The following is a 115,343-nucleotide window of genomic DNA, read 5'->3' as shown; positions in this document are numbered from 1 at the left end:
TTCTATTGACTTTAGCTTTCAAAAACTAAGTGAGATTCTAGGGCTTAATGAAGAGGAGCAAAATGGAGATACACAAGAGGATTTTATCTCCTTTAGCATTTATGACCCCTATAAATTTTTGCCGAAGCATACAAGAGAGCAGGTGCTTGACAAACAGCTTGAGAATCTAGGGGATTATACAACTCCTCGTGGCTTCTTATGTATGTCGCTCTTAAAGGCACTTGAAAGCTCCCTTGATGCCTTTAAACCTATTTTAGAGAAAATCATCACTTATCATCATCGCTTCCTTAAGCACAAAGCCGCTCAATGGGAGGATAAAAACGCCGATGAGCTAGAAAATGATGAGGCTTCTATCCTTCCTACGCGTTTAGCCAAACTCGCCGAGCTTGGGCTACTGCACGAGCTAAGCGAGGATTTCACCCAAATCATACAAAAAGATTTAGCCCTCCTAGAACGTATCGCACAAAAGCTTGAAACTTATGAGAGTGAGCGGGATTTCCCACAATGTGCCAAATACCAAGAATGCAAAAAAATCATTGATTCTATAAATGACATAAAAACAGATAAACTCCTTATTTTTAGTGAATCTATCCCTACCACTCACGCCATTTGCCAAGCCTTGCGTAAGGACTATCCGCATTATGTGATAGAAACCATTAGCGGCGAATTAAAGCCTAACGAATTTGCAAAACTTAAAAACCGCTTTTCCCCTCGCTCTCTCAAATACACTCTGCAAGAAAATGAGCGCGAGATAGACATACTCATTTCAAGCAATGTCCTAAACGAGGGGGCAAACCTCCAAGATTGCAAGAATCTGTTAAACTGGGATATCGCCTTTAATCCCGTGCATTCAATCCAGCGCATAGGGCGGATATGGCGTATTGGCTCAATCCACACGAGTAACCACATCACCCATCTTTTCCCCAATACCGATATCGAATCTTATATCAAGCTTGAATCTAAACTACGATTTAAAATCGCTGCCGCGCAAACACTCACCTCGCTTAATGACCCTCACGCCCTCCAAAATGCTAAAAATATCAAAGCCTTTGAAGAAAAACGCAAAAAAGCCTACAAGAGCCTAGAGAGCGAGAGTATCGCATTAGAGGATAGCACAGAGTTTAATCTCAATCAGTTTAGCACATTAGAGAGTGTGCTATCTACCCTTGCCTACCATACAAAACCTAGCTCTGCCCTGCCGGATGGCATTTTTTCCATCGCTACATCGCCAAATCTCCCCAAAAACCACCTCTATGCCTTTTTGCAAGATACAGATTCTAAAAAATACTATTGCACACATTTTGATATAGGCTCTGCCTCCCTCCTGCCTAGCTGCACGAGCAAAGATGGCATAGCAAATCTCCTAAAAATCGCAGAATTTAAAGATGATAGCAGCATTCACGCAAAGGAGTTTGAAAAGCTTGAGCTCCTCACCCAAGATTTTAGGGATATTACGCCTTTAAAAGAGATATTTGCCTCTCTTACATCGCAATTAGAAGCCCAGATTCTCTCTCATAGCAAAGCCGCCAATGCCACGAAAAAAAGCAACGCTCAATTCAGCTCCACAGAAACGCGGAGGTTTAGCCTTATCGCGTGGCTTTTGGTAAATCCTTATGAGATATTAGCTCATAATGCTTCGATAAACGCATAAGGAAGTGGGGAATGGATACACCTTCTGCTACGCAACACGTACGTTCGCGCACAAAGCAAGGCTTTGATATAGTAATAGCCAACCCACCCTACGCCCAAATGCCAAAAGGCATACTCCCAGCGGATACTTTCCGTTATAGTGAAGGTAAGGATAAAGGCAAACAGAATCTATATAAAGTTTTTGTAGAACACGCCTATAATCTTGCCACATCTCAAGGGATTTTTTGCCTCATCACGCAAAGCACGATTAAACAAATTATTGAGTTTCCTAAAATCGCCCCCACAAAAGAAGGACAAGTATTTAAAAGTGCCTTGCAAGGCACAGCTATTTTACTCTGCGTAAGAAATACACCAAGCCCCACACATTGCTTTACACTCTCTATACACAATGACAGAATTACTATCAAAAAGCCTATTTTTGAATCTATCAAGCAGCAAAGTATCATAGCCTTTTATCCACAAAGATTTGAAATCCCGCTTATCAAACGCGGTGAAATAAACATTCTCCAAAAAGTAAAAAGCGACAAAATCTCGCTTGGCTCTCTACTAAATGGCACATTGCAGGGGAATATCAATACTATACACTTAAAGAAAATATTTGCAGATTCTCATACAGGCTTTTTTTCTCATTAAGGGCGAAAATATCCATCGCTATTATCTTGATAACAACTTTATGAATTGCAAGATTACCAATGAAACACAAAAAATTGTAAAAAGAAATCAAGAGGAACAATATATTATTGCTATGCAAGGTATAACAGGCACAAATAACAATATCAACCTTTACGAGATAGAATCCCTTACCCAAATCACAGATTCTAATCGCCACATCGCCTATAAGATTACTGCTTTAGTAGAGCAGATTTTAGCTATTGTAGATTCTAAATATTCTCTGTCACTTGCTGAGGATACTTCATATTCTTTGCCCCCCTCCCCAACCCCTCCCGCGGGGGGAGGGGCTAGTGTCTATCCCCCCTCCTCTAAGAAGGACAATTCTGCCTTTGTTCCCCCTCCCTTGGTGGAGGGGGTTAGGGGGAGGGGAGAATCCCACAAGCCCATTTTAGAATCCCGCACAAACCAAGCTCTTACCCTGCAAAGGCAAATTGATGAACTAGTCTATCAGCTCTACAACCTCAATTCTCAAGAAATCGCAATCATTGAATCCGCGCAAAAAACAGGGGGTGATAAACGAGAAGCCAAGTCCAAAAATCAAAAAAAGGAGATAATCAAATGAGAGATACCATTGCTACCCACCTATCCCATCTCGCTGCCGCGCGACATAGCCATCTCGACTTAAAGCAAAGCTTTAAAGCCACGCTCCAAACACTCTTTAAGTTTAAATCTCTAAATGAAGCTGATGTAGGAAGCGTAATCCCCGCACCCTATCATCAAGGAGCGATTATCTACTACACACAAAGTAGCGCAGAAGCAGGACTCCTAGAAGCCCAAAGCAGACATAACAACCTAGGCTTTAGCCTCATTCACACCACCACACACGACAAACGCGCCCTACTCCAAGCCACAAAAGCGATTAATAGGGCATTTTTCCGCCTATAATATCCTCTTTTTCTTAAGCCAAGATTATTTATCCATAGCCTTTGCCACGCGCCGTGCGGCTAAAAATCGCATAGATCAAACTGATGTGCTAGAAAAAATCACATTGATTAAAGATATTTCTTTGCATTCCCCTCACCCCGCACACATACGCAATTTAGAATCTATCGCTAATCTCCCTCATAGCGCGATTGATGAATATTACCAAAGCATACTAGCCACCCTTAGTATTGAGAAGCTCAACGAAGCATTTTTTACAGAAATCAAAGGGTATTTTTTACACTTTTGTGAGTCTTGCACCTTACCTATGGAGAATCCCACAGAGACCCAAAAGAGGGCAGATAGCACCAAAGAGACAGATTCAAATATAAAAAGAGAGTTTGTCCTGCGGCTTATCTCACGGCTGCTTTTTTGCAAATTTTTAGAAAAAAAGGGCTTGATAGACCCAAAAATATGGGATTGTAACTTAAGCGAGGAGTATTATCACAATGTGCGTGAGCCACTCTTTTTTACCACGCTTAATACCAAGGCAGAGGAGAGGGACTACGGGCTGCTGCCAGAGCCTATAACAATACTTTTAGATTCTATCCCTTATCTTAATGGAGGGCTTTTCTCCCCGCAAGATTGCGATTTTTTCACACCTAAAAATCCAAATGCCTATATCAATACGCTAAAAATCCCCAATGACTGCTTTACAAAGCTCTTTGCAACCTTTGATAACTATCATTTCACTTTAAGTGAATCTACCCCTTTAAGCCAAGAAGTAGGCTTAGACCCAGAGCTTTTAGGTATGGTATTTGAAAACCTCTTAAGTGTGCTTTTCACCGATAATAAAAAGAATGCCAAAGACCTGCGTAAAGCCACAGGGAGCTACTATACGCCGCGTGAGATTGTGAGCTATATGTGTAATGCAAGCCTATATGAGTGCCTCAAAGAGCGCACGGGACTTGATGAGCAGAGATTAGAGCAGCTTGTCTTTGAGAAGCGCAATCACTTTAATGCAGAGGAGAGTGGGCAGATTCTTACTACTCTAGAATCTTTAAAGATTCTTGACCCAGCTTGTGGGAGTGGGGCGTTTCCTATGGGAATGCTGCACGAGATGCTAGAGATACAAGAAGCCCTCATAGAGGAGCATTCAGCTTGGGGTAATCATTCCGCAGATGTTGGCACATTTTCAAGGGATATCGCAGACTCTATGTCTAGCTCACCCTTGAAAAGTGTCAAAAGCTACGAAAGCAATACCGTCAATCTTAGAACGCTAGAGGAAAATGTAGAATCTCAAGCAAATTCTAGCCATTCCCAATCCATTACTAACACCCAATCTAGCAATGAGAGCAAAACACAAGGAATCCAGCAAGGCAAATCTCCACAAGCGGAAGGATTTTTGAGTGATTTTGTGGGTTTTACCCCAAAGGGATTACATCAAACTCGAGGCGAAGGGAGTTTGCTAGACGCAAATGACCAAGCCTTGAGTGAAGAATCCCACAAAAGCACCAAAAAGCTAACGCTTTACAACAGAAAGCTAAGGATTTTACAGACAAATATCTACGGCGTGGATATTCAACCTATGGCGACAGAAATCGCTAGGTTAAGGTGCTTCCTCTCGCTCATTTGTGATGCCCCAAATGATGACATCAAGCCCCTGCCCAACTTGGAATTTAAATTCATCACTGCTAATAGCCTTATACCTCTGCCTAAGCAGGAGGGGCTAAGCTACAATGGCTATGAGGCAGATATGGCAGAGCTAAGAAGTTTGCGAGAGCAGACCTTTAATGCGAGTGATAAAAAGGCACTAGAATCTGCCTACTTATCTTTACGGGATAAAATCGCAAAAAATATCATTAATGCGTGGAGGACGCATAAAGGCGACTTCTCTAGCAACCCTCTGCTTTCTTGGAATCCTTTCGATCCGCATTCTGTGGCGGAATTTTTCGATAGTGAATGGATGTTTGGTATCCCTGCAAACAGGGGGGGGGGCAATAGATGAACTTGGCTTTGATATTATCATTGGCAATCCGCCTTATGGCGCAGATATAAATAAAAGAGATAAGGCAATATATAAAAGCGTGTATAAGCACACCATTACAGGTTCGCTCGATAGCTATAAGTTTTTTATCGAGCTAGGATTCAAACTTTTAAGCATACAGGGAATCTTAAGCTTTATCACACCCATAAGCATTACCAGCTCTAAATCAAATATTGCCCTCCACAAACTCCTTTTATCTCATTGCAAACGCATTATCGCAAGTAGCTATGGCAATGCCCCAGCGAGAATCTTCACTAACGCCGACCAGCGAGTAAGCATTATCACCTTTTTAAAAACACAAAGCCCCTGTGAAGTCCTACTCACTACAGAAGTCAATCTACGAGACAAGCACACAATCATTAAAGATGTGATAGATAATCTTTGCTTTATTAATTCACTTGAGTTTGCGCGGGAGGGGGCATTTGCCAAAATCGGGCTGGAGATAGAAAAAGATATTTTACACAAACTCTACACGCAAAAGGCTCGGTTAAAATCACGTATGCAGGGCGATGAAAAAGTGTATTATCGCACCACAGGAGGACGATACTATGATTTATACACAAGCTATACCACACAATCCAGCAAAGAAAAGTCTTTTGCTGCGACAGATTCTAAAATGCTTGTAGCCATAATGAGTAGCACCTTATTTTGGTGGTTTAGGAATGCTTATTCCAATAGTAGAGATAGCTACTTATATGAATTTGAATCTTTTCCTATTCCATATATTAATGATATATTAAGGAATAATTTCGTAAATTTAGGAGCGAAATATGAGCAGGATTTAGAATTGAATGCAGTATATCATAATGGTGTCAAAACCTACTATATCCGCAAATCTAAATCTATTATCGATGAGATAGATTCCCTCCTTTGCCCCTTGTATGGGTTAGACAAAAAAGAGGTGGATTTTATCATCAATTATGAGATTGAATTTAGGACAAATTAGGAATTGTGGGGTGGGCAGTAGCTCAATAATATTTTTTGGCGTAAGTTTATTAGTGGAGCTTTGCTCTTGTGAAAATCAAATTTAAAGAGGTATTTTATGGATAAAGAACTTGAAAAGGTTTTAATAGAATTTGAAAGCAAACGAGATGAAAGAAGTATCCCTTTTGCAACAGATACAGAGGAAAAGAAAGCATATTTTAATAATTTGCTTACGCTACAAGACGAAGGATATATAGAAGGTATTACAGACAGAGGAAAAGAACATATCAACAGAAATCATTCATTTTATATAATCTCTGGTGCAAGGCTTACATCAAAAGGTAGGAACTTTTTGACATCTATAAAAGACAAATAACAACAAAATCATCGCCTTGATCAATGAGATTTTGGCCATTGCGTCATTAGAAGGGAAGCTACCGAAGTAATCCATAAAACAAAGTCAGGCGTTATGGATTGCGCGTCGACAAAAACACTTCATATTTAGAATCTCAAATCAATCGGTTAGTGTATGAGCTGTATAAACTTACCAATGATGAAATAAATATGATTGAGGACAAATGGTGCAAAATATTATTTTAAATGCTATAACTTCTGCTGAAAAAGATTTAGGGAACATTTTAAGTAACGAGTATAAAGAGCTCTATAAAAATATAGAAAATGAGAGATTGCAAACTATTTTTTCAACACTGCATTCACAATTTATTTTCTGCTTTAGAGCTATGAATCAACGACTTCCTGTAACAGAAACAAGTAATAGACATTATAAGGCAGATAAAAGTAGAAATTTACTACAAGCCATAAATATTTCAAAAAAACTTGAAAAGGAATTAAAAGGAACAATTTTTTCGTTTGAGATTGAATCAACTATAATCAAATATTTGATGAATGTTTAAAATTTTTAAAGAATAGCGGAGGCAGTGAATTACCTGTTGGAATGAAAAAAGTAACACTTTATTATGAAATCCCTATTTTCAGCTCTACAGACAACATAGAACTTTCGACTAATCTCTCAAAATCGGCTCGTTTAAAATTAATTGGTGAGGGTTCTTATGCTAAAGTTTTTAAATACAAAGACGAATTTTATGATAAACATTTTGTATTAAAAAGAGCAAAAAATAATTTAAGCGAAAATGAACTAGAAAGATTTAAAAGAGAATTTGAAGAGATGAAAAAGCTTAATAGTCCTTATATATTAGAGGTTTATTCGTTTAACTCTCAAAAAAATGAATATATTATGGAATATGCTGACTTCACACTTAAAGCTTATGTTGATAAACATAACAACAATTTAGATATACAAACGAGAAAAAATATAGGCTTACAAATCATCAAAGCCTTTAAATATATCCTTGATAAAAATATACTTCACAGAGATATAAGCCCAAATAATATTTTATTAAAAGAATATGAAAATGGTTTGCTTGTGGTAAAAATTTCTGATTTTGGACTAGTCAAAGAACCCCATAGCGAACTAACAAATGATAATACAGAAATTAAGGGTTCTTTTAATGATTATTCTGACTTGTCAAAGGTAGGATTTAAAAATTATGACAAGCATCACGAAATATTTGCTCTAACTCGTATTTTATTTTTTGTCGTAACAGGAAAAATAAATAATGAGGGGATAAAATGCCCTTTTCTTGACAAAGGAACGAGTGGTAATATAGAAGAAAGATACAAAACATTAGACGAATTAGAAAAAGCATTTTTAGATTATTGTAATCAATGCAATAAGCAAAATTAAAAGGATTTCAAAAGCAGTGTTTAAGCCACAGAATTTCGATAAATAAAACTATATAGACCCCCTCCCTATCCCCCAAATTGCAGATTCTAATCGCCATATCGGCGATAGGATTACCACTTTAGTGGAGGAGATTTTAGAAACCAAAAGTGAAGATTCAAATGCTAACATTTCGTATATAGAATCCCATACGAGCCAAGCTCTTATCCTGCAAAGGCAAATCGATGAGCTAGTATATCAACTTTATGGACTAGATTCTAAAGAAATTCAAATCATACAGGAACAATAAAAAATGACAGAAATTATTCTACAAATAGAAAATCAAACAATAAGTGCTTGCATAGCCGATAAAAAATTGCCAAATCAATATAATAATATTCTATGTATATTAAAAGATATAGCATTCTTTGATTCAAATGCCATACAAGTTAGTCAAACAAATCAAAAAATCCATATAGATGTAAATATGCCCTTAAGAATTATTGCGGATAAAGAGGCAAATTTTCCTATAATTTTTGGAATATTAGGTGGTGCATTAAAAACAACTTTCAAACAAAAAGTTGTTTTACAATGTAGGCATTTTATGCAAGATGTATCTTTTCAAGAATGTATATTTGAAGATAGTTTATCAATTATGGGTTGCAATTTTCATAAAGATGCCCTATTTGATAATGCAAAAATTAATGGATTTTTTGTTGGCTCAAAATCAGTTTTTCATAAACAAGCAAGCTTTTGGAATGTAGATTTTAAAGAAATACCTAACTTTTTGGGTGTAGGATTTACAGAAAGCAATTTAGTAAATTTTGTAAATGCAAAAGTCGATAATTCTTTTGAAAAATTATCTCAATTAGCAAAAAATGAAACTAAAGGCAAAGACAACGATACATCAAATCAAATAAGAAATGACATTAGAGATTCTTACCGAACTATTAAAAATACACTCATTCAACAAAACAACCTCCTAGACGCTTCACAATGGCATAAATTAGAACTTTATGCTAAAGAAATAGAGCTAGATTCTAAAGAACACAAAGAGACAAACAATAACAACGAAAAATTGAGAGACTGCATCGATAAGTGGATATTAAGATTCTACCGCCACACCTCCGACCACCACACTGATTTATTAAAGATTTGGCACAATTTATTAATACTTATTGGAACCTTTGGATTTCTAAGCGGTGCTCTCATCATAGGATTTAATACATTGATAGAAACTCATATTTTTTCTCCTCATAGTCTTTATGCATTTTATTGCCTACATATCAAACACATCTTACTCACAAGTCCATTATGTGCTATTATAGTTTTTAACTTATGGTTGGTGCTTATATTTGCCAGAATCTTCCTTGCAGTAATGCTATACGATGTGAAAACAAAGAAGCTAAAATCTTTTGTAATTTTACTTATTTTTGTTCTTCCTATGAATTGCTTTCACTCATTGTTATTTCTAATTTTTGCAATATGCTTATCATTCTTGCATAGAACAATAGCTATTACTTTTTCATATATCATTACTTTAATGATTCTTGTTTCCTCACCAAAATATATTATCCCAGCCATTGGCATTTTCATAGATAAAAGAGCAATGTTTGACCCACTATCAGTAGTTGGCGCAATCTATACTATTTTATTTGGCATAATGCTTTATTCGTTGATTAAAACCGCTCGTAAAAATTCTATCGTGCCGCATTAACAAAACGTCACAGCAATTAAAATATATTTACCTTGCAAAAATATGATTATTCTTAATTTAATATAAAAAGAAAGAGCAATGAAGCCTATTACTATCAATGAATTTAATACCTATGCAAAAGATTGCAAAGAAAAACCACCGAATCTTTGGCAGTTTCTCACACATCTAAGCTTTAAGCACGATGGGCGAGTTACCTATCAAAATAATACACTCATTATCAATGTACCGCTTCATTTTACAAGAGAAAATCACCAAAGTAAGGATTTGCTCCACAAAGAATTCATCTTCAAAGATATGTGTTTTATGCAGGATATTATCATTAATAAAATTGATGATTTAGCCCTGCATATTGATAAAAATGTAAGTTTTAAAAAACTTTGCCTACAAAGTATTTATGAGGATACGACAAAAGGCACAATAAGCCACATATGGATACATCAAGATTTTCAATGCGAAGAGTTTATTATAATGAATTATAGCATTACTTCATTTATTGTATCCGCACATCATATTTATGGGAATCTCAATTTTATAGAATGTGAGTTTAAAACTTTTTACCCTTATCTTAGACAATCTCATACATTTAGCTTTTATGGAAACCTTATGTTTAAAGCCTGTCATTTCACACAAGAAGCCATTTTCACGCATTTTATTTTCCATAATCAAGTCGATTTCAAAGATTCTATATTTGAACGCCTAGCAGATTTTCGTGAAGCTATTTTTAAAACTCAAGCTTGTTTTCAAGGAGTAGTATTTGAAAAAGCAGCGTGTTTTTATGGCGTTAAGTTTGAAAAACCCCCAAACTTTTCTCAAGCTGCCTTTAATGGAAATTTGAATCTTGTGAATGCAAAAATTGATTGTGATTTTAAAACGCTTAAGACAGATTTAGAATCTGAATGCCAAACATCTCATACCACACACAAGATGTGGCATAAAATAAAAAATTGTATTTATTCTAAAATTTGTAATACCACTCCACAAAAGCAAAAAACGAGTATAGATTTAGAAAAATTAGCCAATACAGCAAATGATTTTCGCGATTCTTTTCGATTGTGTAAAAATGCGTTGATTAAAGAAAATAACCTCCTAGACGCTTCACAATGGCACAAATTGGAGCTTTATTATAAAGAGATTGAACTGAGTGCAAAATCCCGGGTACCTAACACACCTGTCCAAAATGAAAAGGACATTAGAAGGAATACCTCCATTTTTCAATACTTTGTAGAATTTAAATTACTAGCCTTCTATCGCGTTTTAGCCGACCACCACACCGATACATTAAGGATAATCAACAATCTTATTTTGCTTATTGGACTTTATGCGCTCTTTTTATATATGACAACTGATTATCAAATACTAAAAATCTTTACACTGCCTAATGATGGAGCATCTAATGTTCTTGTGGCGGAATATTTTAGCCATCTTGATGTATCCTTGAAACAATGGCTTAAGATTATGTTGGTCACTATGATATTTCTTATAATAGCATTCAGTATTGCATATTCCGCTTGGATTTATCGGCATAAACTGAGTAAGCGGCACATAATCCTTACCCTGAAACTCTTTAGAGATGATATATTCACGCTATTTTTACCTGTGCTTTTTTATACTCTCTTTGTATTGTTGGCATATAGTTGCATCACTACATACGAATCATTTATTATATTTGCAAAAGCCTTCTGCTTTGTTGTATGTTACATCTTACTCTTGTCCTCAAATGTGCTTTTAAGAACTATCTTTCTTGTGCTATGCTATTTAGCACTATGCCCTATTTTAGCCCAAAATATTGAGATACTCCACCCACTTCTTAGTAAGCTACTTAGCACAAATACAGGCTGCCTTAACAGCAACGATCAAGCATTTATAGCCCTTAGCTTTGTCTATACAATCCTTATGATTCTCGTGCTTTTCTCCCTGCAAAAAACCGCGCGTAAAAATTCTATCGTGCCGCATTAAGTATATATTTCTTATCTATCAATTCCCCTCCATAGCGACATTTTAACATATAAAATATGCCTATGAGCAGCCCTACCCCTACCCCAAAAGCCAACAGAGTGCTCTGAAAATATGATACCACTACAAAGCTTACTGCCGCACATAAAGCGGTAAGTGTGGTATAAGGAAGCTGTGTGATAAAATGGCTTTGCACAGAACAGCCTGCACCAACTGCGGAGAGAATGGTAGTATCCGATATTGGTGAGCTATGATCTCCATATACCGCACCTGAGAGGATCGCGGATAGGGCTAAAAATACGCTTTGCTCCATTCCTGCCCCCTGCACTATCATCTCCATACCAATAGGCAGCATAATGGCGAATGTCCCCCAGCTCGTGCCTGTGCAGAATGCAATAAAAGCAGAGATAAAAAATAAAAACACCGGCATAAAGGCTAAATACTCCTCGTTTATCGTGCTTTTTGCCACACTCGCGAGATACACACCTGTTTGTATATGTTCCTTAATCACCGGACCAATCGCCCAAGCAAGGCTTAAAATCAATATCGCCCCAAACATACTTTTAGCCCCATACCAAAAAACCGCAGGATAATCCCTTGATTTAATAATGCCCAAAGTAAGAACCAATGTAACACAAAGCGCAAAAGCGCCCCCACACACAAGCGATAATGGCGTATCTGTATGTGAAAGCATACTCATCAAAGCAAATTCCCCTCCTTCCTTATATCCACTATAAAAAATCATAAAGCAAATGCCCGCAATCAGCGCTAAAATAGGCGCGATAAGATACACAATGGCATTTTTGTAATAAAAGGAGGAACGTCCTAGAGTACTTGAATCTTTTACATCAATATTCATATTATGCCGCATCACAGGGAGATTTATGCACCAAAGAATCGTTAAGACAACTGCCAATAGTGCAAAAAAAGCATAAAAATTATTTGGAATGCTCTCTAGTAACATCATAAAAGGCTCATTAACACCCTGCTTGCTTAAAAGCCCGACATTATACGCACCCCAGCTTGAAAGAGGTACTAAAATGCAAATAGGAGCAGAAGTGGAATCTATGATATAAGCTAGACGCTCACGGCTTGAATGATAGCTATCATTGAGTGGGCGAGCAATTTGCCCAACAGTAAGTGCATTAAAATAATCATCAATAAAAATGACAATCCCCGCAATAAATGCCAAAAATTCTGCACCTTTTGCAGAGGCAATATAGTTTCTCGCCCATTTGACAAATACACCAATCGCCCCACTATACAAAATAAGCTGAGTGATTACGCCAAGGATAATAAGAAAGGCGAAGATAAATATCCCATCATAATTTATACCCTCATCATAAAACACACTCACAACTGCCCTGCAAACAAAGTCTAACGCCTCAATATGAAACCCATAGAGCATAATACCACTTAAGCAAATGCCCATAAAAAGCGATAGCGCTACCTTTCGCGTGAGGATAACCATCACGACAACAAAAATAGGCACGACAAGACTTAGGCTTGAATGAGCAAATCCGTAATCCTCCACAATAGTCCTTAAGGTATAAGATATGAGGCTAAGAAGCATTGTAATCTTAATTGATATGGTGCCGAAGGTCGGACTCGAACCGACACAGGGTTGCCCCTACTAGATTTTGAGTCTAGCGCGTCTACCAGTTTCACCACTCCGGCTTATTAAAATTCACTATGGCTACGCTGTTGCACTTCGTGCCGCGTAGTCTTACTTCGCAGGAAGTAAATTCCTGCTTCGCGCCTAAAGTTTTAGCTTAACGCGCTTTGCGCTTTTCAAGCTAGTTTCTAAAGGCTTAGATTCACTATGGCTACACTGTTGCACTTTTGCCGTTGCACAATCTTTATGATACATCTCTTAAGGGTAAAATAGCGCTTTGGCTTCGTTTTGTCCTTAACAAATTGTATCAGGTGAATTTCTAAGGTTAGAATCTCTAATCTACGACAAAATTTTATAGAAAAATAAATGAAATTCTATAAAGAAGTATGGTGCGCTGAGCGAGACTTGAACTCGCACGGGTCGCCCCGCCACCCCCTCAAGATGGTGTGTCTACCAATTCCACCACCAGCGCAACTCCCCCTACAAAGAAGGGGAAAATGTATTATAAAACGCCAAAAGGATCTGCATAAATCGCAATAAGTGCTAACACTAATGTATAAATCACTTGCGCTTCAATCAACGCCAAAGCAATAAACATTGTTCCTAGCAACTTACCACTAATGCCGGGGTTTCTCGCTGTGCCTGAAATAGTCGCTGCAGCTGCGTGTCCCATACCAATAGCACCACCAAGCGCTGCAATCCCTAAGCCAATAACTGCTCCGGCTATTGAATATGCTTTAATCATATCAGCACCACTTACCTCTGCACCAAAGGCAAAGCCTAACATTCCTAAACATAAAAGAGCTAAAATTTTCATTTCGCACCTCGTTTTTTATCTCAAAGCCCGTTCGGATTCATTCCCCTACTTGACACTTTGGAAGCGACATTATGCCTAAGCTTTGATAAAACAAAGATTAAAGAATGCTTTTGCTTAGCCCGAGCTCCACCTTGCCCTTATTCTGCCCTAGAATCTCGCATTCTAGCTCGCTCACACCTTGCAAAATATCGCTTAATCGCTGTTGCCTATCCTGTGTAATCTTGCTAATATGCACTAGCCCATCGCCTCCACGTGGTAGCTCCACAAACACCCCAAAATCTGCAATTTTCTTAATCCTCCCCACAAATCGCTCTCCTGCCACATAGCTCTCCTGATCAACCCTTTCACTTCCACCACCCACAATCTCCATAATAAAGGCTTTTGCCGCCTTAAGTTTCTCCATATTATCTGCATTAATGCTTACCATACCACTCTCACGTGCTAAATCAATGCTTACTGAAAATCGTTCAATAATATCTTTTATCACCTTCCCACCCGCACCTATCACTTCTACAATCTTATGCGGAGGTATCATAAAGCTTTCACTTTTGGGTAAAATCGCCTCATTTAGCACAATCTTTGCCCTCGTAGATTCCATAATGCCTAAAATATGCTCCCGCGCCTCTTTTGCCTGATAGAGCGCTTGAGATAGAATCTCCTGTGTAATACCCCCTAGCTTAATATCCATCTGCATCGCACTTATACCCTTATATCCCCCAGCAACTTTAAAATCCATATCACCATCATGGTCTTCTAATCCGCTAATATCCGTTAAAATCGCATATCGCTCACCCTCTGTGACAAGCCCCATCGCCACCCCCGCAATGAGTGAATCTACCTCCACCCCACACGCACATAATGCCAATGAGCCGCCACACACACTTGCCATTGAGCTTGAGCCATTAGATTCTAGAATCTCTGATACCAACCGAATAGTCTTATCCTCACTCTTAATGCTAGATTCTAAAGCACGTCGGGCGAGATTGCCGTGTCCTAATTCTCTGCGCCCAGCAGAGCCTATCATTCCTGCTTCACCTACACTAAAATGTGGGAAATTGTAGTGAAACAAAAATCGCCGTTTGAGCGCACTCTTGCTCCCTAGCATTTCATAGCTTTGCATATCGCTTTCACTGCCTAGAGTTGCGCTCACAAGCGCTTGTGTCTGCCCCCGTGTGAAAAGCACACTTCCGTGCGCACAGGGCAAAATATTAGTCTTTATACTAATAGGGCGCACATCTTTAAGCCCCCTGCCATCAGGACGTTTGTGAGAATCTAAAATCATCTCTCGCACATATTGCTTTTTTGCCTTAAGGATATAATCTTGTGCCACTTCTAGCTCTAAATCACACTCTTGTGCCACTTGTGAGATAAGCGTGTGAATATGCTTTATGGATTCTGATTTTGCCATAGCAGAGAGAGCCTCGCTAATATGCGCTTCATAATTTCTAAAAATACGTGCATAAAGTTCTTCATCTAGCTTTCTTGCGTGAGATACTAGGGCAAAAGGAGGCTTTTTATGAGGCAAAAAATGCTGATGATATGTCTTTGTCGCCTTAACAATGTAGTTTTTAGCCAAAGTGATAGCATTTAAAAACTCGCTCTCCTCTAGCTCATTTGCGCCTTTTTGAGTGCGGATAGACTTCATCTCAATCATCAAAAGCTCATCGCCCCGCCCAGATATGAATAAATCTAGCTCACTCTCTTTATATTGCTCCATTGTAGGATTTAGCACAAAAGTGCCATTTATGCGTCCTAAACGCACTCCACACACTGCATTATCACGCAAAGATTCTAAAGGCAAATCCGCCACATAGAGCGCACACGCAGCAGCATTAAGAGCATTTACTTGCAAATCACTCATTCCATCATAGCTAAGCACCATCACCACAATAGATGTATTATGCGCATATCCCTTTGGGAAAAGTGGGCGCAGTGTGCGGTCAATAAGCCTTGAAGTGAGAATCTCAAACTCACTTGGTTTCCCCTCACGTTTGACAAATCCAGCAGGAAACTTAGCCTTAGCATAGGATTTTTCAATATACTGCACACTCAAAGGCACGAAATCCCCCTCAATTACTTCATTCTCTTGTGTGCAAACACTCGCTAAAAGCACACTCCCCCCACTTTGGTATAAAATCCCTCCATTTGCCGCCTTTGCGACATAATCAAAGCTATATCGCTCCTTTAGATTCTCTAATGCAATATCAATATGCGTCATTATGTGTCCTTTGTGATAGTGTTTTTGCTTAAAATATCTTCAAATGCCTCATCGCTAAGAGGTGGGAGATTGGGAAAATAATGTGTCGTTGATACATAATTTTCTACAGGATAAGGGCAGCATACCTCATCGCAAATCTCGCACAAAAGCGTATAAATCTCCTTTGGCATTACAGGTGCAATAGCATATAAATTCTTTGCCTCCATATTCATACAGGTTTTAATCGCCACCCCCATACGGAAGCCCGTCTCAATACCCATATCAAAGAGCAGCACATCTTTGCCTTTTAATGAGCTTAGTCCCTCGCCCTTGCGCAATTGATAACGTGCAGGCAAAATGGCTTCTTCATATTGCCGCTGCGCCTCACCATAGACATAATCTAAGCTAATATTAAAAGCGCTCACTAGCTCTTCGTTTATCACAATCTCCATATCCTCGCTTACCACAGCAATAGAACATTCGGGATTGTGCGGAGCGGGAATCATTTGTGTAAAAAGAAATTCCATAGGCACTTTAAGCATTTGGGCAAGAGTGTGTGCATAGACTACACCATCGCGACCAATGGCTACAAGCACGGCATTTTGCAATGGAAGATTCTTAATACTTATTGAATCAAAAAGTGCTCTAATAGAATCTTGTGCATCTTCAAATATAATCTGCTGCAATGTTATCCTTTATTCTTTGAATCTATATGTCAAGCCAGTATCTGCTAAAGGAACGAAACGAAACTCGATTTTTACATACTGATTGGTAATAGGCGTGATGTTATTATCCGCTGTAAGTGTAGGACGCACATCTTGGGCAAACTTTAATCCTATACCAAAACATCGAATGTCTTTAGAGATTGTAACATACCAATCCTTTAAATACCCTACACCCACATCATAGCCTATATTCGCATTCAAACGAAACAATCCAAAATCATAGCCCAAAGATCCACGAGCAAAGCCCGTATTGCCCGAAGAGTATAGACCGGAAGAGAGATAGAGCGGATCAAGCTTAAAATAATATGTAAGACTAGAATCTAGCCCCCACTTGCTAAATGAAGCATTAAGCGATGTTTCACTAATACTTTTGCGAGCATAGGAGTAAAATAATGAAGCGCTAAGGTTTAAGCCCGAAAGAGGAGAGAATCCTAGTTCATTGCGCAATGTTTGGGATTGACTTAAAAAGCTATCTTGCAAAAAAAGTCGCTGATACATACGCCAATAAAATAATTCCTTGCCATTTTTGCCATAAAAATATTGTGAGAGCTTCAAATCCACTTTATGCTTATTTTTCACCACATCGACAATATCACTCGGATTCCAATACATAGCCAAAATATTAGAATCTATATCTTGTGTAACCAAGGCATTATACGCCTCATATCTATCATCAGCGATTGCATCTGAAGTATATTTATACAATGCCCCGCTAAAGATGGCTTCAAGATGTAAGGAGTGAAAGAAATGCTTATAGGGACGGGCTAAATCGGAGTTTAACGAGATATTATAGCTGCCTACCGCATAATTAATAGCATTATCCAAAGCTACATTTTGTGAATCTACCAACCCTTGTGCGTTTTGAAGCAAAACAGAAGTCCCATACATATCGACATTTGCCCCTACACTGATATAATCATTAAACAAAGGCAAAACCACGCCTATGGGCAAAGACATCGTATTTTGCCAATATCCATAGCCAGAGGGACGAGTGATATGTTTGCTTTGAAAATCAAAAGTATAAAGGAGATTCTTAAAAAAAAGTGAATCTGTGTAGTAATGATAATGCACTTGAGGCAGGACTTGAAAAGTATCCTTATTGCTCACTTTAGACAAATCTAAGTAATATTTCAAATATGTGCCAAAGTAATGTTTGCTGCTATTGAGATAATAATTCACACGGGATTCATAAAGCCGTGTGTTAAATGAAGCATTAAGACTTTTTAAACGCATATATTCAAGGTCGTTCATATAGGTAATATCTGCATAGAATCCATCATTTACATACTGATTATTCTCACCCGTAATGACATTTTGCGTTTGGTAATTAAAAGTGCCTCCATAGATGTCTTGATTTTTGAGATTATTAAGCAGCATATATTCATCATTGTTTTGAAAATACCGCATTTGAAAGGTTGCTATACTATTATCGCTATCGGCAAAGCGAAATTCTACTGCCGCTCCCACACCCCGCTCTGTGCGTATTTGCGGAGAAAGTGTCATATCCCAGCGATTAAAAGGCGCGATAAACAAAGGTTGTGAATACATAAAGCCCTGCTTATTGCTATAAGACATCTCTGGAGAGAGCAAACCACTCTTACGGACATTGCCCGTGGGAGCGACAAAATAAGGGAGGTAAAATATCGGCACAGCCCCAATATAAAATCGTGGATTCCACACGCTCATATATCCCTTTTGTGTATTATACGTGCCAGAGCTTACATTCAAATGCCAAAGCGGATATACAACATCACAGCCTGAAATCACGCCACGTTTAAAGCTATATACTCCATCTTGCCCTTGAGAATCCTTTGCCATCACCCATATACCCATCGTGCTTTGCAGATAGATATTTTCTACTTTTACCTGCTTAGTCTGCATATCTATATCAGCTTGTTCTACATCAAGATACAAAATATCGCCTTGATAAATCTTCGCGCCCCCTCGCAAATACACATACTTAGTTTGCTTATTATAAATAATCTTATGGGCTACCATATACACATCGCCATAGAGCAAAAACGCATTGCCCTCTGCTATGACCTCCTCATCTTTTGCACTCACATTATCAGCGGATAAATCAAATATAGAATCTGCCTTTTGCTCTGCATTCATAGATAGAAATAGCAGCGCCCACACACACAATAAACGAACAAAAGATAATGTTTTCAATACGCAATTACCAATGTCTTTGCTAATCTATCGTGCAATGTGCGCGATAGGCTATCGCCAAAGCCAAACACATACGTAATAAATAGCAAACTCTCCCCTATATATTTACCACACGCACGAAGCAGGGCATATAAAAATGATGGTTGATCAAATAAATCTACGCTTACCACACGCATTTTGCATAAAATCTTACCAATACTGCTTCCATAATACCATACAAACAATGTATCATAGGAGATTTTGAGAATCCACACTTGCCACGAAAACTTAAGGGCAAACGCTCTTAAGTTTTCATAGTCCATATTACCCTGTATATCGCTCATTTGAGAGAGTGCATCTAGGTGGATAAGCGTAAAGATAAAAGAGAGTAAAAATACATCAATAAACCACGCCAAAGAGCGTAATCCCTTATCAGCAAGCCGCAAATTCTCCCTTTCTAAATCCGCTAGAATCTTCTCATCATTCATTATTGTAACGCCCTATATGCAATATCATCGCGGAAATGCATACCCGCAAAGGACACAGATTCTAGAATCTTATAGGCATTATCCCGTGCGAGTTTCAAGCTTGGGGCAATCCCCACTGCCAGTAGCACTCGCCCACCACTTGCTAAGAGCTGTCCTCTCTCATCGCAGCTTACCCCCGCATATACAATATGCCCAAGATTCCTATCAAAGTCTTTTATGGTAATAGGCACACTCGGACTTGATTTATATGGATAATCCTTTGATGAAACTACCACCGCCACAGCAAAGCCCTCCTTAAAACGCACTTGCAATGCTTTGAGTGTGCCTTTAGCACTATGTATGAGTATATCAAGCAGTGGCGTTTGCAAAAGAGGCATTAGCACTTCGCATTCAGGGTCGCCAAAACGCACATTAAACTCTAGTAAATACGGCTCTAGCACATTTTGCTCATCCACCACCATAATACCAGCAAATAGCACTCCTACAAAAGGTGTGCCTTGCTCTCGCATAGCCTTTAAGGTAGGCGCGATGATCTTTCTTTGAATCTTTGCTAAAAGCTTTTCATCACATAAAGGTGTGGGTGTATAAGCTCCCATACCCCCTGTATTTGGTCCTTCATCGCCACTTAAAAGCCGCTTATGATCTTGACAGGGCTGAAGTAAGATAAAGTCCTCCCCATCACAAACAACAAAGACAGAGAGTTCAAATCCATCTAAATATTCCTCTACAACAACGCATTTTCCCGCATCGCCAAAGGATATCCCAGAGAGCATATCTTGGGCTACATTTTTTGCCTCATTGGCACTTTGAGCGATAATCACGCCCTTCCCCGCGCATAGCCCATCGGCTTTGACAACAATAGGCGACTTAAGCGTATCGATAAAAGCATTTATGGCATTTATATCGCTTGATTGTATATAACGTGCCGTAGGGATACCCGCTTGTGAAACAAAATCTTTCATATATGCCTTGCTTAGCTCTAGTCTTGCTGCAGCTTTTGAAGGCGCAAAGGTTAGAATATGATGTGCGCGTAAATCATCGCTTAAGCCCTCTCCTAGAGGCGCTTCAGGTCCTATAACTACAAATGTGATATGATATTTTGCAACAGATTCTATAATATCTTGTGAAGTACTATAAGGGAGATTAGTGCCTAATTGAGATGTCGCGCCATTACCTGGGGCAAAATATAACTCCTCTACCCTACTATCTTGCTTTAATGCCAATCCTATGGCATATTCTCGCCCCCCATTGCCAACAATCAATATACGCTCTTGCATTATAATCCTTTAGAATCTTATTTAATCAATATGTAGCATTGTGATAGAAACCCCCAAATGAGCGTTACCTCAAATGTGCGTAGCCTAAAAAAGCCACAAACAGAGCCAAGAGAACTCATCAGGCGGCAAATCCTCACCTTCCTAGAAAGCTCAAGCAGAAACACCGACACACAGAAATCACTACGATTAGCTCAAAAATCTTTCAGTAACAGACTAGCGATGTATTAAGGAAAGGCGCGTCATTCAGGTTAATCTATTATAACAAAGGAGATTTAATATTAGCTATGCTATTACCTTGTGTCTCATCTCAAATATATTATGTATAAAATATACAAAAAAATATAATTACAATATGTAATCTAATAAATTTGTAGAAAAGTAACATTTGCACTCCTTTTCACATATTTTTAATAATTACATATTGTAATCTTAATTTTATGTGATACTATACGCATAAAATTTAACACAAAGGATAAGAGTATGGCAAATTTACCTCACAATCAGTTTTTGCAAGATACCCTTGCGCTTCACGCGGGTTATACTTATGATTCCCAACGAACCATCAGTGTGCCTATCTATCAAAATACTGCTTATAGTTTTGAATCTTTGCAGCAAGCCGCGGCACGATTTGGATTGCAGGAGCTAGGCAATATCTACACACGACTTACTAATCCTACTACTGATGTGTTAGGAGCTAGACTTGCCGCAGTGGAGGGCGGTGCATTTGGTGTGCCTACTTCAAGTGGAAGTGCAGCGATTTTTTATGCAATTGCAAATTGTGCGCAAAATGGGGACAATATCCTCTATGCAAATAAAATTTATGGCGGCACACAAACGCTTTTCGTGCATACCTTGAAGCGATTTGGCATAGAGGCGCGTGTGTTTGATATTGATGATATAGAGGGCAGTTTGGAAAAGCTCATAGATTCTCGCACAAAGGCAATTTTCTTTGAATCTTTGTCAAATCCGCAAATATCCATTGCCGATACGGAAGCTATCACACGCATTGCTAAAAAGCATAAAATTATTAGCATTTGCGATAACACGGTAGCTACCGCGTTTTTACACAAGCCATTTGACTATGGCGTGGATATTAGCGTATATAGCTTGAGTAAATATGTGAATGGGCAGGGCAGTGCCTTAGGCGGAGCAATTATAGAGCGCAATGGGTTAAATGAGTTGATTAAAGACAATCCGCGCTATCCTGCATTCAATACTCCCGATGAGAGCTATCACGGCTTGGTGTATGCGAGTCTGCCCCTACCGATATTTAGCATTCGTGTCATTACTGAATGGCTAAGAAATATCGGTGCGACACTCTCTCCGCATTCAGCTTGGATTTTATTACAGGGCTTGGAGACGCTTGAACTTCGCATTAAAAAACATAGTCAAAATGCCCTGCAAATCGCACATTTTTTAGAATCTCATTCAAAAGTTAAGAGTGTGTCCTATCCGGGATTGCCCTCAAATGAATATCATTCTTTGCTTAAGAAATATTATACAGATGGCTTATCAAGTGGACTTTTAAGCTTTGAAGTGGAAAGCCATCAACACGCGCAAAAAATTTGCAATAGCACGGAGATTTTCGCAATGGTGGTGAATATCGGCGATAGCAAATCGCTCATCATTCACCCTGCCTCCACGACACATTCACAATTAAGCGAAAAAGAGTTAGAATCTGCTGGTATCACACCTTGCACGATACGTTTAAGCATAGGCTTAGAGAATCCACAGGATTTGATTGCTGATTTGAAAAAAGCCATTGAATCTTAGAATTTATTAAAATGATAAAAGGAGTAAAAATGAAAAAGATAATTACAGGTTTAGTATTTGTAGTAGGGACGTTGCTTGTAGGCTATGGAGATTCTGTGCAAGATTCACAAGCGAGTGGTAAAGGGCAAGAATCTGCCTTGCTTGAGGCTTTGCAAGTCTTGCAAAAAGGCAAGTGGATTGATTTAACCCATAGTGTAACGCCAGAGATTCCGCGATTTGGGGCATTCCCTGCTTTAGAGATAGAGACGCCTTATACGGTGGCAAAAGATGGATTTTTTGTTAATAAAATAAGCTTTGTAACGCAGTATGGCACGCATATTGATGTGCCTATACACTTTGTAGATGGCAAACGCACTTTAGAGCAAATCGAGCTAAAAGAGCTGATTTTACCCTTAGTGGTGATTAATAAAGAAAAAGAAGTGGAGGCAAATCCTCAATTTATCTTAAGCGCACAAGATGTGCTCGATTGGGAGGCGCAATATGGGCGCATACCTCAAGGGAGCTTTGTCGCCTTTGCGAGTGGCTGGGGTAAGCGATTTGGCAAGAGTGATTTTAGCAATAAAGACGCAGCGGGTAATCCCCAAACGCCCGGCTGGAGCATAGAGGCATTGGACCTAGTGCTTAATCAAAGGGGAGCCACTGCCATAGGGCACGAGACATTTGATACTGATGGTAGCGCTGATGTCGCAAAGAATGGCTTTTTTGAAAGCGAGAAATTTGTATTAGCCCAAGATAAATTTCAATTAGAAATTTTAAATAATCTTACGCTTTTACCACCAAAAGGCGGTATTATTGTCATTGGTGTGCCAAAATTTGAGGGCTTCCCGGGATTCCCTGTGAGAGCTTTTGCGATTGTGCCAGATTGACTTAAAGGATAATTATGCCGGTAGTGATTCCCGAAGATATACCCGCTTATACGTTTTTACAACAAAATGCTTTTGTGATGGGGGCTAATCGCGCTCAACATCAAGACATTCGGGCGTTAGAGGTGCTTATCATTAACCTTATGCCTATGAAAATAGAGACGGAGAATCAAATTCTCTCTCTCCTTGCTAATTCCCCCCTGCAGGTTAATATTACCTTGCTTTCAACAGCAAGTTATGTAGGCACAAACACCGCTAAAAGTCATTTGGATAGATTCTATGTGAATTTTAGCGATATTGAGGGGCGCAATTTTGATGGAGCGATTGTAACGGGTGCGCCTGTGGAGCATTTAGCTTTTGATGAAGTGGCGTATTGGCAGGAGTTATCGCATATTATGGCGTATTTGAAAGCCCATTGCACAAGCACATTATATTTATGCTGGGGCGCAATGGCAGGGTTATACTATTTTCACAAGATTCCTAAAATCGCCCTACCCACCAAGACCTTTGGAGTCTTTGAGCATAGCATTATCGCGCAAGATAGTTTGCTCACAGGTATTGATGAGATTGTCAAAATGCCTCACTCTAGGCATTCAGGCATTGATGAGATGAAAGCAAGGCATTCGGGCTTGAAGATTCTGCTTGAGGGGGAGCTAAGCGGCATTAGTGTGCTAAAAGATGAAAAAGATTATTTTATCCTCGCTCACCCTGAATACGCCAAAGACACGCTTTTATTAGAGTATGAGCGCGATAAGCAAAAGGGCTTAGCTATACAAAAGCCCATTAACTACTTTGATAAAGAAGGAAAGCCAATTCTATCGTGGAAATCAAGTGCGAGTGTGATGTTTGCAAATTGGCTAAACTTTTCAGTCTATCAAAACACGCCCTTTGTGCTATGAGGGCTTACTCGCTTCTACATACAATGTCTCATACTCTCTTTCTTTAAGGTCAAAAATAAGATTTTTATCATGTCCGTTTCTAAATTGCGAGAGGGCAATATCCACAAATCCTATCTGTTCACATTCATAATATAAGCGCTCATAGTCCCATACGCTTAAGTGGAGATATTCTTGCGTGAGTTTTCTAATATGCTCACTCGCATAAGCTTTTGTGCTGTCATTTTGCTTGTCTTTTAAATACTCTTGGATACGGAAACCTAAATCCGGCACGCTTAAACGCAAGGTGCCATTTGGCTTTAAGATTCTATATATTTCTTTCAGCAATGCACGTGCATCATCAATATAAAAATGCTCTAAAACATGCTCTGTAAATACGCCATCAAATACATCATTGGGGGCATTTGAAAGGATAGCGCATATCAAGCTGCCATTGAGGCTTAGGGGTGGAGTAGTTTTTGTAGGGTTTTAGGTGAGAGAAAAAATCAGCATTGATGATATTATGCCCCCCCCCCCCGCAGCTTCATTGCTAATCACATTTCCTCCGCAGCCAAGATTGAGATAATTTTTGCCATTTGTGAAGTGAGGTTTGCGTGATTGTAAAAATATCCGCCCATAGAGACTGATAAGCTCAAATTTGAGTATACCTTTTAAAGTAAATTTGTATTCTTGCGTTGGTTGTTGCATATTTGCTCCTTGTGTGGTTTATTGGCTTTTTGCAGGGCTGTAAAATGCGATTGTAGCATAGCCAATGACTTCAGGCACAAAGCGGGATTTTATATTGCGTGAAGCAAGACCTTTACAGAGTTTTTTAAGTCTCAATAGCAAAGGCATAATAATTAGTCTAACTTCTAAAGCCCATACTTTTTGTGCTATCAAAGTTGCTGCTCATTTCGGCTTTGATATGGGTTATAAAATCTGCTTGTGTGAAAATGGGCTTAGTTTTTGTGGCGACCTTATAGGCGGTGTTTTTAACCACAAGCGCAATCTGCCCTCCGCTTAAATCATACTCGCAAAGTGCTTTTGCAAGGCTTTCTCTTGTAGCTTCTCCAAAGGGCGCATTATGCGGCAAATATTTGAGCCATAGCTCCTCTCTTTGCACCTTGTTTGGGCGTTTAAATTCAATCTTATGGTCAAATCGTCTTGAAAAAGCACTATCGACATTTTCGAGCAGATTCGTTGTAGCAATCAAAATCCCCTCAAATCGCTCAATCTGCTCTAAAAAAATATTTTGCATTTGATTGTGCATTTTATCCGCGCTATTGCCACTGCTCCCGCGAGTGCTAAGAAATTGGTCAGCCTCATCAAGCAGTAGTAGGGGTTCGTTTTTGATTTTCTTACAAATCTCCTTATAACTATCAAAGATTTTGCGCACATTTTTTTCGGATTCCCCCACATACATAGAGAGAATCTTGGAGCAATCAAAGCTTAGAATCTGCTTTTTAAGGCTCTTAGCTAATGCAAGAGCGGTAATAGTTTTCCCCGTGCCGGGCGCACCATAGAGCAAAATTTTGCTACTAATGCCCTTTTTCTTATCCTTTATCCCCCAGAGCTTGAGTAACTGCACCACATTGCTATTCATTTGTGCAAGGATATTGCTTAGAATCTCCCGTGCATTACCATCTAGCACAATATCTTTCATATCATATTTTGGCTCTAAAAGTTCGAAAATCTCGTATTCTTTGATGATGGAATCAAGATTAATTCTCACGCGCTTTTTCTTTTTATTAGGGTGGATAATACCCTGCAGGATACTCTCAGGGATAAAAAACTGCCGTGAAATACCCCCAAAGGGATTAAGTATCTCATCATAGTCTATCAAGCCCTTTTGCACGAGGGTAGAGTTTTCATCAAGCAAGGAGCGGTGCTTGATTTTATCATACTCATCAAGGCTAATGAGTTCTAATAGGGCGTTCATATCGCGCAGATTCTCATCACTGCTGGAATACTCCTCTTTCAAAAGGGCAAAAAAGATAATCTGCTCCTTTTGGTCAAGATGATGTTCCTTGATAAGCTTTAAAATCCCAATTTCCTTATGTGTGAGCTTCAAACGCGCCTGTATCGTATCCTCTAAAAGCTTTAAGCGATAGTTTGCGCGAGAGAGTGAGGGAGAATCAAGCTTTTGTGAAAATTTGAGATTGCTTATTTTATGAAGTAAGTCAATATGGCTAAATTGGTCTTTGAGGTATTCTAAATGGTCTTCATAAGCCGTAATTTCAGGCAAATCGACATTGAGTGTGCCATCTTCAAGGAGCTTTAAAAATGTGTGAGAGAGACAAATGCTGTCATTATAGAGTTCAAGCAGTGCAATATCAGTGAGTTTAGGCTGTAATAAAAATGTGCTTTGATTCACCCAGCCTAGCTCGATGAGATTGCGTATATGTGGCAAATAGGCAAGATACTGCCCCTTGATAGATTTACCCTTATAAGGAAAAGTCTTTGCCAAAAGTGTATGCACGACAAAGTCATTTTCGCCATACATCAGGGATTCTGCCATCGTTTGTAAAATCCTCCCCTCATTTTCATCACATTTGAGCAAATGAAACAATTTATTTTTTGCTAAATCCTTACAGGCAATAAACTCTAAGTAATGCTTCATCATTTTTCCTCAATATAACTACCTGCTGTATGAGCCACCGCCCCATACTCGCTCATTTGAAGCTCTATCTTGCGCTCACATTTTTCAATCGTGCTAAGACGATGCGCGATAATAAGCAGGGTTTTATTACTTGCTACATCATAGATTTGCTCCATAATATTAGATTCTGTTTGATTATCCAAGGCTGAAGTAGCCTCATCAAGCACGAGAATCTCAGGGTCATCATAAATAGCCCTTGCAATCCCGATGCGCTGCTTCTGCCCTCCACTAAGCAAAATCCCACCCTCACCTACGCGCGTATAAATGCCATTATGTTGCTCTAGGAAGTCTAAAATCTGTGCCTTTTTACACGCAAGCTTGACTTTCTCCTTATCCATTGCGCTACCAAAGGCGACATTTTCTGCCACAGAGCCATCAAAGAGATAGATTTGCTGCGGGATATAGCCTATTTTTTTACGCCACGCTCTAAGATTGGTATTAGTAATTGGCACATTATCCACTAACACCTGCCCACTTTGAGGCTTATAGATTCCAATGATAATATCTACCAATGTGCTTTTACCCGAGCCACTCTCCCCCACAAAAGCCACTTTCTCACCCTTTTTAATAGTGAGGGAAAAATCTTGTAAAATAGGCTTATCCTCCACATAGGCAAAGTTAATGTTTTTTAGCACGATAGAATCATTAAACGCACAAGGCGTATTATCCTCATATTCTGTATGAAAGATAAGATTCTCATACACACTTTTGAGTGAATAGCTGCAATAGCTCATCATATTGATGTTATTTAGGATTCTTGTGAGTGAAGGGAGGATTCTATAAAGAGCGAGGGCATACATAGAAATGATAGGAATCACCGCGCTTGCATCTTCATATTTAAAGAGAATATACGCCACACAAGCAATCAAAACGCTAAAGCCAATGGTTTCTAAAATAATGCGCGGCATTGGGATAAGTGTTTGATGTATGATGGTTGCGTTTGTGCGCTCATTTGAGATATGGTTAAAGGCATTATAAACTTCTTTTTGATTGCCTTTGAGTTTGATAAACTTAAAGTTCCCAAAGGTTTTAGTGATGATTTCATTAATTTTCGTGCTAAGTTTTACATCTATCTCCCCTTTGTCTTTAATGGTTTTTGAGAGAAATTTAATAATCAGGGCAACTTGCACACCTAGCAAAAATGTAAGTGCTAAAGTCATTTTCCAACTCACCGCCAATAAAAGCGCATACATTAGCCCAATGGTAAATATCTCTGCGCTTATTTGCAAAAGATTCTGCAGATAAACTGAAGTGTTTTGCGCCTCTGTAACGATATTTTGCCGTATCCTATCTGTATTCTTACTCGTAAAATCAAGATAATTTAGCTCCACACTTTTGCAAAAAAGCCGATAGGCAAAAAAATGAAATTTTCCAAAGGCAAAACGAGCTAAAGCATAATTATAAAAGGCATTATAGAGCGCACGAAAAATATAAAAGGCAATGAGGGCGAGGCTAAAAGCATACATAAAATATGTCGTGCTAGGCATATTGAGCTTTTCATAAATCCAAGTAGAAGCCCAATGTGAAAAAATCATTTGTGGATTACTTGCAAAGGTAATAAAAGGCATAATCACGCTAATGCCTAATGTCTCAATACACGAAAGCAGGATAGTCGCAAAAAAAAGCAGTATCAAAATCCCCTTATCACGTCTAGTCGTAAGAGAGCGTAAAATCATAAAATTGCTAGGCAGGGGAGCTTTGTCCGTCATAGAAATCCTTATAGTGTGCTACCCTTAATTATAGCATAGCTTTTTTACTCCCATTTTAATCTACCCTCTGCCACCATAGATAGGGGTCAATTCCATAAGGTGGCGTAGTGCGTGGCATATCAATTTTGCGCCAATATGCCACACGGAAAGCAGGGAGATTAAAATGCGGTATCGCATAAAATCCCCATAATAGCACCCTATCAAGTGCCTTGCCTATGGCGATTCTCTCACTCTCACTTTGAGCGTTGATTAATCGTTCAATCAGTGAATCTACCACCTCATCACTCACCCCGGCAAAATTCCTACTCCCGCTTACATTTGCTACATTTGAGTTCCAATAATAGTTTTGCTCATTGCCCGGGAAAAGACTTTGTCCTAAAAGCTCAATGACCATATCATATTCAAAATTCCGCACACGATTAATATATTGCGAATCATCGACTTTTTTAATGCTTGCCTTAATGCCAAGTTTTTCTAGATTCTTCACAAAAGGCAAACAAATGCGCTCAAAGGCTTCATAAGAAATAAGAATCTCAAAGGTAAAGGGCTTGTTTTGCGGTGCGTAAAGGACGCCATTATGAATATAAAATCCCGCCTGTATGAGCAAATCCCTTGCATATTTGAGATTTTCTCTTAAATTCTCTCCACGCACTTTTGCCCCATCGGTGCGGGGGATTACATAGATTTCATTAAAGATTCTAGGATTTAGCTTGTTTTTGTATTCTAGTAAAATCTCCCTTTCGCGTCCGCTAGGCAGTCTATTAGAGGCAAAAGGAGAGTTATTAAAAATATGCGTGGTGCGCTCGTATTGATTGAAAAAGAGATTTTTATTACTCCATTCAAAGTCAAAAGCGTAAAGCAGGGCTTCGCGCACGGCAATATCTTTAAAAATAGGCTTTCTTGTATTGAAAAAAAATCCTTGAAAAGTGCTAGGAAGCTGATGTTTAAAGCTTTGCAAAATGATTTTGCCCTCTGTCTTTGCCTTACTTTCATAATCTTTCGCCCATACTTTGGCTGAAGATTCTATGCGGTAGTCGTATTCCCCTGCTAAAAAGGCATTTTGTGCGACAGAGGCGTCTTTGTAGTATTCAATCACTATGGTATCAAAGTTAAATCGTCCCTTTTGCGTGGGGTGGTCTTTCGCCCAATAGTTTGGGTTTCGCTCATACGTGATACTCCGCCCGATGTCATACTTTTTCACCCGATACGCACCGCTGCCTATGGGGATTTGCAAGGGATTGTCTAAAAATGTATTTTTATCATTTTGCATATAGATATGTTTAGGTAAGATAGGGAGCTGCCCGAGTATAAGCGGCAGTTCTTTATTAGAATCGTTTTTAAAATAAAAAATGACACGATTCTTATCTAGCACTTCTACACGCTCCACATCGGCATAGTAGCGTTTATACTCAATCCTCCCTAGACTAAGGAGCGTCTCAAAGCTAAAGGCTACATCCTCTGCACTCACCCTTACACCATCGCTAAAAGTCGCCTTGGGATTAATATGAAACATCACATAGTCTTTACCCTTTTGCATAGAATCTGCAATCAACCCATACTCGCTAAATGGCTCATCAAGGCTTTGAAAAGTAAGTGTGTCATATACGAGTGTGCTAAGCTCTGCGGCGGGATTGCCCTTTTGCGAAAAGGGATTAAGGCTATCAAAAGTGCCAAGCGCAAAGCCTTTCATCGTGCCGCCTTTTGGGGCATTGGGGTTAGCGTAGGCAAAGTGGGTGAAGGTGGGAGGATACTTGAGTGTGCCATAAACACTCAAAGCATAAGAAGGCAGCGGCTTTTCGCGACTTTTAAAAGAATCTGCACTCTCGGCTCGGTCATTTAGGCTTACTAAACTCCCTTCGCCTCGAGTTTGATAACTTTTGCACGAGCTTTGCTCTTGCCACTTTGTAAAATTCATCGAAAATCCATCTGCCCTTACACGTTTGGTATCCTGTGAAGCTAAAATCCTTTGCCCTCTATGTATCGTATCACCCTTATCTTGCAAAGTTTCTTTAGAATCTCGCTCTATTACATTTGGCTCATCTTGCAAAGCATTAAAAGCATAAGCAAAGTGAGGAAAAACGAAGCAAACTAGAATAAAATAAGATGTTCTTAGCATTTTTCTAATTCCTGCTCTAAAGTAAGAGTAGCCTTAATTACCTTGCATATATTGACTAAATGCTCTAACTCTGCTTTGCTGCATACATAATCCGCACGATAACTTAGCCATTTCTCAATCACCTTATAACCACCGATAGTATAGTTATAGACATCTTCGCTCACACCTGTGATATGCAAATCATCATTGAGAATAAGGCAATGAGCAAGGTGCCGTTTATTTGCATTAAGCTTTTTAATGGCAAGGCTTGGATTGTTTGTATTAGCATTTTCTCTAAAGTCTAAGATAATAGTAGAATCTTTTGGAGTTTCACGCATTAAGTGTAATACTATGAGTGTTTTGCCATAAGATTCTAGTGTATCAAAATAGCTTTCTTCTACATCAAAATGGATACGTGGGAAGCCGATTTTCAAGTATTCTGCATATTTGTTACGATAGGTTGGATTGTATAGATTCGCATAGATGAAATATAGAATCTGCTCTGGGCTTTTATGCTTTAAAATGGTGTGGCTTTGGCAATAGTTTCTAAAAGATTCTGTAAAGTTAGGGATTTTCTCTATTTTATCTGTTTGTGTATTATCATCTCCTGTGGTATTTTGATAGCGATAAAGCGGAGCGATGTAGGTTTCTGAACCTGTATTTTTTCCTCCTAGTGCCACATCGGTAATAACATCAATAACGAATCCGTAATCAAAGTAGGGATTGTAAGTTTGCTTTGGGAAACAAAGCCCCAAATTCTCACCTTGCAAAAAATGTTGCATAGTATCATAACGTGGATAGCCTAAAAAACCTTTGGTTTTGCCACTGAAAAATGTGTAGCGCGTATCAAATGGGCGATAGGCGATTTTTTGGATATGGGAATGCTGTGATAACCCACCCCCTAACCCCCTCCGCAACGGGAGGGGGGATTCTATCTCCTCTTTCCCCTCCCTTTCGGAGGCTTTCTCACTCATTCCCCCTCCCGTTGCGGGAGGGGTTGGGGAGGGGTCATTTACAAAATCCTTAGATGATGTTTCCGCTTTAGTAGATGAGATGATAGAAAAGGCATTCTCCGCAGAGTAGGGAGGAGATGGTATATGAGATGAGGGATTAGAGAAAGCATAGTGTGCTATCACATCTTGCTTTGCTCTTTCTATGCTCCAATCTCGCTGGTCTTGTGCTTGATATTTTTGATAAATTTCTTGAGTATCGAGTCTTAGAAAATCGTTTAAAACATTTTGCATAGCTGTTTCATTGAGCTGAATGCAAACTTTATCTTGTTGTGTTTTTATCCCACTGCTTGTTCGCTCAAATATTGCCTTTGTGTCCTTTAATGCCTTATCTTCTGCCAATGCCCAAAAGTCTTCATATTCTTCATTACCCAATACGCGAGGGATAAACCAAAAGTATGGTGCTTGTGGGTTTAGCTCCTGCCATTGTATAGAATCTAGTCCCTTATAAGCAATTTCATTTAAGAGATTATACTTATCAGCTCTTTTAAAAATGCCATTATTGGCAGTGGAGAAGTAGAAAAGCTTAGAGCTTTGCTCTAAGGTCGTCTGTGTCGTTTTGGAATCTTGTGAATGCTTTAAGTCTCTAGCATTTGTTTCTTCGATAAGGGGGAGGGGCTTGAATTGCGAAGTCGCTCCCTCCCCCTTATCAATCCCCCACCCCGACACCGCTTCTAAGGTTTGCACTTCGTACGATTGTTTTTTATCGCAATGAGGATATACCTCATTGCCTTGTTTATCGCGCGAGATTTGAATGATAGAGTTTTTACCTTGAATTTTTAAAGATTCTAAGGATTGGCTTTGAGAATCTAGCATTCTAAGATTCGCGGTACTGCTTTTAGAGTTTTTTGAAAATTTCGGGGGTGAGGCTAGGCTGGTCGCCTGCGAACCCTCGAAATTTTCAAAATCTGTAAAATGATTACCCGAAGCTGAATGCTTTTTCACAAAGAGACTAATACACACACCTACTCGTATATCAAACACATTCTCATCTTCCTTGTTGTCTTTCTCATTATCGCCGTGTAGATTGATAATATAAATGCTATCAAAGTTTGTATAGAGGCTCTCGCGCATTTTACGATGCACTCGTCCATAGAGATAAGAATTAGGCGTGATAAAGCCCATAATGCCACTATGTGAATCTATAAAAAGCGGGACTTCTGCCTTTGGGTCTGGGTCTGTGCGCTCTAAAAGCTTCCATTGTGCAAAACGAATAAATTTAATATAGTCATTGTTTAAGGGCTGGAGATTTGTCTCATTTAAGCCCACTTTGTAGGTATTATGGAGTTTAATAATTTCAGGGAGATTATTTTTAGAGTTTTGATAATAAGGCGGATTTCCTAAAATCACTAGCACTTCTTCTTTGTGCTTAATTTTGCGTGCTTGCTTATCTTGCTCCTCTAATAGCACAAGGGGCATAGTCATTTGATAATCTGCATTTATGCTTAAATCTAGGGTATTGGTTAGGAAAATTTGCAATTTATGCTCATCGCTAAAATCACTAAATCCTGCATTTTTAAGGATAGTAGAAAGCTTAATATGAGCGACAATATAAGGCACAAAGCTTAGCTCAAAGCCATAAATATCTTTTAAAAACTTATCTTTAATATCCATAATTTGAAAGATTTTGCTTTGCTCCTCTTGTAAGATAAGCTCAAAGACTTTAGCTAAAAAGCTACCTGTGCCTGTGGCAAAATCTAGCACTTTGACATCTTTATGTGCTAAACCCTTAGGCTTATTAAAATGCTTTTTAAGAATCTCGTGTATGGAAGATACAATGCAATTTACCACAGATTGAGGCGTGTAGAATACTCCTCCTTCTTTGCGTTTCTCACTTCCGCGTAATTCATCATAAGCTTTTAAAAAATCTTCATAAAGATAGATAGCCACAGATTCTATGTGTGTATTAAGGGCGGTGGCTAGAGTGCGTTTATCGATTAAAGCAATGGCTTTTTTGATATTTTCTAATGCGTAGGCGACAGAGGCAGGAATATGAAAGCTAGGGATAGCAAAGTAGATAAACTCGGTTAAAAGGGCAAATTCTTTAGGCAGGAGATTCACAAAGCCTTCAAGCTGGGTGATTTCTATATGTTTGTCATTTTTACTATATGATTCACTCTCTAAATGTGCTACAAGTAGTCCATATACGACACTTTGTCCTAAAATATCGCAAAATTCCTCCTGTGCAAATTCATAGCGCGTGATGTTTCTAAAAGTTTCATAGGTTTTTTCAAAAAATTTATGAAAGCTCGTGCGTCTTGGCTCGTGGTAAGATTCCCTTGCTTTAAGTGCGAGGTAAAAACTCTGTGTACTTAGGATTTTAATCACTTCGGCTTTACTTTTAATCGCTGCTTGTGTGGCGTTGAAAAAATCACTTAAAAGGGCTTGAAAATCCTTTAGCTTATGTGGGAGTATAGAATCTTGCATATCTTTAAAGAGATGTGTATCTAGCCCATAGTCAAAAAGTGTTGTATCGCTAATGATAGTCCCAAAACTGATAAGGATAAAGCGATTATAGTTTGTAAGCATAATATTGGGGCATATTTGCAGGTATTTATCAAGCTGCTTTCCCTTAATATGCGCATTTAGGTCTTCTCCCCATTGTTTGCATTCGATAAATCCCATGAGGGCGTTGTAGCTCAATGTATTTTTAGAATCTATACGTTTATAGACTTTATAATCGGGGCGGATATGCCCTTGCCCTACCTCTGCTTTTGGCTCGTGGATTATGTAGCATTTATCATCATTTTTTAAGACATTGAGCAGATTCTCTAAAAACGTGCGAAAGGAATGTTCATTGTATTCATTTGTCCTAAGTGTGCTTGCTAGAGCATTTTGATAATCGCTAAGGGCTTGTATCATTGGTATTCTTTAATAGCTTTGCCAAAGATTGAGGATAGAATCTATGCTTTCAGGGAATATACCTGCGATAAATATAAGAGCTATCACAAAGGGTAGAAAATATTTGATATACACATACCACACATTGACAAGCTTTGGTGCGAGAGTGCCATTATTGCTTAGCTCCTTTTTTGCATCATCTTTTAGCACAAAGCCCACAAAAAGCAATGTGCCAAGCGAAGTCAGCACAAAGAGAATATTGCCACTTACAAAATCAAATATATCAAAGATATTTTTGCCCTGCCATACAATATCTTCCCAAGGTCCATAAGCAAGAATACAGGGGATATTTCCACAAATAAAAATAAAGCCTAGTGTAATATTGATTGCCTTTAGACGTGAGAGGTGGTATTTCTCCTTCAAAGTAGTGATAATTACCTCATAAATAGGCAGCGAAGTAGTGAGTGCGGCGGTGATAAGCAGCAGGAAAAAGACAAGGGCGATAACATTGCCAAAATAAATATGGGAAAAGACGATAGGGAGTGTTTGAAATACGAGGCTAGGTCCTTGGTCGGGGCTTAAACCAAAGCTAAAGAGCGAAGGAAAAATCATAAATCCTGCTAAAAGCGCAATCAGGGTGTTTAACACACCTGTGGCAATGGCGGTTTTTATCATATTTTCATTTTTTTGCAGATAGGAGCTAAGAGTAATCATCACGCCAAAGCCTAAAGATAGGGCGAAAAACACTTGTCCTAACACAGCGATAAAAAGCTTTGCATTGATTTTACTAAAATCAGGCAAGAGATAGAACTTCACGCCCTCCATCGCCCCGGGCAAAGTAAGATTACGCACAACCATAATAAGAAGACAGATAAAAAGCAAGGGCATAAGGTATTTCATACTGCGCTCAATCCCATCAATCACGCCCTTTTTAAGAATGAGCCAATTAATCCCCACAAAGAGTGTGGTAAAGATGCCAATCATCAGCGGATTATGTTCGATATGGCTTTGATAGAAACTTTGCGCGACTTCCTTTGTGATAGGAGTAGAGAGATTAAGCTCCCCGCTTAAAATACTAATAATATAGCTAATCACCCAGCCACCAAGCACCATATAATACGCCATAATCCCAAATGCCCCAAGCACACCAAGATAGCCAATACCCTTAAAAAAGCGCGGGATTGTTCTACCCTCTACCTCTCCACCAAAGGCGTCAATGGTATTTTTATGCGCACGTCTGCCGATAACATTTTCTACCCAAATCACGGGAATTCCCACTAAAATCATAGCAAGGATAAATATTAGCACATATGCCCCACCGCCATTTTCTCCCACGAGATAGGGAAATCGCCAAGTCGCACCAAAGCCGATAGTCGCTCCAGCTACGGTTAAAATATAAGTGAGCGATGAGCTCCATGTTTGCCGTGATTGCATTATTTTTTCCTTTTGTTTGGAATCTTCCAAAAAACATAAATGACTTTAATAAGCACGCTAAAGATAATCCCCTCTAAAATCGCCCCAAGCACGAAGGACGCATAAAGCGTATCATCTAATTCACCTATGCCCTTGCCCAAAGTCGCTGTGGCGATAAGGAAAGTGAGAGGCATAGAATCGCTTAATGCGAAAAGTAGAGTGGATTTAGGATTCTTAAAATATTTGCCAAAGACGATACTCGCACTGATGATACGCAAAGTCAGCATACCAATGACAAGATAAGAAGCGTGAAACAAAATCTTTGTGTCGCTAAAAAGCGCCTTTAAATCCAACGTAGAGCCGATATAGACAAAAAAGAAAGGCACTAAAAATCCAAAACCAAAGTGATTGAGGTGTTCAGGCAGCGCGGCTTTGTGCTTAAAAAATGTGCTGATGATGCTCCCAGCTAGGAATGCCCCAAGCACGGCTTTAATATCTAAAAACATCATTAAAAGCACGAAGCTAAAAAGCAAGAAAAAGACAAAACGCAAATCTTGTGAGTTGCTATCATCGCTTGGGAGAAACAAAAAGCGCAATTGAGGTATCCACCAAAAAATGATTCTCGCCACCTGAAAGCAACACGCCACGCCGATTAAGAAAAGCAATAAAATAAGGAGTTTTTGCCCTAGCTCATTGCCTATGCCGTGTCGTGATGCGCCATCTATAATCACAAGTGCAGCAATACTCACTAGCTCACCTAAAATGCCAATTTTTAAGGCTAAATCAAGCCAAGGCTGCTTCTTGCCATAGTCCTTTATCAACGCTACAATCATACCCAAGCTCATTACCGGAAATGCAGCGATATAAATATATGAAATACCTGTGCTAAAGACTACAAGACAGGTAATCCCATAAAGTGTGCAAAAGTAGGCAAGGGCTTGTAAAAGGAAGCTTGAGCCAAGTTTGCTAAAGGATTTAATATCCACTTCCAAGCCACAAAGAAACATTAAAAACAAAAAGCCCACTTCAGCGATAATGTGAATTTCATTCACTTCGTGGATAAAGCCAAAAAAATACGCCGCTAATGCGCCTAAAATCATCTCTACTACGACAATGGGAATGCGTGTGATAGAGCTAATGGGCGAGGCAAACAAAATCAGCAAGGCAAAAATGCTAAATCCGCTTAGTGTTTCTATCGTGCCGCTCATTAGATATCCTTATGGGGTAATATACTATCGCTTAAACCTAACGCATACAAAATCGCGCGAGGGTAGAGGGTGTATTCACAAGCGTGGATTCTAGATTCAAAATCTGCTAGCGAATCTTGAGGGTGCTTTGCTATCTTTTCTTGCAGGATAATATCACCACTATCGAGCTCCTCGCTCACCCAATGCACACTTACTCCGCCATAATCGGTTTCATCATTAAAGCTATCTCTAATTGCGTGTGCGCCTTTATGCGCGGGTAAAAAGGAAGGGTGAATATTGATAGCTTGAAAGCTTTGTGTGAAAAGGGGCGTTAAGATTCTCATAAATCCGGCTAAAAAGACATAATCAATATGATGAGCCTTTAAGAGCGCTATCATCGCTTCATCAAAGCTTTGTCGTGAGGTAAAATCACGATGAGAGATAATCTCACAGGGTATATGAAGTTGCTTTGCACGTGTAATACCATAGGCATTGGGATTATTACAAAGGGTAAGGCTTATCTCAATCAGCACTTCTTTTTTACTCGCATTATAGAATCTTTTATGATGCAAAGATTCTATAAGATTTTGCATATTGCTTCCATTGCCACTAAAGAGAATCGCACAATGAAGCGTTTTAGGCATACTAAGCATTGAAAAATTGCGGATAGTCAATTTTAAGAGATTTGATAATCTCAATCATCTCATCTTGCCCATAAGGTGTATCTTCGGGCAAATGCTCATAAAACTTATCCATTTGTGCAGAGTAGGCTTCTGTAAGTGCTTGAATATGCTTTTTTTTCGCCCCGGCAAAGTAGAGTGCCACGCCTAGCATATCAACGACTTCTAATGCCATTTCTTCTAAACTCATCTCTAAACTTAGATCATCTTTAGCGTTGTCAGTGCTCATAGTGCCTCCTTGTGTTTGTTTAGGATATATTCTATCTGTGTTTTAATATCATCATAGGCAAAGCTTTCTTTGAATCCTTCAATCTTCCCGCCAGAAGCGTTTTTATGCCCTCCACCATTAAATAGCTCCCTACTCATCGCACTCACATCGCAGTTTCCATTCGCACGCAAAGAGATATTACCACGAGGATTCACATCAAGGTAGAAGTCATACTCGGGATTACAACGCAAAAAGAGATTTGCTAATATGCTAATGCCACCCATAGAATAGCTTAAAAAACCTTTTTTGTCATCATAATAAATCGTGCAAAGCCGCTTTTTCGTGCTTAAAAGCTTTACTTGTGCGTTAGAGATAATCGTATCCATTGTTTGATTCTGTGGGTCGCCCCCTAGAATGCGCTTTTTAATCTCATAAAGTGCATTATCAAAGGCTACTTCGCCTTGTGGAAGCTCTATAAAATCTCTCATAGATTCAATAATAGCAAATTTATAATCCCTATGCTCCTTATCAAACATAAAGCGATTTAGCTCAAAGCTTCCACTAATCGCTCCCATAGCCACTTTGCCAAAGTCAAATTTATAGCCATCTTCTAGCCAAATATCCACAGAATTAATCATACTACTTAAATGACTAATCCAGTTTAGCCGTGTGCTATCAAGCAGAGGGTAAGATTGAAAGAGTGTATCAAAGGTAATTTTAGAAGCGCTCCTTAGGGCGTCTAAATGATACCACTCATATTTATCCGCACATTCTTGTCCACTGATATGGTGGTCTAAAAGCAGAATCTCTATATTAAATCCAGCAATTTTTAGCTCTCCTATACGCTCATTGAGGTAGTTTGCCTCGCTTAAAGTGAGGTTTAAATCCGTAACAAGCACGAGATACTTTTCTTGTGGTTTTTTGGAATCTGGCGCGTTTTTAGGCGTTTTACCAAACTTTGCAACAAGGAGAGATTCTGGCAATAGGACAGAGTGGACGATGCTATCGAGTATGCTATTTAGCCGCACAAGCACTTCTTTACCATAGTTTGCATTATAAAATGCAATGTGTAAAAAAAACTCTTTAGCGATAAACTGACAACCATATCCGTCTAAGTCTGTGTGTGAGAGATGAAAAACTTTCATTTATATCCTTGTTATGTTTAAAATTGTATGTTAAGTGTGCCTACTACCTCAAATTTAATGCGAGAGTCGATTTCTGCATTGCCAAGTATGCTGATATTTATGCCAAATGGTTCAAGAAGCTTCACTAGAGGCTTACGGATTCTGTAATCTACAAGCATTACGGGAATGATATTTTTCTGCCTTAATGCAATGTCTTCTTCCTCTATAGCTTCTACGAGCTTTTGCACATCGTTAGAATGCAGCACGAAGCTTTTGCCTCCGGGCTGTTCTTTAAGTCTATCGATGAGATATTGCTCTGTGGCAAGAGTGAGAGTGAAAATCTTTAGATTCCCATCTTCTGCCTTAAATACATCAGTGATTGTTCGTGCAAGACGAGCACGCACTTGCTCTACAATACTTTCTGTATCATCTTGCAAAATAGGATAGGTATCTGCGATACCCTCTAAAATCGTAGGCAAATCTTTGATAGGAATACGCTCGTGGAGCAAATCACGTAATACACGTAAAATTGTGCTCATAGGGACTTTAGCCGCTTCACTCACAACCACAGGATAATCTTTAGCGTGTCTATCCATAAGCATTTTGACTTCATCACGTGTGATAAAGTCTTCCGCATAAGTTTTAATCAGCTCTGTGAGATGTGTAGTGATAATCGTAGAGGGATCAATAATATTATAACCCTGAATAACCGCATTTTCCCTGTCTTTGGGTTCTATCCATAATGCATCCATACCAAAGGCGGGCTCTTTAGTTGCAATTCCCTCGATTGGCTGCCCTACCATACCCGTATCCATTGCTAAAAACTTATCAGGCATCACCTCCCCACTGCCGATTTTCACACCTTTCAGCAAAATAGAGTATTCATTTGGTTGCAAATTAAGATTATCTTTGATACGAATCTGCGGGACAAGAAAACCATAATCCATAGCAATATTTTTACGCATAGCGCGGATTCTCTCTAGTAAATCGCCATTTTGTTTTACATCAGCTAGGCGGATAAGCCCATAACCCAAATAAATCTCTAAAGTCTCTACCTTGAGGGCTTCGCTGATGATATTTTCTTCTTCTTTTTTGATTTCCTCTTCTGTTTTCTGCACTCTTTGGGCTTTGTGCTGTGAGATGTCAATATCTTTTTCTGTCTTTTCTTGGGCTTTAGCGGTATCTATAGGAGCTTTTTTGCGGAAGTATTTTTCCAAGAAAGCAAAGAAGCTGCTGACATCTTCTCTGCTTGTGAGATAAGCTACTGCAAGGAAAAATATACCTACGAAGCCTAGCGATATAGGCAGCCCCGGAACAAGTGCAAAGAGGATAAGGATAAATCCTACAATACTTAGAATCTTACCATTATTGGTAATTTGCGTGATAATATCATTTGCAAAATTTCTATTTGCTTCTGAATTTTTGGCTGCACGTGTAGTGATGATGCCTGTTGCCGTGGCTACAATGAGCGCGGGAATCTGCCCTACTAAGCCATCGCCAATAGTAAGAATGGTAAAAGTCTCTGCACTTTGCTTCACACTCATACCGTGTTCAAACACCCCGATAAGAAAGCCACCGATTATATTTACAATAGTAATGATGATAGCTGCGATTGCGTCGCCTTTGACAAATTTACTCGCTCCGTCCATCGTGCCATAAAAATCCGCTTCTTGAGCGAGGGCATCTCTACGCTTTTGCGCTTCTTCCTGCCCTATTAATCCGGCGTTTAAGTCTGCATCAATCGCCATTTGCTTACCGGGCATCGCATCGAGAGTAAATCGTGCTCTTACTTCTGTTACCCGCGTAGAACCATTGGTGATAACGATAAGATTCACAATCACAAGGATAGTAAAGACGATAACCCCAATGACATAATTCCCCCCTACCACAAAATGCCCAAATGCTGCTACAATACTACTTACTGCTTCTACCCCATTATGCCCCTCGCTTAGAATCATACGTGTAGTAGCGACATTGAGCGCGAGACGATAGAGGGTAACAATAAGAAGTATGGTAGGAAAGGCGGAAAATTCAGTGGCTTTATCCACATAGAGTGTGATAAGGATTATCAGTAAAGAAAGCGCGATAGATACGCTTAATAAAAAGTCTAATACCCCGCTAGGCAAAGGTACGACAATAATCCCCACGATAAGCACAATGAAGGTAACTATTATCATCTCCTTGCTTTGTGAGAGGCTTTTAAAAAATGGCAAGCCTTGGCTTAGAATCTTTGTCGCATTAAATGTCAAACTTGCTATCCTTAAGGTATGATTAGGGCGTTATGCTTACTTTAGGCTGTGTCAAATGTAAAATATGGCATTTTAGCAGGAATTATTAAATTGTGAGTGTTATAATCCTTTGTCGAAAGATGAGAGATATGGAGGGTAAGAATGGCAAAATCTGCAAATAAAAATCTCCACGAGGCAAAGAAAAATAAAAAAGATGAGTTTTACACTCAACTTAGCGATATAGAAAATGAGCTAAAGCATTATAAAGCCCACTTTAAAGATAAAATCGTGCTATGTAATTGCGATGACCCTCTAGCTTCAAATTTCTTTAAATACTTTTTCTTCTTTAAAGCCTGATTACACTTGATACTAAAGAATCTAGCCTTTTTAAGATAGCAGACGCCTCTCGCAATGACAACTTTAAGTATCTAAAGGAAATTCTATGAAACACACATTGCCAAAAGAATGGCAGAGGGTAAGGCTTGGGGATATAGCTTTAAAAATTTTTTCAGGCGGAACACCGCAAAGCACAAAGGAAGAATATTATCAAGGAAATATACCTTGGCTCAATACAGGAGAAGTAAAAAATACTAGAATCTACCAAACAGAAAAATACATTACAGAACTTGGACTTCAAAACTCATCAGCAAAATGGGTAAAAATAGATTCTGTTATAATAGCTTTGTATGGTGCTACTGCTGGAAAAGTTGCTATTAATAAAATACCTCTTACAACCAATCAAGCGTGTTGCAACATAATACTTAATAGTAAAAAGGCTTATTATGAATACATTTACTATGCAATTTCTAATGCCTATTTGCATTTATTTTCTCTAGCGTCTGGAACTGCACGTTCAAATTTAAGTGTTTCATTGATAGCCGACTATAAAATCCCCTTACCGCCTTTAGCGGCACAAAACAATATCGCTAGAATCTTAAGTGTGTTAGATTCTAAAATCGAGCTCAATAACCGCATTAGTAAAGAGCTAGAGAATCTCGCTAAACTCCTTTACACGCGCTATTTTGTGGAGTTTAACTTCCCTAATGAGCAGGGCAAACCCTATAAATCAAGTGGTGGCGCAATGGTGTATAACGAAACCCTAAAACGCGAGATTCCCAAAGATTGGGAGGTAGAAAACATCGAAACAAACAGCCTTGCTTCAATCATACAGGCAAAAATTGATACATTTACAGGGGAGAAAATATATCTTCCAACATCAGCAATTCAAAATGATGTGATAGTAGATTTATCTAATACAACTACCTTTGAAACACGAGAATCTAGGGCAAATATGCAGCCAATCAAAGATTCTGTATGGTTTGCCAAAATGAAAGATAGTAAAAAATATATATATTTTGGAGATTATTCAAACTCTATATATTCTCTTATTTTATTGACAGGAATGTGTGGGCTATCGTGCAAACATAATGCTTTAGAATATATGTGGAATGTTATTAGCTCAAATGAATTTGATGTGATGAAAAATGCTTTTGCTAATGGTTCAACACAACAGGCAATTAATGAAAAAACTTTAAAACTTATCCCTTTAGTTATTCCAAATGAAAGCGTGCTAGATGATTTTCACGCAAAAACCTACGCTATTTATAAGCAAAAATATTTAAACCAGCAAGAATCCCACATATTAAGCAACTATCGCGATTTCTTACTGCCTTTATTAATGAATAATCAAGCAGAGGCTTTGGGGTGAAGATATAATCCCTATCTCAATGGCAAATTAAAATATACCCGGATACTTATCCGCCAAGTTAAAAGCATTCAGGCCTTAAAAGATGAGGAGGAGTGTTTTATAAATAGTAAATAAACATAGAACCGCATAAAATCAAAGATTTAGTGCAAGGCTATAAAAGAGATGAAGCAAGTAGCGAGGTAGTGGCCTTTGGAGATTCTAAACCCCGCCTGAATATCCGCCCAAAATATCAAAGGGAATTTGTCTATAAAGATAAGCAACAAGAAGCTGTCGTTGATACGATTTTAAAGGGCTTTCCTTTAAATACTATGTATTGGGTAAAAAATGAAGCAAGTGCTGAATATGAATTTGAAGTGCTAGATGGACAGCAAAGAAGCATTAGTATTTGCGAGTATTTTATCGGGGAATTTGCTTTTGATGGGCTCAATTTCCATAATCTCCCCACAGACAAACAGGAGGACTTTTTAAACTATGAGCTTAATATTTATCTTTGCGAGGGCAAGGATAGCGAAAAGCTAGAGTGGTTTAGAGTAATCAATATCGCAGGAGAGAAGCTTACCGAGCAGGAATTACGCAATGCCATTTATGCAAGTAGGTGGTTAAGCGATGCAAAGCTTAAATTTTCTAAAAATAATTGTTTGTGCGAACAAAAAGCTAAAAAATATTTAAAAGGCTCTAGTATTAGGCAGGATTTTTTAGAGACAGCTATTGCTTGGATAGTAGGCAAAAGAGAGGATAAAAAGATTTGTGAATATATGGCAAAAAATGCTAAAGATTCTAAAAATGCTGATGGATTATGGAGCTATTTTAGTGCGGTGATTGAGTGGGTGGAAATGAAATTTAGCACATACCGCAAAGAAATGCAAGGCTTAGAATGGGGCTTTCTTTATAATTAATACTTACAAAGATGAAGAGCTAGATTCTAAAGAATTAGAAGAACGTATTGCAAGGCTTATGCAAGATAGCGAAGTGCAGAGCAAAAAGGGTATTTATGAATATGTGCTAAGCGGAAAAGAGAAATTCTTAAATCTAAGAACCTTTGATGAGAATACCAAGCGTGAATTATATGAAAAGCAGGGCGGCAAATGTGCAAATGCTAAATGCCCACAAAAAGATAAGATTTTTGAGCTTAAAGAAATGGAGGCTGACCATATTATCCCGTGGAGTAATGGCGGCAAAACTATAAAAGAAAATGCTCAATTATTATGCCGTGAGTGCAATAGAATAAAAAGTGATAGCTAACTTCATATAGCACTTAAGCATCTTAGGCATAGACTGCGAGGGCATTTTGGTCTCGATTCTATGTGCTAAAAATACTTTAAGGACACAATAGCAAAGATTGTTTCGTCTATTAGCTTTTTGATTGCAAACATTCCTTACATTCACTAATGCTTTTGTTAAAACAAAAAACAGCAAACAAGATTCTAATTTTGCCTACTCACAAGATAGAATTTCTCTAGCCTATATAATAAGTGTGAGGCATATCCTCACTTGTATAAAATAAATCGCACGAAGGTTCATAAATATATCACTCACCCTCTTAAAGCGTTGTAGGGGTTGGGGGGGGGGATATATAAGGGGGAGTGAGACATACATTGCCGAGCCGACTTTGCGCTTGTGCTTTAACACTAGTCCATACTTGCACATTTAAGGTCCTCCCCCTAGAAAAAAAGAACAACATAAAAGAATTTCAAATTGCAGCAAAATAGTGTTTGTTAAAATATTAAATAGAAACCATTGTTTTTATTTAATATAAAAAGCCTATTTTAAGGGCTTTGTGATAATTTTGTTATTCAATATCTCACACGTCCCAGCCAAAGATACTTTTATTGGTATCAAGTGTTTTGATTGCTGCCATATCTGCGCTGGAGAGACTAAAGTCAAAGATATTTAGATTTTCAGCCATTCTCTCTTTTTTGCTACTTTTTGGAATCACATTAATGCCTCGCTCTATAAGATACCTAAGCCCCACTTGTGCCACAGATTTATTATATTTTTTGCCGATATTTTTTAATGTTTCATTATTGAAAAAATCCTTTTCACCCTTAGCGAAAGGACTCCATGCCTGCATAATCGTTTTATGCTTTTGCATAGCCTTTTGCAGCTCCTCACGTTGGAAAAAGACATTGACTTGGACTTGATTTACCGCCGGAATCACCTTCACAGATTTGACAAAGTCTAAATACACTTTCGTATCAAAGTTTGAAATACCCAAAGCCTTGATTGTACCCTCTTTGTAAAACTCCTCCATCGCCTTATACATTTGCCTTGCCTGTGGGTAGACGCGATGCAAAAGGAGTAAATCCACATAATCTAGCTTCAATGCCTTTAGAGAGTTCTCGATACTCTTTTTGGTCGCCTCATAGCTCATATCACTAGAAAGCTTCGTGGTGATAAAAATCTCCTCACGTTTAAAACCACTTTTTTTAATCGCATTACCAATTTCAGCCTCATTTTTATACATCTGTGCAGTGTCAAATGCCCTGTATCCTACCTTTAGTGCATCAAGGATTGCCCTCTCGCAGTCCTTACCCAAGAGTGAGTAAGTCCCAAGCCCGATAATAGGCATTTTCACGCCATTATTGAGTGTTTGAATCATCACTTCTCCTTTCTTAGCACTATCTGCAAAAAGTGGGGATAGCCCAAAAGCACTTACCCCCGCCATAAGTATTGCAGATTGCTTTAAAAAATCTCGTCTGCCATTGTAATAGGATAGCTCTTGCATATTTGCTCCTTTGTGAAATATATCATTTAGCTTACTATATCACTTAAAGGTAACTAAAACACATAGCCCAAAAGTGCGCTTACACCATAATAATAAAGATTATCCGCTTGATTGATAGCTGCTTTAAAATACCCATCAAGTCCTAATTGTATCTTACGTCTTGGCTCAAATCTCGCACCTATACTCAATCCTATACGATTATCATAGGGTTTATCAAAGCTTAATTTTTCTCCCCCGATAAATTGCAACTGCAGCTTTTGTGTGCTCAATAAAAACTGCTCATAGTCCAACCCAAAAAGCACATATTTACTCCTATCTATGCGATATGCCCCATCTAAGCCCACGCCTAAACTCATAAAATACGCATTGTATTGTGGCATAGATAAAGCCTTAGCCTTATCTGTAATACCTGATGTGAGGGCATTTTCTGTAAAGCCTGAAAACATATTATAACTTTGCAAAAGCCTAAAATAAGGCTTTAAGGAGCTTCTTCCTCTATTTGCTCCTAAACGATAGCCTAGCTTTGTATCTAAACTCACTTGATTAGTGCGATATGTGGCTTCAAAGATTTGATTAGCCGCAGTGTTGAGCTGTATCTTGCGTTTGCTATCAAGTGAGGAGGTAAAATAGCCTACATCAACATCTAGCTCAAGTCTATTATGAGGGAGCAAATACAAATGATAGTTTGCCCCAAGTCCAGAACTATAACTTTTATTGCTAAAAGAAGATTCTAAAAGTGTGTAATCCTGCCCCTTGCTTCGCATACTCCCATAGGTATAACCTCCATATACTGATAGCACAGCTTTTTTTATTTTAATATACGCTCCTAATCGCACTCCAGCAAATCCTCCATTTACACTACCTAAGATACTCCTTGTAATAGCCCCCGCATCAGCACCCAAAGGTGAGTTGCTTTGAGTGCTTATAGAAACTGCACTAATACTACCCTTAAGCACATCAAGCCCACTAAAAGGCGTAGAGATAAATTGTGAAAACAGGGCATTATTCAGTCTATTTACATCACTTGTAACACTTTGAGTGTTTGCTCCTGCAATAGTATAAATATCCTCTCCTAAAGCATTTACGATAGCCTTTTGGTTAGATTGAAGTGTGGCATTAAAACTATCAATAACATCTTGTTTGATATTTACTATCACTTCTCTCTTATCAGTGCTCAATGTAGCAGTAGCAAATTCTGTATTGCCATTCAGTAATGCGACACTACCCCCACCGCTCAATGTGCCGCTAATAAGTGTATGTGTGCCTCCACTTGCTCCTGCCATATTGTAAATAATGCTTCCGCTATTATTGACATTGCCTGTAAATGCACCCATTTTGCCATTATAGACACCAAAAGTGATAGTGCTACCACTTTGATTATTTAATCCATTTGTCGCACTTAAACTCGCGCCATAGATTCCAATACTTGAGCTCTGTATTTCATCTATTATTGTTCCAGCTCCTCTATTCCCGCCGCTAGTAGAAGTAATGCTACCTGTTACACTCATACTTCCGCCATAGAGCATAAGGCTTCCACCCCCACCAAATGGGGGGTCATATACATTCAACCATCCGCTACCTGTGCTATCTATTGCGTTATTCTCCACTTGCCCACCATTGTAAAAATTGCCTGTTATACTAATAGTCCCGTTGGTGCTTGTAAAGTTTGAAGTGGTTGTATTAGCACGCGTGCCTACATTGCCACCAACATTATAAACATTGCCACCAAATGTGATTGTCCCGCCATTATTAGTCAGCTCATTTTGTATGCGGATAGCCCTAGTCGCATCAACTGACAAAGTCGCACCAGCTGAAACTAAAATACTTCCATCGTGGATAAAAAAATTTCCATTTGTAAATCGTGCATTTGCACCACTTGCTAAGATAAGAGAAGTCCCTCGCCCAAAGCGCACTTTAGAATCTCCACCATAATCTGTGCCCTGCGCACTAATGGTAGTGCCACTTGAAATAAGTGTGAATTGTGCTCCACTGCCTACGCTCATACTACCCCGTTGAACAGCTAAAGTATGGAGATTAGTAAAGCTAACTTGGAGGTTGTCTCCAATAGATATGCCACCATTATAGTAGGTTACACCATTAATATTTGTAGGACTTTCAAAAGTAAGTATGTATTGGGAATTTGCCACACCCCTTATGCTAAAAGCAGAACCACTAATAGAGCCTATGGTTGAGACTTGCCAACCTTGAGAACTTCTAGCTGTAACCTTATCACTACGTGTGCCACCACTCAATGATATAGAGGAGGGCAAAGAGCCGGAATAATCAATTGCATATAAAGAGGAAAGCCACGCAAAAGGTATTGCAAAACGATAGAAAGATAAGCCTTTTCCTTGTGTATACATTAATAAAAACCTCTTTATGTTAGTCATTCTTTAAAAACTACGCTGCTGTGAACAATTACTGCTAGTTTTTTTCACAGGTAGCAAAATCGACTTTTTGCCTTTAAACAAGAAATTATAGCAAAATCCAAAACAAAGCCCTATATCTCTTTACACACTAATGTACCCTCTAGCAAAGACACGTTATGCACATCTCTAGGATTCTCCTGCAAAAGACTTTTACACAAGGTAATCACTTCGGGCAATCAACCTCATAATGTCGTATATTTTGATAATACGACATTATGGAATTGGAATCTCTCATAGCGTGTCCAGCCCAGAACCCCCAGTAGATAATCACCATAGTGATCATTTTTTAGCAATTTTTGTATCAAAATACACTGCCTTCGCTCACGTTTTTACCTCACACGCACGGAAATATAGCAGGATAAGAAAGCTCAATATTATTAATTAATGTTTTAAGAATATAAACTTATCCACAAGAAGCGCAAAACACTGCTGCTATGGCAAATCCTCCATCGTGGCTAATGCTAAGTGAAATTTCTTTTATCTTAAAGGTAGCCATTTTCTTATCATCAAGCTTTATGTTGGGGGCATTTTTTGCTGTTTTGCTAATATATATATCTAAGAATCCTAGCTCCCGCCCAATGCCTACACCCAATGCTTTAGCGCAGGCTTCCTTTGCAGCCCAAAATCCAGCCACACGAGAGATATTTACAGAATCTACCCCTGCATAATGAGTATCTAAAAGGCAAAGAGCCATCTCGTCTTTTGATAAAAAACGTCTTAAAGCATTCTCACCAAATCGCTCTATGAAAGTGCGAATACGCGCGATACTAACAATATCAATGCCTATCACCCTTAACTCACCACAAAATCCACAAAAAATACATCATAAACTTGCCCATCAATCAAAAACTCATTAATGCGTTTGACAATCTCATCTTTCACACGATTTTTACCCTTTGTAGTGGCTATGTCTTCAATAGATTTTGATGAGAGAATTTCGATAATTGTATCTTTGAGCATAGGCATTTTTTTATCAAGTTCAACCCTAGTCGCATTTGCTTTCATCTCATCTTTATCAAGTTCAAACTGCATGCTTGCTTTCAAATACCTTTTGCCTGTTTGTGTCATAAGATTCACAGTGAAAGGGACTGGTCCTTCTGCAGGATAAATTAATCCCGGTGCAAATTTATCGGTGCTGCGCACAGCAATTGTGCTCCCCACAACAATTTTGGTTGGTTGCTGTGCAGTTGTACTTTGAGGTTGTGTTTGGACTTGTGGTGCTTCTTGGCTCGCCTCTTCTTCGTGCCCTCCACTGAGTGCAAACACAAGCACAATGCCTATTAAAAGTAAAAGCACCACTATAATACCCGCTACGACAAACAAAATTGCCTTACTCTTCTTTTCTCCACCCTTTGATTCTTTTTCTTCTTCTGCCATTTTAATCCTTTGCTGTGTAATAAGTCAGTGTACTTTTACCAAACTGACGCATTTTGAGTTGTCTATATGCCCCAATAATGTGAGGCATATTATACTCACTCCAATGTTCAAAAACAATTAAAGCCATATCATACTCCTTGAGATTTTCTATCTTGCCAATAAGCCGCTTATATATGCCTTCTTTACCCTCACGTATACAAAATGGTGGATCAAGATACAAAATCACTTGATTTTGATAGTCTTCAAGTGTTTGGGTAAAAAAATCGGCATTATGAGCGTAAAACTGAAGTGTAGGCTCTCGCTTTTGTGCAAGGGCAAGATTCTCGCACAGAATATCATAAGCTGCTTTATCTAGTTCATAAAATATACTTTTACACGCCCCACGTGAAAGGGCTTCAATCCCCATTGAGCCACAGCCAGCAAATGCTTCAATAAACACACTATCAATTATCTGCGCCCCTATGGTGTTGAAAAATGATTCCCGCACGATAGATTTTGTCGGGCGTGTGCCTTGATTTGGATTATAAATCAAGTTAAGATGTTTGAGTCTCCCTGCTTGAATGGTAAATTTTACTTTAGAATCTGCTCTTTTCATTTATCCCCTTTCGACTTAAGCAATGCAAGAATCTTGTCTGTAAGCTCTCTCGCGCTCTGCTCACAAAGCCTATAAATCTGCTCTTCAAGGCTATCTTCTTTGCCCTGTGGGTAGCTTGGTGGCGACATAGGCGGAGAAAATGGCTTCATATCTTGGGGGAAGTCCTGCACCTCTTTTTTATATTTAGAGCTGTATTGCAACTTTTCACAAAAGGCTTTCAAATCTTCCTGTAAAGTCTTTTCACTAAAGGGTTTGCGGATATGCGAATATGGCTCATCAATCACTAGGCACAAAGGCTTAGAGCCTTGCTTTTGCTCATCATCAGTAATGATAAAATCACATTCCACCTCGCTTACACACAAATCTTTCAAAAAAAAGTTTAAGCTACTCTGCACCAATGGCGATACACACGATATAGCAACCTTCATATCCACTCCTGTAATAATTTTTATGACACACTTAAGCCTCACTCGCGTGGAGTAATTATCCTCGTGACTTTGTTACTGCGGGATTGTCCATCACGCTCACCCTTAAGGACACATTACTCATAAGCAAATTATACGCTCAATACATTATACTATGCTAAGAGGGTCGATGTCTATTTCACAACTCCCACACACTTTTTCATTGCTTTGCAATGTATGCAGCACCTTTAAAAGTGCGTTTGTAGAGTATGAACGCAATAAAAGCACAAAGCGATATTTATCATAAAGCCGCCCGAGCAATGCTCTACTTTCCCCTACGATTTCTACCTCTTTTGGTTTGATTTGATAGAGAAAGTTATGCACCCTTTCAAGGCATTTGAGGGCGATTTGCTCCTTTTTGTGTGAAAAGGTGAGTGTGGCTAGTCGCTGATGTGGTGGATAAATGGGTGGTCTTGCCTCTAATTCATAACGTAAAAAATCCTCATAATCCTCCATAAATGGCTGCAAAAACGCACCATTAGCACTTTGTATATACACTTCGCCATTATCTTTGCGTCCGCTACGTCCAGCGATTTGATGAAGCAAACTAATAGCCCTCTCATTACAGCGATAGTCGTTACTTTTTAAGATGTAATCAATGCCTAGCACGATGGCGAGATTCACACGATGATAATCATGTCCCTTGCTTAACATTTGTGTGCCTACAAGCACATCAATTTCCCCCTTATTAAACGCCCCTAATACGCTTTTAAGCTTCTTATGCGTAGTAATATTATCCCTATCAAAAAGAGCGATTCTCGCCTGTGGTAGTGCCTCACTTAGAATTTGCGCTACTTGTGCCGTACCTATGCGATATGTATGCAGGGTATCCCTTTGACATTGCGGACAGAGTGTAGGGATAGGCTTACAAAAATGACAATAATGGCATACAAGGGCATTTTTATCAAGGTGCAAGGACATATTCACCGAGCAGAACTCACATTCGCAACCACTTCCACACGCGCTACACACGAGCATTTTATAATGTGCGCGAGTAGGCAAAAATACGATAACTTGCTGCTTTTGAGAAAGGCTTGTTGCCATTTTTGTAATGATTTCTTCGCCTAAAATGTCATTTATCCTATTTTGTGTGCTATTTATCGCATTTAAGGCACTAGGCGGGGGTAGAATCTTTATATGTTTACTTGAGCCAAAATACCGCCCCTTTAAACGACACATACTTTTATGTTTCAAGGCGTGATAATAACTTGCAGCACTTGGTGTAGCCGAGCCTAAAATCACCCTAACATCACTTTTTTGTCCTAAATACAGCGCAATATCACGCGCATTGTATCGCGGGGAGCTTTGCGACTTATAGGCATCATCGTGTTCCTCATCAATAATAATCAACCCAAGAGAGGCAATAGGTAGAAACAATGCACTTCTAGCTCCAGCAATCACGCGAATACTCCCCTCATATAAGCCTTGTAAAATCTGCTTTTTTTGCTTTTGTGTTACTTTAGAATGCCAAATCCCCACCATATCACCAAACACTGCCTTAAGGCGAGATTCTATCTGTGGAGTGAGCGCGATTTCAGGCATTAGAAAGAGTGCGCTTTGTGCTTTTTGCAAGGTTTGCGCGATAAGATGTATATAAATCTCTGTTTTACCACTACCCGTATCACCAAAAAGCAGGGGATTCTTATGCGTTTGACAAAAGGCTAATGCGCCCTCTTGCTCTGCATTGAGCGTATGGAGCAATGGCACTTGGATGCATTCTAAATGTGGCTCTTGCATCTTTTGCGGCACAAATAGCCCGAAACTCTCTCCCACGCTCACGCAATAATATTGTGCAATAAAAGATGCAAGAATCTTTTGAAAAGACAAAAAATACTTATCGCTCTTATGAGTACTCTTGCAGGTAAAAGTGGGTTTATCTAAAGTAGAGATAACTATGCCTAAATATGCCTTATTGCGCACTTCAATAGCGCAAATATCGCATATTTCGCATTCTACTTCGCATTGATAGGCTAAAGGAGGCGTTTTTAGCGCAAGGGGGGCAATGAGATAATAAAACAATGAAATGCTCTAAAGTGCCTGAATCTGCACATTGTTGTGTGGAAGAGGCGTATCCATACCCTCAAGACTTTTGTAGAGATTTTCTAATGATTGACAGATAAGGGTGTATTCTTGTGCCTTTGTGATGTAGAGTTTGAGTAATTCTAGGGCGTCAATCTCGCGGGTGAAAACAGACTTTAACTCCGCCTTCACCTCATTATGCAAGGGTTTTAGAGAAATCACATAACGTTTGCCATTAAGCGCGATTTCTAGGCTTTCATCTATCATTGTTTCAAGCCCTCATCGATTTTTGCAAATAAATCCTCAAAACCTCTATCCTTTGAAGCAATCTCCTCATAGAGATTAGAAATTTGACTATCTTTAGCCTCATTTTGTGCTTTCAAGGAGGCGATTTCAAGCTGTAATGAACCTATTTCATCTTTTTGGGAGGCGATTTTTGTAAGCATTTCCTCAATCTTTTGGGAAAGCCTCTCCATTACATTATTCATCTTGCAATCCTTTTATGTGGTGAAAATAAAGTATAATCTTAACACAAAATCAATAAGGAGTGCGCCAAAAAATGCCAAAATTTATCTTAAATTCTGCATACACCCCCGCAGGAGACCAACCTCAAGCGATTGAGAAAATCACTAACTTTATCAGCAATGGCGCACAATACAGCACGCTCATAGGTGTTACAGGTAGTGGCAAAACCTACACGATGGCAAATATCATCGCTAGGCTTAATATCCCAACCCTCATTATGACACATAATAAAACCCTTGCTGCGCAGCTTTATAGCGAATTTCGCGGATTCTTCCCGCAAAATCATATAGAATATTTCATCTCGCATTTTGATTATTATCAGCCTGAAGCCTATATTCCCCGCCGCGATTTGTTTATAGAAAAAGATTCTAGCATTAATGAGGATTTGGAGCGATTGCGACTATCGGCTACCACTTCGCTTCTAGCCTATGATGATGTGATTGTCGTAGCAAGTGTATCAGCAAACTATGGCTTAGGGAATCCTGCAGAATATCTTAGTATGATAGAAAAGCTCGAAGTAGGCGCAGAATATCAGCAAAAAGCATTGCTTTTAAAGCTCGTAGATATGGGCTATACTCGCAATGATATGGTATTTGAGCGGGGGAATTTCCGTGTGAATGGAGAAGTGATAGATATTTTTCCTGCTTACAATGAAAATGAATTTATCCGCATAGAATTTTTCGGCGATGAGATTGAGCTCATTGGCGTATTTGAAGCATTAGAGCGCACACATTTAGCCAATCTACAATCCTTTGTCCTATATAGTGCTAATCAATTCATTGTAAGCGCTCAGAGGTTACAAACTGCGCTACACAATATAGAATCCGAGCTAGAGACACGTTTAAACGAGTTTGAAAGAGATAATAAACAAGTGGAATATCAACGCCTCAAAGGACGCACAGAGTTTGATTTAGAAATGATACGCGAGAGTGGCATTTGCAAGGGGATAGAAAACTATGCACGACATCTCACAGGCAAGGAAGCCGGGGAAACACCCTACTCCCTTTTAGATTATTTTGAACAAAAGAAAAAGCCCTATTTGCTAATAGTTGATGAATCTCACGTGAGTTTACCACAATTTGGCGGTATGTATGCAGGGGATAGAAGCCGCAAGGAAGTGCTTGTAGAATATGGTTTTAGACTGCCTAGTGCGCTTGATAACCGCCCTTTACGATTTGATGAGTTTATCACTAAAGCCCCGCACTTTCTCTTTGTATCCGCTACACCTGCACAAAAGGAGTTAGAGCTAAGTGGAGAATATATAGCCGAGCAGATTATCCGCCCCACCGGACTGCTTGACCCGCTCTATGAAGTGCGGGATTCGAATAACGCGGTGCTTGATTTGTATGATGAAATAAAGCTAAGGATTGCTCAAAATCAGCGAGTGCTTATCACCACTTTGACAAAAAAAATGGCAGAGGAATTAAGCAAGTATTATGGAGAGCTAGGCATTAAGGTGCGCTATATGCACAGCGATATTGACGCGATTGAGCGCAATCATCTCATACGCGCCCTAAGGCTTGGGGAGTTTGATGTGCTTATTGGGATTAATCTCTTGCGCGAGGGGTTGGATTTGCCAGAGGTGAGTCTGATTGCCATTATGGACGCGGACAAAGAGGGATTTTTGCGCTCTGAAACGAGCCTTATACAAACGATGGGACGAGCTGCACGTAATGTCGATGGCAAGGTGATTCTCTACGCACAACATATCACGCAGTCTATGAAAAGGGCATTTGAGATTACTGACTATCGCCGCAGCAAGCAGCAAGCTTTCAATCGCCTCCATAATATTATACCCACATCGGTGCAAAGGAATGTAGAGCAAGAGCTAAAGATGGAATCAAGCGGATTAGGCAAACTCTATGAAAAAAATAGCAAGAAGATTCCTAAAAGTGAGCGGGATAGAATCATCAAAGAGTTAAGCAAACAAATGCACACAGCAGCTAAGGCACTAGAATTTGAAGAGGCTGCACGTCTGCGCGATGAGATAACTAAAATTCGCAATATGAAGTAGGTATTATTATGCCTTTGCTAATGCGATAAAACTCCACAAGTCTTACTTTGTGTGCAGTCAAATCTCCACTTCGCACCTGAAGGATACACTTATAATTTACTCATACAATTTGCAAGTGTGGGTTGGCATCATCAAGCCAGTTTCATTGGTTAGATTCTATTATATCTTTGCTGTTGTGTAAAACACCACATTGACACAAAGTGCTTATCCACACTTATTAAGATAGTTTTAGGGCTTAGATTCATACCTTCATTTTTATTCAAGTGGAATATTCATTGCTATTTGCATACAGCATAATCATAGAATCTTTATGTATATGTCTTGTGGATAATATCTTGAATCTTATGAGCAATTTGCATAGCCCTCATACCATCGTTGTGGTTAGGGCGATTATCTGTTAAAGATGGCATTGAGCCCTTGCATAACCTCACAAAGTCAATTAACTCTGAAAGTAAGCTCTCCTGCCCCCGCACCTCAATCGTCTCTGTATTGGCACTAATAGATACATTATCCATTCTTTGTTCCACGCTTTGCTTATCAACAAACACTTCCTTACGAAGCAAATTGCAATCAATATATTCATTATACGTTGTTACACTGATTTGCCGCCGTCTTTTCTCTGTAATGCGGGAGGCGACAATATTAGAAAATGCACCATTGGTATGCACGATACACGCCCTTGCATACTCTATCATACCATCTATGACTACACCATGTGCGTAAATATCCCGCACATCACCATTAAAATTTAGAGCCAAATCAATATCGTGTATCATCAAATCAATCACCACATCAACATCAGTAATGCGTGAGCTCATCTTGTTGGTGCGGATAAAGTCAATATTAATAATCTTATCTGTATTAGAGGCTAAAATATGCTTTAATGTAATCACCGCAGGATTGTAGCGCTCGATAAATCCTACTTGTATATTAAGCCCCTTATCTTGGGCTAAATCCACGATGACTTGCGTAGATTCTAAGGTATTGGTAAGGGGCTTTTCTACAAAAATATTTTTCACATAATCGCTGACTTTATTAATATAGTCAAAATGCGTGAAAGTGGGCGTTACGATAATTGCACCATCGCAGCTTTTTAAATCCGTATCAAGATTTTCAAGCATTTTGATACCAAATTTCTTGCCTAGCTCCTCACATAGCTCTACATTAGTATCATAGAGAAAAGCAATCTCCACATCTTTAAGCATACTTAAGATTCTAAGGTGGTTCTGCCCCATTTTCCCAATGCCAAAAAGGGCGATTTTCATCGGCTTATCCATTGATTGCCTCTATAACCTTATTTTGCTCTTCTTGCGTGATAAATGGACTAAATGGAAGTGAGAGAATCTCATCACACACTGCCTCACTCACAGGGAAATCACCCTTTTTATAAGGATAGGCTTTTTGCACGACTTCCTGTAAATGTAAAGGGATAGGATAATGCACTGCATAGGGAATCTGCGCAGATTCTAATTTTTTCATCATATCGACACGATTTTTGGTGAGGATTGAGTATTGCGCATAGGCGCTTGTATCGCTACTTTTGACAAATGGTGTAATCACGCCTTTAAGATGTTCATTATAATATTGCGCTACTTTTTGTCGTTTAGCAATTTCTGTATCTAAATGCGTGAGTTTCACATTTAAAATAGCTGCTTGGAGTGCATCAAGCCGAGCATTTAAGCCTATAAAGTGATGTTCATATCGCTTTGTCTGCCCGTGATTTAGTAAATAACGGATTTTTTGCGCTAAGGATTCATCATTGCTAAACACTGCTCCCCCATCACCATAGCAGCCCAATGGCTTACTAGGAAAAAAGCTTGTGGTAGCCATAATGCTTGCATTACACGATTTTACACGCTTCCCATCACTATAAGTCTCACTTGCTCCAAAGCTTTGCGCGGCATCTTCAATCACAGGAATATGATGCTTTGCGGCAATGGCATTAATAGATTCCATATCTGCCATTTGCCCAAAAATCGATACAGGGATAATTGCCTTTGTATGAGGAGTGATAGCACCCTCAAGCTTTGTGGGGCAGAGATTATAGCTCTTTTCATCAATATCCGCAAATACAGGCTTCGCGCCCAAAAGCATAATCGCCTCTACACTTGCAATAAAGCTAAATGGAGAGGTAATCACCTCATCGCCTTTTTTTATATCTAATGCCATAAGTGTTAAAATCAGTGCGTCGGTCCCACTACTACAGGCTATGGCTTGTTTTGCCCCTACATAAGCACTCAATGTGGATTCTAAATCACTTACTGCTTTTCCCATAATGAATTGCGATGATTGCAATACATCTTGTATCGCTCTATCAATGTCTTTTTGATAGCTTTCATACTGCGCTTTAAGATTAATAAACTCCAATTTATAATACCCTTGCCTTTCTAGGTTTAAGCGCGAATTGTAACAAAAAAATGCAAAATATCAAACTTTAATATATCCACCTAAAACATTAGCTTTGTGGCTTTAAGAGAGAAATTTCATTGCCCCTCTCCATACATTCAACAATCTTACGTGCTACCTCATTTACAAAAGTATCTCCACTTACAATGTAATGAGCTTGTTTCTCATATATCTTTTTGCGCTCATCATAAAGCTGCTTTGCTTGATTCGCATCTGCAAAGAGTGGGCGCTGATTGATTTGAGCCGTATTAAGACGTTTAAGGATAGATTCAAAACTTACATCAAGCCAAAATACCTTACCCAAATAGCTTATATCATTATAGATAGGCATACCTCCGCCTGTGGCGATTATGGCATTTTTTACATTTGCAGAAAGCCATAAAATAAGTTGAGATTCTATACGGCGGAAGCCCTCTTCCCCTACTGATTCAAAAATTTCACTCACACTCTTACCCATATTTTGCTCTATGATATGGTCTGTATCAAGCAAGAATCTCCCACCAAGCAATGCGATTTCTCTACCGATAGTAGTTTTACCACTGCCCATAAAGCCAATGAGAACGATATTTTCCAAATCCTACTCCAAAGTTACTATAAAGCCATCACTTTGAGGTGAAATAGTGTATTTATAACGTCCATCTAAATCAAGGGAGATTCTATAAAATCCTTCGTGTGTAGAAATCTCCGCACCACTAAAATATTTTTTATTCAACTTGGTTTTTTGAGATTGATTGTCTCTTGCGCCTTCAATATCAATCACAAGTCGATAGGGTTCAGGCAATACAAAATCACGTAGCATTTTCTTACGTGTAGCGATAAAAAGTGTATTTCTATTAACTATCAGCTCAAACTCGCCTAGTTTAAAGCGATTTTCTGCACTATAAGGTGCTCCCTGTGCTTTTTGAACAATAAGCAATGGATAATGCCAATCAATGCTTTCATCAAGTTGAATAGTTTTGTTTTCAATAGAGCCATCAAGGTTTTGATAGGTAACCTGCACGCTTTTAAGAATCCTCGCCGTGCTTGGTAACACAAACTCCACACTTGAGAGCGGGTCTTGATTCATAGTAGGAGGCTTATGCTCTTCTGCTTTTTGTGTAATCACGGTTTCAAAAGGATTGTCCCTTGCCCAAAGCAGCAAAGTACAGCATAAACATACACAGCCTATCCATATATTATTTTTCAAGGTTTGCTCTCTTTAAATCAAAAATCTGCTTTTGCAAACGTGCATTTTGTAATTCAATAATTTGTGCCTCCTCTATCAAATGTGCCTTTTGCGCCCGCAAGCGTAAAAGCACCTCCACAGAATTATTCCCAAAAAGCAATAAGCCCATATAAAATCCGCCTATCACAACAAGCCCAAATACAAGAAGCCAAATGCGATTGGTGTAAAGCCATCGCCATATCTTTGAAGGATTTTCTAGTATCTCTTCGTGTTCCATAAACCTCTTATCCTATCGTTTGAAAAGCGTTTTTCCTATGTATTCTGTGTCGCTTATTTCACGTTCAATCTCAAGCAAACGATTGTATTTTGCAATTCTCTCACTTCGTGCCGTTGAGCCTGTCTTAATCTCACCAGTATTAAGTGCTACGGCAAAATCTGCGATAAAGGTATCTTCACTCTCACCGCTGCGATGGCTCATAATGCACTTGTAATTATTGCGTTGAGCCAATCGCATACTTTGCATTGTCTCACTCACCGTGCCAATTTGATTAGGTTTAATTAAAATGGCATTAGCAATATTTGAATTAATACCCTCTTGCAAGATTTTTTTATTGGTAACAAACAAATCATCTCCCACAAGCTGAATCTTGTTGCCAAGCTTCTGTGTGAGGAGCTTCCACCCCTCCCAATCATCTTCACTTAGCCCATCTTCAATTGACACAATAGGATATTTTGCAATAAGATTCTCATAATATTCAATCATACCTGCACTATCTAACACCTTGCCCTCTCCTGCTAGATGATACATACTATCTTTGCCTACAAGCTCACTACTTGCGACATCAAGCGCGATAGCAATCTCTTCAAGCGGCTTATACCCTGCCTTTTCAATAGCCTTTAAAATCACTTCAATGGGCTCTTCATTGTTTTTTAGATTTGGAGCGAATCCTCCTTCATCACCAATGCTCGTAATATGGCCTTGCTCGTTTAAAATAGCTTTTAAGTGATGATAGACTTCAGCAGAGGCACACAGGCTTTCTGCAAAGCTATCAAAGCCTAAAGGCATAATCATATATTCTTGAAAATCTACCGTATTATCTGCGTGAGAGCCACCATTAATAATATTAAGCATAGGGGTGGGGATAGTAAGTGCATTGCTCCCGCCCAAATAGCGATAAAGGGGTAAATGCAAAGACTGCGCACTCGCTCTAGCAATCGCCATACTCACACCCAAAGTCGCATTTGCACCAAGTTTTGAATAATTATCTGTATCATCTATTTTTTTTAGGATCAAATCAATCTTGCTTTGATCATAGGGGGAGACGCCATTAAGCTGTGTGGCAATCTCTGTTTTAATGTTCGCACAGGCTTTCAAAACACCTTTTCCTAAATATCTATCCTTATCGCCATCGCGTAATTCGAGCGCTTCTCTCTTGCCTGTGCTTGCACCACTTGGCACGATAGCCGATGCCCTCGTGCCATCGCTTAGTCTTACCATAGCTTTTACTGTGGGATTCCCACGACTATCCATTACTTCTTGTGCGTCAATATGTTCGATATAAACCATTGTATTCTCCTAAAAGATATATTTACTCATTAGATTCTGGCTCATCGGGTAAAGGCAGAATCTCATCTTGAGCGCCAATTTGCTCCTTAATCTTTGCAATAATCTCCTCTGCTAATGCCTTATCCTCTTTTAAGAGCAGTTTTGCATTCTCGCGTCCTTGCCCAAGCTTTTTGTCATTGTAACTAAGCCACGCACCACTTTTATCGATAAGATCAAGCTTGATGCCATAATCGATAATCTCGCCCTCTTTGCTAATACCCTCGCCAAACATAATATCAAACTCTGCTTCGCGGAAAGGTGGAGCGACTTTATTTTTCACTACTTTTGCTTTTGTGCGATTTCCGATTTGCTGGTCATTTTGCTTCAATGTTGCAATACGGCGTACATCAATACGCACACTCGCATAAAATTTTAGCGCATTCCCACCAGTAGTAGTCTCTGGACTACCATAGCCCATTACGCCAATTTTCATACGAATTTGATTAATAAAAATCAAAGTCGCATTCATCTTGTGTAATACACCTGTAATCTTACGCAAAGCGTGGCTCATAAGCCGTGCTTGTAAGCCTACGTGTTGGTCTCCCATATCGCCTTCAATCTCTGCTTTAGGCGTGAGGGCTGCTACCGAATCTATAACTATTAAATCCACTGCACCGCTACGTGTGAGCGTTTCTAGAATCTCTAATGCCTGTTCTCCCGTATCAGGCTGAGATACAAGCAGATTCTCTGTATCTACACCCAAACGTTTGGCATAATATACGTCAAGGGCATGTTCTGCGTCTATGAATGCGCAAATACCACCATTTTTTTGACATTCTGCCACGATTTGTAAGCTTAAAGTCGTCTTTCCACTTGATTCTGGTCCATAGATTTCAATAATCCTACCCTTAGGCACACCACCTATGCCTAGAGCCATATCAAGCCCAAGCGAGCCCGTGGATATACACTCTACTTTTTCTACCTGCTTATCACCTAATCGTACCAAAGCACCCTTGCCAAAGGCTTTATCAATTTGCTTCAAAGCAAGTTCAATAGCTTTTTGCTTTTTCTCATCTACCATTTATATCCTTTCTGTTTTGCGTGAACGTGAAATGAGTTTAGATTTTATCTAAGTTTGACTAAATTATCCTTATAATTTGACATAAAACTTTGAGGAGACACTATGATAAAACTCGCCCATAGCCCTGATGCTGATGATTTATTTATGTATTATGCGATAGTTTTTGGGTGGGTAGATTCTACAAAATTACAATTTTCCAATACGGCTAAAGACATTCAAACACTTAATTTTGCGACCTTACAGGGCGAGTATGATATTAGCGCGATTTCCTTTGCCCTTTATCCGCTTATTGTGCAAGATTATGCGCTTTTACGCACGGGCGTAAGCTTTGGCAATGGCTATGGACCAAAGCTTATTAGACGTAAAGATAAAATGCTTAAAAAACATTTTAAAGTCGCTCTAAGTGGGGAGCATACCACTAATGCGATGATTTTCCGCTTAGCCTATCCTCATGCAAAGATTATATACAAAAATTTTTTAGATATTGAATCTGCCGTGTTAAGCGATGAGGTTGATGCAGGTGTGCTTATCCACGAATCTATTCTGAATTTCAATGAGAATCTATGCGTAGAAGCAGAGATATGGGATATATGGCAAGATTTAAGCGGAGGGGACTTGCCCTTGCCACTTGGCGGTATGGCTTTGCGCCGATCTTTGCCTCTTACCACTGCCATAGAATGCGAAAATATTCTCACAAAAGCCGTGCAAATTGCCGTGCAAAATAAGCGTCTCCTTAGCCACATGCTTTTAGAGCGAGGGGTGGTGCGCGTGAATGCACAGGAGCTAGATAGGTATCTTAATCTTTATGCAAATGCAGATTCTATATCAATGGGTGAGCTGGAGCTAAAGGCTGTGAATAGGCTTTTTGAGTTGGGTTTTGAGGCAGGATTCTATCCGCAGTGTATTAGGGCAGAGGATTGTCTCATTCCCACAGAATATACACAATTACGATTTTTATAAAATTATAATCTTTGAAATATAAAGCTCATTTTATTACGATTACGCGGCGGGTAACACAGGTATAAAAAATCACTTTTGGTGTCTATAATGGCAAAATGGGTGCATTTACAGGCAATGTCAATAATAGCGGAAGCATTATTTACAATATGGCAGGAGCAAGTGGAGGCACACATACACTTATTAGCGGCACATTGAGCGGTGGGGGTAGTGTCGCATTACTGAATGGCAATACAGAATTTGCTACTGCTACATTGAGCACTGATAAGAGAGAAGTGATAGTAAATATCAAACAAGATGTTATTGATAGTTTTAATGCCACACTTCAATCTAACCAAAAGGCTATCGTAAATGCTTTAGGAGAGGATATTTATACTATTGCAGGAGCAAACACTCAAAGTGTTACAAGTGATGTAAATAGACTGAATAATGCCCTGTTTTCACAATTTATCTCTACGCCTTTTAGTGGGCTTGATGTGCTTAAGGGTAGTATTAGTGCAGTTTCTATAAGCACTCAAAGCAACTCACCTTTGGGTGCTGATGCGGGGGCTATTACAAGGAGTATCTTAGGTAGTGTAAATGGAGGATTTGCTGGAGTGCGATTAGGAGCGTATATTAAAATAAAAAAAGCTGTGCTATCAGTATATGGAGGTTATACCTATGGGAGTATGCGAAGCAAGGGGCAGGATTACACACTTTTAGAATCTTCTTTTAGCAATAAAAGTTATAGTTCTGGACTTGGGGCAAACTATCATTTGTATTTGCTCCCTCATAATAGACTTGAGCTAGATGTTGATGTAGGCTATTTTACCTCCTCACTTGATAGCAAACGCAAGATACAGCTCAACACTGCGGCTAATCAAATCTTTGAAGCCACATATCGCACTAATCAAGTGAGTTTAGATACAAAGCTAGGCTATCGTTTAGGAGCAAATAGAGGAAGAAGCTCCTTAAAGCCTTATTTTAGGCTTTTGCAAAGTTATAATATGTTTTCAGGCTTTACAGAAAATGCCCTCACATCAGGTATTACAGATAAGGCTAAGGCTTTATCTATGCCACAATACAATGCGTATTTTATGAGTTTAGGCGTGGGCTTAGATGGGGCATATCGCATAGATAGGAGTAAATATGTGCTTTTTGGGTTGGACTATGAGCAGTTTTTATTGAGCACACAAAAGCTGCAGTTGCAATTTATCGGGGGAGAAAAATTAAGCTTTGATAAACCCTATGATAATCGTATAGGATTGAGTATAGGTGCGAGATTTGAGCCAAGACGTAAGATACAATTAGGACTTGATGGGTATTTTAAAGCAGCTATCAATCAAGCGGATAATCTTTATTATTATGGTGTAAGCGCACTTTTGGGCTATGTGTTTTAGTAAATCTCAATTTTAAGCCCTTTGCAAGTATTGAAGCAAGAACTCTATTCACACAAGCACGAAGTGCAGGAGTAAAAGTATTATAGAATCTAGCCTTTTAAAAACTCATTTGATGATTTACACGAAGTGCTAATCCACACTTGCAAAATTCTGCCAAGATAAAATTAAGGTAAGCCTTAGTTTTGCTCTAGTGGGATTTGCCAAAGGCTGGATAAGTGTATTCTTTGAGCGCATAAAAGGGGCTTATCTCTCTTTACGTAAGGCTTTGTAGCACGAAGTGCAGCAGCAAAGAAATGGATAGAAATGTTACCTTTTTACTTTTTTGCTATGAGTTTTGTATAATTACTTTTTGTTACATATATTTTATTGTAGGATATTTATTGTTACTTTATATATGAATTGAGTATGAAGGTAATGTAGTAGAATTTATACACATAAAAAGGAGTAAGCGATGGAACTATCCAAGGAACAAGAAAAGGTGCTTTTCAGCTTCAAGCAATTTGTTTCGTTTAGAAATAAAATTTCACTGATTTTATCAGTGGTGATTCTCTGTGCTTATTATATATTTATTTTGGGCGTAGGATTATTCCCCGATGTTTTGGGGTATCGTTTAGGACCTAGCTCTATTACGCTTGGCATTATATTAGGAGTCTTTCTTATCGTATTGTGTATCGTAGCTACGGGACTTTACACATTTTTGGCAAATACATACTTTGATAAAGAGCAGCAAGAAATCCTGGATTCATTACAAAAGCACAATGTAATAGAATCGCTTCAAAACGGAGAGATTGCATATAGAGACTATAAGCCAAAACATACATCACAGGAGGCACAATAATGCAAAGATTCATCAAAATATATACATTTGTATTGCTAAGTTTAAGCCCTCTTTATGGGGCATCTATTGATATGGGTGGGGCAAAGGCAGAGGTTAATCCCATAGCTATTGGTATGTTTCTTACTTTTGTGTTAGCTACATTGTTTATTACTTATCTTTCAAATAAGAAAAGCCAATCAGCAAGTGGATTCTATACGGCTGGGGGGAATATTACCGGAGCGCAAAATGGCATAGCTATCGCTGGAGACTATATGAGTGCAGCAAGCTTCTTGGGTATTACCGCACTCGTCTTTACTAACGGCTTTGATGGGCTGATCTATTCGATTGGATTCTTGGCTGGTTGGCCTATTATTTTATTCCTCATTGCAGAAAAGTTTAGGAATCTTGGCAAATTCACCTTTGCTGATATTACCGCTTATCGCCTTGAGGCAAAGCCTATCCGCATTATTTCGGCTATTTCAGCCTTAAGTGTGATTGTCTTTTACTTGATTGCGCAAATGGTGGGGGCTGGACAGCTCATTCAGGTGCTTTTTGGATTGCCCTATACATTAGCTGTTGTGCTTGTAGGGGTGCTTATGATTTGCTATGTCGTTTTTGGAGGAATGCACGCAACTACTTGGGTGCAAATCATCAAGGCTATTTTGCTTTTAGCCGGAGCAAGTTTTATGGCGATTATGATTTTATATCATACAAAATTTGACTTGCATTATTATTTCTCTCAAGCAATCGAACATCACCCTAAGGGAGAGGCTATTATGTCTCCGGGCGGATTCTTATCTGATAGTATTTCTGCACTATCGCTTGGATTGGCGCTTATGTTTGGCACAGCTGGATTACCTCATATCCTTATGCGATTTTTTACCGTTAAAGATGCAAAAGAAGCGCGCAAGTCGGTATTTTATGCCACAGGCTTGATAGGATATTTTTATATTCTTACCTTTATTATTGGTTTTGGGGCGATTGCATTATTACTAGGCAATGCTGATTTTACCAACCCTGATGGCACTTACAATGGCATTGCTAATATGGTAGCTGTGAATCTTGCCGCAGTCATTGGCGGAGATGTGTTTTTGGGCTTTATCTCTGCAGTGGCTTTTGCTACGATTTTGGCTGTTGTGTCTGGATTAGCCATTGCTGGGGCTGGTGCGATAAGCCACGATTTATTTGTGAATGTCTGCAAAAATGGTGTGTGTGATGCTAAACTTGAGATGAAAGTAACCAAAATCGCCACAATATTTATCGGGTTATGCGCGATTGCTTTAGGTATAGTATTTGAGAAGCAAAATGTCGCTTTCACCGTGGGACTTGCCTTTGCCATTGCTGCAAGTGTGAATTTCCCTATCTTGCTTTTGTGTATTTATTGGAAAAATCTTACAACCAAAGGTGCATTTTGGGGCGGTTTATTGGGACTTATCGTGGTGCTTGTGCTAGTGATTTTAAGCCCTAGTATTTGGGTAAAGAGCTTTGGCTTTGAGAGCGCGATTTTCCCTTATGATCACCCGGCAATCTTTACTATGCCACTTACTTTTGTTGCGATATACCTTATCTCTATGCTTGATAATTCTAAACGAGCTAAGATTGATAGAGCAGGATTCAATGCGCAAAACTTTAGAGCAGAGAGTGGCGTAGGCATAAGCGAAGCAGTAGCACATTAAACTTTCTATGGAGCTTTTTAACATAATGGCTTTGAAGATTTTATTTTTAATGATTTATATTAAGGGTAAAAGGTTACAATACTCATTTCATTTATAAGTATCTTAATAAACAGAAACTTTTGGACTCCTTCTGGGAATGAGTGGGGTTTCCCTTGCAAAGTGGTCTTAAGCATAAAGTGTAGTTTTATACTTTATGCGGCCACAAAATAAACGAACGTGGGGAAGTATATGTTTCAAAAATACCTTATGCCCTTATGTATCCTTGCTTTTGTATATTTTGTATCTACAAGCGAGGCACTCACAAGCGTAAGCGCGGGACTAGCTATTTTACTTTTTGGTATGTTGAGTTTGGGAAATGGATTTCGCGCCTTTAATGGAGGATTCTTAGAAAATCTGCTTGCTACTTCTACTAATACTGCGGTTAAAAGCGTAACCTTTGGGGCAGTTGTCACAGCAATTATGCAAAGTTCTTCTTTAGTTTCAGTGCTTTCAATCTCTTTTGTATCTGCTTCATTGCTTAGTTTGGCTCAAGGTATTGGCGTGATGTTTGGTGCGAATCTAGGCAATAGTGCGGGTTCGTGGTTGATTGCCGGGGTGAGTGGCATGAAAATCTCTGCTTTAGCGCTGCCACTGATTGTAGGAGGTGTGTTGTTTAATTTTCAAAATGCAAAATCGGCTAAAGGGGTAGGACAGATTCTTATAGGGATTGGCTTTTTCTTTTTGGGCGTGGGCTATATCAAAGATGGTTTTGAGGAATATAAGGAGGTCGTTGATTTTGCGCAGTATTCTATGGAAGGGTTGCGTGGGGTGCTACTTTTTGTAGGGCTTGGGGCATTGATGACGGCTATTGTGCAAAGCTCACACGCGACTTTGACGATTATTATTTCGGCTTTTGCCACAGGTAGCCTGATGTATGAGAATGCCCTTGCAGCGACGCTTGGGACAAGTGTAGGAGGAGTAATGACAGCTCTTATCTCTTCCCTTGGCACAAATATTGATGGCAAACGATTAGCCGTAGCAAATTGTATTTTTAATTTTGGTATAGCAGTCCTTGTGATTGCTACTTTTGATTATTTTGTATGGATAAATAGCACGCTTTCCTCACTACTTGACTTAAGTGAGGAAAGCGTGCTAAGGATTGCTGTTTTTCACACACTTTTTAATTTTGTTGCTGTTGTGCTGCTTCTACCGCTTATACCTAAAATATCCTCTTTCCTTGAAAGGGTTTTAAAAGAGAAAAGCACACAGGTGGATAAACCCCTATACGTAAATGATACGATCGTGCAATATCAAGATACAGCTTTGCTAGCCCTTAGACACGAGATTGGACATCTCTATGATAACGCTTTTGAGCTTATCGCCCATACACTTGGCTTTTCACGTGCGGATATTAAGAGTAAAAAAGATATAAATGACATTCTTAAGGCAAATATATGGGCAAAAGAAGATATAGATGTAGAGATTTTTTATATTAAAAAAATTAAAGTCCTTTTTAATGCAATCTTAGATTTTTCCACACAAGCTCAAGCCCACACACAAGATCAAAACTATATCCGTAAGTTTGCACTGCTTACTTCATCTGCCCGTCATATCGTAGAGGCTATCAAAAATATGGAGCTTTTGCAGCCTAATCTCAAGAAAAATAGTCTTTCTAAAAATGTAATTCTCTCAAATGAATATAATAACCTAAGGATACATTTAGCCTTGCTTTTGCGCAATATTAATGAGATTAATACTTATGAGGATATGCACCCCCAAGAAGTCATTGTAAAGCTTAAGGCGGAGAAAAAGGTGTTTAAAAAAATGGATAAAAACTCTATTTTATATATTGAATCTTTACTAAGCAAAAAAGAATTAAGCGTGCAAAATAGCACTTCTTTGCTTAATGCAGTGGGGTTTAGCCATAGTATTGCTAAGGAGCTTATTAATGCAATGATTCAGATTCAAAAGACGTATTTTGAAGAAGGGGGTGAAGCAGAGAGCAGTGGGGGAATAGCAGGTAATACCGATGAAGAATAAACAGCGTTTTTTGCTTAGCTTTTTGATCATAGGTATTATTTGTTTTGTATCAGTTATTGCTTACAAGGTGTTTTTCTTGCATTCATTTCATGCTTATAGCTTGCAAGCGCTGGAGTCAAAATATGCACATATCGCTCCTACACAGTGGGGTGAGGATTTGCAAGGCATTACTACACTTTTGCCAAATGATTCTAAACCTACTATCTATCTTACTTTTGATGCCTGTGGTGGCGACTATGATAAGGCATTGATTGATTATCTTATCACACAGCAGATTCCAGCGACTTTATTTATCAACTCGCGTTGGATTGATAAACACCCTAGTGAGTTTTTAGCCCTAGCACATAATCCACTTTTTTCTATACAAAATCACGGCACAAGACATCTCCCATTAAGTGTGAATGGCAGAAGCATTTATAATATCAAGGGCACAAATTCTATAAAAGAAATTTATGATGAAGTAATGGGAAATGATAAGCGCATTTTTACACTCACAGGCAAGAAACCACGATATTTTCGTTCAGGCACGGCGTATTATGATGAGGTAGCAGTTAGCATACTCAAAGATTTGAATTATGAAATTGCGGGATTTGATGTGCTAGGCGATGGCGGAGCGACCTTTTCTAAAAAGAAAATACTAGAGCAAATCTCAAAAGTAAGAAATGGCAGTATTTTGATTTATCACTTTAATAAACCTAAAAGCGATACTTTTGCAGGGATTAAAGAAGTTGTCCCTCTGCTTACCCAAAAGGGTTTTACTTTTGGTAAGCTAGAGTAGATTGAGGTCTTAGTTACCTTTAACAATAGTTGTTGAAGCAGTGTAAATACCTAAAATACTCCATATTTTTGTATCTACACTTTTGATTTGGGAAACATTGCCATTTCTGCTGGCTGCATCAACAGAGCAATCACCTACAGAGATAAGACCAAGAATATTTGAGCAAGTAGCTCGACCTTCTTTAGAACTTCCAGCTGCAGAAGTAGCTGCTACAGGACCAGTCATATCAGAATATAATGCTCCTGAAGCAAGTCCAGCTGTGCTGCCAATTGCACAACCACTAAAAAATGCCATTGCACCGCCTATACCTAAAGCTAAAACAAGCTTCTTCATTAAGAACTCCTTAGAAAAAAGTTACATACAAATAGAGGAATATTTCCTTATTCTAGTATGGAAGTCTATTTTAACAAAAAAAAAAAAAATAAATGCAAGGCATTTTTGAAAAGCACTATGGCGCATTTTATTATGTTACAAGAAGCCACAGAGGCACACTCACAAAGCTAAGCAAGATTCCAAACGCAATAGCACTTACTGCGAGTTTTGCATTAAGCCCTGCTTTAATCACTATAGCCCCTGCACTCACCACAGGCGGCATAGCCACCTCAATAAGCGCCATACGCCACAAATCATTGAATCCCCCAAAGCTAACGAGCACAACGATAAAAAGCATAAGAGGCGCGATTATCATTTTCCCAAACAGAAGCAGAGCGGTGAGCCTCCACTCCTCTTTAACACTTTTAAGACTCATCTGCACCCCAATGGCAAAGAGAGCTACGGGTGTAGCCGTTTGCGCAAGACTTTTAAGGGGAATAAAGAGTTCATCAGGAATCTCTAAAGGCAGAAACTTTAACGCCAAACCAAAGAGCAAAGACAGAAAGAGCGGACTTTGAAAAAGACGCAAAGTAATCGCCCTAACGCTAAAAATCCCTTTGCCATTAAGGCTTAATATAAGCGGTGCAAGGAAGGCAATAGGAATGCCTGTAACGATTTGATCATAAATAATGACTTTGTTTGCATAGGATTCCCCAAGTGCGCCATTGACAATAGGCAGTCCTAAAAAAAGCGTATTTCCAAATGCACCCATAAAGCTCATGGCAAGAATAGAATTACGCTCAAGCTTTAGCATTTTACCAATCCCAAAAAGTGCCACTCCACCGCTAATAGAGCATAATAGGCTAATTAAGCATACATATAAAAATGCGATATCAATATGTGCGTGATAAGTGCCATTGAAAATTTGTGCAGGGAGGGCGAAATTCAGCAAAAAACCAAGCAAAATACCACTTTGCTTATTCCCCACAAGGCGCAAAAGCTTGGCAATATAACCGATAAAAATAAATACAGACACACTATAAATGGCAAGGAGCATAAACAATCCAATGAATCAAAGATGAGGCGGATTCTAACACATTTACAAGTAGTTTCTATAAATCATCAATAAACCAACCCATCGTTTTTAAGGTATTGTTGGGGTAAAGATTCAGTAATGCTTGTGTAGAATGCAATTTTACTTTAAATTACCCTAAGGAAGAGCTGTGTCCCATATAGAAATAAAAATTGTATGCCTATGTTTTATTATCAGCCTTGTGTTGTGCGTGTTGATTATTGGTATGAGTAAAAAATACAGAATTTTTATTGATAGCGGCACTTCTAGTAAGCCTCAACGTTTTCATACCCTATCTACCCCTAGAGCAGGTGGCATAAGTATCTTTGGTGCGTTTTGCATTATGGTAATTCTGTGCTATTCCTCACATTTTGAGATTATGATGATTCTACTTGGTGCTAGTGTGATTTTTGCGAGTGGGCTTATAGAAGATTTTCGTGGGAATCTCTCGCCAAAAATACGACTTTTAATGCAATGTGTGGCTGCTTTTGGTGTATGTACTATGCTTGATTTGTATCTTAAAGATTTATCCCTAGGCTTTACCCTGCCCTATATAATCGGTCTATTATTTACCACATTTGCATTAGTGGGTGTAAGTAATGCTATAAATATTATTGATGGCTTTAATGGTTTAGCAAGTGGTGTGTGCTTATTGGTTTTATGTGCTATAGCGTATGTGGCTTATGATGTAGGAGATAGAGAAATATTATATTGCACATTAGCTCTTATAGGAGCAGTTGGAGGATTCTTTATATGTAACTTTCCTTTTGGATATATTTTTTTAGGTGATGGCGGAGCATATTTTTTAGGTTTTATCATAGGTATATTATTAGTCATTCTTACACAAAATAATGAATCTGTGAGTGCCTTTTTTGGCTTAAGTGTGATGATTTATCCTATATGGGAAGTCCTATTTTCGATATGGCGTAAACGTATCAAGCGTAAAATGTCCGCGACACAGCCTGACAAAGTGCATTTTCATATGCTTGTTTTTAAGCGCGTTACTCGCTCTAATGCCTATGCTTCGTGCTTGATTTTGGCATTGAATATCCCTTTTGTTGCCCTAAGCGTCTATTACTATCATCACACAGTTATTTTGCTTGTGCTATGTGCGGCATTTGCGCTATGCTATACCTATTTTTATGCAAAATTAACTCGCTTTGGGCTTTAATACTCTTTAAAAAAAGATGTTGTATGAACTACGCATATTTGAGGGTATCAACTCACAAGCAAAGTATTGAAAATCAATATTTTGAAATTCAAAAATGGTGTGAAAAGCATCATATTCATATTGATTCTGTCTGTGCGGAACCAATAAGCGGTATGATTAGTCCTAGCTATCGTCAACTTGGCAAAATCATCAAAAAAGCTAAGAGGGGAGATTGCCTTATTATCTGTGAAATTTCCCGTCTTGGCAGGAGTATTTTGCAGATTATGGGTGTGCTTAATCAATGTATGGAGCGAGGCATTACGATTTACTCTATTAAAGAAAACTACGAATTAGGGGATAATATTAACTCTAAGGTTTTAGCCTTTGCATTTGGGCTAAATGCGGAGATTGAGCGGCATCTTATCTCTCAACGCACCAAAGAAGCCCTCTTGCGTATCAAGCACGAGGGGAGAAAGCTTGGGCGACCACAGGGCAGCACGCCTCTTTCTGCCTTAAAACTTTATCCTCATAAAGATTCTATATTGTATATGCGCCAAAAGCAAATCCCGCTGGTGCAAATAGCTCAAAAATTCAAAGTAAATCGCAAGACATTAAGTGCTTTTCTTCACAGGCTTGATACACAATAGTTTCTTTCCAATCCCTTATACGCAATGAGATAAATGGCTGTAAACCCCACAATAAAAGCTATAAGTATATATGTGCGAGAATAGAAGGCAATGCTTATGCCAATGATAAGAATCTGCACACACAAAATAGCACTTGAGGTAAGAGCATTGCTTTTTAGCTTTTTAAAAAGCAATGTATGCAAATGCAAATCATCAGGGCTAGTAGCATTTAGTCCACGCTTCTTGCGTCGCCATATCGAAAATAGGACTTCCCATATAGGATAAATCATCACACTTAAGCCAAAAAAGGCACTCACAGATTCATTATTTTGTGTAAGAATGACTAATAATATACCTATGATAAAACCTAAAAAATATGCTCCGCCATCACCTAAAAAAATATATCCAAAAGGAAAGTTACATATAAAGAATCCTCCAACTGCTCCTATAAGAGCTAATGTGCAATATAATATTTCTCTATCTCCTACATCATAAGCCACATACGCTATAGCACATAAAACCAATAAGCACACACCACTTGCTAAACCATTAAAGCCATCAATAATATTTATAGCATTACTTACACCCACTAATGCAAATGTGGTAAATAATAGACCGATTATATAGGGCAAAAAGCAGCCAATATAAAATATCTTATGACTTAAAATTGTTTGAGTGATTGGCAGGCTTGTTTATCCTGCCCGAAGTAGCACTTGCGTTGCAATTCCTCATAGATTTTTAAATCAATTTCTTGCTTTTGCTCTAGTTTTTGCTTCTCTTGCGCCTTTTGTTCGCGATATTCTCTCATTTGAAAATAATTTGCAATATACATAAAAAAACAAACACATAAAATCATCAAAACATCTACCTTACGTAATTTCTTAATTCGCTCACAAAAGCCACATCTCATTGCCCTCTCCTTACTTTTGTAATTTCTTGCGTAAAAATACCATTATGCTCTCCATCACATCGTCCCAATCCTTGCTAGGCGATACCACGCTTTCCTTGCTATTATCCGCATACACAAAAGTGATATTCTGCCCATAGTGCATTATTTGCTTCAAAGCACAAGCGTTAGCTAAGACTTTTATGCGTATGAGTTCCAAAAAGGCTTCACTCTCCTTATCAAGCGCACCAAACCTATCAAAAATCTCAGATTCTATATCATTGACCGCGCTTATATTCTCACAAAGCGATAATCGCCGATACAGCTCCAAGCGCAATTTATCGCTTGCGATAAGCTGAGGGTTAAGATAGGCATTGATATTAAGCTTTAGATCACATTGACTTTGTGCTGCCACGCCCTTACCGCTTAAATAATGAATGCACTCCTCCAGCATACGTAAATACAATCCATAGCCGATATTTTTAATATGTCCGCTCTGCGCCTCTCCTAGAAGATTCCCACCACCTCGTATCTCTAGATCATAATAGGCTAAATTTTCCCCGCTGCCTAGATATGAATTTTTCTCTAATGCCATAAGCCGCTTTTTTGCTTCAGGCGTGATAGAATCCATATCTTGAAGCAAAAAGTAGCAAAACCCCTCTTTATTACTCCGCCCTACACGTCCTCGCAGCTGATGCAGATCCGCTATGCCAAATCTATCCGCCACAGCCACAATAATCGTGTTGGCATTAGGGAGATGAATGCCAGATTCTACAATGCTCGTGCAAAGTAAAAGATTGTATTTATTTGCTGCAAAATCACACATAATAGCCTCGCTTGTGGCATTATCCACTTGTGAATGCAATATAGCGATTTTAAGCTGTGGAAGGAGGCTTTGTAATTCATTAGCCCTTTTTTGAATACTTGCGATGTTATTATGAATATAAAATACCTGCCCACCACGCCTAAGCTCACGCAAAATCACTTCTTTAAGCAATGAATCTTTGCTAACTTTAATAAATGTCCGCACCGGAATTCTGTCCATCGGGGGAGTCTGCAGTGAACTTAGGGACTTGATTTGTGAGAGTGCCATATTAAGCGTGCGCGGGATAGGCGTAGCACTCATACTTAAAAGATGCGTATTAGCGCTTATCTCCTTGATACGTTCTTTTTGCTTCACGCCAAACTTATGCTCCTCATCTACCACAATAAGCCCTAATTTTGCAAACTCCGCCCCAAAAAGCGCGTGAGTGCCTACCACCACTTGCACTTCATTATTTTTAAGTGCCCAAAAAAGCTGCTTTTTCTCACTGCCTTTTAAGAATCTATCACATCGTCCCACACGCACACCAAAAGGTGATAATCGCGCTACAAGGGCGTGATAATGCTGTGAGCAAAGCAATGTAGTAGGCACTATCATTGCGGACTGATAACCGGACAAATAGGTAGCATATATGGCATTCATCGCCACTTCTGTTTTGCCAAAGCCCACATCGCCACTTAGCAGTCTATCCATTACCTTGCCCGAAGATAAATCCGCATAAATCTCCTCAATGCTACGCACTTGATCTTTTGTAAGAGTGAATCCACAGGCATTTTGAAATGTAAGCAATGCAGGATTTTGCACCTCAATCTTTATGCCTTGTAAAAGGTTGCGCTTAGCGGCAAGCTCAATAATACCATTGGCAATTTCTAAAAGCTTTACCCTCACCTTTTGCTTGAGTTTCGCAAAACTGCCTTTCCCTAGCCTATCAAGGAGGGGTATCTGCCCAGAATCTGCCACATATCTATCAATCATATTAAGATTCTCAACCGGTAATAAAAGTCTATCCTCACCCTGATAAGCAATTTCAATAAAATCCCTCACCACCCCAGCAATTTGGGCAGATTTTAACCCCATAAATAGCCCTATGCCATATTCACTATGCACGACATATTCACCCTGTGCGATTTCATTGAGCTTTAAGGTAGGCTTTTTATGCTTGAGCTTTGGTGCAAAGGTATTGAGCGAAAGGAGCAATTCATCAGGTGTGATAAGATTCACAACCGCGCTAGAATGCTTTATTTTAACACCCTCTAAATCACTTTTATCATAGGCTTTAAGCTTAATATCATTATGCGTTATGAGCGTAATAGCGCGATTAGAATGTGTCCTTATCATTGAGACAAGATTATTTGGCACGAAGTTTATATCGCTGTATCCCTCGCATATTTCACACACACACAAAGATTCTATATCTTTTAAAGGCAGGGCTTTCTCCATAGGATTAAGGCTATAGATCTCACTTGCCTCACTCAAAGCCTCTTGTGTAAGCAACGTGCAATATTGTAACGGCAGAAAATGTGCTCCCTCTCCTAGAAACCAGAATCCAAACGAGGCTATATCTTTACTGAATCCTTCAAAATTGCTCTTTTGTACTTGAGATTGGATACTTTCACTCTCTTGTGGATTGAGTGAAAAAAGCGCAGGAGGGATACATAGCTCTTGCAATTCATTGGGATTACTCATCTGTGTATGTATGTCAAAAGTGCGTATGCTCTCTACCTCATCATCAAAAAACGCAATGCGATTAGGATTGCCACTATAAGGGATAAAAATATCAATAATATCTCCTCTAAAGCTCACTTCCCCCTCTAGCTCCACCACCTCCACACATTCATATCCATACTCAATAATCTGCTCTTTAAGCGCGGAAAAATCATAATGAGAGGAGCGTGTGAGCGTAAAAGATTGTAATATATCTTGCTTAGGAAGCGCATATAGCACACTTGCGATAGGGGAGATAAGAATCTTAGGGAATTTTGCCTCATAAAATTTCCGTAATACATTGAGCGTGTGTAAAAACTCCTCGCGAAAGGAGCTTAAATCATCGCCAAAATGTATGGGTAGCTCGGGCAAGACAAAGGGCGTGGGAGAGCCAAATAAGCTAAAGACTTCACAAGCATCTTGGGCTTGTTTAGAATCATTAGTAAGGAGTAGCTCGTAAGTGAAATGCCCTTGTTTGAGAAGTCTGTACAGATGGGATTGTATCAAACTTCTCTCCCGTATTATTTATCTTTTTTAGGTAATTCAAGTGAGGCAATATCAGCTTTACTTGCCTTTAGGTCTTTGGTTTTGCTTTCCCCCATAAATATACCTTTGCGCTCAATGACAAATTCAGCCGTTGCGACTACGCCCTCTACTCGTCCCTGAGGCTTAATCTCAAGCACATTTGAGGTTACCTGCCCTATAAAGCGTCCGCTTACAATCAAACAAGCTGTTTGCACATCGCCACGCACCAAGCCACTTTTACCCACCATTACCGTGTCTTTGGAATAAATATTTCCCTCAAATTCTCCATCGATATGCAATCGACAATCTGTATTAATCTCTCCTTTAATTTTTGTGCCTTGTGCGATGATAGTTGCTCCTCCAGATGAGGCTAATCCATCAAGTTGTTTATTGTCGCTAACAAAGATTGCCATACTACACTCCTTTCTTTTTCAAAAATTGAATCAAAATTGCTCATCTTCCATTCCATAAAGTTTTTAGGATCAATGACTTTCCCTAAAAATCGTATTTCATAATGAAGATGAGGACCAGTGCTTTGTCCTGTATTGCCACTATAAGCGATGAGCTGCCCACGTTTGACAAACATTCCTTTTTGCACCACTATTTTATTCAAATGGGCATAATATGTCATAAACCCGAGTGAATGATCTATTTTAACAAGATAACCATAACCACCTGTTGAAAAATTTGCTGAAGTTACAACACCATCAGCCGTAGCATATACAGGTGTGCCAATAGGTGTCGCAAAATCTACACCTGTATGCAAATGACGTGTGAAAAATAAGGGGTGCGTCCTATACCCATAAGGTGCGGAAATGCGATTATATCCTGCCATAGGATAGCCATTAGGGACAAATTTCATCACAAAAGCCTTTTGTGTGCCTGTGAGTGAAGCCGCATCAATACGATGTTCTAAATTGCTCTCTCCTTCTTCTAATGGCTGCATAGATACGCCAATGATACTTTCTAAATCCTCTACACGATTATCTACTTGTGTCATTTCCTCGATTCTCTGCTCGATTTGAATATTAAGCGCTTCGTTTTTGGCAAGCATTCTTTCATAACGTTTAATAATTGTCTCATTCAATACAGACATTTTATTAATCTCTGCGCTAAAAGTTTTAATGGAAACCACTCCAAAAACCATTAGTGTTAAAATAAATACAACCACATAAAGACTAATTTGCTTAAAAATAGCGCTTACATTAAAATAACGCGATCCATTTTGATCGGTAATCATAAGCACTAAGCGGGATTTATTCAAACTCATTATGATTGGTTAATAAGCTCTTAAGTGGTCTTCGCCTTGGTAGCTCACACGATAATTTTTTAGCTGAATAATATCATCAAGCGCCCACACTAAACTCTTCCAATCAATGGCATTATTTACATCAATCACTTGGGTAAAATTCTCATTATTCCAATCAGTGTAATTTGCCACGGGAAGAGCAGAATCAATAAAATGTAAATCATAATACAAACTTGCATTTGCACCACTATATCCTATCACCTGTCCTTTAGTTACAAAATCGCCCTTTTGTACCACTACCTTGCCTAAATGCCCATAGCTTGAGGTAAAGCCATAAGAATGCTGAATTTGCACAAGATGATTTTCTCCTCCTGCTACCCGCACAGAATCAATAATGCCATTTGCCGTAGCATATACAGGTGTGCCTTGAACAAGTGTATAGATAGAAGCACTCTTGCTAGGAAAATTTTTAGAGGCAAAATCATCTACAGGATTGCCATTTGGAATAATCTTCAAAATCATATCTTTTTGTAGAGGAGTAAGAGAATCTAAATCAATATCTTGGTGATGATAGGTTTCGTGATTACGTTGATGCACATTTACAATATTTTCAAGTTCATTGATTTTACTGCTGATCTTAAGGAATTCATTGGTTTTGTAATCAATATTCCGCTCTAGCTCACTATTTTTTTCATAAATGCTTTGAAAGTTCTCACGCACTTGTATATTGTTTGCCAAAATGACTTCAAGTTCACTCATTAAAAAGCGTGCCGCAATGAAATATAAAACAACAATTGCTAAAGTGCCAACCCCAGCAATAAGCGCTATTTTCTGCACTAGATGATGAACGCTAAACTGCCTTGAACCATTATCATCAATAATAGATATCATCAATTTATCTTGCATTATGTCCCTTTGTATAGTTGTAAAAATGTCTCTACGACACTAAAGGAGCCAAAAACGAGATAATCCTCATTTTCTTTCATCTGCCCCACATCAAAGTCCTCATATTGAATCGCTAGTGCTTCCAAAGTCTTAATTAAGCTCTCTTTGGGGCATATCCTAGAATGTTCCACCGATAATATTAAAACTTCCTTAATAATTGGCAAAAGCGTGCGCAAAATGGCTTCAATATCTTTTTGAAGATAGCTATTATACACAAGATTCACTCTTTTTTCCCTAAAATATTCGCGTATGACCCTTGCTCCATCGATATTATGCCCTACATCAAGCGTAATATGGGGCGTTAGAGCTTCACATCGCCCACGAAGGCTTAAGGGCTTCAATGTGCTGAAATCAAATTTCATTCCAAAAAATGCAAGAGTGCGTATGGCTGTGTGCAGATTATCACATAAAAATGCGGGGAGAGAATAGGTTTTAATATATTTTTCAAATCCCTTTAAATCATCGTCTAAATGCCTTTTATAATCCATTTGCCACACATCACATTGCAATGCTTTTTGTTGAGCCATTTGCAAGGCAAGCTGCTCTACTATTTCATATTGTTGCTTTGCTACTATTACCCGCCCACTCATTGCCCTAAGCTTTGTTAATGCAATTTCTTCTATGCTATTACCCAACATTTCTTGGTGGTCTAGCCCAATAAGTGTATAAACACTCGTATTTGCACCTATCACAGAGGTAGAATCATACTCTCCGCCCACTCCTGCCTCTAGCACAAGATATTCATAATCCTTTGCCAAAAACAATGCCAAAAATGTAGCATATTCAAAATAGCTTGCCTCACGCACAGATTCTATGCTCCAAAGGTGCTGATGTGCTGCTTCAAGGGCTGAGAAGCTTATATCGTTTTGAGAATCTGGTGTAGCAAGATAAAAACGCTCATTAAAGCCGAAAATGTGCGGGGAGCTAAAATGCAGCGCCCTCTTGCCATTTTGTGCTAAGCCCATAGCAATAAATCGCCCCGTGCTGCCCTTGCCATTTGTCCCCATAATATGTATGATCTTACAGCTTTTGCCCAAATATTCATCCAATCCGCATAATGGCGCGATTTGCTTATAGATTCTATGCACTCGCGTAGTGTCAAAGGGTGCATATTCCCCACCTTTGCTTATAAGCACTTCATCAAGTGTTGGCATTTTTACCCCTATGACTTTGCTACAAAAGAGGGTGATAGCGTATCATCAAGCAAAGAGAGAAGTTTTTGGTTTAACTCCTCTAAAGTGTCAAATTCACTTCCGTTAAACATATTTAATTCTAACTCAAGAGCAAACAACACTCCTTGATATGAAAATTTCTGCTTCTCTAGCTGTTGTATGATAGGCTCAATTTCTTTAAGCACATTTTGGGTGTCCATATCCTTACATATCAGCACAAAACCACTATTGTAATATCCGGCTAATGAAGCATTTTGAATGGCAAGAAGGCATTTTTTCTTTAGAATCTCCATAGCTTTACTTAATGCTTGCTTGGTATCAATGTTTACTCCTTGGCTCAAAAAGGATACATTATTGACCTTTAACAGAGCTAAGCAGCTATTATGTATTTGCTCTTCTGTTACAATAGGGGTATTTTGAGCTATTTTTTTAATCCCTAGTATCTTTTCTATCCTTTCAAGGATACGTAGTTCAATCAATGCTTGAGGATGCATCATTAGCATAGAGGAAAGCTCCAATGCTTCCTTGCTTATAGTCCCTTGTGAATTGGGCTTGCGGAGTGTGAATACAACTATTCCTATTATCTTTTTAAGCACATCAATATGCACCTTAGATTCTCGAAATTGTGTCCAACCCTCTATAAGTCTTTTTGTGCTGTTAATGTAATTAAGCCCATTTGAACGGAAGAGAAAATCAAAGCGATTTTTTGCTCCAATGGAGAATACATCAGCAATAATTCCAAGTAGCTTGCGGATAAGTGTTTTGAGCTGATGTGTATGCTCTATAGAATATGTTTCTTTGGTTTCTTTTAGTATCGATGCGAGCATATCGATAAATTCATTAGGATTACGTGCGGCCTTAAGTTGCTCTTGTGCATTTTTATCAAAGTCAAATTTGTTGAGCCAATACTTCTGCCAATTGAGCTCCTCTATCTGCTCTCCACCCTCACGCTTAGCAATCTCATAAAAAGTCTCGAAATAAGCTAAAGGTGTGGGAGGTTTCTTAGATGATTCTAACTTTTGTAAAGCTTTGCGGGAAATATCATCGATTTTCATCATAAAACTCCCCATAATATGCTACTTGGGAGATAAATTTATCTAAGGCTACATTAGCCGCATTTGCAATAGAATCTAAACGATATTGATCAAGCACAATCGTTGAGGTAAAATCTGCACTATAATCATAATATCCGCTATTTGTTACATCAAAATTTGATCCATCAGTATTTTCAAAATGAATGCCAAGCACAATATTAGTGCGATAATAACTCACAAATCCTTGCTGATTATAGGCAATAGGTGTTTGAGTAAGGTTTTGCACATCAATTTTTAAGAAACTCTTTGCTTCCTGTCTAGTCTTAAGTTTGCTTCCAAACCGCTTAATTACTGCATTATTTACCGCATCTTTAATCCCCGGACTAGATTCTGGCACAGAGGAATTGACTATAATATCCACATACACGCCATCTTTAAAAATATTTTGTGCATAATGTGCCACAGGCTGATAGCCACAGCCCACAAAAAACCATAAAGCCACCACCAATACGACAAATCTCATCATTTCACCACAAAATTGACAAGCTTTTTGGGCACGATGATTTCTTTAAGAATCTGCGTTTCTTGCAACCATTTTTCCACATTTTGCTTGGCTTGAGAGATAAGCTCCTCATTTGTTAGATTGAGTGGCACTTCCATTTCTGCACGTTTTTTGCCATTAATGGTTATGGCATAGGTTATTTGTTCTTTTATCAAAGCAGCTTCATCAACTACAATATATTTAAAATTGCTTAGCTTAAAGTATTTCTCGCTCAGTTCCCAGCAGATATGTGGCACAATAGGCTCTAAAATATGTAGCAAAATATAATATCCCTCGCTCCACACTTGTGTATTATCTTGCTCACTTAAGGCATTAAAAGCTTCCATAGCCGCTGCAATAAGCGTATTAAAAGGATAACCTGCTTGTTTTTTGCTAAAAATATCGTGGCTTTTTTGCAAGGCTTCATAGACTTTTTGTCGTGCATATTGCTCGGCTTTGCTTAAGGATTGATGATTAATAGAGGGCTTTTCTTCACAAGATTCTATATGAGCTGCCCTATCCCACAGCCGTTTTAAGAATCTATATGACCCCTCTAGTGCGCTATCATTCCATTCTAGCTCACGCACAGGCGGTGCGGCAAATAACACAAAAAGCCGCGCACTATCCGCCCCATAACGCGCGATAATATCATTGGGATTAACGACATTTCCCTTGCTCTTACTCATTTTTGCACCATTTTTTAGCACCATACCTTGTGTAAGCAGGTTTGCAAATGGCTCATTAATCTCCACATAGCCTAAATCACGTAATACCTTAGTGAAAAATCGCGCATAGAGCAAATGCAAAATAGCGTGTTCTATCCCGCCGATGTATTCATCGACATTGAGCCAATATGCCAAATGTGCCTTATCAAAGGGCTTTTCCTGCCACATAGATGAGGGCGTAGTGTAACGCAAGAAATACCAACTTGATTGCACGAAGGTATCCATCGTATCGCTTTCACGTATGGCTTCCTTGCCACATTGTGGGCAATGGCAATACTTCCAGCTTTTATGCTTATCGAGCGGATTGCCCTCGCCATCTATCACCACATCTTCAGGCAAAGTAATGGGGAGATTGGCATATTTTTCAGGCACAATGCCACAGGATTCACAATGCACCATAGGGATAGGCGCACCCCAATATCGCTGCCGCGAAACGCCCCAATCACGCAAACGATACATTATCACGCCCTTGCCTATACCCCTTTTTTCAAAAAGCGCGATAATGGCTTCTTTTGCCTCTGCGCTACTTAAGCCATCAAACTCCCCACTATTGACCAAATAGCCCTCTTCAATATCCGCTACTGCCTGTATATTCTCTGTGGAAATCTTAGCATTTTTATCTTTTACAATCACGCATTTAATGGGGAGATTATAAGTCTTAGCAAACTCAAAGTCCCGCTCATCGTGCATTGGCACACTCATAATCGCTCCCGTGCCATACTCCATAAGCACGAAGTTTGCTACCCATACGGGAATTTCCTCATTTGTCAGCGGGTGGATAACGCGCACTCCCAAATCAAAGCCGATTTTATCCTTTTGCGCCCTATCCCGCGCATTTGTGTTTCTTATGTTTTGAATAGATTCTATTAAATGTGGCGCGAGATGATTTTGCGCTAATAGAGCCTCTATGATAGGGTGTTCTGGCGCTAAGGCACAATATGTAGCTCCAAAAATCGTATCCGCACGTGTAGTAAAAACCGAAAGCGTCTCTATGCCCGTTTTTTGTATAGAATCTGCGCTCAAAACAAAGTCAAAATGCAGCCCTTTAGACTTGCCTATCCAATTTCTTTGCATACTTAGCACTTGCGGAGGCCAATGCCCCTCTAATATGTCTAAATCGCTCAATAGCTCTTCGGCATAAGATGTAATCTTAATATAGTATTGAAACATCTGCTTTTGCACCACAGGCGTATCGCAGCGCCAACATTTCCCATCAATGACTTGCTCATTTGCTAGAATCGTCTTATCATTAGGACAGTAATTTAAATACGCCTCTTTGCGATAGATAAGCCCCTTTTCCCACATTTTGATGAAAAATTCCTGCTCAAAACGTGTATAAATGCTATCACTTGTAGCAAACTCTCGCTCTTGTGAAAAACTAAGCCCAAGTGAGCTAAGCTCCCTCCTCATCGTGTCTATATTACTATACGTCCAAGCCTTAGGGTGGCTTTTATGCTTGATGGCTGCATTTTCTGCAGGCATACCAAAGGCGTCCCAACCCATAGGATGCAGGACATTATAACCACTTTGACGATAATTTCTAGCGAGTGCATCACTGATACAATAATTCCGCACGTGCCCCATATGGATATTCCCACTAGGATAGGGAAACATACTTAAGATATACTTTTTCTTTTTTTGAGAATCTAACGCTAGAGGCTCAAAGCTCCTATGCTCCTGCCAATAGCGCTGCCACTTAGATTCTATCTCTTTTGGGTTATACTCCTGTGCCATATCTCACTCGCTTTTGCAAAATAAAAAGGCAATTATAAGCCAAAAGCTTAAATCAATAAGGCTATATCATTATTAAGAACAGTCTATAATATCAAAATCACGGATTTTTCTGCTCCTTGTTTTCTACTTGTGAATTGTTTTATTTGAAGTTTAAGATTCTTTAAATAGTTTTTAGCAAGAAAAAAAAAGGGGGGGGATTTGCTTCTACTTCCTTTTTAAGGGGCTTATTTATATAGCACGATAATAGAAATAGTAGCCATATAAACTTTATAAATCAATAAATCAAGCTATTCCACGTGCATCAAGAGCGCGATGAAGCGTCTTGTTAAGATCTCTTGTTAAATCAGGATTAAGCTCTTTGAGACGCTCTTCGGCATTAATGATAAGTTCTGTCGAGGTATTTCTATGCACAGTTACTGCAAACAAAAAGGCTTTTTTACGATAGTCGCTCAATTGAAGATCGTTATAGTATGTAAAGAAGCTTTCTGCTGCTTTACGAAGTTGAATCAAATCGCTTTTAGGATTGTCTAAAACCTTCATAATATCTTCTATGTTTGTTTGCATTTCTACTTCTATCGAAGGCTCAGGCTTTTTAGGGGCTGGTCCAAAAAACCATAGGGCTACAACTAGCGCCAATACAGCCACACAAAATATGCTTATAAGCATAAAAAGACTATTGGGGGACAAATCCATAACAATCCTTGCAATAATTTCAATAAAGCAATTATCAATTTTAACATAATATTATGCTATTGTGGCTAAAATTCTTCATATCTAAAAGCACTTTAAGAGAATAAAAAGTAAAAAAATATTGCCTAACTTGGGGAAAGCACTAAGGAGAAAGTATGGATTATCTTGATCTTGCAAAAACCTATCAAACACCACTTTATGTGTATGATTTAGGGGCTATCACTCACGCATTTAATGCAATAAAAGACGCTTTCAAGGCACGCAAATCACTTATCTGCTACGCATTAAAAGCAAATTCAAATCTCTCTATTATCCACCATTTAGCCACGCTTGGCAGTGGAGCGGATTGTGTGTCTATTGGTGAGGTAAAGAGGGCGTTAAAAGCGGGGATTCCTAAGTATAAGATTATTTTTAGCGGTGTGGGGAAACGTGATGATGAGATTCTACAAGCCTTGCAAGCGGATATTTTATTTATCAATGTAGAGAGTGAGGAGGAATTAACGCGTATAGAATCTTTAGCAAAAAGCATTAATACAATCGCGCGGATCTCTGTGCGGGTCAATCCTAATATCGATGCTAAAACGCACCCCTACATCTCCACAGGTTTGCACGAAAACAAGTTTGGCGTAGATATAGAACAAGCTAAATCAATGTATATTTTTGCGAAAAATTCCCCATTTCTTGAGCCTGTGGGGATTCACTTTCATATCGGCTCCCAACTTACAGAGCTAGAGCCCATCAAACAAGCAGCGCAAAAAATCGCAGAACTCGCCCATAGTCTCCTAGCACTTAAAATTGATTTGAAGTTTTTTGATGTAGGTGGAGGCATTGGCATACAATATACTAATGAAACACTTATTAATCCTTATGACTATACACAGGCGATTTTAGGAGCATTATATGGGCTTGATTTGACAATTATTTGTGAGCCCGGACGTTTCCTTGTGGGCAATAGCGGTGTGCTACTCACAAGTGTGCTTTATGAGAAGCACAATGGCACAAAGCGATTTGTAATTGTCGATGCAGCGATGAATGACCTCATACGTCCCGCACTCTACCACGCTACACATACGATAAAATGCCTCTCACAAAGCAAACAAGGACAAAATGATAGCGCGAAGTTATGCGATATTGTGGGACCCATTTGTGAAAGTAGCGATTTTTTGGCTAAAAACATTGCCCTGCCCCCACTTAGCACAGGAGATGTGCTAATGATACGTGATGCAGGGGCGTATGGATATAGTATGGCGAGCAACTACAACACTCGTCCGCGCCCGGCTGAAGTAGCATTTATGGGTGAAAATGTGCGACTTATCAAGCATAGAGAAAATATAGAATCTATGCTCAAAGATGAAGAAAAGCTATTGCAAGAATATAAAAACGATACAGCAAAATCTATTCATAGCAAAAAGGGGATAGAGAATGACACCACAAGATGAGGTATTAGGGCAGCTACGTAAGCAAATTGATGAGATTGATGATATAATCTTTAACGCCCTAGAATCACGTATGGCTCTTGTAGCGCAAGTAGGAGCGCATAAGCATAAATATGGTAGTGCGATTTACCGCCCAGAACGTGAAAGGCAGATTATCCAAAGGCTTAATCAAAAAGGCAGTAGATATATGGATTTACGCGCGATTGAAGCAATTTATCAAGAGATTTTTGCCCTCTCACGCAATTTAGAATTGCCCCAAAAAGTCGCCTTTTTAGGACCCATTGGTAGCTTTACACATCAAGCCGCTGAAGAGCGATTTGGCGCGATGAGCGAATACATACCGCTTAATACTATCAGTGCCGTTTTTGAAGCCTTATGCACTAAACGCGTGAAATACGGAGTCGTGCCGCTTGAAAACAATGCTAATGGTATGGTGGGCGAAAGCATTGATTTGTTAGCGCGATTTGATTTTAAAATTATTGCCGATATGATTTTGCCTATACATCATAGTTTTTTGAGTAATTGCGAACATCTAGGCGAAATTAAGACCATTTTTTCTAAGGATATAGCCTTTGGGCAGTGTCGTAGCTTCCTCAATGCACACAATCTAGCGCATATTGAGCAAATACCCACAGATTCTACCGCACGTGCCGTGCAACTCGCCGCAAATACACCTCAAAGTGCTGCCATTGGCTCAAAAATCGCGGGCAAAATATATGATCTCCCTGTAATGTTTGAACATATCGAAGATTCTATCAATAATAAAACACGTTTTGTAATCATCAGTGATTTTGAGCTTCCCCCTACAGGCAGGGATAAAACCTCTCTTTTTGTGAATCTTAAAGACAAAGACCAAGTGGGCGATTTATTTCGCTTGTTGGGAGATTTTGAAAAAGAGGGTATTAATCTCACACGCATAGATTCTCGTCCTGTGCGTGAGAGGAATGACTTTAGAATGGGATTTTTTATCGATTGTGAGGGGCATTATAAAGATGCGCCCTTGCAGCGACTTTTAGCCAAAAGAGGAGAGGAAATCAAGTGGCTAGGGAGCTATATTTTTACCGATATGCGAACATAAGAGAGCAAATTCAAAAAGAGAATTAAGAGACAAAGGTTTTCAATGATAGATTTTAAAGTGCTAGAATTACAAGACAAAGCAATATTGCAATCTCTTGTAAGTGTGAAAGGGCGGTGGATTGCGGATAGTAACTTTACTAATATGTTTATGTGGCGACACGCGCGTGAGATTAGCTATGCGATATTGCAGGGGCAATGCGTGATACAAACGCGCTATCCTAATGAAAATCCCTTTATCTTTTACCCGTTAGGTCAGGGGAGCAAAAAGCCTATTATAGAGGCTTTGATAGCTCATTATAAATCTTTAGGCTTACTCCTAGAAATCCGCTCCTTGCAAAAGAGTGAGTGCGAGGAGCTAGAATATGATTTTCCACAGCGCTTTGACATAGAGGCAAAACGTGATAGATTTGATTATATCTATCATACTCAAGAGCTTATAGAATTAGCCGGACGCAAGTTTCATAAGAAAAAAAATCATCTCAATCGCTTTTATTTGCAATACCCACAGACACAATTTGAGTCTCTCACACGCGCAAACATTGATGAAGTCATTGCAATCAATAACCTTTGGTATGCCAATATGAGCAAAGATGACAAAGGCTTATATTTTGAGAATCTTGCCATTAATGACGCATTAAGACATTTTGATGAGCTAGATTTGCAAGGTGGACTTTTGCGTATTGATGGCGAGATAGCCGCTTTTAGCTTTGGAGAAATGCTTGATAGAGATTGTGCGTTAATACATATTGAAAAGGCAAATATCGCTTTTAATGGCGCGTATCAGGCGATTAACCAAGCATTACTTAAAAATGCCTTTGCTACTTCCCAATATGCCAATAGAGAGGAGGACTTAGGCATAGAGGGCTTACGCAAGGCAAAACTCTCCTATCAACCTGCCTTTTTGCTTGAAAAATATTATGCGAGGCTAAAAGTGTGAAGTATAAGCCCTTTTTGCGTTTTTTACCCAAGGTAGGGCGATTGGCTATTGATGTAGGTATACTTATAGTGCTAGGGAGTGTATTTTTTGTTTTACAACACAATGGACTTGTGTGGTTTAATATGCCAAGTGATAGGGCTTATCCCATCAAGGGTGTAGATGTATCAGCTCATCAAGGGCGCATTGAGTGGGAGACACTCGCCGCGCAAAATCTGCATTTTGCATTTATCAAAGCCACAGAGGGTAGTAACTGGGTAGATAAGCACTTTGCCTATAATTTTGACGCCGCACAAAAGGCAGGGCTTTATGTAGGGGCATATCATTTCTTTAGTTTTGATTCACTTGGCAGCACTCAAGCGGCAAATTTCATCGCGCAAGTGCCGCTTTTGGAATCTGCTAAGATTCTCCCTCCAGTGGTGGATATGGAGTTTTATGGCACAAAAGCGAGTAATCCCCCACCCGCAAAATCTGTCTATAAAGAGCTTGATATACTTTTAGAGATTTTAGAATCTCACTATGGCGCAAAACCCATTATTTACACTACGCCGAGCTTTTATGATATGTATTTGCGCGGACGTTATGAGAAATATCCGCTGTGGATTCGCTCTGTGTTTTTTGCGCCGCATTCTTTTATGGCGAGAATCTTTAATTTGTATTTTGATAAAGCCCATTGGAGCTTTTGGCAATACAATCCCAAAGGTGTGCTTAAGGGGTATAGCGGTGGGGAAAGATATATCGATTTAAATGTATTTAATGGCGATGAGAAGGCATTTAAAAAATGGCTCACGCAGCATAAAATACGAAATAAACACTAAAATCTTGCTTTACCTTTTGCTAGAGAAACCACACACTTATATTGGTTTTTATAATATAGAATCTGCACTTCCATTCCATACATATAAGGAGTTTGTATGTCTCAGTATTTGCCTACATTTGGCTCTATATGCCATAGAAAATTTTTCTATATTCTCTGTGTGAATGCACTTCTTTACACGTTATATATGTGGCACTTAACGGGGGGGGGGCAGTATGAAAACCTAGGGGCAATTCTAAACATTTGCCTAAAAAATCTTATTGTTAATTTTGTCTTTCTCTATCCTTTGTTTTACCTCCTCGCCTTTATTCCTCACTCATCATATCTTATTTGGTTATTTGTAGCCATTATGTTTGTAATGGGTCTTGTTGATACACTTCTTATCACTACCTTTCAAACACCTCTTAATGCGATATTCCTTGATATTTTTTTCTCTAGCAATACCCTTGAAATAAAAGAATTTACCGCATTTTATGGCGCAGGAAATATAGACATTATCCTCGCCTTTTGTCTTTTTAGTATTCTATTCCTGTTGCCTTATTCTAAACTGCTACGTTTAATATCCATTTGACAAAATTTTTGCAAATTTTCCCATTTCTTGCCCCTTATCGCCGCTTCTTAAGCAAACATTATTCGCAGCTTTTTGCTACCCTATTGTGTATATTATGCTGCTTTGGAGCAGGTATAAAATACTACCTAGTAACCGAGAGACTTGCTTATACAGCAAATTTTACATACTATGCCATCGATAAAAATGCCTTTATGCGGTGGAAAGAATGCGTTGAGCATACCATAGTGAGCCGACCCCACATAGCCCAATACAAAGAACTACTTAAATCTTACACACACTATGTTGAAATGCCCCATCTACCATTACCGCCTCATCATCTCCTATCCCCACAATCGTGCTTATTATCGACGAATCTACCCAAAGAAACTATATGGGTCTCTATGGCTATCCTCTCCCTACTCCACCCCGCCTTGATATCCTCAAAGAAAATGGGAATCTTGTCGCGTTTAATAATGTTATCGCGCCCCATTCTCACACCAATCTTGTGTTAGAAAAGCTCCTTACCTTTCATAATTATGAAAATGCACAAACACCTTGGTATAAGCAGCAAAATCTCATAGATATTCTTAAACTTGCTGGTTATACTATACATTGGCTAAGCAATCAAGAGGTTGTCTCTATTTATGGTAACGCTCCTGAAGTCATCTCTACTCGCGCGGACATAACGCGATTTAGCACGATAAGCGATTCATATAGTGCAGGAAAAGCCTATGATGAAATTCTGCTATCACTTTTGCAGCAAGTGCGTCAAAATGAGCAGATTCTATCCCCTAACACAGAGGCACAATCCCCACAGCCTAGCAAAAACTTCTATCTTTTCCATCTTATGGGGACACATCTAGGTTATGATGGTCGCTACCCTAAGAGTTTTGAAACCTTTAATATAGATACACTAAAACAATATAACCTGCACACCCTCACGCCCTATCCGCACACATCAAGTACAATCCTTAATCCCAGACAATTACAAATTAAAGCCCATTATATCAATGCGATTTTATATAATGACTATGTGGTAAATGCGATTATAGAATCCTTTAAAGATGAGGATGCACTGATTTTTTATATCAGCGATCACGGCGATGAAGTATATGATTTTAGGGATTTTGTCGGGCATAGCGAAAATATCGGCTCACGATTTATGATAGAAGTGCCTTTTATGGTATATATGAGCGATAGCTTTAGAGAATCTTATCCTCATATCGCCCAAAAGATTGAAAAAGCAAAAGATTTGCCCTTTATGAGTGATGATTTTATCCACGCATTTTTAGATGTGCTAAACATTAACTACACAGGGTATAACCCTACACGTAGCCTTTTTAACCCACTCTTTAATGACAAACGGGCGCGAATCTTTGCCGGGAAAGATTATGATAGAGATATGAGAGATGAAGGCTTATTGCAAAATGCACTCTTTCCCTCAAAGCTATGGTTACATCGTGTCGATGAGACACAAAAGCTTATAGATTTTAAAGATAAATATAAGGGCTTTGAAATCGATGTGCATTTTTTGCTTGCCCCTGTGCCACATTTTGATGTAGGACACGATGGATTAGAATCAAGTATAGGACTTAAGCTTGAGGATATGCTAAAACTTATGCAAGATTCTATAAAAAGTAACGGGTGGGTGGAGGGCATAAGCGACTTTCCCTATCGTATATGGCTTGATTTTAAGAATCTCCAATCCACAAATGCTGCTTCCGCCCTTAAAGTTTTAGAATCCCTTTGCAAAACCTATGCTATCCCTCATTCTACTTTCATCGTAGAGAGTGGCAATTATGAAGATTTAGGCATATTTAAAAAGGCAGGATTTTTTACTAGTTATTATGTGCCTTATTATAAACAAGAGGAACTAAAGACACAAAAAGAGGAGGTTATAGAGCATTTGAAAGCTATTATTAAAAGTGGCAATGTCTATGCGCTAAGCTTTCCTTATTATTTATATCACTTTATTAAAGACGCACATTTAGGGTATTTTGACGGGATAGAGTGGATAGATATGCCCCTTCTTACGTGGAATGAGGGGCAAAGCCCACAGCAAAATATGCAGACAGAAGCTTACTTTGATCCACAAATTAAAGTGATATTAGTTGGTGAAAAAGGTGAATATCGATAAATAAGGAATTTGTGCAAGAGAGAGGACTAAACAGGATTCAAGCAACTAGGGCAATATGCCCTAGCAATACTACTTGTCTTACCCCCTAATGGAGCAGCTCTTATAAGTGAGGGAGTGAAGAAAAAATTTGGTTGTATCGATGAAAAAATCAAAATCAAGTGAGCAGGGCAGGATTCCAAAACGTCTCTCAATAGGCACATCAGGGTCTAACAAGCGCCGCACACTCACACTCCATTTGCTTTCTGTATTTGCCGATGAACCTTGCAGATTCCAAGTGGCGACTTTAAAATCATTGATATTCCCAAACATATAAGAAATGCCTAAAGCGATAAAAAATAGCACTTTTTTTCACATATTCTCCTTGATTTTTTCACTAACTATCCTTGTAGGACTTATCTGCTTTTCATCACTGCACAATCTCTTCATTAATCTATACAATATAAAGACGAGGTTATTCAACTCAAAAAAGAGTAAATGAAGTGCTATAAGGCAATTTTTTGCTGTTTATTTTTTATGGAATAAAAATTTTATATTTATTATATCTCTGCTATTACGCTTTGTGCTGCATTTGCACGAAGTGCCAATGCACACTTGTAAAAGGTCTTGTTAGCAAAGCGAAGCTTTTAGAAAGGCAGAGTCTCTGCTAACACCTAAAGGGTTGCCTTATAACCAAGACGTTGTTTTATTCATCAAGTGTATTTTCAAGGTTGAGATTCATATATTCCATAATGAAAAGACGCATACGGGAAAGCACATCAAGACATATATCCAGCTCTTGTTGAGAAAATTGAGCACTAAAGAGATTCTCAATTTTATTTATCCCATCTTCAATGAGATTAAGCGCATCTTTTCCACTAGGTGTAAGACTAAAAAGTTTCAAACGTTTATCGTCCTTTGGCACTTCTGCAGAGATAAGCCCTTTGGCAATGAGTGAATTTATTTCGCGGGAAATGGTAGCTTTATTTTTTTTTAACTCTTTAGCAATATGGCTAATATGAATCTGTGGTGTTTCAGAGATAACAAGAAGTATAATGCCTTGCTCAAAGCTGAGATTCTGTGCTTTGAGTTCGTTTGTAAAAAGTGCTTGGAGGGCGCGGCTTGCCCCCCCAATATAATGTCCAATAAATTTTTTTCTCTCTCGCTGCAAGCCCTATCTCCTCCTTAGCCTCAAATGAAAGATAAATAAGATTATAACAAAATTTGCTATAATTTGCACCTTAGGCATAGCAGGTGGTTGCTTTTGCTCACGCAAAAGAGGAAAGTCCGAGCTACTTAAGACAGGATTCCATTTAACCAATGGCTAGGGTAACCTAAGGGAAAGTGCAACAGAAAACAACCGCTTTTAGAAACTTTACAGAATCTGCGAAGCAAGGGTGAAAAGGTGGGGTAAGAGCCTACCGACTTTACAGCAATGTAAAGTGTCTATGCAAACCCAATCCGTAGCAAGAAGAGTATGGTTAAAGTCTTAGATAAGAACTCTTCGCTTGAGGTATGTTGCAAAACATATCCTAGATAAATAGCCACCCACGACAGAACTCGGCTTATCGCTATGCCTATCCCCGCCATCTTATGACACCTTGCCTTAACTTTATTCAAGCTATGCTAGAGACAAGCCCCCTCATTTTACACAGATTCAATACCTGTATATAGCAGAATTTATTATACAAAATCTATTATCTTTAGCTTCAATCTATTTTTAAACTCATCGCGTAATAATTCGAAATGCACATTGCCACATTGCCCGACTTCTCGCTTACAAGTGGCAAAAAATTCAACCCCAACGAGTCGCGTTTGATTATTTTTATCATACAAGATATATTCAAAATGTTTACCCTCGTTACCAAGGGGCTTTATAGCTTCTATACTTAAGCCATTGCATATAAATATCGGCGTAGGATTCTCCGCACCAAAAGGCTCAAATCGCTCTATGATACGCATTAACTCTTCATCAATCTCCCCACTATCAAGAATCCCAAGCACCTCATCTGCTCCTGCCTCCTCTATGACTAAATGTGTCTGCAAAGATTCTATAAAATGCTCTAACCTCCCCACTTCTAGGCTTAAGCCCACCGCCCCGCTATGCCCACCAAAGCCTAGCAAATGCTCACTCAAAGATGTAATGCTTGCTATGAGATTTACCCCACCATAGCTGCGTCCGCTACCCTTTAGCACACCTTCAGTTTCATTAAAGACAAAAGCACTCTTGCCATATTCATTAGCCAAAGCAGAAGCGACTATCCCTAGCACGCCTTCGTGCCACCCTTGAGCGTAGCTTACCACAATATACTCTCTTTCTATGAGATGTTTATGTGCGGATTGCAGAATCTTACTTTGCGTTGCCTTACGCATTTGATTAAGCTCCAAAAGCTCATCATATATCGCATTTGCTTGGGTAAGATTCTCGCATACCAAAAGCGCCAATGCCTTATCTGCACTCGCCATACGCCCAGCAGCATTCAAAAGTGGCACAAAATAAAAGCCAAGTGTTTGGGCATTTATATGCCTATATTTTAGTCTAAGAAGCTGCGCTAAAGGCGTTTGGATCTGTCCTAATCGCTCTATGCCTCTTTTCACAAGGAGGCGATTTATCCCTACAAGTGGCATTATATCGCCAATGCTAGCAATAGCAAGATATTCTAAAAATGCGCTCATATCGACTTTCGCCCCTAGCTCCTGCTTCAAAACAGCACAAAAATACCACGCTACCACCGCACCACAAATCGCCTTTTGTGGAAAGGTGCATTCAGGCAAATAAGGGTCGATAATCACATCAGCATTTGGAATCTCATCTGTGGGCGTATGATGGTCTGTAATAATAAGTGGAATCCCCGCTTCCTTACACCATTTTGCCGCGCATACCGCGGTTATGCCATTATCTACACTTACCACAACCGCGGCATTATTGGCATATTTTTCTAAAAGCGCCCCACTCACGCCATAGCCATCATCAAAGCGATGAGGGATAATAAGGCGCATATTGGCATAGCCTAAAAGCCTAAAAAAATGTATCATAACTGCACTTGCGCATATTCCATCAGCGTCATAATCCCCCACTACAAGCACTTCCTGCCCCTTTTTGATACATTCTGCCACAATACGTGCTCCCTCCATATTGTGAGCTAAACATTCGGGCTTAGGCAAATGCTGCAATGAGGTAATACCCCTATGCACATCACGGGCTAAAAGCATTTCTAGAATCTGCGCCTTATCGACAAAAGGATATGCCATCAAATTATGCTTTTTTATGTACTAGAGTTTGCTTCACAAAGGCAAGTATGACGGGATTTGGGTGCTGTAAGCGTGAGGTAAATTCAGGGTGAAACTGCACACACACAAACCACGGGTGATTATTTAACTCAATAGATTCTATCAAGCCATTGCTTTGTCCGCTTACAATCAAACCATTTTTTTCAAAAAGTTCACGATAGGCGGGATTTGCCTCATAGCGATGGCGATGGCGCTCTTTAATGAGGCTTTGCTTCCCATAGGCTTCATAGAGTTTGCTACCCTCTTTGATATGGCATTCATACTCGCCTAAACGCATAGTCCCGCCCATAGGGGAGGTATGTGTCCTTAGCTGCATATTACCCTGTGAATCGATAAAGTCTTCGATGAGATAGACGACAGGCTCTTTTGTATGCGGGTCAAACTCTACGGAATTTGCCGCCTTTATACCTAGCACATTCCTTGCAAACTCAATCAAAGCAAGCTGCATACCTAGGCAAATGCCCAGCATAGGAATGCCCTTTTCCCTTGCATACTTAATCGCGGCGAGTTTGCCTGCTATTCCCCTTTCTCCAAAGCCTCCGGGGATAAGGATAGAATCCACATCGTGCAAAAGGGAGAGATTTTCTACTAAGCTCTCGCTATCAATCCACTTAATATTCACGCGTGTATCGGTATTTGCTCCGGCGTGAATGAGTGATTCTATAAGCGATTTATAAGATTCTTTAAGGCTTAGATATTTACCCACAAAGCCAATGGTGATTTGCGTTTTGGGAGCGATGATTTTTTTCACAAGCATATCCCAATTATCCATTTTAGGCTTTAGCGTATCAAGCTCTAAATGCCTTGCTATGGGTGTGAGTATGCCCTCTTCTAAGAAATTTAGCGGACATTTATATATGCTTTGGGTATCTTCAGCAACTATCACGCTATCATCATCAACATCGCAGCTCATCGCAAGTTTACGCTTTAACTCTTTATCAAGGCTTTTCTCACATCGCGCGACAAGAATCTGCGGTGAAATCCCTATACGTCTAAGCTCCTGCACGGAATGCTGTGTGGGCTTTGTCTTTAGCTCTCCTGCAGCTCGCACAAGCGGGATAAGGGTTACGTGAATAGAAATCACTTGCTTACTGCTTAGCTCGTGCTTCATCTGGCGCATAGCCTCTAAATAAGGCATTCCCTCTATATCACCCACCGTTCCCCCAAGCTCCACAACTAAAAAATCACTCTCCTTTCCTGCAAATTTAATACGTGATTTAATCTCATCAACAATATGCGGGACGATTTGAATGGTTTTACCTAGATACTTGCCTTTACGCTCATTTTCAATCACAGACATATACACTTGCCCGGTGGTAAAGTTATTTTTCTTATGAAAATCTTTGTTTAAAAATCGCTCATAATGCCCTATATCTAAATCCGTTTCCGCGCCATCGCAGGTTACAAACACTTCTCCGTGTTCTAATGGACTCATTGTGCCCGGATCGACATTAATATAAGGGTCAATTTTCAAAATAGACACATTATATCCGCTATGCTGAAGCAAGGTAGCGATTGATGAAGAGGTAATGCCCTTGCCAAGAGAGCTTAACACGCCTCCGGTTACAAATATATATTTTACTGCCATTTATATTGCCTTGTAAATTTTTTGTGTAATCATATTAAATCAGTGCTTAAAAGCTTAATTAATTTACTTTTTTTTGTATTTTCTTATTTATGATTATGGTTTTACAATTTTTAACAGCATTTATCATACAAACAAACTCATAGGAGCGCGACATTGTCATCTACGATTATTGCCATTATTGGCTTATTCATTTGTGTTTATATCCTGCCAAGCATTATTTTAGCAATGCTGCAGACTGAGCACATTAAGGCAGAATTGCATAAGCCTGCTGTCCTCTTAGAATCCGAAGACTACAAAATAGCAGGCGAATACGCACTTGCTTCTTTGCGATTAGATATTATCTCTAAAATATGCGAAGCTATAGTTTTTACCCTGTGGGTGAGCTTTGGACTGGATTTTCTTAATACACAATTTGAAATCTTACTAGGACATACTCTAAATCCCTTATGGCAGGGTGTTGTCCTAGTGCTAAGCTTTATCATTATAAATAGCATTGTCGATTTACCTCTATCTGTGTATAAAACCTTTGGGCTTGATAAAAAATTTCATTTTTCTAAACAAACACCTCGTATCTTTATCGCCGATTTGTTTAAAACATTGGTTTTAAGTGTTATCATTGGGAGCATTGTGGCTGCTTTACTCATTTTTATCATTGAAAATATCTCGCTGTGGTGGATTGTAGGTTTTGTAGCATTGCTTGGGGTAGTTATTTTAGCAAACCTTGTCTATCCTACGCTCATTGCACCATTATTTAATAAATTCACCCCCCTTGATGATGAGAATCTCAAATCACGTATAGAATCTTTACTTAATAGCATAGGTTTTAAGAGTAATGGTATTTTTGTGATTGATGCTTCAAAGCACGATAGGCGGCTAAATGCGTATTTTGGTGGATTGGGTAAAAGTAAGCGTGTAGTGCTGTTTGACACTCTACTAGATAAGATTAGCACTGATGGACTGATTGCGATTTTGGGACACGAGCTAGGGCATTTCAAGCATAATGATATATTTAAAAATATTGTTATTATGGCTTGTGCGTTATTCGTGCTATTTTTTATCGTAGGACATTTGCCAGATTCACTTTTTAATGCATTGGGACTAAAAAATAATGGAGCAGGTGTATTAATCGTAATACTGCTTATCTCGCCTGTAGTTGCCTTTTGGTTTATGCCTCTTATTGGCTATTTTAGTCGCAAGGCAGAATATGCCGCTGATGAGTTTGGCGCGGATATTTCAAGCAAACATTCCCTTGCAAATGCACTTGTGCGCCTTGTGAATGAAAATAAAAGCTTCCCTAGCTCACACCCTGCCTATATATTCTTTTATTACACCCACCCACCGCTTTTACAAAGGCTCAAAGCACTCGATTATGAAGTGCAGTATTGAATCCCTCCTCAAGCAAGCCACCTTAGAGCTAAGACAAGTCGCTCAAAGCCTTTATCTTAAGCCTCAAATGGAAAGTGAAATCCTCCTTAGCTTTCTCTTGCAAGTGCCGCGTGTATATCTCCACACGCACAGCACACAATATATAGAATCTACCACTGCTAAAAGCTATTTTGCCCTGATTAATGAGCGCACAAGTGGGAAACCTATCGAATATATCACTCAAAGTGCAAATTTCTATGGGAGGGCATTTTTTGTAAATCCTGATGTGCTAATCCCCCGCCCAGAGACAGAAATGCTTATTGACATAGCCCATCATCTCATTAATACCCATCATATACAATCCATCGCTGAAATTGGCATAGGCTCGGGCATTATCACTACCACACTTGCACTTATAAGTCCTACTTGCCACTTCTTTGCCACGGATATAAGCAAAGCAGCCCTAAAAGTCGCACAAAAGAATATAGCCACTTATGCACCAAATGCGAATATTACTCTACAACATTGCGATATTTTGCCCTCTCCTGCCCCGTCCTTTGATCTACTTATTAGCAATCCTCCATATATTGAAGATGACTATCCTATTAGTAGAGCGCTTACTTTTGAGCCAAAAACTGCCCTTTTTGGCGGGAAAGATGGTTTAGATATATACAGGCAGATATTTAAACATCTCTCTGAAGTCTCAAATGTATGGCTACTCTGTGAAATAGGCTATAATCAAAAACAAGCCTTAAGCACAATGCTTGCAAACGCGAACGCTCAAAATATCGTGTTTCACAAAGATTTAAGCGGCTGGGATAGGTGCGTATGCGCGTATTTTCCTTAAAGTTTGAGCCGCCCTTTAGAGAAGTCAATCAAATCCTGTATGCTTTGTATATTAGGAGGAAACATTATCATCGCAATTTCAAAGATTCTAAAAGAAGTGAGCGCATCGGCATAGGCACGATGCGAAATAGGCGTGTGTATGCCTAAAAAATCATTGAGATAGGAGAGAGCATATCGCTGGGAAGGGATAGTCTTTCTAGCAAGTTCAATCGTGCAAAGCTTAGGGTTAAAAATCCCAAACATACCGCACTGACGCAAATGATAATCCAAAAAGCTATAATCAAAATTCACATTATGCGCCACAAACACACCATCATCTAAGAATCTTCTAAATTGCGCTAAAACTTCATCTCTATGAGGAGCAGTAGCAATATCTGCCTCTGTAATACCCGTAAGCTCTGTAATATTCTCTGGCACACAGGAAGCATAGACATAGCTTTCAAAAGATTCTATAATTTTCCCCTCCCGCACTTTCAGCGCACCAATCTCTATAATCTCGCTACTTTGAGGCTTAGAGCCATTGGTTTCAATATCTACAAACACCAAATTGCTCTTTTGCCATAATCTAGCGTGTGTATTAAGGTAGAAATACCGCTCTCCATTTTGCTCCTCCACGTCTAAAGGCGCACCCGCACCTTTAAGCAGCTCAAGCTCACTCTCCACATCAGCATAAAGCCCTCCTATATTTTTAATATACATATAGAATTGCTTTTGTGGTATTGGATTATGACGCAATTTATCAAAAAGCTGCGGATATGTCATAGCTTTTATTTGAGGGAGGCGATTTGCAGTGCGTAGTTTGAGGAACTAAAAATATAGCTTCCAGCTACGACCATATCAATCCCAGCTTGTTTTAATTGAGCGATATTTTTATCGCTCACCCCTCCATCAATCTCTAGCAGACAAGCGGGATTCAGTCTATCGCGTATTTTTTTTATCTCACGCAATTTATCAATACTACGAGGGATAAAGCTCTGCCCCCCAAAGCCCGGATTCACACTCATTAGCAGGACTAAATCAACATCGGGTAAAATGTATTCTAAAAGTGTTTCGCTCGTGTGGGGATTAAGCACCACACCAGCTTTAACCCCGGCATTTTTAATATGCCAAATGAGGCGGTGCAAATGCTGCACTTCCTCGATATGCACACTGATGAAAGCAGGTTTAAGCGGGAGAAATAAATCCACAAAGAAAGGCACATTTTTAACCATTAAATGAATATCAAGGGGCTTTGTGGCTACTTTAGCAATGCTCTCCACAATGCAAGGACCCATTGTGAGATTAGGCACGAAATGCCCATCCATCACATCAATATGCACATAATCACACCCACCATCGCATATACTTCTCACCTCTTCACCTAGTTTTGTAAAATCCGCTGCAAGCATACTGGGCGATATAAGCACTTCTTTAGCCATTTTTATCCTTAGTTTATAAGACTTATGAAAATCAAGCAATGAGTGGCTGCTATGCTTATCTCAATACCACGCAACGCTCATACATTTCTAAATAACATTATAGAATCTAAACCTTAAAAACTCACTTTGCAAATGGCACGAAGTGTGGATTTGAACTTACGCAAAGCTTAACCTTGCGGCGATTTATCGCAGTAGCAAAAGAATACGCTATGCTTTTATATTTCACTCAAAGGAGAGGATTAAGATGTCTTATGCTTTTTTTGCACCACTTGTAAGGCTATATGCTCCTACTTTGCTTTATCCCACGCATAATTTGCCAAAGCCACAAATGCCATTTATCCCCTATGGGTTTAATATCCCCAAAGTAGTCCAAGCAAGCAAGATCAAGAATCCCAAAGCGATTGTGATATTTGTAGGGGGATTTTGCGATACGATTATGTGTGCCGTGTATAGGGCGTTTATCGCCTTTGATGAGCCTTCCTGCCTCAAAATCTATACAAGCTTTAAGATTCAACATCTCTTTACCTCGTGGCTAGTGCCTTTAGTCCAATGCAAACTGCCTATTTTTGTCATCGCGCATTCGTGGGGTGCGAGTAATTTCTACAAAGCCTTGCAGAATCTAGATTCTAAAAATGTATCCTTAGAATATCTCCTCACGCTTGATCCTGTAGGCTATCACCTGCCACACACTCGTCCTATTGATATAAAATTATGGGAAAATGTGTATATCGCAAATAAATGGGCGTATTTGAGGCGTCCTAATATTGTCGCTCTCATAGGACACCCGTGGAATGCCATCAAGGTAAGCGATAGGAATATCATAATGCACAAACCCGCCCATCACGCAAGTATAATGGCTATGATTGAGGCGAGTGGGTTTCATAGTGAGATTCATAGAATCATTAGAGTTTAAAGCTAAAATGTTATAATTTCAACACAGACACAAGGAGCAACTTATGATTAGCGTTATTATCGATACTTTGAGAGAATCTGCTCTGCGTATTGACGCACTTTTAAAGCATAATACAAGCGGTTATCTGCAAAGCACCAATGCAAGTGGCGATATGCAGCTTGAAATCGATGTAGAAGCAGATAGAATCTTTCAGGCAAGTTTGCTTGAACTACCCTGTGTCAAGGCAATTTGCAGTGAGGAGCAAGAAGATATTTGCTACTCTCAAAGCACAGATGCACCTTATATTGTCGCTTATGACCCGCTTGATGGCTCTTCACTCATTGATAGCAATTTAAGTATTGGAAGTATTTTTGGTATTTATAATGGTGAGCTAAAAGCCCAATCGCTCATCGCGAGTGGCTATGTGGTGTATGGACCCTGCCTTGAGATGGTTGTCGCACAGGAGAGGGCCTTGCATTATCGTTACATTGATGAGCAATGGCGCAATTTAGGCGCACTAGAGCTTCAAGCAAAAGGACGTATCAACGCACCCGGCGGTACACAAAAGCATTGGGAGGCAAAGCATAAAACGATGATAGAATCTCTATTCGCGCAGGGTTATCGTTTGCGCTATTCAGGTGGCATGGTGCCAGATTTACATCAAATCCTTATTAAAGGCGGAGGGCTTTTCAGCTACCCTGCGACAAACGATGCACCTCAAGGCAAACTCCGCAAACTCTTTGAGGTATTTCCCTTTGCCTTTGTGTATGAAAAATGTGGAGGTTATGCAACTAATGGTGTGCAGAGAATCTTAGAGCTTGAAGTAGAGCATATCCACGAAAGCACCCCTTGCTTTTTTGGCAGCTATGAGGAGATGGAGCTTGTAAGGAGGGTATATGAATGATGAAGCACTAGAAAATGATGCGATTTTCGAGCAGAATTTGCAGGATAAAACAGCCATTTTGCAACAATGTCAGCAAGAGAAGCATTTTACTTCTTGCTCACAATGTGAGAGATTTATAGGTTGTGAGAAGCGCACTGAATATGTCAAAGCTGTATATGAAAGTATGTCCAAAGGGCAGCAGGGTAATTTTGATTTTAACTAGATTCTAAAAGGAGCATTATGCAAAAGCGTTATATTACCTCACCTATTTATTATGTCAATGATGTACCTCACATTGGACACGCTTATACGACTTTTTTATGTGATATGCTAAAGAAATTTTATCAATTACAGGGCAAGGATATGCTTTTCACCACAGGCACAGACGAACATGGGCAAAAAATCGAGCAATCCGCCCAAAAAAATGCTTTAGAGCCTAAGGCGTATGCGGATAAGATTAGCGCGAGATTCCGCGAATTATGGAATGAATTTCATATAGATTATAATATTTTTGTGCGCACAACTGACAATACGCATTGCCTCAGTGTGCAAAAAGCCTTTGAGATAATGTATGACAAGGGGGATATTTATAAGGGCAGCTATGAGGGGCATTATTGTATCTCGTGTGAGAGCTTTTTTACCCAAACGCAACTAGGAGAAAATCAATCCTGCCCCGATTGCGGTAAGGTAACGCAAATTGTGGAGGAGGAGAGCTACTTTTTTGCCCTAAGCAAGTATCAAGATAAGCTCTTAGCGCATTTTCGCGCTCATCCAAATATGATAGCTCCAGCTTTTTATCAAAATGAGATTATTCATTTTGTAGAAACAGGTTTGAATGATTTATCCATCACGCGCACGAGCTTTGAATGGGGTGTGCCACTGCCGCACAATCCTAAAAGAAAAGATGATAAGCCCCACGTGATGTATGTATGGCTTGATGCGCTTTTGAGCTATCTTAGCCCACTAGGCTATATGGCAGATGGTGAGAAAATGCCCTATTGGGAGCATACTACACATTTTGTGGGAAAGGATATTTTGCGATTCCACGCGGTGTATTGGCTAGCCTTTTTGATGAGCCTTGAGCTACCCTTGCCAAAGCATATTTATACGCACGGGTGGTGGACGCGCGATGGGGCAAAAATGAGTAAAAGTATAGGCAATGTGGTCAATCCAAAAGAAGTAGCTAATGCCTATGGAGTAGAATCTCTGCGATATTTTTTATTGCGCGAAATGCCTTTTGGGCAAGATGGGGACTTTAGTCAAAAGGCACTGATTGAGCGAATCAATGCAGAATTAAGCAATGATATGGGGAATCTCCTCAATCGTCTTTGTGGTATGAGCGAGAAATACTTTGATTTGAAAATAGATTCTACTGATGTGGAGGCATATTTTAGCGAGGAGTTAGAGCAGATACACACTCTTGCCCACAATACGCAAGAAAAAATGTATCATATCCAGCCTCATCGCTATATTGAGGAGCTATGGAAGATGTTTGGGCTTGGGAATAATGCCATTAGCAAATATGAGCCGTGGAATCTTATCAAATCAGGCAAGGACAAGCAAGCTATGGCATTGCTAGGACTGATTGCCAACATTTTAGCTAAAAGCAGCCTTTTGCTTTATCCCATAATGCCACAGAGTGCTACTAAAATCGCCACTGCACTAGGCCTAGAGATTAATGCTAAGAACTTTAGCGATTTTATTATACAAAAGCGCCTTTTAGAATCTTTTGTGTTAGAGAAAATTCCCCCGCTTTTCCCCCGTATACAAGCCCCAATTTTAGCCGAGCCATCAGCTATCACTTCACAAAATGCATCACAAAAAGCAGATTTAAAGCAAGATTCAAAAGCAGCAAACAAAACGGGCTTAGTTGGCATTGATGATTTTCAAAAGCTTGATATGCGTGTAGGGCGGATTGTAGAATGTAGTCCTATGCCTAAAAGCCAAAAGCTCCTTAAGCTTTTAGTCGATATTGGCGAGAGTAAGCCACGACAGATTCTATCAGGTATCGCGCAATATTATCGCCCAGAGGAGCTTATAGGTAGGCAAATATGTTTAATTATCAACCTCAAACCTGCTAAAATGATGGGAGAGATAAGTGAGGGAATGATACTTGCTAGTAAAGATGAAAATGGCTTATCGCTTCTTAGCGTGGATAGCCCACGAGCTAATGGAAGCAAGATTAGCTAAATCCCTTTTGTCAAGGAAGTAATGTGAGGGTTAATGAAGTAGTAGAAATCACCAAAGGAGTGCTTCTTAATACGCCATCTATTGCGATGTTTTCACGTATTATTTGTCATTTGGAGAAAATTGAAAAAGGTGATTTGTATATCGCACTTGATGAAGAAGCAACTTCTTATCATATCACACAAGCTATTCAAGCAGGGGCATATGGGGTAATCTGCGAAAAAAATATAAAAATAGATGATGAAGAGATAGCATATATTCAGGTAGAAAATATCCAAGATTGCCTTATGCGGCTTATTCGATATAAACTTTTAGTAAAAAATGTCGCTCTTATTGATTCTCTATCCATTATCGAAGAATCTATCGCGAAAAATATTATTGATGATGAAAAAGTATGTTTTTTTGAAGGTGATTTAAGTCTATTTGTCGAATCTCTTAATAATGAAACTATCAGCCTTGTTATCACGCATAATAAGCAGATTACAGATCTTGGTTTTAATATCTTGCAAGTTTCTAAACCCAAAGAACGTCCGTTCTTGGTGCTTTCCCACACACTTTTTGATAGCACGATTTTATATGAGGGCACACATTGCCGCATTAATCTCCCTAAGCTGTTTTTTAATGAACTAAGTGCCGTGCTCCATCTCTGCCAGCAAGAAAACATCTCCTATTCACTTCAACACTTTAGACAAATCCCATTCTTTAAGCCCAATTTTCTCAATGCTTTTGGTAAGATTATCGAATACGGACAAGCCTCAAAGGTAGCCATTGCCGAAGAAGATATTGAACATTTCAAACGTTATATGGCTTATATTGCCAATAATGCTGCTTGGGGGAAGATTCTCTTCCTTGTGCCACAAGTGTATTTAGAGCTTTTTAATCAAATCGCACAAACACGTTCTTATGCTACACAAGAGCAGTTATGCGAGCATATTCATAGGGAGAATTTTAACTTTGCACTTGTTTTGGGTATTAATGATGATACCTTAGTAGATGCACTTAATAATAATTATAAACCATTTATCGAGCCTGATTTATTCTCTGGTGTGTGGAATGAAGAGCCCCAACAACAGCTTTTATGAATACGCCCTTGCAAAGGCAGAGCATATCACATCTGCTAAAAATATCGCCCCGCTTTTAGCACAAATCGCTACCTTGCCCTATATCCCCACAAGCTTTTATAGTGATAAAGGCATTCATATTGTAGCTAATGATGAATATATGTATAAAGCCCATCAGCAAACATTTTGCACACTTGCTAAAAAGCTTAAGCCTTGGCGCAAAGGACCCTTTTTTTTATTTGATTTGCATATCGATAGCGAATGGCAAAGCTTCATCAAATGGCAGATTCTCGCGCCACATTGTGATTTAAGAGGAAAAAAAATAGCAGATGTGGGTTGCAATAATGGCTATTATATGTTTGAAATGCTCCTTCATCAGCAAGATAAACCCCAAAGCATTATGGGCTTTGACCCTAGCGGGATCTTTAACGCTCAATTTGCTTTTATTAATCACTTCATACAAGCCCCTTTAAACTTTGAGCTACTTGGTGTGGAGGACTTACCCCTATTTTGTGAATCTAACAAACATTACTTTGACATGATCTTCTGCCTTGGGGTGCTGTATCATCGCCTTAGCCCTCTTGAGACGCTTAAATGCTTGTATCAATCCCTCGCAAGTGGCGGCGAGGTGATTTTAGACACACTTATTTATGAGAGTGAGGAAGAGATTTGTCTTAGCCCTGCTAAAAGCTATGCTAAAATGTCAAATGTCTATTTTATCCCTAGTGTCGCTACATTGCGGGGGTGGTGTGAGAGGGCGAAATTTAGCTCTTTTGAAGTGCTTGGATTTAAGCCTACAACCACACAGGAGCAACGACAAAGTGAATGGATAGATTCTCAAAGTCTTGAGATGTTTTTAAATGATACGCAAACGCTTACCATAGAGGGCTACCAAGCCCCTATACGAGGTTATTTTAAACTTAAAAAATATTAATTCAAGGATATGCTATGGTAGATGATGGCTTTAATGAAATAAATGTAAATATCCCACTTGAAAATAATGAATTGGTCGTATGCACGGATATGTCTCCAAATATTGTGGGGGAACTCACTGAAATCTATCGCAACAAGGTTGTAACGCGATTTGCCCCTACTGAACGTATGATTATGGATGAGAGCAAAATGATTCATGCAGGTTTTATATTTAATGCCGCAAGCTTTGCGGCGATGGCAGCCATTAATAAAAAATATAGTGTGCTTATCGCTGCTGATGTGAAGTTTCTCGCACCTATTGAGCTAGGACACGAAGTGATTTTTAAAGCAGAGGCGATTCAAAGTGATACAAAAAAATGTGAAGTAAAAGTCGAGGGATATTTACTTGATATCAAAATTTTTGATTCACTCTTTCATATTGCTGTTTTTGACAAAAAAATCTTTAAATTACATTTTAAAGATGATATGTGATACACAAAATAACACACTGCCAACTTACCTAAAATAATATCCCTATTAAGTTTCTTTTTTTTTTTTTTTGTAGTAAAATGCGGGCTCTAAAAAGTGTAGCATAAATTAAACACTTGACTCTGGGAGGAATGTATGGGCTTTTTTAATCGGTTTAGTATTGGCATCAAACTTGTTTCAGTAATTTCTGCAGTAGTTTTGCTTTGTGTGACTGCAATCATTATAGTGGTATCACAGGTCTCTTCTAGCGTATTAGCAAATGAGAGTGATAAACTCCTCATAAATACTGCTAATCGCTATAAAAACTTAATGCAAGGTGGGATTAGGGAGCTCTATTCTACTACAATTGGCATAGGGGGTGTAGCTTCATCAATGCTAAATGAAGGCAATATGCCCGATGAAGAAACACTTACAAACCTTATGACAAATATGATTGATTTAGGTCGTTTTTCTGTGGGTGGGTTTGTTATGATGAATAAAAACTACACGCAAAACTACCTTAAGAGTCAACATACATTACCAGGTGGAGAATTTGCTATTATAGGTATTCACACTGATCCAGAAAAAGGCGAGGTGGAGACTCTTCCTATGAATGCAGATATCCTTTCTCAAATTCCTGAGATTCAAGTATCACTCCAAAACGGCAAAACAACTACTCTTTTAGCCAGAGAAGTTACCATTAATGGACAAAAATTATACATAAAGCCCGTGATTGTTCCCATCATTTACAAGAAAAGAGTATTGGGGATAATAGGAAACTTCCTTAATCTTAAAGCCCTTGAAGAGGATTTAGCACAAAAAGAACTTGATGTATTTGATCACTCGCAACGATTTGTACTTAACCATTCTGGCGAGATAATCTTTAATAGCGATACAGAGCATCAGGCTGCCACACGTCTTAAGAATCTATATGATTTAAATCCACACCCAAGCAGCAATGCGCTTATTAATGCAGTCAAACAATCACAAGATAGTATTTATACCTATACTACAATCAGTGGCACTCAATCAAAAGCAGCTATTGCAAGCTTTGAACTATGGCCCGGCACAGATCAATGGTGGTCAGTAGTCTCTTTGGCAGCATTCTCCTCAATAGAAAAGCCCGTTGATACCTTACAAATTGTCGTGCTTATTGTTGGCATAGCTGCAATTATTATTATCTCACTTATTATATTTGTATATATCCGGCTAACTATTGTTCGAAGAATACATCATATTTCCCACACCCTCTTTGAATTCTTCAAATTCTTAAATCACGAGAGACAAACAGCGCCAGAACCTTTACGCATTATTGCAAAAGATGAATTAGGAGAAATGGGTTCAGCCATTAATGAAAACATAGAAAAAACAAGAATAGGCTTAGCACAAGATGCTAAAGCCGTAGAGCAATCTGTGGCTACAGCTAAAACCATCGAAGAAGGAAACCTAAAAGCAAGAATCACAGAAACTCCTCATAACCCACAGCTTAATGAACTCAAAAATGTGCTTAATCATATGCTTGATGATTTACAAAGAAAAATAGGCAGTGATACCAATGAAATAGCAAGGGTCTTTGACACCTACACCAAGTTAGATTTCACCACAGAAGTAAAAGATGCAAAAGGACGAGTAGAAGTTGTTACAAATACTCTAGGAGAAGAAATTAGAAAAATGCTTACCACTTCTGCAAACTTTGCTCATACATTAAGTAAAGAAGCACAAAGTCTCCAAGAAGCAGTGAATAATCTCACAAATCTCACTAACTCTCAAGCAAGTAGCTTAGAGCAAACTGCTCAAGCTGTAGAAGAGATTACTTCATCTATGCAAAATGTAAGTGGTAAAACAGGAGAAGTCATTCAACAAAGTGAAGATATTAAAAATGTTATAGGTATTATTAGAGATATAGCAGACCAAACAAACTTACTTGCTCTTAATGCAGCAATAGAAGCAGCAAGAGCAGGAGAACACGGCAGAGGATTTGCAGTGGTAGCTGATGAAGTAAGAAAGCTAGCAGAGAGAACTCAAAAATCTCTAGGAGAGATAGAAGCGAATACAAATCTTTTAGTGCAAAGTATTAATGATATGGGAGAATCTATTAGAGAGCAAACTACAGGTGTTACTCAAATCAATGAAGCTATCTCTCATTTAGAATCTGTAACACAAGAGAATGTAGAAATAGCGAATGCAAGTGCTCAAATCAGTGAGAGAGTAGATAGTGTAGCTAGAGATATACTTGATGATGTGAATAAGAAGAAGTTTTAGGGGGGATAAACTTTTATTGATTTAACTCCTTTTAGTTATTTATTTAACTCTCTTTATTGAGTTAACTATTTAACTAACTAACTTAATATTTAACTAACTAACTCTTTACTTGCTTAGCCATTTATCTATATTAATTAGCACTATCTAGTAGCTATTTTATTTAGCTATTCATTGAGTTAGCTATCTAGTAGCTATTTTATTTATTTATCTTATTTATTCTATCTATTTGGCTATCTCTTTATTGGTTTAGCTATTTGCTTATTGAGTTTATCTCTTTATCTTTTTATTTATTTTATTTTGTTTATTTATTCTTGTAAAAGGCATAGAGAGTGAAGCATTTGCTTCTCTAGATGAAATCCCACAAGGATATTCAACATTAGAGACTTAGATTCTCTAGTCTCTCCACAATTGAGATATATCCTCACGTCTATAAAAATAAAATCACACCAAAGTGCATACCTTGAAAGCAATGTAGAGGGTGAGGGATATTTAAGCCCCTCCCCTTAAACAAAAAGAATTTTATCAAGTGAGTTTTATTGGGTTTAGAATCTCTATGCCTTTACTATTGAGACTAAAAGTCTCTGCAAAGGTCTTGCATACTTAAGGTAAAGCCTCTCGTGTGTGCCTAAAGGATATACTGATAACTAAAGCTACGCTTTAGTTATCAAGTGAGTCTCAAAGGTTTAGATTTTCTATTTTATTTTCTCTTTATAAGGGGTGGATGGGTAATCTAGTGAATGGCTTAAATATGCAAGTATAGACTAGCGCTAAAGCACAAGTGGGGTGTTGCTCGAGGATATATCTCTCTGCTGTTTATCCACATAACCCAACTTCTAAACCCTATAACTCCCTATGAAAGTATTTTTAGCCCAATGCTAGAGACGATAATAAAGCTCAAAAATAAAAGTTTTAAAAAACTCTTACCTTCTTTAAAAAATAAAATCCCTACTATTACACCACCTCCTGCGCCTATACCTGTCCATATCGCATAGGCTGTCGCCATAGAAATCTCTTGCATTGCCTGTGAGAGTAGTCCAAAACTTGCCATAAAGATAAGAGCCAAAGCCAAGATAAAAATCTTTTTTCCAGTAAGTATGAGTTGTTTCATCGCAATGATTCCTAAAATCTCCACACAACCCGCTAAGATTAAAAATATCCAACTCATTTCGCCTCCTGACTGATTTCATCAAGCCCCAAGTCTTTAGCCAATTCATCTGCAAGGGCGTCATCTTCTTTAGCTTGAAATTTTAAGCCCACAACGCCTATAAGCAATAAAACAATAAGGCTAATCTTTGCCAAAGAAAATGGCTCATCAAATACAAGCATTTCTGTTAGCACAATTCCGGCTGTGCCAATGCCTACAAATACCGCATAGCACACGCCTACCTCGATTTTTTTCATCGCCATAACCGCACAGCAAAAAGAGACAATAATCCCAATACCCGTAAGCATATAGAGTGCAAAGCTATCAGCGTAATTTAACCCGCTCACCCAAAAACACTCAATCATTCCACCAAAAAGCACCAACGCCCAAGCCATATTTGTAGTAATAGTCAATTTTTTCATAGATTCTCCTTTATAATGTTCCTATTAAAGATTAAAACGACAAAATGTGAAAAATGAAGAGCAAGAAAGTGCTATACGGGAGTATGTGAATGAAAAGCAACAATAAAACTGGTATTAAAATAGCCACAACACAAATCAAAAACTATCATAATAAGCTCCAAAAGATATTATAATCCAAAAGAATAAATATTAGAGCGTTCCTGCTTGTAGGCGTTAAGCATTAGGTGCATCATACGCTAAGCATTCTTAATAAAAGAATTTCTATATACAAACAAAGTTAAAAATGTAACTTATTTGAAAACTCACTTGAAGTTAAGATGTTGTTCATCATCAAGTCAATATTGAGTGCTAGCAGAGGCTTTTACAAGCCTAGAGGTAATGTATTTGCGAACATTTCGTGTGTATGATAAGCAAGTATTAGTCTTACTTTTCTTTCACTTGTAAGAAATATGCGGTGTATCCGCACCATACACAGAATCTAAGCATTTTATTATATGTGGTTTTGATATTATCGATGAATAAAATCCCGCACGTATATTTATCAGTTTATCCTGAATGGAACTCACTTTGCTATAAAGCTTATAAATAAAAAAAGGGCTTATATGCGTATTGATATTTTTTGTGAGAGCGGGGCGAAGTTTGGTTTAGGGCATTTCTATCGATGTGTGAAAATACTCGCCCTGTGCTTAAAGGCAAAACAGGTGCAGACTATTACCTTGCATAATCGTGGCGATTTCACACCCCCGCCGCTTAAAAGTTTGCTAGGGATAGAGGCAGATTCCATATCCATAGAATACAAACATTACGAATGGCTCTCTGCAAAGCCTGAAATGCTTGATTTAGCCATCATCGATAGCTATGAAGCGGAAGAGTGGTTTTACTATCTGTTAAAATCCCATAGTAAAGCCCTGATATGCCTTGATGATACCTTGCAAGACATATATCCCCCGCAAAGCTATATCCTTAATCCCACGCCGCATTCAAACGCACATTTTTCGTCTTCACACTATCATCTATGGTGCGGCAAAGACTATATGATACCACCTATAATGCCCCCCATTAATCCCCCTCAAGCATCACATACGCATTATAATGTATTTGTCAGCTTTGGCGGGGTAGATAGTGAGAATCTCACGCAAGAATTGGTAAATCAGCTCTCCACACTCGCCTCATCGCAAAATTTTGCCTCCTATCATTTTCATATTGTGTTAGGCAATGGCTATACGCATAATCTCCATATCCCTCACAATAGTGGTGGAGAGAATATTCCAAAGATAAGCATTTATAATCATCTCCTGCCCCTATATTTTCTCTCTAAAGCACAAGAATGCGATTATGCCATTAGTGCAGGCGGTGGGAGTATGCTCGAACTCATCGCACTAAAGATTCCAAGCATTATTATAGAATCTGCCCCCAATCAGCATTTACATATCACACAATGGGAACAAGAAGGGGCAATTGCCACAGCGCACAATCCCCTAGAAGCACTTACACTTTTACAATTATGGCATACAAATCCCTGCCAAGATTCACACACAAATAGCCTATCGGCTATTAAATCCACCCTTGCTAATCTCTCTCTTAATAATCTCTTGCCCCAAGCTCTCTATGAGCTTATAACACAAATTGCTCTTACACAAGATTCCACACAGATTACCGCACAATCTCCCATAGCAAAGCCTAGCCTTAGCCCATCTCCATCCTTAAAAGCCATATCTTTCACCGACTTGACAGAGACAGAATCTTGCCTTGTCCTCTCAATGCGTAATCACCCGCAAGTCGCGCAATGGATGTATTCAACGCATATTAGCGCAGATTCACATACAACATTCCTCGCGCAGCTTCGCAATGATAACTCAAGGCGATATTGGCTTGTGAAGCAAGATGGTGAGTATATCGGCGTAGGCTCACTCACACGCATTAATCTCGTGCATAAACACGCCTTTATCGGCATATATGCTAGTCCATTTTGTGAAGTAAAAGGCAAGGGAGCATCTATCTTAGCCTTTTTAGAATCCTTTGCCTTTAATAAGTTAGAGTTACATACATTGCATCTTGAAGTGTTAGAATGCAATGAAAATGCGATAAGATTCTATCAAAAATGTGGCTATACAAAAGAGGGCAAACTCCATCATTTTATGACACATAAGCAACGCCCACAAAAGCCATATTATGATGTGATATTGATGTATAAGGAGCGATTATGAAAGTCAAAAAACCGCTCATCATAGCAGAGCTAAGCGCAAACCACAATCAAAGTTTGCAACTTGCCAAAGATTCTATTTATGCAATTAAGGAATGTGGCGCAGATGGTGTGAAACTTCAAACCTATACGCCTGAATGCCTTACACTTAAAAGCAATGCGGAGGCTTTTTGCATTCGTGGAGGGACATTATGGGATAATCGCAGCCTTTATGAACTCTATGAAGAGGCTCAAACGCCTTGGGAATGGCACGAGGAGCTTTTTTTTCTCGCAAGGGAGCTAGGCTTACTCATTTTTAGCTCTCCTTTTTCAAGCAAAGGTGTGGCATTTTTAGAATCTTTACAATGCCCTATGTATAAGGTAGCAAGTTTTGAAATAATGCACTATGAGCTTATAGAAGCTATTGCTAAAACCAAAAAGCCCATTATTTTTTCCACCGGTGTAGCCACACATAAAGAGATTAAAACCGCCCTTAAAATATGTCATAAGCACGATTGCAAGGACATTACACTCTTGCATTGCATAAGCGAATACCCCGCTCCACTAGAAAGCGCAAATCTAGCCTCTATGCCTGCTCTAGCCAAAATCTACAAAAAATATCATATCAAATATGGCTTATCTGATCATAGCCTTGGTGCGCTCTGCCCGATTGTGGCTACAAGCTTGGGGGCAAGTATGATAGAGAAGCATTTTATCCTTGATAAATCGCTTGGGGGCGTGGATAGTGCCTTTAGTATGGATAAAGAATCTTTTAGCGCTATGGTGCGGCAAGTACGCGATACAGCATTGGCTCTAGGAGAGAAGCAGTCGCACATTCCCGCACACACATTGCAGAAGCGGCGGCAGTTTGTCCGAAGCATTTGGGTGAGTAAAGATATAGCTAAGGGAGAGGCTTTAAGCAATGATAATATCGCTATTTTGCGTCCTAATGGTGGCGCACACCCAAAATATTTGCCAAAGATTCTAAACAAAAGGGCAAAACGCGCACTTAAGGCAGCACAACCCTTGCAACTGAGCGATATTAAATAACTAAAAATAACGTTATTTCAAGTATAATGCGATTTTATTTCGCATATTCAAGGAGGCATTATGCTACTTTTCACACCCGGTCCCACCCCCGTGCCAGAATCCTTACGGAATGCTATGAGTGAGCCTACTCTGCATCACCGCACCCCTGAATTTGAAGCGATTTTCGCACAAGCAAAAGCCGGGCTTTTAGCAATGCTTAAAATGCCTGAAGTGCTTATGCTTGCAAGCAGCGGTAGTGGGGCTATGGAGGCGTGTGTATGCACTTTCACGCAACAAAAAATGCTAAGTGTCAATAGTGGCAAGTTTGGAGAGCGATTTGGCAAGATTGCAAAGGCACATCGCATTGCCTATCGTGAAATCATGAATGAATGGAACACACCAGCGAGTGTGGAAAGTGTGTTAAATGCGCTCAAAGAAGAGGGCGATGTGGATTGCTTCTGCATACAGATGTGTGAATCTGCAGGGGGATTGCGCCATAATGTCGAAGGGATTGCTAGGGCGGTTAAGGATTATAATCCACGTATTGTCGTGGTGGTTGATGCGATTACTGCGATGGGGGTAGAAGAAATTGACATCACACATATTGACGCACTTATTGGTGGTTCGCAAAAAGCCTTTATGCTCCCACCGGGCTTAAGCATTATCGGCTTGTCGCAATATGCTACTGATTTGGTTAATGAGTGCGATGTGGGATTTTATTTCAACCTCAAAACAGAACTAAAAAATCAAAGGCAAAATACAACCGCTTGGACAGCCCCTACTACCATTATCACGGGCTTGGCGAAATATTTTGAAATGCTTAATGGAAATTTTAAAGATGTGTATGCAAAGACAAAGGCACGTTCACTTGCCACGCAAAAGGCTTTAGAATCTTTAGGGCTTAAAATCTACCCTAAAGCTCCAGCTCTTGCGATGAATACAATTTATGATGAGGCAAATGCGGCAGAGATGAGAAAAATACTTAAAAATCGTTTTGGGCTTAATGTCGCAGGCGGACAGGATAAGCTCAAAACAAGTATTTTCCGCATTAATCAAATGGGGCTTATTCCTTTAGAGCAGAGTGTTTGGGTGGTCAATGCAGTTGAACTTGCATTAGCGGAGCTTAAATTAAGGGCATTCGATGGAGTGGCAAACAAAGTCTTTTTAGAAACTTATTACGCTTTAATGCGATGAATAAACTCATCGCCATACTTGGGAGCAGTGGCAGCGGGAAGAGTGCCTTAGCCCACCGCGTGGCTTTAGAGTATGATTGCGAGATTTTTAGCCTTGATGCTTTAAGTATTTATAAATACATTGACATTGCTTCGGCTAAACCTACGCCATTAGAGCAATCGCAAGTGCGCTATCACGCCATTAGCCTCCTAGAGCCCCATCAAAGAAGCAATGCAATGCTTTTTGCGAATCTGCTTGCACAGGCTATCGCACAGCTTCCACCTAGTAAGCCACTACTAATTGTAGGGGGAAGTAGCTTTTTTCTTAAAAGCATTATAGAGGGTTTAAGCCCTATGCCACCTTTAGAATCTTGTAAAGAATGGGTAGATTCTCTAGGTTCTCTCTCCGCGCAATATATGGCATTGCAGGAAATTGATGAAAAATATGCTAAGAGCCTCTCTCCTACTGATACATACAGAATCCACAAAGCCCTAGCCCTTTTCAAAGCCACAGCTATACCCCCTAGCACATATTTTGCCACACACAAAAAAATACCTTTTGCCCATCATATTGAGATTTTTGTATTAGAACGCGAACGTGAAGCATTGAGAGAGCGTATCGCTCTACGGTGTGAAAAAATGATAGAAAGCGGCATTGTGGAGGAAACGCGCCTTGTTTTAGAATCCTATGGCGCACAAGCCCCTGCACTACAAGCTATTGGCACAAAGGAATGTGTAGCATTTTTACAAGGGGAGATAGATTCACTTGAAGCCCTAAAGGAGCAAATATATTTCCACACTTGCCAACTTGCCAAACGCCAACGCACTTTCAACCGCACACAATTCTCCCAAGTCACGCATTTAGAAGAAGAGGTATTAGAGGAGGCATTGGCAAGATATCTCTTACAAATTCCATAGTGCGGAGA

The 115,343-nt window shown here is 39.1% G+C and carries 104 protein-coding genes, 2 tRNA genes, 1 other RNA gene and 1 pseudogene (1 of these 108 cut by a window edge); 49 read left to right on the top strand and 59 right to left on the bottom strand.

Annotated features, from left to right (window positions below):
• The 12 genes from V3I05_RS07485 to V3I05_RS07430 all read left to right on the top strand — a co-directional run.
• On the top strand, positions 1 to 1,651 hold the 3' portion of the coding sequence (locus V3I05_RS07485; RefSeq protein WP_425531736.1) for a helicase-related protein. The gene continues 1,205 nt to the left of window position 1, outside the view; the window shows 1,651 of its 2,856 coding nt (coding positions 1,206-2,856); the start codon falls outside the window, past its left edge; it ends in the stop codon at positions 1,649 to 1,651.
• A gap of 11 nt (positions 1,652 to 1,662) precedes the next feature.
• Positions 1,663 to 2,283: an Eco57I restriction-modification methylase domain-containing protein gene (locus V3I05_RS07480; protein ID WP_300447435.1), complete on the top strand. Its 621-nt coding sequence runs from the start codon at positions 1,663 to 1,665 to the stop codon at positions 2,281 to 2,283.
• Positions 2,249 to 2,884 carry a hypothetical protein gene (locus V3I05_RS07475; RefSeq protein ID WP_300742357.1) on the top strand — a complete coding sequence of 212 codons (636 nt, stop codon included), beginning with the start codon at positions 2,249 to 2,251 and terminating at the stop codon, positions 2,882 to 2,884. The genes V3I05_RS07480 and V3I05_RS07475 overlap by 35 nt, the downstream gene beginning before the upstream one ends.
• Positions 2,881 to 3,207 (top strand): hypothetical protein, encoded by a 327-nt coding sequence (locus V3I05_RS07470; RefSeq protein ID WP_300742358.1) that lies wholly within the window; start codon positions 2,881 to 2,883, stop codon positions 3,205 to 3,207. Before V3I05_RS07475 ends, V3I05_RS07470 begins: the two co-directional genes overlap by 4 nt.
• A gap of 85 nt (positions 3,208 to 3,292) precedes the next feature.
• On the top strand, positions 3,293 to 5,191 hold the full coding sequence (locus V3I05_RS07465; protein ID WP_343353180.1) for a hypothetical protein: 1,899 nt from the start codon (positions 3,293 to 3,295) through the stop codon (positions 5,189 to 5,191).
• Positions 5,142 to 6,176, top strand: a complete 1,035-nt coding sequence (locus V3I05_RS07460) for an Eco57I restriction-modification methylase domain-containing protein (protein WP_343353178.1) — start codon at positions 5,142 to 5,144, stop codon at positions 6,174 to 6,176. The genes V3I05_RS07465 and V3I05_RS07460 overlap by 50 nt, the downstream gene beginning before the upstream one ends.
• A gap of 96 nt (positions 6,177 to 6,272) precedes the next feature.
• A complete protein-coding gene (locus tag V3I05_RS07455; RefSeq protein ID WP_295700623.1) occupies positions 6,273 to 6,530 on the top strand; it encodes a hypothetical protein in 258 nt (85 codons plus the stop codon).
• 205 nt (positions 6,531 to 6,735) lie between these two features.
• Complete coding sequence (locus tag V3I05_RS07450; RefSeq protein WP_343353176.1) at positions 6,736 to 7,068, top strand: hypothetical protein; 333 nt, start codon at positions 6,736 to 6,738, stop codon at positions 7,066 to 7,068.
• A 41-nt stretch (positions 7,069 to 7,109) separates the two neighbouring features.
• Positions 7,110 to 7,919 (top strand): protein kinase family protein, encoded by an 810-nt coding sequence (locus tag V3I05_RS07445; RefSeq protein WP_343353174.1) that lies wholly within the window; start codon positions 7,110 to 7,112, stop codon positions 7,917 to 7,919.
• Positions 7,920 to 8,040: 121 nt separating this feature from the next.
• Positions 8,041 to 8,205: a hypothetical protein gene (locus tag V3I05_RS07440; protein WP_343353173.1), complete on the top strand. Its 165-nt coding sequence runs from the start codon at positions 8,041 to 8,043 to the stop codon at positions 8,203 to 8,205.
• 3 nt (positions 8,206 to 8,208) lie between these two features.
• Complete coding sequence (locus tag V3I05_RS07435; protein WP_343353171.1) at positions 8,209 to 9,612, top strand: pentapeptide repeat-containing protein; 1,404 nt, start codon at positions 8,209 to 8,211, stop codon at positions 9,610 to 9,612.
• 78 nt (positions 9,613 to 9,690) lie between these two features.
• Positions 9,691 to 11,568: a pentapeptide repeat-containing protein gene (locus tag V3I05_RS07430; protein WP_343353169.1), complete on the top strand. Its 1,878-nt coding sequence runs from the start codon at positions 9,691 to 9,693 to the stop codon at positions 11,566 to 11,568.
• Here the strand turns inward: V3I05_RS07430 and V3I05_RS07425 are convergent.
• The 9 genes from V3I05_RS07425 to purD form a co-directional block, all read right to left on the bottom strand.
• Positions 11,552 to 13,036, bottom strand: a complete 1,485-nt coding sequence (locus tag V3I05_RS07425; protein ID WP_343354256.1) for a Na+/H+ antiporter NhaC family protein — start codon at positions 13,034 to 13,036, stop codon at positions 11,552 to 11,554. The two genes, V3I05_RS07430 and V3I05_RS07425, sit on opposite strands and share 17 nt — an antisense overlap.
• Before the next feature lie 119 nt (positions 13,037 to 13,155).
• Positions 13,156 to 13,242, bottom strand: a tRNA-Leu gene (locus V3I05_RS07420).
• 325 nt (positions 13,243 to 13,567) lie between these two features.
• A tRNA-Leu gene (locus V3I05_RS07415) sits at positions 13,568 to 13,652 on the bottom strand.
• Positions 13,653 to 13,682: 30 nt separating this feature from the next.
• Positions 13,683 to 13,997, bottom strand: a complete 315-nt coding sequence (locus tag V3I05_RS07410; RefSeq protein WP_295701628.1) for a F0F1 ATP synthase subunit C — start codon at positions 13,995 to 13,997, stop codon at positions 13,683 to 13,685.
• Between the two features lie 97 nt (positions 13,998 to 14,094).
• Positions 14,095 to 16,215, bottom strand: coding sequence for a polyribonucleotide nucleotidyltransferase (locus tag V3I05_RS07405; protein ID WP_343353167.1), 2,121 nt, complete (start codon positions 16,213 to 16,215; stop codon positions 14,095 to 14,097).
• Complete coding sequence (locus V3I05_RS07400) at positions 16,215 to 16,880, bottom strand: phosphoribosyltransferase (RefSeq protein ID WP_295701632.1); 666 nt, start codon at positions 16,878 to 16,880, stop codon at positions 16,215 to 16,217. The genes V3I05_RS07405 and V3I05_RS07400 overlap by 1 nt, the downstream gene beginning before the upstream one ends.
• A 9-nt stretch (positions 16,881 to 16,889) precedes the next feature.
• Complete coding sequence (locus tag V3I05_RS07395) at positions 16,890 to 19,091, bottom strand: LPS-assembly protein LptD (RefSeq protein ID WP_300447458.1); 2,202 nt, start codon at positions 19,089 to 19,091, stop codon at positions 16,890 to 16,892.
• Complete coding sequence (locus V3I05_RS07390) at positions 19,088 to 19,558, bottom strand: RDD family protein (protein ID WP_343353166.1); 471 nt, start codon at positions 19,556 to 19,558, stop codon at positions 19,088 to 19,090. The genes V3I05_RS07395 and V3I05_RS07390 overlap by 4 nt, the downstream gene beginning before the upstream one ends.
• Entirely contained in the window at positions 19,558 to 20,835 is a 1,278-nt protein-coding gene (gene purD / locus V3I05_RS07385) for a phosphoribosylamine--glycine ligase (RefSeq protein WP_295701638.1), read from the bottom strand. The genes V3I05_RS07390 and purD overlap by 1 nt, the downstream gene beginning before the upstream one ends.
• A gap of 480 nt (positions 20,836 to 21,315) precedes the next feature.
• Between purD and V3I05_RS07380 the strand changes: the two genes are divergently transcribed.
• The 3 genes from V3I05_RS07380 to V3I05_RS07370 are packed head-to-tail and all read left to right on the top strand — an operon-like array spanning position 21,316 to position 24,370.
• A complete protein-coding gene (locus tag V3I05_RS07380; RefSeq protein ID WP_343353165.1) occupies positions 21,316 to 22,608 on the top strand; it encodes an O-acetylhomoserine aminocarboxypropyltransferase/cysteine synthase family protein in 1,293 nt (430 codons plus the stop codon).
• Positions 22,609 to 22,637: 29 nt separating this feature from the next.
• Positions 22,638 to 23,474 (top strand): cyclase family protein, encoded by an 837-nt coding sequence (locus V3I05_RS07375; RefSeq protein WP_343353164.1) that lies wholly within the window; start codon positions 22,638 to 22,640, stop codon positions 23,472 to 23,474.
• 14 nt (positions 23,475 to 23,488) lie between these two features.
• Positions 23,489 to 24,370, top strand: coding sequence for a homoserine O-succinyltransferase (locus tag V3I05_RS07370; protein WP_343353162.1), 882 nt, complete (start codon positions 23,489 to 23,491; stop codon positions 24,368 to 24,370).
• Here V3I05_RS07370 and V3I05_RS07365 read toward each other — a convergent pair.
• From V3I05_RS07365 to flhA, 13 genes are read right to left on the bottom strand one after another with little or no spacing between them, the layout of a single operon-like run.
• Entirely contained in the window at positions 24,365 to 24,793 is a 429-nt protein-coding gene (locus V3I05_RS07365; protein ID WP_343353160.1) for a class I SAM-dependent methyltransferase, read from the bottom strand. The two genes, V3I05_RS07370 and V3I05_RS07365, sit on opposite strands and share 6 nt — an antisense overlap.
• Positions 24,794 to 24,835: 42 nt before the next feature.
• On the bottom strand, positions 24,836 to 25,054 hold the full coding sequence (locus V3I05_RS07360) for a hypothetical protein (RefSeq protein WP_300599810.1): 219 nt from the start codon (positions 25,052 to 25,054) through the stop codon (positions 24,836 to 24,838).
• Positions 25,055 to 25,072: 18 nt separating this feature from the next.
• Entirely contained in the window at positions 25,073 to 25,246 is a 174-nt protein-coding gene (locus tag V3I05_RS07355) for a hypothetical protein (RefSeq protein ID WP_295701652.1), read from the bottom strand.
• Positions 25,212 to 26,966 (bottom strand): ATP-binding protein, encoded by a 1,755-nt coding sequence (locus V3I05_RS07350; protein WP_343353158.1) that lies wholly within the window; start codon positions 26,964 to 26,966, stop codon positions 25,212 to 25,214. The genes V3I05_RS07355 and V3I05_RS07350 overlap by 35 nt, the downstream gene beginning before the upstream one ends.
• Positions 26,966 to 28,714, bottom strand: coding sequence for an ABC transporter ATP-binding protein (locus tag V3I05_RS07345; protein WP_343353157.1), 1,749 nt, complete (start codon positions 28,712 to 28,714; stop codon positions 26,966 to 26,968). Before V3I05_RS07345 ends, V3I05_RS07350 begins: the two co-directional genes overlap by 1 nt.
• Before the next feature lie 55 nt (positions 28,715 to 28,769).
• Complete coding sequence (locus tag V3I05_RS07340) at positions 28,770 to 30,830, bottom strand: extracellular solute-binding protein (protein WP_343353156.1); 2,061 nt, start codon at positions 30,828 to 30,830, stop codon at positions 28,770 to 28,772.
• Positions 30,824 to 34,681 (bottom strand): type ISP restriction/modification enzyme, encoded by a 3,858-nt coding sequence (locus tag V3I05_RS07335; protein ID WP_343353155.1) that lies wholly within the window; start codon positions 34,679 to 34,681, stop codon positions 30,824 to 30,826. Before V3I05_RS07335 ends, V3I05_RS07340 begins: the two co-directional genes overlap by 7 nt.
• A gap of 9 nt (positions 34,682 to 34,690) precedes the next feature.
• Positions 34,691 to 36,094, bottom strand: a complete 1,404-nt coding sequence (locus V3I05_RS07330) for a sodium-dependent transporter (protein ID WP_300447480.1) — start codon at positions 36,092 to 36,094, stop codon at positions 34,691 to 34,693.
• Complete coding sequence (locus V3I05_RS07325; protein WP_343353153.1) at positions 36,094 to 37,281, bottom strand: cation:proton antiporter; 1,188 nt, start codon at positions 37,279 to 37,281, stop codon at positions 36,094 to 36,096. Before V3I05_RS07325 ends, V3I05_RS07330 begins: the two co-directional genes overlap by 1 nt.
• A complete protein-coding gene (gene purN / locus V3I05_RS07320) occupies positions 37,281 to 37,904 on the bottom strand; it encodes a phosphoribosylglycinamide formyltransferase (protein WP_295701667.1) in 624 nt (207 codons plus the stop codon). Before purN ends, V3I05_RS07325 begins: the two co-directional genes overlap by 1 nt.
• 1 nt (position 37,905) lies before the next feature.
• Positions 37,906 to 38,169: a hypothetical protein gene (locus V3I05_RS07315; RefSeq protein WP_295701668.1), complete on the bottom strand. Its 264-nt coding sequence runs from the start codon at positions 38,167 to 38,169 to the stop codon at positions 37,906 to 37,908.
• Positions 38,166 to 39,293: a 3',5'-cyclic-nucleotide phosphodiesterase gene (locus tag V3I05_RS07310; protein ID WP_343353151.1), complete on the bottom strand. Its 1,128-nt coding sequence runs from the start codon at positions 39,291 to 39,293 to the stop codon at positions 38,166 to 38,168. Before V3I05_RS07310 ends, V3I05_RS07315 begins: the two co-directional genes overlap by 4 nt.
• Positions 39,294 to 39,310: 17 nt before the next feature.
• Positions 39,311 to 41,521: a flagellar biosynthesis protein FlhA gene (gene flhA, locus V3I05_RS07305; protein ID WP_295701672.1), complete on the bottom strand. Its 2,211-nt coding sequence runs from the start codon at positions 41,519 to 41,521 to the stop codon at positions 39,311 to 39,313.
• Positions 41,522 to 41,662: 141 nt separating this feature from the next.
• Here flhA and V3I05_RS07300 point away from each other — a divergent pair.
• From V3I05_RS07300 to V3I05_RS07285, 4 genes and pseudogenes are all read left to right on the top strand, one after another.
• Positions 41,663 to 41,842: pseudogene (locus V3I05_RS07300) on the top strand (adenine-specific methyltransferase EcoRI family protein); the annotation flags it as partial.
• A 100-nt stretch (positions 41,843 to 41,942) separates the two neighbouring features.
• Entirely contained in the window at positions 41,943 to 43,208 is a 1,266-nt protein-coding gene (locus V3I05_RS07295) for a restriction endonuclease subunit S (RefSeq protein ID WP_343353149.1), read from the top strand.
• A 143-nt stretch (positions 43,209 to 43,351) separates the two neighbouring features.
• Positions 43,352 to 44,104 carry a DUF262 domain-containing protein gene (locus V3I05_RS07290; protein ID WP_343353148.1) on the top strand — a complete coding sequence of 251 codons (753 nt, stop codon included), beginning with the start codon at positions 43,352 to 43,354 and terminating at the stop codon, positions 44,102 to 44,104.
• Positions 44,105 to 44,162: 58 nt separating this feature from the next.
• Complete coding sequence (locus V3I05_RS07285) at positions 44,163 to 44,450, top strand: HNH endonuclease signature motif containing protein (protein ID WP_343353147.1); 288 nt, start codon at positions 44,163 to 44,165, stop codon at positions 44,448 to 44,450.
• 559 nt (positions 44,451 to 45,009) lie between these two features.
• Here V3I05_RS07285 and V3I05_RS07280 read toward each other — a convergent pair.
• The 9 genes from V3I05_RS07280 to V3I05_RS07240 form a co-directional block, all read right to left on the bottom strand.
• Positions 45,010 to 45,933 (bottom strand): aldo/keto reductase, encoded by a 924-nt coding sequence (locus V3I05_RS07280; RefSeq protein WP_343353145.1) that lies wholly within the window; start codon positions 45,931 to 45,933, stop codon positions 45,010 to 45,012.
• A gap of 53 nt (positions 45,934 to 45,986) precedes the next feature.
• Entirely contained in the window at positions 45,987 to 48,296 is a 2,310-nt protein-coding gene (locus tag V3I05_RS07275) for a hypothetical protein (RefSeq protein WP_343353143.1), read from the bottom strand.
• A gap of 469 nt (positions 48,297 to 48,765) precedes the next feature.
• Positions 48,766 to 49,152, bottom strand: a complete 387-nt coding sequence (acpS, locus tag V3I05_RS07270; protein ID WP_295702092.1) for a holo-ACP synthase — start codon at positions 49,150 to 49,152, stop codon at positions 48,766 to 48,768.
• A gap of 2 nt (positions 49,153 to 49,154) precedes the next feature.
• Positions 49,155 to 49,739, bottom strand: a complete 585-nt coding sequence (fliL, locus tag V3I05_RS07265; protein WP_343353141.1) for a flagellar basal body-associated protein FliL — start codon at positions 49,737 to 49,739, stop codon at positions 49,155 to 49,157.
• Between the two features lies 1 nt (position 49,740).
• Entirely contained in the window at positions 49,741 to 50,334 is a 594-nt protein-coding gene (rsmD, locus tag V3I05_RS07260) for a 16S rRNA (guanine(966)-N(2))-methyltransferase RsmD (RefSeq protein WP_300449058.1), read from the bottom strand.
• A complete protein-coding gene (locus V3I05_RS07255) occupies positions 50,331 to 50,762 on the bottom strand; it encodes a hypothetical protein (RefSeq protein ID WP_300449057.1) in 432 nt (143 codons plus the stop codon). Before V3I05_RS07255 ends, rsmD begins: the two co-directional genes overlap by 4 nt.
• Before the next feature lie 144 nt (positions 50,763 to 50,906).
• Positions 50,907 to 52,817: a primosomal protein N' gene (locus V3I05_RS07250; protein ID WP_300451824.1), complete on the bottom strand. Its 1,911-nt coding sequence runs from the start codon at positions 52,815 to 52,817 to the stop codon at positions 50,907 to 50,909.
• A gap of 9 nt (positions 52,818 to 52,826) precedes the next feature.
• Complete coding sequence (locus V3I05_RS07245; protein WP_295702102.1) at positions 52,827 to 53,084, bottom strand: hypothetical protein; 258 nt, start codon at positions 53,082 to 53,084, stop codon at positions 52,827 to 52,829.
• Positions 53,081 to 53,305 (bottom strand): hypothetical protein, encoded by a 225-nt coding sequence (locus tag V3I05_RS07240; RefSeq protein ID WP_300449055.1) that lies wholly within the window; start codon positions 53,303 to 53,305, stop codon positions 53,081 to 53,083. The genes V3I05_RS07245 and V3I05_RS07240 overlap by 4 nt, the downstream gene beginning before the upstream one ends.
• 71 nt (positions 53,306 to 53,376) lie before the next feature.
• Here V3I05_RS07240 and uvrB point away from each other — a divergent pair, with 71 nt between their 5' ends.
• Entirely contained in the window at positions 53,377 to 55,356 is a 1,980-nt protein-coding gene (uvrB, locus tag V3I05_RS07235; protein ID WP_343353139.1) for an excinuclease ABC subunit UvrB, read from the top strand.
• 308 nt (positions 55,357 to 55,664) lie between these two features.
• Here uvrB and V3I05_RS07230 read toward each other — a convergent pair whose 3' ends face one another.
• The 7 genes from V3I05_RS07230 to recA form a co-directional block, all read right to left on the bottom strand.
• Positions 55,665 to 56,633, bottom strand: a complete 969-nt coding sequence (locus tag V3I05_RS07230) for a Gfo/Idh/MocA family protein (protein WP_295702108.1) — start codon at positions 56,631 to 56,633, stop codon at positions 55,665 to 55,667.
• Entirely contained in the window at positions 56,626 to 57,723 is a 1,098-nt protein-coding gene (locus V3I05_RS07225; protein ID WP_343353138.1) for a DegT/DnrJ/EryC1/StrS family aminotransferase, read from the bottom strand. Before V3I05_RS07225 ends, V3I05_RS07230 begins: the two co-directional genes overlap by 8 nt.
• An 88-nt stretch (positions 57,724 to 57,811) precedes the next feature.
• Entirely contained in the window at positions 57,812 to 58,336 is a 525-nt protein-coding gene (locus V3I05_RS07220) for a shikimate kinase (RefSeq protein ID WP_343353136.1), read from the bottom strand.
• 3 nt (positions 58,337 to 58,339) lie between these two features.
• A complete protein-coding gene (locus V3I05_RS07215) occupies positions 58,340 to 58,828 on the bottom strand; it encodes an AMIN domain-containing protein (RefSeq protein ID WP_343353135.1) in 489 nt (162 codons plus the stop codon).
• Between the two features lie 109 nt (positions 58,829 to 58,937).
• Complete coding sequence (locus tag V3I05_RS07210) at positions 58,938 to 59,204, bottom strand: hypothetical protein (protein WP_300733428.1); 267 nt, start codon at positions 59,202 to 59,204, stop codon at positions 58,938 to 58,940.
• A gap of 12 nt (positions 59,205 to 59,216) precedes the next feature.
• A complete protein-coding gene (eno, locus tag V3I05_RS07205) occupies positions 59,217 to 60,494 on the bottom strand; it encodes a phosphopyruvate hydratase (protein WP_295702118.1) in 1,278 nt (425 codons plus the stop codon).
• 22 nt (positions 60,495 to 60,516) lie between these two features.
• The gene (recA, locus tag V3I05_RS07200) at positions 60,517 to 61,554 is read right to left on the bottom strand and encodes a recombinase RecA (RefSeq protein ID WP_295702120.1); all 1,038 of its coding nucleotides are present in this window, start codon (positions 61,552 to 61,554) and stop codon (positions 60,517 to 60,519) included.
• 102 nt (positions 61,555 to 61,656) lie between these two features.
• Here recA and V3I05_RS07195 point away from each other — a divergent pair, with 102 nt between their 5' ends.
• The 6 genes from V3I05_RS07195 (at position 61,657) to V3I05_RS07170 (ending at position 69,180) form a co-directional block, all read left to right on the top strand.
• Positions 61,657 to 62,514: a menaquinone biosynthesis family protein gene (locus tag V3I05_RS07195; RefSeq protein ID WP_300449052.1), complete on the top strand. Its 858-nt coding sequence runs from the start codon at positions 61,657 to 61,659 to the stop codon at positions 62,512 to 62,514.
• A gap of 95 nt (positions 62,515 to 62,609) precedes the next feature.
• Positions 62,610 to 63,890, top strand: coding sequence for a hypothetical protein (locus V3I05_RS07190; RefSeq protein ID WP_343353133.1), 1,281 nt, complete (start codon positions 62,610 to 62,612; stop codon positions 63,888 to 63,890).
• Positions 63,891 to 64,341: 451 nt separating this feature from the next.
• Complete coding sequence (locus V3I05_RS07185) at positions 64,342 to 64,728, top strand: DUF485 domain-containing protein (protein ID WP_300449115.1); 387 nt, start codon at positions 64,342 to 64,344, stop codon at positions 64,726 to 64,728.
• A complete protein-coding gene (locus tag V3I05_RS07180; RefSeq protein ID WP_369699045.1) occupies positions 64,728 to 66,383 on the top strand; it encodes a cation acetate symporter in 1,656 nt (551 codons plus the stop codon). The genes V3I05_RS07185 and V3I05_RS07180 overlap by 1 nt, the downstream gene beginning before the upstream one ends.
• A 228-nt stretch (positions 66,384 to 66,611) precedes the next feature.
• Positions 66,612 to 68,402 (top strand): Na/Pi cotransporter family protein, encoded by a 1,791-nt coding sequence (locus V3I05_RS07175; protein WP_295702273.1) that lies wholly within the window; start codon positions 66,612 to 66,614, stop codon positions 68,400 to 68,402.
• Between the two features lie 100 nt (positions 68,403 to 68,502).
• Complete coding sequence (locus tag V3I05_RS07170; protein ID WP_300449116.1) at positions 68,503 to 69,180, top strand: polysaccharide deacetylase family protein; 678 nt, start codon at positions 68,503 to 68,505, stop codon at positions 69,178 to 69,180.
• Positions 69,181 to 69,189: 9 nt separating this feature from the next.
• Here V3I05_RS07170 and V3I05_RS07165 read toward each other — a convergent pair whose 3' ends face one another.
• Both V3I05_RS07165 and V3I05_RS07160 read right to left on the bottom strand, forming a co-directional pair.
• Entirely contained in the window at positions 69,190 to 69,513 is a 324-nt protein-coding gene (locus tag V3I05_RS07165; protein ID WP_295702277.1) for a TRL-like family protein, read from the bottom strand.
• Positions 69,514 to 69,643: 130 nt separating this feature from the next.
• Entirely contained in the window at positions 69,644 to 70,549 is a 906-nt protein-coding gene (locus tag V3I05_RS07160) for an AEC family transporter (RefSeq protein WP_300449117.1), read from the bottom strand.
• A gap of 166 nt (positions 70,550 to 70,715) precedes the next feature.
• Here V3I05_RS07160 and V3I05_RS07155 point away from each other — a divergent pair, with 166 nt between their 5' ends.
• Together V3I05_RS07155 and V3I05_RS07150 are read left to right on the top strand one after the other, a co-directional pair.
• On the top strand, positions 70,716 to 71,735 hold the full coding sequence (locus V3I05_RS07155; protein ID WP_343353129.1) for an MraY family glycosyltransferase: 1,020 nt from the start codon (positions 70,716 to 70,718) through the stop codon (positions 71,733 to 71,735).
• Positions 71,736 to 71,758: 23 nt separating this feature from the next.
• Positions 71,759 to 72,361: a recombinase family protein gene (locus tag V3I05_RS07150; RefSeq protein ID WP_343353127.1), complete on the top strand. Its 603-nt coding sequence runs from the start codon at positions 71,759 to 71,761 to the stop codon at positions 72,359 to 72,361.
• On the opposite strand, the gene V3I05_RS07145 is transcribed toward V3I05_RS07150, so the two are convergent.
• The 11 genes from V3I05_RS07145 to V3I05_RS07095 form a co-directional block, all read right to left on the bottom strand.
• Positions 72,340 to 72,972, bottom strand: coding sequence for an MraY family glycosyltransferase (locus V3I05_RS07145; protein ID WP_343353125.1), 633 nt, complete (start codon positions 72,970 to 72,972; stop codon positions 72,340 to 72,342). The genes V3I05_RS07150 and V3I05_RS07145 overlap by 22 nt on opposite strands.
• Before the next feature lie 29 nt (positions 72,973 to 73,001).
• The gene (locus V3I05_RS07140; RefSeq protein WP_295701759.1) at positions 73,002 to 73,250 is read right to left on the bottom strand and encodes a hypothetical protein; all 249 of its coding nucleotides are present in this window, start codon (positions 73,248 to 73,250) and stop codon (positions 73,002 to 73,004) included.
• A 10-nt stretch (positions 73,251 to 73,260) separates the two neighbouring features.
• A complete protein-coding gene (gene mfd / locus V3I05_RS07135; protein ID WP_300448661.1) occupies positions 73,261 to 76,260 on the bottom strand; it encodes a transcription-repair coupling factor in 3,000 nt (999 codons plus the stop codon).
• A gap of 14 nt (positions 76,261 to 76,274) precedes the next feature.
• Positions 76,275 to 76,691, bottom strand: coding sequence for a bactofilin family protein (locus V3I05_RS07130; protein ID WP_300448664.1), 417 nt, complete (start codon positions 76,689 to 76,691; stop codon positions 76,275 to 76,277).
• Positions 76,649 to 77,548, bottom strand: coding sequence for a M23 family metallopeptidase (locus V3I05_RS07125; protein WP_300448667.1), 900 nt, complete (start codon positions 77,546 to 77,548; stop codon positions 76,649 to 76,651). Before V3I05_RS07125 ends, V3I05_RS07130 begins: the two co-directional genes overlap by 43 nt.
• A gap of 9 nt (positions 77,549 to 77,557) precedes the next feature.
• On the bottom strand, positions 77,558 to 78,433 hold the full coding sequence (locus V3I05_RS07120; protein ID WP_343353121.1) for a M23 family metallopeptidase: 876 nt from the start codon (positions 78,431 to 78,433) through the stop codon (positions 77,558 to 77,560).
• Positions 78,433 to 79,626, bottom strand: coding sequence for a bifunctional folylpolyglutamate synthase/dihydrofolate synthase (locus V3I05_RS07115; RefSeq protein WP_300448673.1), 1,194 nt, complete (start codon positions 79,624 to 79,626; stop codon positions 78,433 to 78,435). Before V3I05_RS07115 ends, V3I05_RS07120 begins: the two co-directional genes overlap by 1 nt.
• A gap of 8 nt (positions 79,627 to 79,634) precedes the next feature.
• Positions 79,635 to 80,702 (bottom strand): hypothetical protein, encoded by a 1,068-nt coding sequence (locus V3I05_RS07110; protein ID WP_295701768.1) that lies wholly within the window; start codon positions 80,700 to 80,702, stop codon positions 79,635 to 79,637.
• Entirely contained in the window at positions 80,686 to 81,201 is a 516-nt protein-coding gene (gene lptE / locus V3I05_RS07105; protein WP_300448678.1) for an LPS assembly lipoprotein LptE, read from the bottom strand. The genes V3I05_RS07110 and lptE overlap by 17 nt, the downstream gene beginning before the upstream one ends.
• Positions 81,201 to 83,678, bottom strand: a complete 2,478-nt coding sequence (leuS, locus tag V3I05_RS07100) for a leucine--tRNA ligase (protein WP_300451537.1) — start codon at positions 83,676 to 83,678, stop codon at positions 81,201 to 81,203. The genes lptE and leuS overlap by 1 nt, the downstream gene beginning before the upstream one ends.
• 282 nt (positions 83,679 to 83,960) lie before the next feature.
• Complete coding sequence (locus V3I05_RS07095) at positions 83,961 to 84,371, bottom strand: hypothetical protein (protein ID WP_300448684.1); 411 nt, start codon at positions 84,369 to 84,371, stop codon at positions 83,961 to 83,963.
• Between the two features lie 152 nt (positions 84,372 to 84,523).
• On the opposite strand from V3I05_RS07095, the gene lysA reads away from it, so the two are divergent.
• The 6 genes from lysA to V3I05_RS07065 all read left to right on the top strand — a co-directional run bounded on the left by lysA (position 84,524) and on the right by V3I05_RS07065 (position 91,319).
• Complete coding sequence (lysA, locus tag V3I05_RS07090) at positions 84,524 to 85,807, top strand: diaminopimelate decarboxylase (protein ID WP_343353117.1); 1,284 nt, start codon at positions 84,524 to 84,526, stop codon at positions 85,805 to 85,807.
• A complete protein-coding gene (locus V3I05_RS07085) occupies positions 85,791 to 86,882 on the top strand; it encodes a bifunctional chorismate mutase/prephenate dehydratase (protein WP_295701778.1) in 1,092 nt (363 codons plus the stop codon). Before lysA ends, V3I05_RS07085 begins: the two co-directional genes overlap by 17 nt.
• Positions 86,883 to 86,924: 42 nt before the next feature.
• Positions 86,925 to 87,818 (top strand): DUF2156 domain-containing protein, encoded by an 894-nt coding sequence (locus V3I05_RS07080; protein ID WP_295701780.1) that lies wholly within the window; start codon positions 86,925 to 86,927, stop codon positions 87,816 to 87,818.
• Entirely contained in the window at positions 87,815 to 88,633 is an 819-nt protein-coding gene (locus V3I05_RS07075; protein ID WP_295701782.1) for a glycoside hydrolase family 25 protein, read from the top strand. Before V3I05_RS07080 ends, V3I05_RS07075 begins: the two co-directional genes overlap by 4 nt.
• 96 nt (positions 88,634 to 88,729) lie before the next feature.
• A complete protein-coding gene (locus V3I05_RS07070) occupies positions 88,730 to 89,203 on the top strand; it encodes a hypothetical protein (RefSeq protein ID WP_343353114.1) in 474 nt (157 codons plus the stop codon).
• A 334-nt stretch (positions 89,204 to 89,537) separates the two neighbouring features.
• On the top strand, positions 89,538 to 91,319 hold the full coding sequence (locus V3I05_RS07065; RefSeq protein ID WP_425531735.1) for a phosphoethanolamine transferase: 1,782 nt from the start codon (positions 89,538 to 89,540) through the stop codon (positions 91,317 to 91,319).
• Between the two features lie 78 nt (positions 91,320 to 91,397).
• Here the strand turns inward: V3I05_RS07065 and V3I05_RS10670 are convergent, their stop codons facing one another.
• Both V3I05_RS10670 and V3I05_RS07055 read right to left on the bottom strand, forming a co-directional pair.
• Entirely contained in the window at positions 91,398 to 91,628 is a 231-nt protein-coding gene (locus V3I05_RS10670) for a hypothetical protein (protein ID WP_369699023.1), read from the bottom strand.
• 373 nt (positions 91,629 to 92,001) lie between these two features.
• A complete protein-coding gene (locus tag V3I05_RS07055; protein ID WP_295701787.1) occupies positions 92,002 to 92,466 on the bottom strand; it encodes a MarR family winged helix-turn-helix transcriptional regulator in 465 nt (154 codons plus the stop codon).
• 71 nt (positions 92,467 to 92,537) lie between these two features.
• On the opposite strand from V3I05_RS07055, the gene rnpB reads away from it, so the two are divergent.
• An RNA gene (gene rnpB / locus V3I05_RS07050) (RNase P RNA component class A) lies at positions 92,538 to 92,879 on the top strand.
• A 99-nt stretch (positions 92,880 to 92,978) separates the two neighbouring features.
• Here the strand turns inward: rnpB and recJ are convergent.
• Entirely contained in the window at positions 92,979 to 94,547 is a 1,569-nt protein-coding gene (gene recJ / locus V3I05_RS07045; RefSeq protein ID WP_343353111.1) for a single-stranded-DNA-specific exonuclease RecJ, read from the bottom strand.
• Between the two features lie 4 nt (positions 94,548 to 94,551).
• Entirely contained in the window at positions 94,552 to 96,174 is a 1,623-nt protein-coding gene (gene pyrG / locus V3I05_RS07040; RefSeq protein ID WP_295701791.1) for a glutamine hydrolyzing CTP synthase, read from the bottom strand.
• 153 nt (positions 96,175 to 96,327) lie between these two features.
• Between pyrG and V3I05_RS07035 the strand changes: the two genes are divergently transcribed.
• A complete protein-coding gene (locus V3I05_RS07035) occupies positions 96,328 to 97,560 on the top strand; it encodes a M48 family metallopeptidase (RefSeq protein WP_300448706.1) in 1,233 nt (410 codons plus the stop codon).
• Complete coding sequence (prmC, locus tag V3I05_RS07030) at positions 97,544 to 98,386, top strand: peptide chain release factor N(5)-glutamine methyltransferase (RefSeq protein ID WP_300448709.1); 843 nt, start codon at positions 97,544 to 97,546, stop codon at positions 98,384 to 98,386. The genes V3I05_RS07035 and prmC overlap by 17 nt, the downstream gene beginning before the upstream one ends.
• Here the strand turns inward: prmC and V3I05_RS07025 are convergent.
• Together V3I05_RS07025 and rpe are read right to left on the bottom strand one after the other, a co-directional pair.
• Positions 98,383 to 99,147, bottom strand: a complete 765-nt coding sequence (locus V3I05_RS07025; protein ID WP_295701797.1) for a 3'-5' exonuclease — start codon at positions 99,145 to 99,147, stop codon at positions 98,383 to 98,385. The genes prmC and V3I05_RS07025 overlap by 4 nt on opposite strands.
• Positions 99,148 to 99,152: 5 nt before the next feature.
• The gene (gene rpe / locus V3I05_RS07020) at positions 99,153 to 99,803 is read right to left on the bottom strand and encodes a ribulose-phosphate 3-epimerase (protein WP_295701799.1); all 651 of its coding nucleotides are present in this window, start codon (positions 99,801 to 99,803) and stop codon (positions 99,153 to 99,155) included.
• Positions 99,804 to 100,047: 244 nt separating this feature from the next.
• On the opposite strand from rpe, the gene V3I05_RS07015 reads away from it, so the two are divergent.
• From V3I05_RS07015 to V3I05_RS06980, 8 genes are all read left to right on the top strand, one after another.
• Positions 100,048 to 100,716, top strand: coding sequence for a hypothetical protein (locus V3I05_RS07015; protein WP_300451521.1), 669 nt, complete (start codon positions 100,048 to 100,050; stop codon positions 100,714 to 100,716).
• Between the two features lie 46 nt (positions 100,717 to 100,762).
• Positions 100,763 to 101,599, top strand: coding sequence for a class 1 fructose-bisphosphatase (locus V3I05_RS07010; RefSeq protein ID WP_300451548.1), 837 nt, complete (start codon positions 100,763 to 100,765; stop codon positions 101,597 to 101,599).
• Positions 101,592 to 101,801, top strand: coding sequence for a hypothetical protein (locus V3I05_RS07005; RefSeq protein WP_343353108.1), 210 nt, complete (start codon positions 101,592 to 101,594; stop codon positions 101,799 to 101,801). Before V3I05_RS07010 ends, V3I05_RS07005 begins: the two co-directional genes overlap by 8 nt.
• 17 nt (positions 101,802 to 101,818) lie before the next feature.
• Positions 101,819 to 103,768, top strand: a complete 1,950-nt coding sequence (gene metG / locus V3I05_RS07000; RefSeq protein WP_343353106.1) for a methionine--tRNA ligase — start codon at positions 101,819 to 101,821, stop codon at positions 103,766 to 103,768.
• Positions 103,769 to 103,791: 23 nt separating this feature from the next.
• Entirely contained in the window at positions 103,792 to 104,847 is a 1,056-nt protein-coding gene (locus V3I05_RS06995; RefSeq protein WP_295701807.1) for a hypothetical protein, read from the top strand.
• Positions 104,819 to 105,760: a tRNA 5-methoxyuridine(34)/uridine 5-oxyacetic acid(34) synthase CmoB gene (cmoB, locus tag V3I05_RS06990; RefSeq protein ID WP_295701809.1), complete on the top strand. Its 942-nt coding sequence runs from the start codon at positions 104,819 to 104,821 to the stop codon at positions 105,758 to 105,760. Before V3I05_RS06995 ends, cmoB begins: the two co-directional genes overlap by 29 nt.
• Positions 105,761 to 105,774: 14 nt before the next feature.
• Complete coding sequence (locus V3I05_RS06985; RefSeq protein WP_295701811.1) at positions 105,775 to 106,230, top strand: hotdog domain-containing protein; 456 nt, start codon at positions 105,775 to 105,777, stop codon at positions 106,228 to 106,230.
• Positions 106,231 to 106,362: 132 nt separating this feature from the next.
• A complete protein-coding gene (locus V3I05_RS06980) occupies positions 106,363 to 108,468 on the top strand; it encodes a methyl-accepting chemotaxis protein (protein ID WP_343353102.1) in 2,106 nt (701 codons plus the stop codon).
• Between the two features lie 850 nt (positions 108,469 to 109,318).
• On the opposite strand, the gene V3I05_RS06975 is transcribed toward V3I05_RS06980, so the two are convergent.
• Positions 109,319 to 109,633: a DMT family transporter gene (locus V3I05_RS06975; protein ID WP_295699550.1), complete on the bottom strand. Its 315-nt coding sequence runs from the start codon at positions 109,631 to 109,633 to the stop codon at positions 109,319 to 109,321.
• The gene (locus V3I05_RS06970) at positions 109,630 to 110,034 is read right to left on the bottom strand and encodes a multidrug efflux SMR transporter (protein ID WP_343353099.1); all 405 of its coding nucleotides are present in this window, start codon (positions 110,032 to 110,034) and stop codon (positions 109,630 to 109,632) included. Before V3I05_RS06970 ends, V3I05_RS06975 begins: the two co-directional genes overlap by 4 nt.
• 602 nt (positions 110,035 to 110,636) lie before the next feature.
• Here V3I05_RS06970 and pseH point away from each other — a divergent pair.
• The 4 genes from pseH to miaA are packed head-to-tail and all read left to right on the top strand — an operon-like array spanning position 110,637 to position 115,335.
• The gene (pseH, locus tag V3I05_RS06965; protein WP_343353098.1) at positions 110,637 to 112,241 is read left to right on the top strand and encodes a UDP-4-amino-4,6-dideoxy-N-acetyl-beta-L-altrosamine N-acetyltransferase; all 1,605 of its coding nucleotides are present in this window, start codon (positions 110,637 to 110,639) and stop codon (positions 112,239 to 112,241) included.
• Entirely contained in the window at positions 112,238 to 113,266 is a 1,029-nt protein-coding gene (gene pseI, locus V3I05_RS06960) for a pseudaminic acid synthase (protein ID WP_300448650.1), read from the top strand. Before pseH ends, pseI begins: the two co-directional genes overlap by 4 nt.
• A 60-nt stretch (positions 113,267 to 113,326) precedes the next feature.
• Positions 113,327 to 114,439 (top strand): alanine--glyoxylate aminotransferase family protein, encoded by a 1,113-nt coding sequence (locus V3I05_RS06955; RefSeq protein WP_343353096.1) that lies wholly within the window; start codon positions 113,327 to 113,329, stop codon positions 114,437 to 114,439.
• Positions 114,436 to 115,335, top strand: coding sequence for a tRNA (adenosine(37)-N6)-dimethylallyltransferase MiaA (gene miaA / locus V3I05_RS06950; RefSeq protein ID WP_343353095.1), 900 nt, complete (start codon positions 114,436 to 114,438; stop codon positions 115,333 to 115,335). Before V3I05_RS06955 ends, miaA begins: the two co-directional genes overlap by 4 nt.
• Positions 115,336 to 115,343: the final 8 nt, after the last annotated feature.

Origin of the sequence: Helicobacter mastomyrinus, assembly GCF_039555295.1 — a bacterium.
Classification (GTDB): domain Bacteria; phylum Campylobacterota; class Campylobacteria; order Campylobacterales; family Helicobacteraceae; genus Helicobacter_C; species Helicobacter_C mastomyrinus.
This window is presented reverse-complemented; position numbering and strand designations above follow the sequence as displayed.

Excerpts from the sequence above, each read along its gene's own strand:
- V3I05_RS07110 (WP_295701768.1), bottom strand. The coding sequence starts at position 80,702 with ATGATGAAAATCGATGATATTTCCCGCAAAGCTTTACAAAAGTTAGAA.
- V3I05_RS06955 (WP_343353096.1), top strand. The coding sequence starts at position 113,327 with ATGCTACTTTTCACACCCGGTCCCACCCCCGTGCCAGAATCCTTACGG.
- V3I05_RS07255 (WP_300449057.1), bottom strand. The coding sequence starts at position 50,762 with ATGAAGGTTGCTATATCGTGTGTATCGCCATTGGTGCAGAGTAGCTTA.
- V3I05_RS07405 (WP_343353167.1), bottom strand. The coding sequence starts at position 16,215 with ATGACGCATATTGATATTGCATTAGAGAATCTAAAGGAGCGATATAGC.
- rpe (WP_295701799.1), bottom strand. The coding sequence starts at position 99,803 with ATGGCTAAAGAAGTGCTTATATCGCCCAGTATGCTTGCAGCGGATTTT.
- V3I05_RS07455 (WP_295700623.1), top strand. The coding sequence starts at position 6,273 with ATGGATAAAGAACTTGAAAAGGTTTTAATAGAATTTGAAAGCAAACGA.
- metG (WP_343353106.1), top strand. The coding sequence starts at position 101,819 with ATGCAAAAGCGTTATATTACCTCACCTATTTATTATGTCAATGATGTA.
- pseH (WP_343353098.1), top strand. The coding sequence starts at position 110,637 with ATGCGTATTGATATTTTTTGTGAGAGCGGGGCGAAGTTTGGTTTAGGG.
- V3I05_RS07215 (WP_343353135.1), bottom strand. The coding sequence starts at position 58,828 with ATGAATCAAGACCCGCTCTCAAGTGTGGAGTTTGTGTTACCAAGCACG.
- fliL (WP_343353141.1), bottom strand. The coding sequence starts at position 49,739 with ATGGCAGAAGAAGAAAAAGAATCAAAGGGTGGAGAAAAGAAGAGTAAG.
- leuS (WP_300451537.1), bottom strand. The coding sequence starts at position 83,678 with ATGGCACAGGAGTATAACCCAAAAGAGATAGAATCTAAGTGGCAGCGC.
- V3I05_RS07230 (WP_295702108.1), bottom strand. The coding sequence starts at position 56,633 with ATGGATAAGCCGATGAAAATCGCCCTTTTTGGCATTGGGAAAATGGGG.
- V3I05_RS07325 (WP_343353153.1), bottom strand. The coding sequence starts at position 37,281 with ATGAGCGGCACGATAGAAACACTAAGCGGATTTAGCATTTTTGCCTTG.
- V3I05_RS07130 (WP_300448664.1), bottom strand. The coding sequence starts at position 76,691 with ATGGCAATCTTTGTTAGCGACAATAAACAACTTGATGGATTAGCCTCA.
- V3I05_RS07275 (WP_343353143.1), bottom strand. The coding sequence starts at position 48,296 with ATGTATACACAAGGAAAAGGCTTATCTTTCTATCGTTTTGCAATACCT.
- V3I05_RS07120 (WP_343353121.1), bottom strand. The coding sequence starts at position 78,433 with ATGCAAGATAAATTGATGATATCTATTATTGATGATAATGGTTCAAGG.
- uvrB (WP_343353139.1), top strand. The coding sequence starts at position 53,377 with ATGCCAAAATTTATCTTAAATTCTGCATACACCCCCGCAGGAGACCAA.
- V3I05_RS07005 (WP_343353108.1), top strand. The coding sequence starts at position 101,592 with ATGAATGATGAAGCACTAGAAAATGATGCGATTTTCGAGCAGAATTTG.
- purN (WP_295701667.1), bottom strand. The coding sequence starts at position 37,904 with ATGCCTAAAACGCTTCATTGTGCGATTCTCTTTAGTGGCAATGGAAGC.
- V3I05_RS07125 (WP_300448667.1), bottom strand. The coding sequence starts at position 77,548 with ATGAGTTTGAATAAATCCCGCTTAGTGCTTATGATTACCGATCAAAAT.
- recJ (WP_343353111.1), bottom strand. The coding sequence starts at position 94,547 with ATGGCATATCCTTTTGTCGATAAGGCGCAGATTCTAGAAATGCTTTTA.
- V3I05_RS07165 (WP_295702277.1), bottom strand. The coding sequence starts at position 69,513 with ATGAAGAAGCTTGTTTTAGCTTTAGGTATAGGCGGTGCAATGGCATTT.
- V3I05_RS07380 (WP_343353165.1), top strand. The coding sequence starts at position 21,316 with ATGGCAAATTTACCTCACAATCAGTTTTTGCAAGATACCCTTGCGCTT.
- V3I05_RS07445 (WP_343353174.1), top strand. The coding sequence starts at position 7,110 with ATGAAAAAAGTAACACTTTATTATGAAATCCCTATTTTCAGCTCTACA.
- V3I05_RS07085 (WP_295701778.1), top strand. The coding sequence starts at position 85,791 with ATGACACCACAAGATGAGGTATTAGGGCAGCTACGTAAGCAAATTGAT.
- V3I05_RS07175 (WP_295702273.1), top strand. The coding sequence starts at position 66,612 with ATGTTTCAAAAATACCTTATGCCCTTATGTATCCTTGCTTTTGTATAT.
- V3I05_RS07240 (WP_300449055.1), bottom strand. The coding sequence starts at position 53,305 with ATGAATAATGTAATGGAGAGGCTTTCCCAAAAGATTGAGGAAATGCTT.
- V3I05_RS07360 (WP_300599810.1), bottom strand. The coding sequence starts at position 25,054 with ATGCAACAACCAACGCAAGAATACAAATTTACTTTAAAAGGTATACTC.
- V3I05_RS07280 (WP_343353145.1), bottom strand. The coding sequence starts at position 45,933 with ATGCAAGAGCTATCCTATTACAATGGCAGACGAGATTTTTTAAAGCAA.
- rsmD (WP_300449058.1), bottom strand. The coding sequence starts at position 50,334 with ATGAAAAGAGCAGATTCTAAAGTAAAATTTACCATTCAAGCAGGGAGA.
- V3I05_RS07245 (WP_295702102.1), bottom strand. The coding sequence starts at position 53,084 with ATGATAGATGAAAGCCTAGAAATCGCGCTTAATGGCAAACGTTATGTG.
- V3I05_RS07470 (WP_300742358.1), top strand. The coding sequence starts at position 2,881 with ATGAGAGATACCATTGCTACCCACCTATCCCATCTCGCTGCCGCGCGA.
- V3I05_RS07425 (WP_343354256.1), bottom strand. The coding sequence starts at position 13,036 with ATGGTTATCCTCACGCGAAAGGTAGCGCTATCGCTTTTTATGGGCATT.
- V3I05_RS07095 (WP_300448684.1), bottom strand. The coding sequence starts at position 84,371 with ATGGATTTGTCCCCCAATAGTCTTTTTATGCTTATAAGCATATTTTGT.
- V3I05_RS06985 (WP_295701811.1), top strand. The coding sequence starts at position 105,775 with ATGGTAGATGATGGCTTTAATGAAATAAATGTAAATATCCCACTTGAA.
- V3I05_RS07330 (WP_300447480.1), bottom strand. The coding sequence starts at position 36,094 with ATGCAATCACGGCAAACATGGAGCTCATCGCTCACTTATATTTTAACC.
- lptE (WP_300448678.1), bottom strand. The coding sequence starts at position 81,201 with ATGAGATTTGTCGTATTGGTGGTGGCTTTATGGTTTTTTGTGGGCTGT.
- purD (WP_295701638.1), bottom strand. The coding sequence starts at position 20,835 with ATGCAAGAGCGTATATTGATTGTTGGCAATGGGGGGCGAGAATATGCC.
- lysA (WP_343353117.1), top strand. The coding sequence starts at position 84,524 with ATGGATTATCTTGATCTTGCAAAAACCTATCAAACACCACTTTATGTG.
- V3I05_RS07160 (WP_300449117.1), bottom strand. The coding sequence starts at position 70,549 with ATGCTCCTTGCCATTTATAGTGTGTCTGTATTTATTTTTATCGGTTAT.
- V3I05_RS07195 (WP_300449052.1), top strand. The coding sequence starts at position 61,657 with ATGATAAAACTCGCCCATAGCCCTGATGCTGATGATTTATTTATGTAT.
- pseI (WP_300448650.1), top strand. The coding sequence starts at position 112,238 with ATGAAAGTCAAAAAACCGCTCATCATAGCAGAGCTAAGCGCAAACCAC.
- recA (WP_295702120.1), bottom strand. The coding sequence starts at position 61,554 with ATGGTAGATGAGAAAAAGCAAAAAGCTATTGAACTTGCTTTGAAGCAA.
- V3I05_RS07480 (WP_300447435.1), top strand. The coding sequence starts at position 1,663 with ATGGATACACCTTCTGCTACGCAACACGTACGTTCGCGCACAAAGCAA.
- V3I05_RS07345 (WP_343353157.1), bottom strand. The coding sequence starts at position 28,714 with ATGACGGACAAAGCTCCCCTGCCTAGCAATTTTATGATTTTACGCTCT.
- V3I05_RS07390 (WP_343353166.1), bottom strand. The coding sequence starts at position 19,558 with ATGAATGATGAGAAGATTCTAGCGGATTTAGAAAGGGAGAATTTGCGG.
- V3I05_RS07140 (WP_295701759.1), bottom strand. The coding sequence starts at position 73,250 with ATGAGATGTGGCTTTTGTGAGCGAATTAAGAAATTACGTAAGGTAGAT.
- cmoB (WP_295701809.1), top strand. The coding sequence starts at position 104,819 with ATGAAGAGCCCCAACAACAGCTTTTATGAATACGCCCTTGCAAAGGCA.
- V3I05_RS07375 (WP_343353164.1), top strand. The coding sequence starts at position 22,638 with ATGAAAAAGATAATTACAGGTTTAGTATTTGTAGTAGGGACGTTGCTT.
- V3I05_RS07435 (WP_343353171.1), top strand. The coding sequence starts at position 8,209 with ATGACAGAAATTATTCTACAAATAGAAAATCAAACAATAAGTGCTTGC.
- V3I05_RS07285 (WP_343353147.1), top strand. The coding sequence starts at position 44,163 with ATGCAAGATAGCGAAGTGCAGAGCAAAAAGGGTATTTATGAATATGTG.
- V3I05_RS07190 (WP_343353133.1), top strand. The coding sequence starts at position 62,610 with ATGGGTGCATTTACAGGCAATGTCAATAATAGCGGAAGCATTATTTAC.
- V3I05_RS07350 (WP_343353158.1), bottom strand. The coding sequence starts at position 26,966 with ATGAAGCATTACTTAGAGTTTATTGCCTGTAAGGATTTAGCAAAAAAT.
- eno (WP_295702118.1), bottom strand. The coding sequence starts at position 60,494 with ATGGTTTATATCGAACATATTGACGCACAAGAAGTAATGGATAGTCGT.
- V3I05_RS10670 (WP_369699023.1), bottom strand. The coding sequence starts at position 91,628 with ATGTTTGGGAATATCAATGATTTTAAAGTCGCCACTTGGAATCTGCAA.
- V3I05_RS07180 (WP_369699045.1), top strand. The coding sequence starts at position 64,728 with ATGCAAAGATTCATCAAAATATATACATTTGTATTGCTAAGTTTAAGC.
- V3I05_RS07070 (WP_343353114.1), top strand. The coding sequence starts at position 88,730 with ATGTCTCAGTATTTGCCTACATTTGGCTCTATATGCCATAGAAAATTT.
- prmC (WP_300448709.1), top strand. The coding sequence starts at position 97,544 with ATGAAGTGCAGTATTGAATCCCTCCTCAAGCAAGCCACCTTAGAGCTA.
- V3I05_RS07335 (WP_343353155.1), bottom strand. The coding sequence starts at position 34,681 with ATGATACAAGCCCTTAGCGATTATCAAAATGCTCTAGCAAGCACACTT.
- V3I05_RS06980 (WP_343353102.1), top strand. The coding sequence starts at position 106,363 with ATGGGCTTTTTTAATCGGTTTAGTATTGGCATCAAACTTGTTTCAGTA.
- V3I05_RS07430 (WP_343353169.1), top strand. The coding sequence starts at position 9,691 with ATGAAGCCTATTACTATCAATGAATTTAATACCTATGCAAAAGATTGC.
- V3I05_RS07210 (WP_300733428.1), bottom strand. The coding sequence starts at position 59,204 with ATGGAACACGAAGAGATACTAGAAAATCCTTCAAAGATATGGCGATGG.
- V3I05_RS07115 (WP_300448673.1), bottom strand. The coding sequence starts at position 79,626 with ATGCCAACACTTGATGAAGTGCTTATAAGCAAAGGTGGGGAATATGCA.
- V3I05_RS07295 (WP_343353149.1), top strand. The coding sequence starts at position 41,943 with ATGAAACACACATTGCCAAAAGAATGGCAGAGGGTAAGGCTTGGGGAT.
- V3I05_RS07150 (WP_343353127.1), top strand. The coding sequence starts at position 71,759 with ATGAACTACGCATATTTGAGGGTATCAACTCACAAGCAAAGTATTGAA.
- V3I05_RS07080 (WP_295701780.1), top strand. The coding sequence starts at position 86,925 with ATGATAGATTTTAAAGTGCTAGAATTACAAGACAAAGCAATATTGCAA.
- pyrG (WP_295701791.1), bottom strand. The coding sequence starts at position 96,174 with ATGGCAGTAAAATATATATTTGTAACCGGAGGCGTGTTAAGCTCTCTT.
- V3I05_RS07370 (WP_343353162.1), top strand. The coding sequence starts at position 23,489 with ATGCCGGTAGTGATTCCCGAAGATATACCCGCTTATACGTTTTTACAA.
- V3I05_RS07025 (WP_295701797.1), bottom strand. The coding sequence starts at position 99,147 with ATGACATATCCGCAGCTTTTTGATAAATTGCGTCATAATCCAATACCA.
- V3I05_RS07015 (WP_300451521.1), top strand. The coding sequence starts at position 100,048 with ATGTCTTATGCTTTTTTTGCACCACTTGTAAGGCTATATGCTCCTACT.
- V3I05_RS07410 (WP_295701628.1), bottom strand. The coding sequence starts at position 13,997 with ATGAAAATTTTAGCTCTTTTATGTTTAGGAATGTTAGGCTTTGCCTTT.
- V3I05_RS07340 (WP_343353156.1), bottom strand. The coding sequence starts at position 30,830 with ATGCTAAGAACATCTTATTTTATTCTAGTTTGCTTCGTTTTTCCTCAC.
- V3I05_RS07315 (WP_295701668.1), bottom strand. The coding sequence starts at position 38,169 with ATGAGCACTGACAACGCTAAAGATGATCTAAGTTTAGAGATGAGTTTA.
- miaA (WP_343353095.1), top strand. The coding sequence starts at position 114,436 with ATGAATAAACTCATCGCCATACTTGGGAGCAGTGGCAGCGGGAAGAGT.
- V3I05_RS06975 (WP_295699550.1), bottom strand. The coding sequence starts at position 109,633 with ATGAGTTGGATATTTTTAATCTTAGCGGGTTGTGTGGAGATTTTAGGA.
- V3I05_RS06970 (WP_343353099.1), bottom strand. The coding sequence starts at position 110,034 with ATGAAAAAATTGACTATTACTACAAATATGGCTTGGGCGTTGGTGCTT.
- V3I05_RS07185 (WP_300449115.1), top strand. The coding sequence starts at position 64,342 with ATGGAACTATCCAAGGAACAAGAAAAGGTGCTTTTCAGCTTCAAGCAA.
- V3I05_RS07310 (WP_343353151.1), bottom strand. The coding sequence starts at position 39,293 with ATGAAAGTTTTTCATCTCTCACACACAGACTTAGACGGATATGGTTGT.